This is a genomic window from Nonomuraea cavernae (genome assembly GCF_040655715.1).
GTDB classification, from domain to species: Bacteria; Actinomycetota; Actinomycetes; order Streptosporangiales; family Streptosporangiaceae; genus Nonomuraea; species Nonomuraea cavernae_A.
Genome location: NZ_JBFAKL010000022.1, coordinates 56,358 through 149,257, shown reverse-complemented (window position 1 = coordinate 149,257; position 92,900 = coordinate 56,358). Strand labels below are relative to the sequence as shown.

The following is a 92,900-nucleotide window of genomic DNA, read 5'->3' as shown; positions in this document are numbered from 1 at the left end:
GACGCTAAACGCCTGTGGAGGCGACGTAAGACCTCGAACAATCGAGGCGGATGCCGATGAATCAGGCAAGAGGATCACTGAGATCCTCCGAACGGTCAGGATCGGGACGACCAGGTAGGGGGCGGAAGCTCGGGAGGCGTCGCGGCGGGGTGCTCGTCCAGGGCGGCCAAGGCCAGCTCCACCGCCTTCTCCAGCTGTGGGTCCCGCCCGCCGACCCGGTCCTGCGGCGTCATGACCACCTCGACATCGGGATCCACGCCGTAGTTCTCCACGCCCCACCCCTGGCCTTCGAGCCAGTACGAGTAGCGGGGCTGGGTCACGACGGTCCCGTCGACCAGCGAGTAGCGCGAGTCGATGCCGATCACGCCGCCCCACGTCCGGGTCCCGACGAGCGGGCCGATGCCGCGGTTCTTGATGCCGACGCTCACGATGTCGCCGTCGGATCCCGCGAACTCGTCGGTCACGGCCACGATGGGGCCGCGCGGCGAGTCCTCGGGGTAACGCGTGGGCTCGTAGCCACGGGCGTGCGCCCAGCCGGTGACGCGGCGCGACAGCTTCTCCAGGACGAGCTCCGAGGTGTGCCCGCCGCCGTTCTCACGGACGTCCACGACGAGCCCTTCGCGGGCCATCTCAGTGCGCAGGTCCCGGTGGAACTGCGCCCACCCGGAGGCCACCATGTCGGGCACGTGCAGGTAGCCGAGGCGCCCGCCGGAGGCCCGCCTGACGAAGGCCCGCCGTCCCTCCACCCAGTCGTGGTAGCGCAGCTGGGTCTCGTCGGTGATCGGGGTGACGACCACCCTGCGCAGGTCGCCGCCGGACGCGGGCCGTACGGTGATCTCGATGGGCTGGTCGGCGGTGCCGGACAGGCATTCGAGCGGGCCACGGACGGGGTCGACCGGGCGGCCGCCCACCGCGACGATCTCGTCGCCCTCGCGGACGGCGACGCCGGGCGCGAGCAGCGGCGAGCGGGCGTCGTGGTCGGACGACTCGCCGGGCAGGATCCGCGCGATGCGCCACGCGCCCTCGTCGTCCCTGAGCAGGTCGGCGCCGAGCAGGCCCTGACGGCGGCGCGGGTCGATGGCGGAGCCGCTGGGGCGGGCGTAGGCGTGGGAGGTGCCGAGCTCGCCCTGCACCTCCCAGAGCAGGTCGATGAGCTCCGAGTAGGCGCCGATCCGCTCCACGAGCGGGGCGTAACGGTCGAGCACGGCCTGCCAGTCGACGCCGTTCATGTCCGCGCGCCAGAAGTGGTCGCGCATGAGCCGCCCGGCTTCGAGGTAGCCGTGCCGCCATTCGGCGACCGGGTCGAGCTGGAGCGCGATCCGGTCGAGATCGATGGTGACGACCTCGTCTCCCTCGGTGGCGGCGCGGGTCTGCAGCCCGTTCTTGCCGGTGAGGACGAGGCGGGTGCCGTCGCCGCTCACCTCGAACGCCCGCAGTTCCCTGCCCAGCTCGCACTTGGCCCGCTTCTTGAGGTCGTAGCGTTCGAGGACGACCTCACGGGCCGGCTCGGTGCCGTCGCCGAGCTGGCCGGTGAGCGGGTGACGCAGCCAGATCAGGGCGTCCTTGGCGGTGCGCAGGTTGCCGTACCGTCCGGCGGGCACGGGCACCGGCACCACCCGCGAGGCGAGCCCTTCGGGGTCGACCTCGGTGCGCGGCGGGGTGTCGTCCTTCCTCTTCTCCTCGGACGCGGGCTTGTCGTCCTCGCCGTTGAACCCGCGTCCCTGCAGGCAGGGGTCGAACGGCGAGGGCGTCGTGGCCCGCAACGGCACCATGTACGGCCGGCAGCCCGCGGGGAAGGACAGGTCGAACACGTGCGCGTCGTAGACCGGGTCGAACGTCCGCACCGACAGGAACGCCAGGTGCTTGCCGTCCCGGGTGAACATCGGGTCGAAGTCGGCGAAACGCACCGGGGTCACGTCGATGATGGAGGAGCCGTCGACGCGGCCCATCTTGATCTGCGACAGCGGTTCCTGGTGCGGATGCACCCACGCCAGCCAGGCCGAGTCGGGCGAGAAGGTGAGCCCGGTGATGTCGCCCTGGGTGGTCCGGTCAAGCTCTCTGACCTGGCCGGATTCGAGGTCGACGACCAGCAGCCGCCCGTCGTGGGTGGCCGCCGCGACGTGCTTGCCGTCGGGCGAGGCGTCGAGGTCGAGCACCCGGCCGAGCTGTCCGGCGGCCAGCGTGCGGATCTCGCCGCCGGGGGTGCCGACCTCCAGCCCGTCTTCGCCGGTGATGTCCGAGATCCAGACGGTACGGCCGTCGGCGTCGAGGGCGCGCGGCAGCCGTACCCGGACGCCGGGTTGTGCGCGCAGCACGCCGGTGGGGCCGTCGCGGTGGGTCACCCAGTGGGCGGTGCCGCGGATCTCGACGGCGCTGGCCCGCCCGGCGGGGTCGGGCGAGAAGGAGCCGACGCGGGTCGGCGCCGGGCGCTTGGCGCGCGCCGGTCGTGGCCCGCCGAGCTTGATGTCCAGCTTGTACGGCTCGGCGTCCAGGTCCTCCAGCAGCCACAGGTCACCGGCGTGGCTGTAGACCACCCGGCGCCCGTCGGTGGCGGCGTGGCGGGCGTAGAACTTCTCGTGCGGCGTGTGCCTGCGCAGGTCGGAGCCGTCGGGCAGGCAGGAGTGCAGGTTGCCGTTGTCGTCGACGTCGGACAGGAAGGCCAGCCGGTCGCCGGCCCACATGGCCGACCAGTACTGGGCCGTGCTGTCGGCGAACAACCGGGTGAACTCACCGTCGCCCTCGACGTCGACCCAGATCTTGCCCGCGGTTCCGCCGCGATAGCGCTTCCACTGTGAGGGCTCGCGCCACATCGGCGACACGGTCGCCACTCTCTCTCCGCTGACCGCGACGTCGCTCACCCATCCGTACGGCAGGCGGACCGGCTCTCCGCCGTCGAGCGGGACCGCGTGCGCCCAGGTCCTGACGCGACTTCCCTCTCCGGCGGCGGTGACGGCGAGCACGTCCCCGCCGGGGGTCCAGCCGCGCGATCCGGTCGTCGCGTTGCCCCAGTGGGTGAGGCGGTCTCCCTCGGACCCGTCGAGCTCGGCGGCGAACACTTCGGGCGTTCCTTCGCGGTTGCTGGTCCACGCGATGCGGGTGCCGTCAGGCGAGAATCTGGGGTGGGAGACGGGGGTGCGGTCGGCGGTGAACCGCCAGGCCCTGCCGCCCGTCACGGGGGCCAGCCAAACGTCGTCATCGGCGACGAAGGTGACCAGGTCACCGTGCAGATGCGGATATCTCAGGTATGCGCCAGTTGTCACACGTGCACACTAGTGCCGTCCACCGAGAGCCTGAGCTGACTTGGTGCTCCGGCAGGAGGCGGAGCCGCTCTCGGAGCTGTGAAATTCCTGGTCAATTCCGGCTTGGCCAGGGATGCGCCAGGATGCCGAGGGCAGGAGTGCGAGACCACTTCGCACCCTGCGAGGAATCATGATGTTCTTCACTCGCGCGTACCATCTTCCGCCCCGGATCGCGGCCGGCGCGTTCATCCTGAACTCAGGTCTCTCCATGGCCAAGGCCGATCGGGAGACCGCGGTCAGGATGCACGGCATGGCCGCCGGCACCTATCCGTTCCTTCGCGGGAAGGATCCGGAGGAGTTCATCAAGACGCTGTCGAAGGCGCAGATGGCCCTCGGCGCGGCGCTGCTGGTTCCGCTGGTGCCCTCGCTACTGGCCGGGGCCGCGCTCACCGCGTTCGCCGGCGGGCTGCTCGGGATGTATCTCAAGACGCCGGGCATGCGCCGGGAGGGCAGCCTGCGCCCCTCTCCGGACGGCCTCTCGCTGGCCAAGGACGTATGGCTGCTGGGCATGGGGCTCGGCCTGGTCATCGACGAGCTCAGCGAGCCACGCACCATCATTGATCTCCGGTGCTCTTGACCTAAAATCCATCAATTCCGGGCATACAGCACTGCATGGTGCAAATCGGATACACCCTGATGTGCGAGCAGACGCCCGCACGGCAGCTCGTGGACGACGCCGTCACGGCTGAGCGGATCGGCTTCGACTACGCGGTGATCTCCGACCATTACTTTCCCTGGGTGGAAGAACAGGGGCACTCCCCCTACGCCTGGTCCGTACTGGGGGCGACCGCTCAGGCGACCCAGAATCTGCCCCTCATGACGTACGTGACCTGCCCCACGATGCGTTATCACCCGGCCGTGGTCGCACAGAAGGCCGCCACCATGGGCGTGCTCACCCGTGGCCGCTTCACCCTCGGCCTGGGCTCCGGCGAGAACCTCAACGAACACGTCATCGGCGAGGGCTGGCCACCGGCCGACACCCGGCACCGGATGTTCCGTGAGGCCATCGAGATCATCCGGGAGCTGTTCGGCGGCGACTACGTCACCTACCAGGGGGAGTTCTACGACATCGACTCGGCCAAGCTCTACGACCTGCCGGACGCCCCGGTGCCGATCGGCGTCGCCGCCTCCGGCCGGACGTCCGCCTCGATCGCGGCTGACTACGCCGACGCGCTCATCATCAACGAGGCCCTGCCGGACGTGGTCGGCCAGTTCGCCGCCGAGGGAGGCGCGGGCAAGCCGGTGTACGGGCAGCTGGCCGTGTCGTACGACACCGACGCGCAGGCCGCCAAGGAACGCGCCCACCGGCTGTGGCGCTGGTCGGCGGCCGGCTGGAAGGTCATGGCCGAGCTGCCGGCGCCGGTGAACTTCGCCGCCTACGCCGAGTATGTACGGCCCGACGACATCGCCGCGAGCGTGCCGTGCGGCGCCGACGTCGACGCCGTGGTAGCGGCCGTCAGGAAGTATGTCGAGGCCGGCTACTCGCACGTCGCCCTGGTGCAGATCGGGCACGACCAGCAGCAGCCCTTCTTCGGCTGGGCCGAGAGCGAGCTGCTGCCGGCGCTGCGCGCCCTGTGACGCGTCAGGGGACGATGTTGACCAGCTTGGGCGCCCGCACGATCACCTTGCGCGGCTCGCCCGACAGGTAGCTCCGCACCTTCTCCGACCCCAGGGCGAGGGCCCGCAGGTCGTCCTCGGAGATGGCGGGCGAGACCTCCAGGCGCTCGCGGACCTTGCCGGCCACCTGGACGACGCAGGTCACGGAGTCCTGGACGAGCAGCTCGGGCTCGGCGACCGGCCAGCCCGCCAGCGCGACCGAGCTCTGGTGGCCCAGCCGCTCCCAGCCCTCCTCGGAGGTGTAGGGCGCCACCAGCGACAGCATGACGGCCAGCGACTCCGCGGCCTCGCGGACCGCCGGGTCGGCGGCGCCCGGCCCCGAGTCGATGGCCTTGCGGGCCGCCGAGGTCAGCTCCATCAGCCGGGCCACCGCCACGTTGAAGCGGTGTGACTCGACCAGCTTGGTGACCTCGTCGATGGTGCGGTGGGTGAACTTGCGCAGTTCCAGGTCGCCACCCTCGAAGGCGACGCCCGGCTCGCCGGCCGTCTCGTCCATCACCCGCAGGGCGCGGGCCAGGAACTTCTGCGACGCGGCCGGCGACAGGTCGGCCCAGTCGATGTCGTCCTCGGGCGGCCCGGCGAACACCATGGTCAGGCGGACCGCGTCGACCCCGTAGGCGTCGATCTGCTGGCCCAGGTCGACGCCGTTGCCCAGGGACTTGGACATCGCCTTGCCACCGTTGATCACCTGGCCCTGGTTGAGCAGCCGCAGGAACGGCTCGGTGAAGTCGACCATGCCCATGTCGTGCAGGACCTTGGTGAAGAACCGCGAATAGAGCAGGTGCAGCACCGCATGCTCGACGCCGCCGACGTACTGGTCGATCGGGCCCCACTTGCGGACCTGCTCGACGTCGAACGGGCCGTCGGTGTAGCCGGGCGAGCAGTAACGCAGGTAGTACCACGACGAGTCGACGAAGGTGTCCATCGTGTCGGTGTCGCGCCTGGCGGGACCGCCGCACTTGGGGCACTCGACGTTGACCCACTCGGTGGCACTGGCCAGCGGGGCGACGCCCTTGGGGGCCAGCGCCTCGCCGCGCAGGTCGGGCAGCGTGACGGGCAGCTGCTCGTCGGGGACGGGCACCTCGCCGCAGTCGACGCAGTGGATGATCGGGATCGGCGTGCCCCAGAAGCGCTGGCGGGACAGCAGCCAGTCGCGCAGCCGGAAGTTGACCGCGCCCGTGCCCCGGCCCTCGACCTCCAGCACATCGATGATCTTGGCGATGGCCTCGGTCTTGGTCAGGCCGTCGAGCGGGCCGGAGTTGACCAGCTTGCCCTCGCCGGGGGTGGCCTCGCCGGTCTCGCCCGGGTCGGCCAGGCCGGTGTGCACGACGACCTTCACCGGCAGCCCGAACTTCATCGCGAAGTCGAGGTCGCGCTGGTCGTGGGCGGGCACGGCCATGATCGCGCCGTGGCCGTAGTCGGACAGCACGTAGTCGGCCGCCCAGACCGGGATGCGCTCGCCGTTGACCGGGTTGATCGCGTAGCGGCCCAGGAAGACGCCGCTCTTGTCCTTGTCGGTGGACAGCCGCTCGATGTCGCTCAGCTTGGCGACCTCGGCGCGGTAGGCCTCGAACGCCTCGCGGTGCTCGTCGGTGACGATCTCGTCGGCCAGCGGCGCGTCCACGGCGACCACGAAGAACGTCGCGCCGAACAGGGTGTCGGGCCGCGTGGTGTAGACGTGGACCGGCTCCTCGCGGCCCTCGATCTCGAACAGCACGTCGGCGCCCTCGGAGCGGCCGATCCAGTTGCGCTGCATGGTCAGCACGCGCTCGGGCCAGCCGCCCTCCAGCTGGGCCATGTCGTCCAGCAGCCGCTCGGCGTAGTCAGTGATCTTGAAGTACCACTGCGTCAGCTCGCGGCGGATGACGTCGGCGCCGCAGCGCTCGCACCTGCCGGCCACCACCTGCTCGTTGGCCAGCACGGTCTGGTCGTTGGGGCACCAGTTGACCAGGCCGCCCTTGCGGTAGGCCAGGCCGCGCTCGAAGAAACGCAGGAACAGCCACTGGTTCCAGCGGTAGTAGTCGGGATCGCTGGTGTGCAGGCGGCGCGACCAGTCGAAGGAGATCGCGTAGCGCCTGAAGGAGTTGGCCTGCGTCTCGATGTTGGCGTAGGTCCACTCGGCCGGGTGCACGTTGCGCTTGATCGCGGCGTTCTCGGCGGGCAGGCCGAAGGAGTCCCAGCCGATCGGGTGCAGGACGTTGTAACCCTTCTGGAACCAGTAACGCGCGACGACGTCACCGATCGCGAACACCTCGCCGTGGCCCATGTGAAGGTCACCGGAGGGGTAGGGGAACATGTCGAGCATGTAGCGCCGCTCCCGGGGGTCGGCGGCGTCCTCGCTCGCCCGGAACGGGTCCAGCTCCTCCCACCGCTGCTGCCACTTGGCCTGCAGCGCCTGCGGATCGTACTCACTCACGGCGTTTGTCCTTCTTGGCTTGACTCGGACCCATAAGAAAACCCCTCGCGCGCGTGACGAGGGGCAGCCGCGACGGCGAGAGCTCTCAGAGCCGTCGCGGCCCGCTAAGAAGCAGGGTCGCGGAACGCATAGGTCAAGCCTAGCGCACCTCTTCGATGGAATGCCGATACTCGGCCGTGGTAGCGGGGCACAATGGGCACTTCAGGTCTGGTGAGACCTGATGGTGATGTATCCGTTGTGACCTCATATGTCCCTTTAGAATACTCTCGTCGCCGTGGTGTACCCAGCTGAGCCAGAACGATCGATGGACGGCCTGCCGATGCAGGACCCGCCCACCGATCCGCACGGCTTCGCCCGTTTCCCTGCGGAACCCGCTGGGTCTCCTGGAAAATCCCATGAGATCACGCCCGATGCGTCATATGCGGACATAACACCACCAGGAGGTATGGCAGCAATGGCAACGGAGAATTCCGGAGCACCACACCTGCCACAGTCCTGGCCCGAAGTGCCGCCGCAGGAGGCTCCTCAGCGCGACGTGCCCGCCTCTTGGCCGTCCGGCGGCCACACGGACGTCCCCATGTCCTGGCCCGACGCCACCTCCCCGGCGCAGCGAGCCGACGCCTCCCGGCAGTCGTCCTGGCCCGAGGCCGCGCCGCCGCCGTCGCCGCCGTCCTGGCCCGAGGCCACGCAGCCCCCGCAGCAACCGTCGTGGCCCGACGCCACCCGGCCCGGACAGCCGTCCCAGCGACCTGGCGCCGCGCAAGCGCAGCAGCCGTCCTGGCCCGACGCCACCTCCCCCGCGCAACCCTCGTGGCCTGAGGCCACGCAGTCCCCGCAGCAACCGTCGTGGCCTGACGCCACCCGGCCCGGACAACCGTCCCAGCGACCTGGCGCCGCGCAAGCGCAGCAGCCGTCCTGGCCCGACGCCACCTCCCCCGCGCAGCAGCCATGGCCCGACAATCCGCGCTACGAGCAGCCGTCCTGGCCGGATGCGACGGCACCGTCGCAGCAGCAGCAGTCGCGGCCGGAGCCGGTCCGGCAGGATCCGATCCCCGCCTGGCAGGAGGCGCCGCCCGCCGCGACCGGCTGGGCCAACCTCAACTCCCCCGCTCCCTGGCCGCAGGCCGACCAGCCGCGCCAGGCCGCGCCCGCCGGACCGGATACCCGGGCGCCGCAGGGCGCGCAGGCCGGGGCGCCGCCGTTCGACGAGCGCACCATGCAACAGCCCGCCTTCGACGAGCGCACCATGCAGCAACCCGCGTTGGACGGACGCGGCGCGCAGCAGGCCCCGTACGGCGGGGGGACGCCGCTGGACGACCGGGCGATGCCACAGGGACGGCAGCAGCCCTTCGACGAGCAGCCGGGCGGTGGGCAGCCGGGCGGCGAGCAGCAGTCGCGGCATGGCAGGCCGGGCGCCAACCTGAGCCGCGACCCCTCCGACCCCGACCGGCCGTTCGTGACGGCCGGCCAGATCAGCGGCTCGCGCACCCCTCCGCCGGAGCGCCAGCAGCAGCTCTGGGACACCGTCTTCGGCGACGACTACCAGTCCATGGGCGAGCCGGATTCGCTGGACGACACGGGCAAGCCCATCTGGATCTACGCCCTGGCCGGATCGGTGGGTGTGGCCCTCGTCGGCGCGCTGCTCTGGGCGTTCCTGGCGGGGCCCCTGGCGGGCGACGACGCGGCCCCGGCGGCGGCCGACCCGAGCGCGTCGAACAGTGCCGCGCCTCCCAAGAAGACCTCCACGTCGATCGGCCGCCTGCGCACCTACGCCGGCAACCCCGCCCCGGTCAACGGTGTGGTGCAGAGCGCTACGGCGGGCATCTCGGTGCCGCGGCTCGGCGGCGCCTGGCAGCTGGACCAGCGCACCACGGTCCAGGCCACGTACGGCTTCGAGACCCGCCAGTTCTCCCAGGTCGGCGAGACCCAGGCCCAGCTGCTCACGGGCCCGCTGCCTGCCAGGATGGCGTCGGCCTACACCAGCGGGGACGATCTCGAACCGGTGATCAAGGCGGTCGTGGTGAACGCCCGCAAGCGGTTCTTCCCGTCCGGCAACCAGGTCCGCAAGATCGCCCAGCAGCCGATCAAGGTGGGCGACGCCACCGGCCGCCTGATCGCCTACTCGCTGACGTCGGACACGCAGAGGGCGACGATCGTCACCATCGCCGTCAACAGCGGCAACGACCTCCCGGCGATCGTGTACATGTCGGTGCCGACCACCGGCAAGCAGTTGCTGCCCGACATCAACACCGTGGTCAAGCAGCTGAAGGTCACCGCGCGGTAGCCCCGCCGCGCGGTGGCCGTCGCGCTAGAAGGTGCACTCCATGTGCTTGATGCCGTTGATGAAGCTGCTGTACAGCCGGTCGGGCTTGCCGCCCTCGATCTGGGGAACGCGGCGCAGCAGCTCGCGGAACATGAGCGTGATCTCGCGCCGGGCCAGGTGCGCCCCGAGGCAGAAGTGCGGGCCGGGCCCGCCGAAGCCCACGTGCGGGTTGGGGCTGCGGGTGATGTCGAAGGTGTAGGGCGAGTCGAACACCTCGGGGTCGCGGTTGGCGGCCCAGTAGAAGAGGACGACCTTCTCGCCCTTGCGGTAGAGGTGACCGTTCATCTCGTGGTCCCTGGTCACCTTGCGGCGCATGAAGTTGACCGGCGAGGCCAGCCGGACGATCTCCTCGACCGCGCCGGGCGCGCGGCCGTCGATGTCCTCCAGCCACAGCGCCCGCTGGTCGGGGTTCTTGGTGAGCAGCCGGAGCCCGTACGAGATCGCGTTGCGGGTGGTCTCGTTGCCCGCCACCACCAGCAGGATGAAGAACGACCCCAGCTCCTGCATCGTCAGCCGCTCGCCGTCGATATTGGCGTTGACCAGGGACGACGTCAGGTCGTTCGTGGGCTTTTCGGCGCGGTGGGCGGCCAGGTCCTGCACCAGCTGCTGGAGTTCCATGCCCGCGGTGAGCAGTCGCTCGGCGATCTTGCTGACGTCGTCGCCGGCGTATTCGGGGTCGAATCCGCCGAGGATGATGTTGGAGCGGTCGAAGACGAACCGGTAGTCCCGCTCGGTGATGCCCATCATGTCGCAGATGATCTTCAGCGGGAGTCGCGCGGCCACGTCGGTGACGAAGTCGCCGCCCGGACCCTTGTCCAGCAGGTCGTCGACGATGCCCACCGCCGCGGTCTCCACGTCGGCCTCGAACTGCTTGATCATCTTGGGCGTGAAGGCCCGGGAGACGATCCGGCGGAGGCGGGCGTGCCGGGGGTCGTCCATGTTGATCATGGAGCCGAAGTATTCGGCGAACTCGGCGGGCATGTCGGGGATGTTCGTCGCGCCCCCGTCGCCCGAACAGAAGACCTCGGCGTTACGGCTGGCTTCGACGACGTCGGCGTGCTTGGCCAACGCGTAGTAGCCGGGACCCTTCGGGGCGATGCTGATCTCCATCTCCTCGAAGAAGGCCGGCGTCTCAAGCGCGCGTAGCCGGTCGAACGCCTCCTCCCTCTCGGGCATGGGCCGAGCCCAGAAATGTTGGTCGGACAGGTCGAAGTCCACGCTCATGAGGCAATCATTCAAATCAGCGACACTTACGTCAATGCTTTCGACGTACACCGTACGTCCACCTGTCGAAAAATCTGTCGCGCCCAAGATTGCGGCGGTCCAAGGTGCCGGCGAAGCGTCGTCGCGGGGCTCAGACGACAGGGCCGAGCCAGTCGAGGATGAGGCGGTTGACCTCGTCGGGGCGTTCGAGGTGGAGGAAGTGGCCGGCCCCGGCGACCAGCTCGGCCCTCGACCCCTCGGGCAGGTGGTCGAAGGCGCCCTTGGCCACCTCCGGCCCGAGGCAGCCGTCCTGGGCGCCGTGCAGGTAGAGGACCGGCCCGGTGGGGGTCGGAGAGGGCTCCGGGTAGCGGCCGGACGGCGGCGTCGTGCCCAGCTCGGCACGGTAGTAGCCGATGGCCGCCGCCAGGTTGGCGGGCTCGCCGATGCTGCGCCGGACGAACTCCACGTCCCGGCCGGCGTCGTAGCCGGGTGACCAGTCGGCCCAGAGCTTCTCCAGGAAGCCCGGCATCGCGACGGCCGTCTCGGCCAGGACGGTCTGGAAGAGGAAGACGTAGAACGACCGCTTGAGCTGGTCGTACTCCAGGAACGCGGGGAACAGCGCGCCCGAGGGAGGCACCGCCATGGCGACGGCCCGGCGAAAGCGGCCGGCCGTGGCGTAGACGGGGAAGGCGCCCCAGTCGTGGCCGATGACGACGGCCCGCTCGTCCCCGCCCAACTCCTCGTGCAGGGCGGCGACGTCGGCGGCGAGCGCCGCTCCCTCGTAGGCGCCGTCGGCGGGCACCTCGGTGGGCGCGTAGCCGCGCATGAACGGCGCCACCGCCCGGTAGCCGCGCCCGGCCAGGGCCGGCATCAGGTGCCGCCAGGTGTGCGCGGTGTCGGGGAAACCGTGCAGGCACAACGCCAGCGGCCCTTCCCCAACGGCCAGATACGCGAACTCCACCCCATTGGCGTGGATAGTTCTGATCTCCATGACTGCGAAACCTAGCATTCGGTCAGTAGGTGTAGCGCAGGTGTTTGATGCCGTTGATGAAGTTGGACAGCAGGAAGTCGGGCTCTTCGGTGGCTCTGATGTCCGGCAGCCGGGTGAACAGCTCCCGGAACATCACGGTCATCTCCCTGCGCGCGAGGTGGGCGCCCAGGCAGTAGTGCGGGCCGGGGCCGCCGAAGCCGACGTGGGGGTTGGGGTCGCGGGTGATGTCGAACGCGTCAGGGTCGGCGAAGACCGACTCGTCGCGGTTGGCGGAGTTGTAGAAGAGCAGCACCTTGTCGCCCTTCTGGTAGCTCATGCCGTTCATCTCGTGGTCGCGGGTGAGGGTGCGCCGGAACTGGATCACCGGGGTCGCGTAGCGGACGATCTCGTCGCAGGCCTTGCCGATGCGGCCGTCGAAGTCCGCCAGCAGCAGCTCGCGCTGGTCCGGGTGGTCGGTGAAGAGCTTGAGCCCGTACGCGATCGCGTTGCGGGTCGTCTCGCTGCCGGCCACCACGAGCAGGATGAAGAACGAGCCCAGCTCCTGTGAGGTGAGCCGTTCCTCGCCGTTGACCAGCAGGCTCACCAGGTCACCCGTGGGACGTTTGCGCCGTTCGTCACCCAGGCGGGCGGCCAGGCGGTTCAGCGAGAAGCCGGCGTGCAGCAGCTTGACCAGGCCGCGGGCCACGTTGACCCGGCTGAAGTCGGGAGACAGGCCGGTGTACTCGGGGTCGGCGTTGCCGAGGATCACGTTGGTCCGACGTAACACCATGTCATGAAATTTCGCCGGAATCCCCATCATGTCGCAGATGACACGTACGGGAAGCTTCGCGGCGATCTGGGGGACGAAGTCCCCCGGCCCTTCCTCGATCGCCTGGTCCACGATCTCGGAGGCGGCCCGGGCCAGGTCCTCCTCCATCTTGGACAGGATGCGCGGGGTGAACGCCCGCGAGACGATCCGGCGCAGCCGCGCGTGCCTCGGGTCATCCATGTTGATCATCGAGCCGAAGTACACGGCCAGCCAGCGGGGCATGTCGGGGATGCTGTTGGAGCACGGCTCACTGCTGAAGACGGCGGCGTTGCGACTGGCCTCGGTCACGTCCGCGTGACGCACCAGCGCGTAGTAGCCGGGGCCGCCCCCGATGAACGGCATCTGCTGCTCGGGCACGAACACGGGCCTGTCGAGCGCGCGCAGCCGCTGGAAGGCGGCCATCCGCTCGGACTGGGGCAACGCCCAGAACGGGATCTGCGACAGGTCCGTGTCCATGGAGAGCGTCATACTCAACGACCTTCACGCAAGTGAACACTTACGTCAAGGCCTGCTCCGACCGGATCAGGTCCGCGGCCTTCTCACCGATCATGACGGCCGGGGCGTGGGTGTGGCCGCGGTTGACCGTCGGCATGATCGACACGTCCACGACCCGGAGCCCCTCGACGCCGCGCACCTTCAGCGAGGGGTCGACGACCGACTCGGCGTCGGCGCCCATGCGGCAGGTGCCGGCCGGGTGGTAGAGCGTCTCCCCCCTGTCGCGGATCCACTGCACGAGCTCCTCGTCGGTCTCCGGGGTTGTGAAAGGCGGCAGGGGACCGTCGGCGAAGGGCTTCATCGCGTTCGTGGCGAAGACCTGCTTGGCCGTCTTCAGCCCGGCGACCAGCCGCCTGACGTCGGCCTCCTCGGTCAGGTAGCCGGGGTCGATCAGCACGTCGCGCCCGCTCAGGCCGACCCGGCCGCGGCTCTCGGGCTGCAGCAGCACGACGCCCACGGTCATCCCGTGGTCGGTGGGCGGCGTAAGCCCGTGGTCGATGAACGGTCCCGGCGCGAAGACCAGCTCGATGTCCGGCGCCGGCTCCTCCGGGGAGGTCCTGATGAACGCGACCGCCTCGCCGACGTTCGTGGTGAGCATGCCGGAGCGCATCACGACGTAGCGCAGCAGGTTGCCGAGCGACTCGGCCTTGGTCAGCGTCACCGGCTCCTTGCACCGCACGAGCACCCCGCTGGTGAGATGGTCCTGCAGATTGCGGCCGACCGCCGGCAACTCGTGCACGACCGGGACGCTCGCCTCGCGCAGTTCCTCGGCCTCGCCCACGCCCGAGCGCAGCAGCAGGTACGGCGAGCCGATCGCGCCCGCCGACAGGATGACCTCGCGCCTGGCCCTGACCTGGGCGCCGCCGTCGTGCTCGACGCCCGTGGCGCGCCGGCCGTCGAACAGCACCCGGTCGACGGTCGCGCCGGTGATCACCGTCAGGTTGGGCCGCTTCAGCGCGGGCCGCAGGTAGGCGTCGGCGGCGCTCCACCGGCGGCCGCGCCGCTGGGTGACGGGCGTGGGGCTGAAGCCCTCGTTGGAACGGCCGTTGAGCTCGGCCAGCCGTTCCATGCCCATCTCCTCGCAGGCCTTCAGGAAGGCGGCGGTGGTGACGTTGGGGCTGCGCAGTTCGGAGATGTACAGCGGCCCGGTGGAGCCGTACACGTCGCCGCGGTTGCTGCCGACCCGGCGCTCGGCCTTGTTGAAGTAGGGAAGGACCTCGTCGTACGACCAGCCGGGCACGCCCCACTGGTCGTAGTCGCGCTGGCAGCCGCGCACCCACATCTGGGCGTTGAGCGAGGACGAACCGCCGATCACCTTGCCGCGCGGCCAGTAGAGCTCCCGCTCGCCCATCTCGGCCTGTTTGGCGGTCGTGTAGTCCCAGTCGGCGTCGGTCTTGAACAGCTTGGCGAACCCGGCGGGCATCCGGATCTCCAGCTTGTCGTCCTGGCCCCCCGCTTCCAGCAGCGCCACGGACACCCCCGGATCGGCCGACAGCCTGTTGGCCAGCACGCATCCGGCCGACCCCGCCCCGACGATCACGTAGTCGTACTCCATGGCCCCTCCCAGGGGTAAGTAACTTGGTACTTGCTTACTCCACGTGGCGGGCCGCGTCCATATCCGGTTGTGGATGGCGTCACCTACCGGCCGGTATGTTCATACTGCGAGGATTGCCACGGATAAGGGAGAACGCACCATGCTCAACCTGTCGATCGTCCTGGAGGACAGCGCCCGCAAGACCCCCGACAGGACCGCCGTCGTCTTCGGCGACCTGCGCCTGCCGTACTCCATGATCGACACTGTGGCACGGCAGGTCGCCGCCCTGCTGGTCTCGCGCGGCATCGGCAAGGGCGACAAGGTGGCGCTGGCCTGTCCCAACCTGCCCTATTTCCCGTTCGTCTACTTCGGCATCCTGAAGGCCGGCGCGACCGTGGTGCCGCTGAACGTGCTGTTGCAGAGCCGTGAGATCGCCTACCACCTGGACGACAGCGACGCCAAGGCGCTCTTCTGCTTCGAGGGCACGCCCGAGCTGCCGCTCGGCGAGCGAGGCAGGGCCGGCTTCGAGGCCGCCGAGGGCTGCGAGCATTTCTTCGTGCTGCCGGCCACCCCGCTGGCCACCGAGTCCGAGTACGGCGAGTCGTTCTGGGCGGCGATCGACGGGATGCCGGCGGAGTTCGAGACCGTGCAGACCGCTCCCGACGACACCGCGGTGATCCTCTACACCTCCGGCACCACCGGCCAGCCCAAGGGCGCCGAGCTGAGCCACCAGAACATGCTGATGAACGCCGTGGTCTCGGACGAGATGTTCCCCAGGTCCGAGGGCGGCGACGTGTCGCTGGCGGTGCTGCCGCTGTTCCACTCCTTCGGGCAGACCACCGTCATGAACAGCGGCTTCCGCCGGTGCGCCACCCTCGTGCTGATGCCGCGCTTCGAGCCGGGCGAGGCGCTCGCGCTGATGCGCAAGGAAGGCGTCACCCTGTTCGCCGGGGTCCCGACGATGTACTGGGCCATGCTGACGAAGATCCACGCGGAGGGCGCGGAGGTGCCGCGCTCCTTGGAGGTCGCGGTCGCGGGCGGCGCGTCGTCGCCGGTCGAGGTGCTGCGGGACTTCGAGGAGACGTTCGGCATCGGCATCCTGGAGGGCTACGGCCTGTCGGAGACCTCCCCCGTGGCCAGCTTCAACCAGCTCGGCCGGCCCACCAAGCCCGGCACCATCGGCACCCCCATCTGGGGCGTGGAGATGAAGCTGGTCGACAGCGACTGGAAGACGATCGACGGCGAGGGGCCCGGCGAGATCGCGGTCCGCGGCCACAACGTCATGAAGGGCTACTACGGGCGGCCGGAGGCCACGGCCGAGGTCATGCGCGACGGCTGGTTCCGCACCGGCGACATCGCCACCCGCGACGAGGACGGCTACTACGCGATCGTCGACCGGGCCAAGGACATGATCATCCGTGGCGGGTTCAACGTGTATCCGCGGGAGATCGAGGAGGTGCTGATGACGCACGAGGCGGTCTCGCTCGCCGCCGTCGTGGGCGTGTCGCACGACTCCCACGGTGAGGAGATCAAGGCGTACGTCATCCGCACGCCGGGCGCGACGGTCACCGAGCAGGAGCTGATCGGCTGGGCCCGGGAGAACATGGCGGCCTACAAGTATCCGCGGGTCGTGGAGTTTCGCGACGCCCTGCCCATGACCGCCACGGGCAAGATCCTCAAGCGCGAGCTCCGCTAGACGCGGCGCTCTACCGGCCGGGTGAGGGGCGCGAGACCCCTCACCCGTGACCGTCAGGGCCAGTCGCGCGACGGGCGTAGCGGGACACCCGAGCGGCCCGCTTGGTCCAGCTTGACGCCGAGGACCTGGTGCAGCTGCACCTTGTCGCGCTCGAAGCCGACGATGCAGCCCGCCATGTACAGCGCCCACACCCGGGCGATGCCCATGCCGACCTCCTGCACCGCGTCCTCCCAGTTGGCGTCGAGGTTGGCGCACCAGTGGCGGAGCGTCTCGGCGTAGTGCTCGCGGAGGTTCTCCTCGTGGCGGACCTCGAAGCCGCGGTCCTCCATGTGCCTGATCAGGTAGCCGACCGACTCCAGCTCGCCGTCGGGGAAGACGTAGCGGTTGATGAAGCCGCCCTTGTTGAACGTCTTCTCCGTGCCGGTCGGCCGGGTGATGCAGTGGTTGAGCAGCCGGCCGCCCGGCTTGAGCTTGCCGTACAGGAACGCGAAGTAGGACGACAGGTTGGCCGCGCCGATGTGCTCGGTCAGGCCGATGGAGCTCACCGCGTCGAAGCCGGTCTCGGTGACGTCGCGGTAGTCCATGAAACGGACCTCGGCGAGGTCCTGCAGCCCCGCCTCGGCGATGGCCTTCTGCGCCCACTCGGCCTGCTGTTTGCTGAGCGTCACCCCGAGGACCTGGACGCCGTAGTGCTCGGCCGCGTGCAGCGCCATGCCGCCCCAGCCGCAGCCCACGTCGAGCAGCCGCATCCCCGGCTTCAGGCCCAGCTTGCGGGCCACCAGGTCGAACTTGGCGAACTGGGCCTCCTCCAGGGAGGCGTCTTCGGACGGGAAGACCGCGCAGGTGTAGGCCATGGACGGGCCGAGCACCCACTCGTAGAAGCGGTTGGACACGTCGTAGTGGTGGTGGATGACCTCGGCGTCACGCTGCTTGGCGTGCCGCGACCCCATCCTGGCCAGCATGCTCTGCCGCATCTCCTGCGGAGGCGGCGGCACCCTCATGAGCAGTGGCTTCACCCCGAGCGAGCGGACCGCGGCCAGTTTCTCGGCCGTGGTGAGGTCGTGGGTGGTGATGTTCCACATGCGGTCGAGCAGGGTGTACATGTCGCCGTGGATGTCGATGTGACCCGAGACGTAGGCCCTGGCGAGACCGAGCTCACCGGGCGCCTGCGCGAGATAGGCCACCGCGATCGGAGACTTCACTTCCAGGCAGACGTCCGCCCCGTCGGGACCTGCCTTGCTGCCGTCGTAGGCCATGAACGCGATATTCGCCTCAGGGCCGACGATCTTTTCAAAGATGGATGCCAGTGCCATCTGTCACCTTCCCCGCACACACTTGTCGTACAGGTCCAGCAGGCGACCACTTGGGTCGTATTCCCGCTTGACCGGCCAGTAGGCATCGCCGTTGTAGAGCCGCCAGAACCGCTCACGGGCGTAGAAGGAGGTCGAGTAGAGGGACTTGTGCCCGTCGAGCGCGTGCACAGAGTTCTCGATGAGCCGGTTGTAGTAGCCGTCGAACTGTCCCCGTGGCAACGGGACCATGCCCCAGAAGCCGAAATTCACGTACAGCTTGCCCGGCTCCAGCGGATAGAGCGGCCAGCGCGAGGAGGACCGCAGCGGGCACATCCACACCGGCGTCATGCCGACCTTGTCATGGAAGAATTCGAGGAACTCCGCCCCCCTTTCGACCGGCGTCTCGACGTCCTGGATGACCGACTCCTGCACGGGCTGGCCGCGCCACCGGTCGATCCTGGCGGTCAGGCCGTACTTGCGGTCGAACGAGACGAGCTTGCGGTAGACGTCGGACCGCATCCAGCGGCGCGGCATCAGCGAACGCACCACCGGCTGCTGCACACCGAAGGCGCGCGAGCACCAGAACCAGTCGGTGTCCCAGCGCCACAGGTAGTCGCGGACCGTCAGCCAGTCGCGGTTGCGCTGGGTGATCGACTGGTAGTAGATCCGCATGCCGGTGTAGTCGGAGACGTAGGGAGCGCGCTCGGCGAAGCGGCCGACCGTGATGTACATCTCCTGCGGGCCGAAGTAGACGCCGTCGATGAAGTCGACCGGCTCGCCGTCGTGCTCCATGCCGTCGCAGATCTCCTGCATGGCCAGCATGCACTTGTCGGCGTCGGTGAACTTCACGTGGGTGAGCCGGACGTACGGCTGGACCTGTCTGAGCTTGATCCTGATGCGCAGGGCGTAGCCGAGCGTGCCGTAGGAGTTGGGGAACGCCCGGAACAGGTCGCGGTGCTCGTTGTCGTCGCGGGCCACGATGACGCGGCCGTCGCCGGTGAGGATCTCGAGCTCCTCGACCGACTCGTGCGGCAGGCCGTCGCGGAAGCTGGTCGACTCGATGCCGAGCCCGGTCACGGCCCCGCCCAGCGTGATGGTCTTGAGCTGCGGGACGACGTACGGCATGAGCCCGTGCGGGAGTGTGGCGTCCACCAGGTGCTCGTAGGTGGTCATTCCCTGGACCTCGGCGGTCATCGTGACGGGGTCGACGCTGATCACCTCGGCGAGGTCGCGTGCCGACAGCTTGGCCGTCTTCCCCTGGTCACGGAACCTGAAGAGGTTGGACGTGGCCTTGGCCAGCCGAGGCGCGGCGTCTCCGGGGATCTCCGCGTAGGACCGCCGGATCTCCTCTACTGCCCGTCGGTGTGTCGACATCGTCGTCGTCACCTGCGGCACCCCCTTTGAGCTGGTAGAGATCGTCCGTAGAAACGTATCTCCCGTCGACGACATCGAACAGAGCGGGGTCGTTAAAGACACGAAAACTGTTCGCCGCCCAGATGACCATCTACGAGGTAGGCGAATCAACCGGTTTACGGCGCACGACCGGTGGGACGGCGTTGATCACGTTGGCCACCGCACGACCGTCCAGCGCCGCGGTGAGGTTGTCCAGCGTGGCCGCCAGCAGGCGGCCGGTCGACTCCGGCGTCACCCCGGCGGCGTGCGGCGACAGCAGCACCCCGGCGGCCTCGCGCAGCGGGTCGCCGGCCGGCAGCGGCTCGGTCTCGAACACGTCGAGCGCCGCGCCGCCGAGCCGCCCGTCGCGCAGCGCGGCGACCAGCGCGGCCTGGTCCACGACGCCACCCCGCGCGGCGTTGACCAGCAGCGCGCCCGGCTTCATGCGGGCCGGGTCGATCAGGCCGCGCGTCTCGTCGCTCAGCGCGATCACCACGACCAGCACGTCGGAGGTCGCCACGAGCGACTCCAGGTCGTTGTGGCCGGGCTCGTCGCGGGGTGTGCGCGTCCAGTAGGACACCTGGCAGCCGAACGCGCGGAACAGCCGGGCGCAGGAGACCCCGATCGGCCCGAACCCGACGATGCCGACCCGCTGCCCGTGCAGCTCGCGCGGCTGGAGCCCCTGTTGCGGCCACTCCCCCGCGCGGACGGCGGCGTCGGCGGCGGCGAGCCGTCGGGTCAGCGACAGCGCGGCGGCCACGCACCACTCCGACACCGCGACGGCGCTGACGCCTGCCGTATTGGCCAGCGGGACCCCGGCGGCGGTCAGCGCGGCCAGGTCGTGGCCGTCGACGCCGACCGACGGCTGCTGGACGAAGGCCAGCCGGGGCGCGGCCGCGACCGCCTCGGCATCGAGCGCGAGCCGGCCCGTCCAGTCGCCCAGCACGATCTCCGCGCCGGGCAGCGCGTCGAGCAGCGCGGCACGCTCACGGGCGGCGGGCACCCGCACGTCCACCCGCTCGCCCAGCGGGGCGAGCAGGTGGCGCAGCACCTCCTCGGGAAGGGGCGGGAGGGCGAGGACGTTCCAGGGTGTCATCCGCCCACCGTAAAGCTGCCGATCACCTGCCGCATCAGCCGGGTGTTGCGGTTCCACTGGGCCTCGGCGACCGTCCACGTCAGCATGTACGCGGTGTCGCCGGCCACGAGGGCGCGCCGTACCTCGCGGTAGCGCGCGCCCGGGGTGGCCCACGGCGCGCTCCCCTCCGCGCCGGCCGTGTAGGCGAACTCCCATTCCACCGCCCGCGTGCCGCGGTGGCCGACCACCCTGCGGCCCAGGATCTCCAGGTCGGTGGTGTTCTCCCGGAGCACCTCCTCGGCGTCCCTGATGATCTGGTAGGCGTCGATGTTGGCGTAGATGGCCTCGACGCCCAGGTGCGCGCTCCCGTTGCGGCGCGTCCACTCGGTGTAGGCCTCCGCGCGAGCCCCGCGCCAGCCGGTGGGGCGCACGATCGACCAGCCGTCGGGCGAGTTCCAGGCGCGCACGGCCGGCACGAACCTGGACGGCGTCGGTGTCGGCGTCGCGGTGGGGGTGGGCGTCGCGGTGGGAGTGGCCGTGGGGGTCCGGGCGGTGGCGGGCAGCGGGCTGGTCGCGGCGCGCCCGGCGAGGCGCGGGGTGCCCTCAGCGGGCGTGGCGGTCTGGAGGTAGACGACGGTGCCGCCGGCGACCAGCAGCACGGCCGCCAGCGCGACCGCGAGCAGGGCACGGCCGGCCCGCCGCGGGCCGGGGTCCTCCACGTGCCGGTCGTCGCCGGCGGGCCTGCTGGCGGCGATCTCGGCGAGCAGGCGGTCGGCCTCCTCGGCGCTCACCCGGTCCTCCGGCTCCTTGCGCAGCAGGCCCTTGAGGATCGGGTGCATGATCGGGGGGATTCTGCGGTAGTCGGGCTCGTCGTTGAGCAGCGCGTTGAGGGTGGCCATGGGCTCGCCGCGTTCGAACGGCGAGCGGCCCACGAGGGTGGCGTAGAGCGTGGCGCCGAGCGACCACAGGTCGGAGGCCGGGCCCGCCTCGGCGGCGCGGACCCGTTCGGGGGCCAGGAAGCTCGGCGACCCGGTGACCATGCCGGTCTGGGTGAGCGAGGCGTCGCCCTCGGCCGTGGCGATGCCGAAGTCGGTGAGCACGGCCCTTCCGTCGTCGGCGAGCAGGATGTTGCTCGGCTTGACGTCGCGGTGCAGGATCCCGGCCTCGTGGGCGGCGCACAGCGCGGACAGCACCTGCCTGCCCACGTCGGCCGCCTGCCGCACCGGCAGGGCTCCGGTCGCGGCGACGACCTCCTCGACGGAGGGGTGGCGGACCAGCTCCATGATGATCCAGGGACGGCCGTCCTCCTCCACGACGTCGTAGATCGCGACGACCGACGGGTGGTTCAGCCGGGCCGCCGTCCGGGCCTCCCGGGCCGTGCGGAGCAGTTGGCGCTCCTGGTCGGCGCGCGGCAGCCCCTCCGGCAGGAGCACCTCCTTGACCGCGATCTGCCGGTTGAGCAGTGTGTCGCGGCCTTCCCAGACCACCCCCATGCCGCCGCGGCCCAGTTCGCGCAGCAACTGGTAGCGCCTGGCGATCAGCGGCGTACTATCCGAAACCATGTCCTACCCCTGTAGACCACCCGATCAGTGGGCAAGTTTCCCATACCTCTCCTCGCTTCGCGGGAAGGTCGGAGACCCTGCTTGCCATAGCTCACCGAATGTTGTTCTACTGAGGCTGGGTTGAACGTTCGAGTCGAGGAGTCACAGATGTCGGAAGCCCGCCAGGGGCCGTTGGCCGGAGTGCGCGTTCTGGAGCTCGCCGGGCTGGCGCCCGGTCCGTTCGCCGGGATGATGCTGGCCGACCACGGCGCCGAGGTGCTGCGGGTCGATCGCGTGTCCGCCGTCACCGACCGGCCGCGTACGGACGTCATGGACCGGGGCAAGCGCACGATCGGACTGGACCTGAAGTCGCCCGAGGGCGTGGCCGCTTTCAAGGACCTGGTGGCCAACTCCGACGTGGTGATCGAGGTCTTCCGGCCGGGCGTCGCCGAACGGCTCGGCATCGGGCCGGACGACCTGCACGCGGTGAACGAGCGGCTCGTCTACGGCCGGATGACGGGGTGGGGGCAGGACGGCCCGCTGGCTCCGACCGCCGGGCACGACATCGACTACATCGCCATCTCGGGTGTGCTGTCGATGCTCGGCCGCGAGGGCGAGAAGCCCACCCCGCCGATCAACATCATCGGCGACTTCGCCGGCGGCGGCCTCATGCTCGCCTACGGCGTGCTGCTCGCCTTGCTGGAGCGGGAGCGCACCGGCAAGGGCCGGGTCATCGACGCGGCCATGGTCGACGGGGCCGCGCTGCTGTTCTCGATGTTCTACCACGGGGTGCAGGCCGGCCACTGGGGCCCGCGCGGCACCAACCTGCTCGACACCGGCGCCCCGATGTACGACACGTACGAGACCGCCGACGGGCAGTTCCTGGCCGTCGGCTCGCTGGAGCCGCAGTTCTGGAACACGATGGTGACGCTGATGGGCCTGACGGACCTGCCGGACCGTGACGACCGGAGCCAGTGGCCCGCCCTGAAGGCCCGCCTGGCCGAGGAGTTCAGGTCCAGGACACGGGCCGAGTGGGAGGCCGTGTTCGACGGCTCCGACGCGTGCGTCTCGCCCGTGCTGTCGATGCCGGAGGCGACGGCCCACCCGCACAACGTGGCCCGCGGCGCCTTCACCGAGGTCGGCGGCCTCACCCAGCCGATGCCCGCGCCGCGCCTGCTCGGCACGCCCGGCCCCGACCTGTCCCCCGCGACCCGGCTCGACGACCTGTCGGCCTGGGGCCTGCCGGCCGACGTGGCCGCGAAACTCCGATCCCAAGGGGTGCTCGCCTGACATGGACCTCGACTTACTCGACCTGCTCGACGGCGACCTCTACGCCGGTGACCCGGACCCCGTCTACGCCCGGCTCCGGGAGCACTCACCCGTCCACTTCGACGCGGCCAACGGGCTGTGGGGCATCTCCCGCCACGCCGACATCACGGCCATCGAGCGGGACGCGAAGCTGTGGACCAGCACCGGCGGCTACCGCCCCCAGCTGCCCTCCGACCCGTCGATGATCGGCGTGGACGACCCCGAGCACGCCGAGCGCCGGCGGCTGGTCTACCGCCGGTTCACGCCGCGCCACGTGCACGAGCGCTACGCCGGCCGGATCCGGGAGGTGGTGGTCGAGCTGATCGACCGGGCCCTGGCGGCGGGCACCGTGGACGTGGTGCCCGCGCTGGCCGCGCCGCTGCCCGCGCGCATGATCGGGTGGCTGCTCGGCTTCGCCGACGAGGACTGGCCGCGACTCGTGCACTGGTCGGAGACGACGATCCCGGCGGGCGGCGGCCTGCGCTACGTCACCCACGACGCCGCCGTGGCCGCCGGCGAGTACGGCGAGGCCGTGCTGGCCCTGGCCGCCGAGCGCCGCTCCTGCCCGCGCGACGACCTGGTGTCGCTCTGGTCGGCCGACCCCGGCTACGACGACGAACGCCTGGCCGGCGACGCGCTGCTGCTGCTCGACGGCGGCGCCGAGACCACCCGCACGGTCATCGCCACCACGATCGCCGCGCTGATCCGCCACCCCGGCCAGTGGGAGCTGCTGCGCCGCGACCCGTCGCTGATCGAGAACGCCGTGGAGGAGTTCATCCGCTGGACCACGCCGGTCCTGAACATGTGCCGGGCCGCCACCCGCGACACCGAGCTGCACGGGCGGCACATCCGCCAGGGGCAGCAGGTCCTGCTCATGTACGGCTCCGCGAACCGGGACCCGGAGGTGTTCGACGACCCCGGCCGCTTCGACGTGACGCGAAGGCCCGGCGGTCACATCGCCTTCGGCTTCGGCACCCACTTCTGCCTGGGCGCCGCGCTGGCCCGGCTGGAGCTGCGCGTCTTCTTCGAGGAGTGGGTGGCCCGCGTGGGCTCCGCCGCCTGGGCCGACCCGGTCGGCCCGCGCCTGCTGCCCAACGCGTTCGTCCGGGGGATCACGTCGTTCCCGATCGAGCTGCGCGCCGTTGCTTAGACCGCTCCTGGAGCGCGACGTCGCGTAGACCACTCCTAGACCGCGACGTTGCTTAGACCGCTCCTGGACCGCGACGTTGCCTAGACCGCTCCTGGACCACGACGTTGCCTAGACCACTCCTAGACCGCGACGTAGAGGTCGGCGCCGCCCGAGTGGTGAACCTCCAGGTCGGTGGTGAACACCCGCGACGGCGTGCCTCCGGACTCGGTGTGCTTCCACACCTGCTGCCACGCCTCCATGATCGCCTGCGGCATCGGCCCGCGCGCCTCGACCCGCAGCGTCCTCGCCGCCGGCACCCGCACCGCGACCATGCCCTCGGGCAGCCGCGGCACCGTGCGCACGCCGATGCCCACGATCTGCGTGTAGGCGCCGTGGTGGTCGCTCTCGTAGTCGGTGAGCACGGCGTACAGCCGCTCGTCGACCCGGCCGGGCACGTGCGCGAAGGCCCCCGGCGCCCCCGCCCGCTGCCAGAGCACGGGCAGCCTCGCCCGCGTGGGATCCATCTCCTCGGCGTTGGTGGTGCGCACGGCGAAGCCCACCACCGTCAGCTCCTCGCGGTCTGTGACGTCCACAGCCCCTCCATCCCCCATGAGTATCCCGGCCGATCATAAGCCCCCGGGAATCAGGGCAAACCATTGTTGACGCAGTCACTTAGGATGGACGAACGTGAAGTTTCTCAACGGCCTCGAGCCGCGCCACGACCTGACCTACAGCGACGTCTTCATGGTGCCGTCGCGTTCCTCGGTCGGTTCCCGGCTGGCGGTCGACCTTTCGACGCACGACGGCACCGGCACCACCATCCCGATCGTCGTGGCCAACATGACGGCCGTCGCGGGCCGCCGGATGGCGGAGACCATCGCCCGGCGAGGCGGCATCGCCGTGATCCCGCAGGACATCCCCATCGACGTCGTGACCGATGTCATCGACTGGGTGAAGAAACGTGACCTCGTCCACGACACGCCGCTCACGCTGACCCCGCACGACACCGTCGGCGAGGCGCTGCAACTGCTGCCCAAGCGCGCCCACGGCGCGATCATCGTGGTCGACTGGGACAACCGGCCGGTCGGCGTGGTGACCGAGGCCGACTGCCAGGGCATCGACATGTACACCCAGCTCTCGCAGGTGATGTCCAGCGAGCTGCTGACGCTGCCGGCGGGGCTGGAGCCGCGCGCCGCGTTCGACCGGCTGCACGACGGCCGCCATCGCCTGGCGCCGATCGTCGACGCCGACGGCCGGCTGGTGGGCATTCTGACCCGTACGGGCGCGCTGCGCGCCACGCTCTACCAGCCCGCCCTCGACGACGCGGGCCGGCTGCGGGTCGCCGCCGCCGTGGGCGTCAACGGAGACGTCGCGGCCAGGGCCAAGGAGCTGCTCGACGCCGGCATCGACTGCCTGGTCGTGGACACCGCGCACGGACATCAGGAGAAGATGCTCTCCGCGCTGAAGGCCGTACGCGCGCTCGGCCCGAGCGTGCCTGTCGCCGCCGGCAACGTGGTGACGGCCTCGGGCGTGCGCGACCTGGTCGAGGCCGGGGCCGACATCCTCAAGGTGGGCGTCGGGCCGGGCGCCATGTGCACCACGCGGATGATGACCGGGGTCGGGCGACCGCAGTTCTCGGCGGTGCTCGAATGCGCGGCCGAGGCCCGGCGGCTCGGCCGGCACGTGTGGGCCGACGGCGGCGTGCGCCACCCGCGTGACGTGGCCCTCGCCCTGGCGGCCGGCGCGGCCAACGTGATGATCGGCTCCTGGTTCGCGGGCACGTACGAATCGCCCGGCGACACGCGCACCGACGCCAACGGGCGTAAATACAAGGAGAACTTCGGCATGGCGTCGGCGCGGGCCGTCCGGCTGCGCACGGCCGACGACAGTGCCTTCGACCGGGCCAGGAAGGCGCTGTTCGAGGAGGGCATCTCGACCTCGCGCATGTACCTCGACCCGCTGCGGCCCAGCGTCGAGGACCAGATCGACGCGATCGTGGCCGGGCTCCGCTCCTCGTGCACCTACGCGGGGGCCACCACGCTGGAGGAGTTCCACGAGCGGGCCGTGGTGGGCGTCCAGAGCGCGTCGGGCTACACCGAGGGCATGCCCCTGCACCAGAGCTGGTGACCCGCCCGGCCGATCCGGTCAGGGGCGCCTGGCCGGACTGGTGCCGCCTCGACGAGCGGATCGATCCCATCAGGGAAACAGCCATGCCTTGAACGCCGACGATATCCAGACGGCATAGAGTCGTCGGGTCCATTCACTCGTCATCAGGAGCACTTCGTGGCACTGGAGAAGCCGGAAATCGACTTCCCGGAGGGCAACCCGCCCGCCGACCTGGAGATCGTCGACGTCGTCGAGGGTGACGGCCCGGAGGCCAAGCCCGGCCAGAGCGTCAAGGTCCACTACGTGGGCGTCGCGTTCTCGACCGGAGAGGAGTTCGACGCGTCGTGGAACCGCGGCGAGGCGTTCGAGTTCCCGCTGGGCGGCGGTCGCGTCATCGCAGGCTGGGACCAGGGGGTCGCGGGCATGAAGGTGGGCGGCCGGCGCAAGCTCGTCATCCCGCCGCATCTCGGCTACGGCAGCCGCGGCGCCGGCGCCAGCATCAAGCCCAACGAGACCCTGATCTTCATGGTCGACCTGCTGGGGGTTCGCTGACCTTCGGGTGGGCCCACGGGCCCGCCCGTTCAGCACGCTGACCGCGCGCGGTGGGAAGTGTCGGCGCGGTGCGGCACGATAGGGCTTGTGCTACTGATCGACGTGGTCCGGGTCTCCGAGGCGGTGACGCGGACATCCGCGCGCCTGGGCAAGATCGGTCATCTGGCGGAGCTGCTCGGCCGGGTCGGGGCCGGCGAGGCGGAGATCGCCATCGCCTACCTGTCCGGCGAGCTGCCGCAGCGCCAGATCGGTGTCGGCTGGCGCACCCTTCAGGACCTCCCCCAGCCCAAGCTGGCCGCGACCGCCACGCTGACCGAGGTCGACGAGCTGCTGGGCACGATCAAAGCGGTTGCCGGGCAGGGCTCCCAGGCGGCTCGCAAGGCGCTGGTGAGCCGGTTGTTCACCGGGCTGACCAGCCAGGAGCAGGCGTTCATGCTGCGGCTGCTCAGCGGCGAGCTGCGGCAGGGCGCGCTCGACGGAGTGATGATCGAGGCGGTCGCCAAGGCGTCGGGAGCGCCGTCCGCCGCCGTGCGGCGGGCGCTGACGCTGCGCGGCTGGCTGCCCGCCGTCGGCGCGGCGGCGCTGACGGGCGGGGTGTCGGCGTTGCGGGAGTTCCGCCTGGAGGTCGGGCGGGCGGTGTCGCCGATGCTGGCGGGCAGCGCGCCCAATGTCGCGGCCGCCCTGGCGAAGGCGGGCGCGCCGGCCTCGCTGGAGTGGAAGCTCGACGGCATCCGCGTCCAGGTCCATCGCAGCGGCGGCGAGGTCAAGGTGTTCACGCGCACCCTCGACGACGTCACGGCCCGGCTGCCCGAGCTGGTCGAGGCCGTCCTCGGCTTGCCGTCCGACGATCTCGTGCTCGACGGCGAGGTGATCGCACTGCGTCCCGACGGGCGGCCGCACCCGTTCCAGGTGACGGCGAGCCGCGCCTCCAGCAAAGTCGACGTGTCACGGCTGCGGGAGCGGACACCGCTGAGCGTGTTCTTCTTCGACCTGCTGCGACTCGACGGCGCCGACCTGCTCGACCTGCCCTACTCCGAGCGCCAGGAGGCGCTCGGCCGCGCGGTCCCGCCGGGCCTGCTCACGCCGCGCCTGGTCACGGACGACGTGGCGCAGGCGGAGAAGTTCTTCACCGACGTGGTCAGGGCCGGGCACGAGGGCCTGGTGGTCAAGTCGCTCTCCTCCCCCTACGCGGCCGGGCGCAGGGGTGCCGGCTGGGTGAAGGTGAAGCCCCGGCACACGCTCGATCTCGTCGTGCTGGCCGCCGAGTGGGGCCATGGGCGTCGCGAGGGCAAGCTGTCCAACCTGCATCTCGGCGCCCGCGACCCGGAGGGTGGCGGGTTCGTGATGCTCGGCAAGACGTTCAAGGGCCTGACCGACGAGCTGCTGGCCTGGCAGACCGAGCGTTTCCTGGAGCTGGCCGAGGGGCCGGCCGACGAGTGGACGGTGAAGGTGCGGCCGGAGCTGGTGGTCGAGATCGCCTTCGACGGGGTGCAGCGCTCGCCGCGCTATCCGGGTGGCATGGCCCTGCGGTTCGCCCGCGTCCTGCGCTATCGGCCTGACAAGCGGGCCGAGGATGCCGACACGGTGGAGACCGTACGCTCTCTGATGCTCTGATTTGTGGATATTGATCCACTATCTACATGACCTTGTGACCAAAGTGAGATAAGTCACTGGTGGGGGCATTAGCTTGCCTTTACCCACTCTTTGTCGCATATGTTCGTCCAGGTCTGCGGGAACCCCACCCCGCACACGGGATCGGCCGGCGTGCGCCCCCCTCACCTTCCCGGCCCGGCCTTTCCCCGTCCTTTCCCCTAGCTAGGACTGTGGTTTACCTTGGGCCAGCATTCGCACAAGCCGTCCCTCCCCAACCCTCCGAGGCGCACGCCCTCTCCGGCCAAGCGCCGCTGGGTCACCATCGCGGCCGGAGCGGCAGTCGTCGCCGCCGCCTCCACCACCGCGTGGGCCGCCGTCGTCAACGACGACCCGAAGACCGCGGCCCTGTCCCCCGAGACGAGCCCGTCCCCTTCGACGTCGTCCCCCGGGTCAACCGGCGCGTCACCGACGCTTTCGCCCACCGTTTCGCCCACCGGGCCGGTCGCAGGGCCGGTCACCGGCGAGACCTCCGCCCCGGCCGGCGCCAAGGCCACGCCGAACACGCCCGCGCCGTCCACGTCCTCCTCCAAGGCGTCCTCCAAGGAGGTCGCCACCACGCCGCCTTCCGCAAAGCCGGTCGCCACCTCCCAGGCGAAGGCTGACAAGAAGCCGGTGGCCAAGACGAAGACGAAGCCCTCCCGCGTGCTCTCCAGCGGTAGGTGTGGCGCGTCCTTCTACGCCGAGGGCCAGATGACGGCCAACGGCGAACGCTTCAACCCGTCGGCGATGACCGCGGCGCACAAGACCCTCCCGTTCGGCAGCAGGGTCCGCGTCACCAACCCGGCCAACGGCAAGTCGGTGACGGTCCGCATCAACGATCGCGGCCCGTTCATCGGCGGTCGCTGCCTCGACCTGTCCCGGGCCGCCTTCGCCGCCATCGGCAACACCGGCGCGGGCGTGATGAGCGTCAAGTACGCGGTCCTCTCCCGCTGACCGCCCCCGCCGCCGAACAGGGTGGCAACACGGGACCAGGCCGCCAGCCGAACATGGTCACAGCACGCGACCAGGCCGCGAGCCGAACATGATCGTGGCGCGCGACCAGGCCGCGAGCCGAACATGGTCGTGGCGCGCGACCTGGCCGGCTGCGTCAACGATGCGCGAGGACGCCGAGACAACCTGCGGCAAGACGTCGGCGTCCTTGCGCATCGACCGGCGAAACGTCGGCGCCCCATCGCCCCCCCGGCCGCGCCGCCCAAGCCTCCGGCATCGTTCCCGATGAGCTCTCGCGTCGGCCCCGATGAGCTCCCGGAAGCGTGGGGCCCGCCGCTGCCGCCCAGTCCGCCGACGCTCCCTGGGCGGCGGCCCCGGCTACTGCGGCATATCTTCGCGGTCGCTATGAGCAGTCTGAGCAGATCCGACATGGTCCGGACCCGGAGCTCGTCCGAGGTGGATCGGATCCGGAGATCCGACGTCGATCGGACCCAGAGCAGATCCGAGGTGGATCGGATCCGGAGCAGGTCCGACATGGATCGGACCCGGAGCAGATCCGAGGTGGATCGGACCCGGAGCAGATCCGAGGTGGATCGGACCCGGAGCAGATCCGAGGTGGATCGGACCCGGAGCAGATCCGAGGTGGATCGGATCCGGAGCAGATCCGAGGTGGATCGGATCCGGAGCACGTCCGAGGTGGATCGGATCTCAGCGAGGTGGGCGTGGTCTGCTCCCGGCAGGGCTTACTTGACCAGGCGAATCGTCAGCGGATAGTCGAACCACCGCTTCTCCGAGAGTGCCGAGACGCCTCCGATCACGGACAGGACGAAGCCTCCCATCCAGATCACCGGGACGACCACGAGGCCGATGATCGTCAGCGACAACAGGATCGTCGCGCCGAGGAGGGTGAGCTGGAAGTTGAGCGCCTCGACCGCATGCCGCCGGATGAAGGGCGAGGTCTTGCCGCCCGTGAGCATGAGAATCAGCGGGCCGGCGATCGGGAACCCGACGAGCATCAGCAGATGGGCCGCGGAGGCGGCGAGGAGCTCATTGCCGTTCGGAACCGTCTGGGGGCGGATCGGCGCGGGCATCGGACGGCGCAGGGGCACCGGATGTGTGCCGTAGAGCTCGGTCATGATGGGCATCAGGTCACCGTGGGTGCGGGCCGTCATCGCGCGGTCGAGCCTGTCGTCGAACTCGAGCTTGTCGAAGCGCCCCTCGGCGTAGGCGGCTTTGACGTGCTCCACCACGTGCTCGCGGTCCTGGTCGGTGACGCGCAGGTGGGCCGGCGGCACCTGTCCCGGGCCCGGGGATGTTGGTACCCCAGCCATCACAGTCATGCCTCTCCTCAGGTCGAAAACAGTCATTTCCATACTGCATCCTGGCGAGGTGGCGTGGCCATCGGGAAGATCCCGGATGTGTCCCCTAGATCTCCCCCGACGCGCGCGGCCTTTTGACGGTATAAAAAGGATTCATGAGATGGCGAGATCGCTACGGTATCCGGCGTCTGCGCGGCCCCAAGATCGCGAAGTTCGACCGGGAGGCGACGGACGCCGACATTGAAGCGCTCATCGCCTTCGCCCGGTCCCGGCGTGGCGTGGAGTTCTACGTCGAGCCCGAGACGTTCGCCACCGACACCACTGCCGTCGCCGTGGCTGACGACGGCGAATGGACCCGGCGAAGGGTCGGGTCTCCCGCGGTGATCCACAAGGTGGCCCGTGACCTGGCATTACCGGTGTACGACGTCCAGCTCACCGGCTATCCGCAGCGGATGCGCGCCTACAACGAGCGCCGCCGCCGCGAGGAAGGCGGGCTCTGACCCGCCTCGGCCGATAGCTCGGATGCCGGCTGCTCCTCCCCGTCGAGCAGGTCAAGGAGAGGGAAGAGCCAGCTCGCACGGGCCGCGCCCATGGCGGTGTCGAGGTCGGCGGGAGTGGGCATCCGGCCGCGGAGCATGCCCGGCGACAGCAGGTTGCGCAGGGCGTGCATGAGCAAGTTGGCCATGGAGTAGCCCGGATGGGTGGCCAGCACGCGTTCGAGGGCGATGGTGGCGAGGACGCAGTCACCCGACCGCCAGGACCCCATGGCGAACAGTGAAGCGGCGGGGGGCACGAAACCGGGCTCCAGCCTGCGCATGACGTCTTTCCACAGGCCGATGTGGCCGTCTTCCATGAGGGTCCAGGCTTCGTCGCGCACCCTGACCACGGCCAGGTCGAGCCCCAGCCGGGCCGCCTCGGCATCGTCGACGCGGCCACCGGCGGCGTGGGTCGCCAGCGCCGCGCGTACGCGTACGAGCCCGTGGGCGACGAACTCCCGGGCGAACGCGTCGGGGTCGGCGGCGGCGGCGAACCCGGCGCGAAATCCGGCGACCGCCTCGGCCGTCGCCCTGCGCATCGCCATCCGCACCGGGCCGCTGAGGGGGGCGATCGTGTCTTCGAGAGTCTGGCGGTCGGGCAGGGCGACCATGCCGTGCACCGTCGCCTCGGCCGCGATCGGGCTGGCGACGGGATCGAACGGAGTGCCGCCGGGCGGGCAGCAGTGGGCGACGTCGCAGACGTAGGACCAGTAGCGACCGTCGTGGGCCCGGAGAGCCTCGTCGACCTTCACCCCGGCCTTGACGGCGAACGCCCTGGCCTCGTCGACGGCCGGGGTCACCCGCTCGCCCGGGCCGTAGCCGACCACGATGATCCGCGTGATGCCTTCGCGCTCGCACAGCTGGGGCAGCGGCGCCAGCGTGCCCGGCGGGAACGGAAGGCCCCACCTGGCGGCCACCTTGACCTGGCCGCGGGCGAGCCCGATCACGATGAGGCTGTCGGCGGGGTGGAAGCCCACCAGGTAGGGGACGGCGGCGAGGATGTCGGCCGGACCGGCCAGGGTGAGGCTGGGCGCGGAGGTGTTGGTCGTCATGAGGCACGAGGGTGCCGGACCCGCCACCTTCGCCGAGCCGCCGAAACTCGTTCTGTGGATGACCGGCGAGGCCCGCCCGCGACCTGTGGACGACCACCCGCAGGCGTCGGACTTTCGAACGCGAGCAGGCCGCGAACGGGGATCGCCCCGCAGAACGTCAGCCCGACGGGCAACGTCGCACCGAGCGTGAATGCGCAACGGGCAGATTCTTACGGAGCGTCAGGCCAAGGGCGGCGTCTCGTGGAATGTGCGGATCCCAACGGGCAGGGCCTCGCGGAGTGTCAGGCGTGGACCCGGGGAGCCTCGGCGCCCGGGGCCAGACGGGTGCGGACGAGCAGGGCGGCGCCCGCCACCGCGGCGGGCATCGCGAGGACCGCCACGAAGGGCACCAGGAAGAGCACGAACACCGCGACGCCGAACCCCAGCGCGGCCGGCTTGCTGCCTCTCAGCAGGGCGAGCCGCTGCTTGCGGGCCATCCCGCGCCGCTCCAGCGCCAGCGTGGTCAGCTCCACCGTGAGGAAGAACCCAGAGATGGCCGCGCCCACCACCGGCACCACCGTCTGCCCCACGACCGGGATGAACCCGAGGAAGAACAGCGGAATGGTGAACATCAGCACGAAGCCCAGCGTCACCAGGCTGTCCTTGATCGACCGCGGCAGGGTGCGCCACCAGGGCTGCTCCTCCACCCCGTCCACCGGGTCGACGGCGCCTGACAGCTTCTCGTAGAACGGCTCACCGATGACCAGGGTCAGCGCCGTGAAGGTCAGCACCGCCAGCGCCAGGCCACCCAGGAACAGCGCGACGCCCACCATCGCCCGGAAGGCGTCGCGCCATCCCCACGAGTCGGCGAACGGGGTCAGGAACTCGGCCAGATCAGTGGCGTTGGTGCCGAGGAAGACGAGCGCCACCACGTAGACGGCGAACGCGATCAGCGCGGGGATCAGCCCGAACAGCCACCATCGCCCGTTGCGGGCGACCCAGCCGACACCTTGGAAGAAGAACCCCACGCCGGCCATGAAGTCACGCACAGATCGCATGCCCGGCAGGCTAACGCCAGAACGACGTGACCGTGTAGCCCAGCTCCTCGAACAGCCGCCGCGTGAGGGGCAGTGAGATGCCGAGCACGTTGCCGTGGTCGCCCTCGATGCCGTCGACGAACCATCCGCCGCGCCCCTCGATGCTGAACGCGCCGGCCAGGCCGAGCGGCTCGCCGGTGGCGGCGTAGGCGGCGATCTCGTCATCGGACGGCTGGCCGAAGTGGATCACGGTGGTGGCCACCTCGGCCACCTGCCGGCCCGCGGCCACGTCGATGACGCAGTGACCGGTGACCAGGCGGCCCGTCCGGCCGCGCAGGACGCGCCAGCGCTCCGCGGCCTCCTCGGCGGTGGCCGGCTTGCCGTAGGGGCGGCCGTCGAGCTCCAGGATGGAGTCGCAGCCGATGACCAGACCTTCGTCCAGCCCGCCCGCCACCGCCGACGCCTTGGCCTTGGCGAGGTCGAGGCTGAGCGCCGCGGGTGAGTAGGCGGAGAAGGACTCCTCGTCGACGCCGCTCACGATCACCTTGGGGTCGAGACCCGCACCGCGCAGCAGGGCGAGACGGGCGGGAGAGGCTGAGGCCAGAACGATCACCGCTCCAGCTTACCGGTCACCAATCGCCCTGCGTGCGGGCCTGCTGAGGCACCGTCTCGCCGAAGATCCCGGCCAGCATCCCGGCGAGCACCCCGCCGAGCTCGCTGGGCAGGGTGGACTGCTCGTGGACGAGTTCCGCGGCGACGGCGGCGGCGTCCAGGTCTCGCTCGCTCGCGCGGTCGGCCAGCAGCGACATGATCATGGGGGCGATCAGGGGCAGCAGCTTCATGAGGATGCCGACATCGGCGCCGGCGAGGCGGGCGAGCCCCACCGCGGCCTGCTCGGTGCCCTGGCCGCCGAGCACGTGGCCGAGGATGCTCTGCCCGTCGCGTGTCAGGGAGGCGATGTCGCCGTTGAACGGGTCGGCGTCGATGTGCTCGTCCAGCGCGCCACGCAGGGCCTCGGCGCCGTCGGGGTCCTCGGCGTTGCGGGCCAGGCCGCCGACGATGGTGCCCGACACCGCCTGGAGAACGGTCCGCGCGGTCGCCACGTCGGTGCCCAGCATCCCGGCGATCTGCTCCAGGCCGGGGTCCCCCAGCCCGGCGAGAAGCTCGTCGTTCAGAGTCATGGCAGTCCCCCGTCCATCCTTCCGGGAGACTTTCCCCACGCTAAACCCAGCTATATCCCGACTTGCCCTAAGTCTCGGGAAAGCTAGGCCTGCACGGCCCTGAGCTCGCTGAGGCCCGCCGCCGTGTACGCGCCGATCTCGTCGAGCGTCTCGTGCTCCAGCAGAGCCTCCACGATCGCGTCGAGCTTGACACGGTTGCGGGTCAGCACGTCGATGGCGCGTTCGTAGCATTCGTCCACGATCCGCCGGGCCTCCTCGTCGACCATCGCCAGGGTCGCGGGCGAGGCCTGCGGCTGCTGGCCGTCGGAGGGCAGGATCGTCAGCGGGCCGATCTTCTGTGACATCCCCCAGCGCCCCACCATGCCGCGGGCGATCATCGAGACCTGCTCCAGGTCGCTCTCGGATCCGGTGGTGACCACGCCGAACACGACCTGCTCGGCGGCCATCCCGCCGAGCGCGCCGGCGATGCGCCCGCGCAGGTACTCCTCGTCGTAGGCGTAGCGGTCGGTGTCGGGGGTGGAGAGCGTGACGCCGAGCGCGCGCCCGCGCGGGATGATCGAGATCTTCCGCACCGGGTCGGCGCCGGGCTGCAGCATGCCGAGCAGCGCGTGGCCCGCCTCGTGGTAGGCGGTCCTGTTGCGATCCTCCTCCGGCATCACGATGCTCCGCGCCGCGCCGAGCTGCAACTTCTCCAGCGCGTCGGCGAGGTCGAGGGCGGTGACCTTCTCCTTGTCCCGCTTGGCGGCCAGCAGCGCCGCCTCGTTGACCAGGTTGGCCAGGTCGGCGCCGGTCATGCCGGGCGTTATCTTGGCGAGCTGGTCGAGGCTGACGCTCCCGTCGAGCGGGACGCCCCTGGTGTGCACCGCGAGGATCGCGGCACGGCCCGCGGCGTCGGGCAGCCCCACCTGGACCGTACGGTCGAAGCGGCCGGGCCGGAGCAGCGCGGGGTCGAGGATCTCGGGGCGGTTGGTGGCGCCGATGACGATGACGCCCTCGGCACCGGAGAAGCCGTCCATCTCGGTGAGGATCTGGTTCAGGGTCTGCTCGCGCTCGTCGTGGCCGCCGATGCCGCCGGCGCCGCCACGGGCCCGGCCGATGGCGTCGATCTCGTCGATGAACACGATCGAGGGCGCCACCTTGCGCGCCTCCTCGAACAGGTCGCGCACCCGGGACGCGCCGACTCCGACGATCATCTCGATGAACTCGGACGCGCTCGCGGAGAAGTAGGGCACACCGGCCTCGCCGGCCACGGCCCGGGCCAGCAGCGTCTTGCCGGTGCCGGGAGGCCCGGCGAGCAGCACGCCCTTGGGCAGCTTGGCGCCGAGCTTGCGATACTTGCCGGGGTCCTTGAGATAGTCGACGATCTCGACGAGTTCGTTCTCCACCTCGTCGATGCCGGCCACGTCGTCGAAGGTGACGCGTACCCGGTCGGCCTCCACCGGCTTGGCCGCCTTGGACTTGCCGAGGCCGCCCATGCCGCCGCCCATCATGCCGGCGCCACGGCGCATGATCCAGATCCAGAGCCCGGCCAGCAGAGCCACGGGCAGCAGCGAGAGCAGCAGGTTGACGACGAAGCCACGGCCGCCGATCGGCTCGGCCTTGATCTCCACGCCGGCCGTGTCGAGCCGCTGCGAGAGCTGCTCGGTGTTGGCGAAGGCGGGGATCTCGGTGCGGAACTGCGTGTAGTCCTTGTTGCCGCTGTCAGGGTCCTTGGCCGCGTTGCGCAGGTCGCCCTCGACCGACAGGCCGGTGGCGTAGATCTCCTTGACGTTCTTCGCGTTGACCTGCGAGGTGAACTCGGTGTAGGAGATCGTCTCGACCTGGCGGCTGTCGAAGAACGAAGACACCAGGAAGAACGCCGCGTAGACGACGAGCAGGGTGGCTGCGAACCGCCACCAGTTCATCTTGCGTCGGCCACCGGGCGTGCCCGGCAGTCCTTCGGAGCGCCAGGGCGGCTTGGACCGATCCTGGTCCGGGGCCTTCGGCGATCCAGAGCGTTCCACGGCGTTCTTCCCCCACATCACCGCATATGTAAGCCTCTATTTGAGGACACGCACTCCCGAGGCCGCGCGGGTGACGTCGGCCCATCGACTGCGTTGCGTATCCGGCACTGAAGCAAACGCCAAACCAGGTTTCGCCATTCCCCCGTCAACCACGGCCACCGCCGCGCGCGAACTCCGCTTGCCGTACTTGACCTGGTAAACCAGCAGCCAACCGCCCTTTACCGGCTGCGAGGCGATCCAGCTGATCGTGGCGTCCTTGGGGTGGTGGTTGAGCGTCCAGCGGGCGGCGAGCAGCGCGGTGTCGCGCGGCTCGGCCTGCTCCTCGATGGGCAGCGGGCTGGTGACGAAGACGCCGCGCCGGGCCGAGCCGCGCTTGATCGGCAGCACCTGCTTGGTCGTGAACGGCGCCGCGCCGTGCCTCTTCCACTTCCCGCCGAGTCTGGGGACGGCGAGCCCCGACCGGGTGTCCTCGATCACCCGCTTGCCGGGCGCCCGGAGCGCGAGGCGCTTGGGCTTGGCCGGCAGCCTGGGCACGCGGATGTCGGCGTACAGGGCCTCCAAGGCCGTGTAGCCCGGAGCCAGCGACGTGCCCGGCGTCGGCGTCGGCCGGGGAGTCGCCGCGGCGAGCGACTGGGTCGGCGAGGGAGACGGCGAGGGCGAGGGCGGCAGGCTGGGCGAGGGCGCGGGCTCGGACGAGGCCGGCATGGCAGATGGCGCGGCGATCTGCCCGGTGACGACCTCGTCCGACCGCGACGGGAGCACGAAGACGAGCCCCACGGCGGCGACCGCCACCGCGGCGGCCAGGGCGCACCCGCGGTAAATCACCCGCATCGGCAGATCGCCGATGCGGGAGCGCCTTGGCGAAGAGGCGGGGAGTCCCGATCTGTCTGCCGTCTTCACATCGGAACCCACGGTCCCATCATCCCCATCGAGCACGACGGGAGCGTACGACAAATCCCGCCATTCCGCTCATGAAGCAGCCGAAGTGTCATCATGCCTGCGCCGAACAGGTGGAGCTCCGGCTCCGCGGCCATCGGCGGGCGCGCCCGGTGATCCCGGATCGCGACTTACCGGCGGACGCGCCCGTACAGCCAGGGAGCCTCCGCGACGAACGTGCACGAGCCCGGCTCGATCTCGGTGAACCCGGCGTCGCGCACCACGGGCAGGCCCGCCGCGACCTTCGCCTCGAAGTCGGCCGGCGCGGCGGTGCGCACCGAGACCGGCAGGCCGGCCGCTCGCCAGGCGTCGCGTTCGGAGCGGTCGCTGGCCCACCACGCGAGCTGCGCGGCGTGCCCGGCCTGGGCCATCGCCTTGCCGGCCGACATGGCGAGGCCCGGATTGGCCCACAGGATCGGCTCCTCCGCCGGCGGCAGGTCGCGCGTGTCGGTCAGCTCGGTGCCGGACACCTGCAGCCGCGCGAGGTCGCGCGGCCAGTCGTCGAGCGGCACGGGCGGGTGCACGCGTACCTCGGCGGTGCGGTGCTCGATCGTACGGCCGGGCAGCGCCACCGCACGGCGCCACTCGGCGCCCCGGGCCCTGCGCACGACCTTGCGGATCTTGCCGGTGGACTGCCAGGCGGCCAGCTCGGCGGCCCACTCGCCCGGGTCGTCGAGGAGGCTCAGCACGGCCATGGCCGCCGCTTCGAGCGCGTCGGCGCGTTCGGGGGGCGTGGCCCGCTCGATCCTGACGACCAGGGGCAGGACCATCAGCTCGCCGCCGTCCACCTGGGAGTCGTTCACCTGGGAGTCGTTCTGGGAGTCGTGCATCGCCTTCTAGCATGCCCGATCGCCAGGGACATGCCGGTGGCCAGGAGGCAGAGCAGACCGGAGACGTACCACGCGAGGTCGTAGGCGCCGAGGTGGTCGCGGGTGAGCCCGGCGCCGACGGCCGCGATCGCGGCGCCCACCTGATGCGCGCCGAACACCCAGCCGAACACCACGGCCCCATCGGCGCCGTAGATCCGCCGGCACAGCGCCACCGTCGGGGGCACGGTCGCCACCCAGTCGAGCCCGTAGAACACGATGAAGATCAGCATGCTCGGCTCGGCGGTGGCCGCGAACAGGCTCGGCAGGATCATCAGCGACGCCCCGCGCAGCCCGTAGTAGACGGCGAGCAGCACCCTGGGGTCGATCCGGTCGCTGAGCCACCCGGAGGCGATCGTGCCGGCGATGTCGAAGATCCCGATGATCGCGAGCAGTCCGGCCGCCATCGGCTCGGCCATGCCGTGGTCGTGCGCGGCGGGGATGAAGTGGGTGCCGACCAGGCCGTTGGTGCTGGCGCCGCAGATGGCGAAGCCGCCCGCGAGATACCAGAACGGGCGGGTTCGCGCCGCCGACCTGAGCACCGTGACCGCCCTGACGGCGGCGTTGGCGGTGCTGGGCTGGGGACGGCTCGCGCCGGGCTCGGCTCCGAGCGCCGTGGTGCCCACGTCCTCGGGACGGTCGCGCAGCAGCCACCACACGAACGGCGCCACGGCCAGCGCGGCCGCCGCCACGGTCAGCGAGGCGACCCGCCAGCCGGGGCCCTCGGCCAGCCAGGCCAGCACGGGCAGGAAGATGAGCTGGCCGGTCGCGCCGGCCGCGGTCAGCACGCCGGTGACGAGCCCGCGGTGCCGTACGAACCAGCGGTCGGTCACCGTGGCCACGAACACCAGCGCCATCGAGCCGGTGCCGAGCCCGACCAGCACGCCCCAGAGCAGCAGCAGGTGCCAGCTCGCGGTCATGAGCACGGTCAGCCCGCTGCCCGCGGCCACCAGCAGCAGCGCCAGCGTGACGACGCGGCGCATGCCGAAGCGGTCCATCAGGGCGGCGGCGAACGGGGCGGTCAGCCCGTAGAGCACCAGATTGATCGACACGGCCAGCGAGATCGTGCCCGTGCTCCAGCCGAACTCCGCGTGGAGGGGGTTGATCAGCACGCCCGGGGTGGCGCGGAAGCCGGCCGCGCCCAGGATGGCCACGAAGGCGACGGCCGCGACGAACCAGGCTCGGTGCGGGCGCACGCGGCGGCGGGTGGCGCTCAGGGTCATGTGGACCATCGTGAGGCTCCCCCGTGTGCGCCAGCGAGTGACCGGATAGCCAACATCTGAAAGGATCCGGCCATGACACATCGGATCGCGGTCGTCGTCCTCGACCACTTCTCCCCGCTCGACCTGGGCGTGCCGGGGCAGGTGTTCTGGTCGGCGGAGTCGGCCGAGGGCGAGAAGCTCTACGAGGTGGTGACCTGCTCACCCGGCCGCGCGCCCGTACGCTGCTCGGCGGGCTACACCGTGCTGCCCGACCACGACCTCGACGTGCTCGACACCGCCGACACCGTGCTGGTGCCCGGCATCCACGCGGGCCGCGCGCTGCTGAACGGCACGATCAGCGACACTCTGGCCGCCGCGCTCCAGGGCCGCCCGCGGGTGATGTCGATCTGCACCGGCGCGTACGTGCTGGCCGCCGCCGGTCTGCTCGACGGCCGCGCGGCCACCACCCACTGGCGCGACGCCGACCACTTCAGGACGTTGTTCCCCAAGGTCAGGCTCGATCCCGACGTCCTGTTCGTCGACGACGGCGACGTTCTCACCTCGGCGGGCGTGGCGGCCGGCCTCGACCTGTGCTTCCACGTGATCAGGCGCGACCACGGCAGCGAGGTGGCCAACCGGGCGGCGCGGCGCTGCGTCATGCCCCCGTGGCGGGAGGGGGGCCAGGCCCAGTACATCGAGCGCCCGCTCCCTCCGTCCGCCGACACCGGCACGTCCGCCACCCGCGGCTGGATGCTGGCCAACCTCGACACCCCGCTGGACCTGGCGGCCCTGGCCGAGCACGCCAACATGAGCGTGCGCACCTTCACCAGGCGATTCCGTGAGGAGACCGGCCTGAGCCCGGCCCGCTGGCTCACCTGGCAGCGGGTCGAGCGCGCCCGCCACCTGCTGGAGACGACCGACCTGCCGGTGGACCAGGTGGCCCGCCGCGCGGGCTTCGGCACCGCGGTGTCCCTGCGCCAGCACCTGCACTCGGCCGTGGGCGTGGCCCCGCTCGCCTACCGCCACACCTTCCGCCGGCCCGTGAAGTGACCGTTCACTCGAAGAGGTCGGGTTGTTCGCGGGTGATCTGGTCGTGGAGGGGCTGGTAGTTGATCCAGCCGACCAGGTCGTTGCCGATCTGCTGGTGGGTGAGGGCGGCGTTGGCCGGTTCGATGGGGATGACCTGGCCCGCCGCCTTGGCCACGAGCTGCACCTGGGCCGAGCGCTCCATGGTGATGAACCACCAGGCCGCCGCGTCCACCGAGTCGCCGACCGTCAGGAGACCGTGGTTGCGCAGCACGACGGCCTTGTTGCCGCCGAGCGCGGCCGCGATGCGCTTGCCCTCGTCCAGGTCGGTCACCACGCCCGTGTAGTCGTCGAACAGCGCGTTGTCCTGGTAGAAGGCGCAGGCGTCCTGGGTGATCGGCTCGATGGTCTGGCCGAGGGCCGACAGGGCGCGGCCGTAGACGGAGTGGCTGTGCGCGGCGGCCACCACGCCGGGCCTGGCCTGGTGCACCTGCGAGTGGATGGCGAAGGCGGCCTCGTTGACGGGGTAGCGGCCCTCGACGACCTTGCCGTCGTGGTTGACGAGAATGAGGTCGGAGACCCGGATGTGCTTGAACGACATGCCGAACGGGTTGACCCAGAAGTGGTCGGTCAGCTCAGGGTCGCGGGCCGTGATGTGGCCGGCCACGCCCTCCTCGAAGCCGAACTTGCCGAAGATCCGCAGCGCCGCTGCCAGCCGTTCCTTGCGGTGCCGGCGCTCCTCCTCGACCGTCTCGAACGAGGGTGGCAGGCGGAAGATGAGGTCGTCCGGCATGGCTCTCCCTAGCGATCTAGAACGAGGTTCTAACCACACTAACGCCGTACGGGTCGCTCGAACCACCTCGCGCTCCCGCGTGAGCATGTCCTCGGCCGGTGGTCGTAGGGTGAACCACATGAAGGGACAGGAGGCGATCAGCGCGTTCGAAAGCGAGCTGGAAGCCGCGTTCGCGGCCGGTGAGTTGGCCCGCTGTCTGTCCCTGTTACGTGAGGCCGACTTCGCGCTGCCGATCAGCGCGGAGGCGGCGGCCGGGCAGGAACGGCCCGCGTGGGCGACCGTGACCGACGACCGGCGCACCTGGCTCGCGGCCTTCACCTCGGCCGAGGCGATGCGGACGGTCACCGGCGTCTCGACGTACCGGGTCACCTCGCTCCCGGAGCTCGCCGCCGGCTGGCCGGATCCGCGCTGGGGGCTGCTGGTCAACCCGGGGCTCCCGGTCGCCTTCCCGCTCGAATCGGGGACGGTCGCCAGGCTCGCGGTCCCGTCCATGGCGCAGGATCTCGTCCTCGACCCCGAGGCTGGGCTGCCGGTCGTCCAGAAGCTGCTGCGACCGTCCGGCATCCACGCACTCCTGGTCGACGGCGAGGCGCGGGTGTCCGGCTACTGCCACCACGCGCTGGACGTCGCGCACATCGCCACCCCCTCCGTGCTCGCCCACGCCTTGGGTGAGCCCGACGCGGTGACCGGGGACGGGTCGGTCAACATTCTGCGCTGGTACGCGGCCGGGCCCGCGCTCTACCGCACGCCGTACGGCGGGGTGGACGAGAACGCCATGACAGCGGTGGCCGGCTGGGTGGTCGAGGAGCCGCCCTTCATCGGCCTGGGGCTCGTGCCGAACGTCAACCAGGTGATCCGCGAGTACAAGATCGACGCAGTGGGGCTGACGCACGGCGCCGTGATCGTCGAGCTCACGGCGGAGGGGACCGAGCGGCGGCGCGCCGTCTACGACGGCGATACCGGACGGTGGCTGCTGGTGTACGTCAAGCCACGCGAGGAGGCGACGTGACCTGGTACGGCTACCGGGCACGATGGCAGGGCGTGGAGTACGCGGCCGTCCCCGAAGCGCGTCCCGACGGCCTGTGGATGCGGCTGCGCAGCCCGGTGCCCGCCGAGGGGTTCGAAGAGGTGGAACCAGGGGGGTTCGTGCTGCCCGTTCCGGCCACCGCCTGCGAGGAGGCGGCTTTCGTCACGACCGTCTGCGAATGGCGCGGCGCGCCGTTCGTCGTGCTGGACGAGAGCGACGGCGAGGTGTGGCTCGAATACACCGGCGGGCGGGTCACGGTCGCCCGGCAGCTGGGCCTGGAGCGGGTCGAGCGCGGTGTCCACCGTTGCCGGGTCCCACGCGGCGAGGTCGGCGCGCTACGTGAGCAGGTAGTGTCCCTCGTGGGCTAGAAGTTCTTTCTGTTCACCTCTTGTGCACTTTGTGAAATTTAAGGAAAATCTTGCGCAAAGTTGGTGATGTGACTTGTGCGCTTCGGGGTGAGAGTGGAGTTCGGGTCAGCGGAGGCCGCAGGCATGCAGGTCTACGCGGAGGAGTTGCGCGCGACATTCTCGCGCATGCAGGAAGAGGCACTCGAGCTGCACAAGCAGGCTCGGGGCATCCGCGTGACGGAGACGTCGGCCGACGCACTGGTCTCGGCCACCGTGGGCGCGCGCGGTGATCTGATCCGGCTGGACCTCGACCCCCGCATCTACCGCCGGCCCGACTCCAGGCAGCTGGCTGACTCGATCACCGAGACCATCGGCCGCGCCGCTGCCAAGGCACGTGAGCGCGTCGTGGAGATCTTCGCGCCGCTGATCCCGCCCGAGCAGATGGAGGCCCATCTAGAAGGTGACGTCGAGACCGCGATGCAGCAGCTGGCAGATCGGATGACCGGAAAGGGATGAGGGGATCTCCATGATCGACGGGGTGCTTTTCAGCGAACGGGTCGTGGCCACCGGCATCAGCGTCTGGGCCGACATGGCCACCGACCTCAAGAAGGAATGGGACGCGGCCAGCTCGGAGATCAAGGGCCACGTGGCCGCAGCTCCGTGGGGGCGCGGAGCCGAGGGGCAGGCGTTTCTGAGGGCACTCATGCGGACCGGTGGACCCCTGCAGATGGTCGAGTCCGGGAAGCGGACCATCGACGAGATCGTCAACGCCGGCCCGACCCTGCGCGAGACCATCGGCAACTCGGTCGCGACGGACCTGGCCGAGGCCGCCCGCATCAAGAGGATGCTCATCGAGATCTGAGCCGCCTCCGAGGTCGCCGCAGGGGTGACCTCCGAGAGTGACGACACCACGGGCAAGGCAGGGGGAGCATGGCCGGCGGGAACACGGGCGTCAACACCACCACGTCCGGTGGCCTGCCGTCCACCGGAGAAGGTGGGACCTCGTCCACCGACATCCGGCCCGCCTGGGAGACCGAGTCCCTCCCCGACTGGGTCAACTACATCCTGATCCCCCTGCTGGCCTCCGGTCAGGCCTGGCCGCAGGCCAGCGAGAGCGGCCTGTGGGCGATGGCCAAGCCGCACGAGCGGACGACGAACGCCCTGGTCACCGCCTTCGATCCGACGGCGCGCTCCGTCAAGCTGGTCCTGGCCGGCTGGAACTCGCCGGCGACACCCGCCTACCTCAAGCGGGTCAGCCATCTGTTCGGCGAGAAGTCGGGCGCCGGCGCGCTGGCGAAGGAGTCCGACGGCTACCACCAGCAGCTCAACGCCTTCGCCCGGGAGACGCAGTACTCGAAGATCTCGATCAACGTGGCGTTCTACATCGCCGTCATCGCCGCGTTCATCGCGCTGGTCAGCGCGTTCTTCTCCGCGGGCGCCTCCGCCTGGCTGGTCGGTCCGTACGCCGCCGCCGCGCGCAGGGCCGTCGCCCGGATCCTGGAAGTGCTCGCCATCAACGCGGGACGCGGGTTCGTCGCGACCACGGCGGGCCGGATGACCGCCCTGGCCGGCCTCTCCCGGCTGATGGCCTCGCCGCTGGGCCACGAACTGATCGAGGAGATCGGCGAAGAGGTCTTCATCGACGCCTACTCCCAGTACAAGCAGCTCCAGATGGGCACCCGTACCGAATGGGACTGGAGGAAGACCGCGGCGGCGGCCCTCGGTGCCGGCGCGGGCGCGGCCGTCGGCCTGAAGTTCGCCAACCGGATCTCCAGGCTGGCCAATGCGATCCCCGGCATCGGACGCCTGAACCGGCTGGCCGGTGACTCGCCCGGCTTCCGCAACGCCTTTCTCCGCTTCCCCGGCCGGGCGATGAACACCGGCCTGAACAACACGATCGCCTCCCCTGTCGGCAGCGTCGTGGCCAACGGCCTGGTGTACGGGCAGGTGGCGATGCCCGGCGCGGACGCGTTCATCGGCGGGTTCATGGGCGGTGTCGGCCGCACGGGGACGATCAGCCCGTTCAACCCCGACGTGGCCCTCGCCCTGGCCAACCCGAGCGCGGCGCTCGCCCAGGCCACCGACACCGCGAACCGCAGCGACGTGTCCAGGGCGGTCGACGAGGCCATGGCCAACCGGCCCGCCCCGGCGGCCAGTAGCCCCACGTCCTCTCCGTCCTCCTCGTCCTCGCCGGCGGGTGTGACGCCGGTGGCGGTGACCCCGGCCGGCTCCCCCACCTCGTCCAATCCCGCCCCAACCAGCCCCACCACCCCGAACGCGCCCGCCGCCGGGACCCGCCAGGGCGGCCCGCAGGCGACGCCGACCGGCCCGCAGGCGACGCCGTCCGGCCAGCCGGACCCGGCGTCCACGCAGCAGACCCCCCCGAACGCCCAGCGCCCCCCGGCTGCCTCGCACACCCAGCCGACGCAGAACACCCAACCGGCACCGGCCGCACAACCAGACCCGACCGCCCAACCGGCACAGAACACCCAAGCCAACCCGACCACCCAACCGACGCCGGCCGCGCAGCCGGACCCGACCGCCCAGCCCGCGCAAACCACCCAACCGGCACCAGCCGCACAACCAGACCCGACCGCACAGCCCGCGCAAACGGCACCAGCCGCGCAGCCAGACCCGACCGCACAGCCGGACCCCGCCGCGCAGGCCGCGCAGGGACAGTCGGCCACCGGGGTGGCGCCCGATCCGGCCGCGCAGCCGCAGAGCGCGGCCGGCACCACCGCGCCGGCCCCCGACCCCACGGCCCAGCCCACGGCCGGCAACACGACCACGAGCGGGAACACGACCACCGCCGCCAGCCCCGCGACGGCTACCAACACGGGTGCGGCGACGGCGGCCAACACGCTGTCCGGCCTGATGGCCCAGGCGGCCGTCTCGGAGGCGCAGCGCCTGGCGTTCCCCCACGGGGTCCCGCTGCAGGACGGCGGCATCGTCGTCACCGGCGCCAACGGACGGGCGGTCAGTCTCTCCCCGGAGGCGCTGCGGCGTACCGAGGAGCGGCTGATGACGCGGGCGGCGAACGGCGCGACCGCGGAACGGCTGCTGGCGGAGGCGGCGGCCACCCTGGGCGCCGAGATCGCGATCGCGGGCGGCCGACCGGCGTCCGAGGGCGCGCTGGACGGCCTGAACCGGCTCGCCGACGCCGCTCCGGACACCGCGCCGGAGGCGGCCGACCACAGCCGCGCCTGGAACAACGGCGACTCCGAGCAGGCGAACCGGGTGGCCAGCAGGCTGTCCGCCAGGGCTCCCGGGGCCGACGCCGCCCTGCGCGCGGGCTTCTACGACGTCGCGGCCGCGGAGATCGCGGACCGGCTGGCGGCTCTCAGCGACCCCCAGCCGGCGGCCCCCTCGCCCCAGACCGGCCCAGGCACCGGCAATCCGAGAACGGTCGCGGCGCAGCAGATCAAAAACTCGTTGTTCCAGCCCCGGCGCAGGCGCCCCGCGCACCACGGCCCGGTGACGGTGGCCGAGATCCGGGCCGCGATCACGTCGGATCTCGACCTGTCGGACTTCGGCGGCGAGGTGCTGAGCCTGACCTGGGACACCTCGTCCTCCGCCTCCACGATGCTGGTCAGGACCCGCACGCACGGGACCCTGCACTACCGAATCAGGGTCGGCGACGTCAGCGGCGGCAACGTGGCCGAGTCGGACATCCGCACAGGCTCCGCCACCGACCCCATCGTCATGAAAATCGCGCCGCGCACGCCGAACGAGTCGCTGTATCGGGCGGTGGTGCACGAGATCTCACACGGCGGGCAGACGCACTCGGCCGCCGTGACGCGCTCGGAGCAGGGCATGGTGCGGCGCTGGGTGTCGCGGACGCGTCCCGTCGAGGGCCGCGACGAGTGCGTCCCGTCGCGGCTCAACGAGTTCCGCTTCCTGTCGAGGAAGTGGCGCGGGGCCTCGTCGATGGACGAGAAGCAGCGCTGGGCGCACGAGATCGACCAGCTCCTCGCCGACCTGCGGAGCCGGGGCCAGTCGCCGCCCGTGCCGCCGTGGTTGAACGGGAGCGCCGTCGCGCCGCCACCGGGGAACACGCCGCTCGCCGACCTGACCGCGTACGTCCGCCGTACCATCGACTCGCTGACCAGCACCGAGACCGGCATGAACGTGCGGGTGGGCGCCAAGATCGCGACCGCGGCCGCCGCCGAGCAGGAGGCCGAGGCAGCGTTGGAGAACGCCGCCAAGGCCGAGGCCCAGAGGGACCGCGGCGCGTCCGAGCGGGCCCGTAAGGAGATGGCCAACGCCGAGAAGGCGCTCGCCAAGCAGGAGCGCCACCTGCGCATCGCGGAGGCGTACCAGCAGGCGCTGGAGTACGCACAGCAGGCGCGGGAGGCGTACGAGCGACTGGCGACCGAACTCGAACAGGGCGCCCGGCCCGACACGGTCACCACCTTGGCGGAGCAGGCCAAGACCTGGCTGAACGACTTCCAGGACGCGCTGGCGGCGGCACTGCCCCCGCTCGCGGCCCATCCCAGCTTCGTCCCGGCCGAGCGGCTACCACATCTCAACCGGCTCACCCAGACCCTCAACGACCTGATGGAAGAGCGCGGCATCGACCACGTCTTCACCGCGGACACGCTGGACCGCAGGCTGCGCTCCGAGTTCAGCCGGGTCATCTCCGGCGACGGCGCGCTGATCAGCGTGGGCCGCCGCAACCCGGGCGAGGTGCTGATCCAGCTCTCGGTCACGGACCTCGTCGAGGTGCTCGACTCGACCAAGGTCGCCTCCGAAATCATGAACGGCGTCCTCCCGCAGGGCGGGCAGACCATCGGCGCCACGGCCAACCGCAGCCGCGGCGTCAACGTGGGCGACAAGCTGAGCACGTGGTTCGCGGCCTTGCCCGAGAGCTCGGTCAAGGAGGTGCTCAAGCACGTCGAGCTGAGCGCGTCCCTGAACTCCGGCTTCTCCAGCTCGGTGACCGGCAACGCCAGTGACTTCGCGCTGGACGGCGGCGTCGAGGACAACCGCGGCGAGTCGGTGCAGTTCGACGCCAGGGCCAAGTGGAGCGTCAAGGTCCGTACGTCGCCCGAGAAGGGCTGGTCGCCCACGGTGACGGTGGACCACGGCACCCGCGACGACGCCGACAGCCTGCGGGTCTACGTGTCGCACGCGTACATGGAGAACGCGCCGTCCAACCCTTTGCGGCTGCCCGAGGACCAGCGCGCGAAGCTGTTCCCCGAGCATGTCGTCCTCGGCCTGACCGGGGTGCTCAAGCTGGCCGACGACACGGTGCGGGCACTGGGCGAGCAGCATTTCCCGCCGGGCAGTGTGGCCCGCCGGCAGCTCTACACCGCCTTCACCGACGACTTCTACAGCCGCATGAGCCAAGCGGTGAACGACCCACGAGGGGTCCAGCGGATCATCCACGTCGACGGCCGCCCGTTCGTCCAGCTGCAGATCCGGGCCATACCCAGGCTGGCGACCGCGAAGCCCGTCGGCGCGGCCAGCCGCTCCCACTGGCAGGAGCGACTGCGCGTCGGCGTCACCAGCGCCACCGGCAACCAGTCGTCCGGCCGATCCGTCGGCGGCTCGCTGTCCGTCGGTGTCGGCGACGTGGTGCCGGAGCTCGACGCCGTCCGCGGAGACGGTGAGTACGTCGTGGCGTCCGGGCCGAACGGCCAGGTCTCCTCCGGCGTCTCCGCCTCCACCGGGCTGAGCGTCAACGGCGTCACCTACCACCCGAGCGTGCAGCGCTACACCGGCCACACCCAGGGCGTGGAGCTGGAGTTCGACTACGAGGTCACGGCGCGGCTGATCGGCGACAACACCCTGCTCCCCCCGATCAAGGGAGAGGGCAAGGGCCTGTTCAGGTTCCCCGAGCCGGACGCCTACCGTTACGGCCTGCCCGTCGACCCGAAGGCCGTCAGCTCCGTCGCCCCTGACGGCACGCCCGTGCTCCGCGACGACCCCGACCCCAACCCCCCGCCGGGCCGCAAGGGCGAGCTGCCGTACTTCTACGGCAACGAACCCGGCAAGCTGCGCGGCGCCGGCCCCGCCCTCGTGCAGGGCATCCACGAGGCCGACCAGCTCAGGAAGGACACCGAGAAGGCACTGCGCACCATGGGTGTGCTGGCCCCGCTCGACGCCGACGGGAATCCGGTCTACTCCTCGGACCCGCTGGAGCGGCTGAGCCAGATGGTCAACGAGCGGGAGGTCGCCGAGCAACTGGTCAAGCACCGCCTGCAGACCGGCTACGACCAGGCGACGCAGGACGGCATCATGATCGACCTGGTGATCCGGCACTCGGGCCGCGCGCCGCATCACGCCACGCTCCGCGTCACGCTCGAACAACACTTCACCGACGAGCACGGCAAGCCGGTGACCACGTTCGTGGGCACCACCGACGCGCAGGCCGTGGTCAACCTGGACATCGGCTCCGACACCAACGTGTGGTCGCACAGCCGCGGGGAGAACGTGGCGGGCGGCGTCGGGTACGGCGGCAGCCACACGATTCCCAAGGGAGACGGCGGAGTCAGTCCGAACGCCGGCGTGGGTGGCGGCCGGGACGGCTCACGCAGCCTCTCCTACACGACCGGACTCACCATCAACGGGGTGACGCTCACCGAGAGCACCGCTCCCGCGGCGATCTTCGACATCCCGCACACCGCCAAGGTCGAGCTGCTCCACGGCAACGGTGACCGAGAGGTGCTGGCGGCGATCGACGGAAGCGCCCGGATACTGATCTCCAGCGACCTGCTGCCCGAGGACGACACCACCGCGCTGCCCGCTCCTCCGCCTTCCGCGCCGGGGCCGACCGCGGACGAGGTGATGCGCTACGCGACGGTCCAGCACATGGACACCGGAAACCTGCAGGACGTGGCCCAGGCCCTGATCCCCCGGGCGACGCGTCCCGACTCGCCGGGATTCCACCATGTCGCCGAGTTCCTCAACGTCCGCAGCCTCCTCGGCCACCCTGAGGTGTTCCGCACCTTCTACGGGACGGACCTGGTGGTCAGGCCACAGGGTGCCCAGCCCGTCACGGCGTCGATCGGCGTGCAGGCCAGGCAGGGGCAGTCGACGTTCGTCGGCAGCACCCACGACGTGGGCGGCGACATCAACCTCACGCTGTCCAGCATGGGCGTCACGGCCGGCCGGTCCTCCGGAGGGAAGGTGGACGGATCGCTCGGCCTGGGCGGGCAGCACGTCGACGGGCACTCCGGAGGCGGCAAGGTCGGCGGCGCCCACTACGGCGGGCAGTCGCGCTCGCAGTACGACCTGTCGATCTGGGGCAGGGAACGGCTGGCCATCGAGGTGGGCAAGAAGTACGTCTTCCTGGCGCCGGTCGAGTTCGACGTCACCGGCAGCGAGGGCGATGCCACGCAGGTGACCAGGACCGCGGACGGCACCATGCTCTACACGGTGCCGGAGCGCCACGCCCTGCGCCTGTACGCCGAGGGGAAGCTCGACCTGCCGGTGCACCAGGTGGCGGACGCGGTCGAGCGGTTCCTCCACGGCACCATGAAGCTCGACCGCAACGACGCGGTGCCGCTCGTCAAGCGCTACCTGTCCGACCTGGAGCAGGCCACGGCTCCCGTCCCGCTGGCGGACGAGCACACCCCGGCGGCCCTGATCAACGCGCTGAGGCCGCTCGTGGACGGCGGCTCCACCCTGACCAAGGTGGACGACTTCCTGGCCCGGGCGGCCGAGCTGATCAAGATCCCGCGAGAGGTGGAGCTGCCCTCGTTCTTCATGCGGTCGATGGGACACACCCTCATCGAGGACACCCGGCTGAACCAGGGCGGCACCGACGTCGAGCTGCTCGACGCCGTCCTCGACGCCGTCGGGCAGGCCGCCCCGGAGGTCCTCAACGACCGGGTGGTGCCGGACAGCCTGCGCAAGATCTTCGCGGGCAAGCGCTGGTGGGGACCGATCGACAACATCTTCAGCGAGGACGGGCTGCGGCTGCGCTACCTCACCCCCTTCGACCAGTCCGGCCAGCGGGACGAGGTCGTGGTGAAGGTACGGGCCGAGTTCACCGACGAGCCGGCGGTTCTGCTCGGGACCACGAACGAAGTCGGCATGATCATCCAGGACTACACCTACGAGGAGCACGGCAGATCGGAGACCCGTTCGGCGTCCAACTCCGTGAACGCCGGCGGCAACTTCTCCGACGACGGCCATGGCAACAACGCCGGCGGCAACACCGACCGCAGCCGCTCCAGCACCGGCTCGGTCGCCGAGCAGGAGACCCGCCTCCAGCGCGTGGCCATGTTCAACGGCATGGACAGGGTCCGGCAGCAGGTGAAGTTCGTCATCGAGGTGGAGCGGACTCCTCAGCGCGCGCGCACGGCCGGCCCGGGCACTCGGTCACTGCCCTCGGTCACTCTCCCGCCGGTGGAGCTCACCGGCCACATGGACCGGCTGATCCCGGTCGGGCTGACCAGGCCGGCCGGGTCGCAGAGCGCGGAGCCCGCCAGGACCTTCGACCCCCGCCAGGTGCCGCCGGTGCACAGCTTCGTGGCCAACTCGGTCAAGGCGAACCTGTACCAGTCGATCCTCGGCGCGCTCAAGAACCGGAAGCTGTTCGGCGACGCGGTCCAGGTACTCGAGACGGAGCTGCGCCACCAGCTGTCGGAGATGGCGGCCACCGCCCTGTTCGAGCGGATGACCGGCGAGCGGGGACACCCGCTCCGGCTGCCGATCACCGGGCTGCGCGACCGCGTGGTCGACGTGTGGATCAAGGCGGCGCAGTCCAACCTGCAGGTCCTGGCCCGCGGGCTGAACGACGTGGAGATCGGGCAGGTCTGGCGTTTCCAGCGGGTCACCGGGTCGTCGGCCGCCGGCGGGATGGCGTTCCCGATCGCGGGCAGCACCGGCATCGACGACGGCTCCACCGGCCTCAGCCTCGGCGTCTCCGCCGGCGAGCAGTCCTCGGCCAGCGCCACGAGCGCGGGCGGCAACCGTAGGGAGATGAGCCGCTTCGAAAAGGACAGCGCGGTCATCGTCCAGCTCACCACCGACTTCGACCTGACCTTCACCAGGCAGACGCTCACCCCCGAAGGGCCGAAGCGGGAGGGCAAGCCGATCCACCTGCCGCGCGGCGCCACGGGCGAGGTGGTCGCCATCATGTCCGAGAGCGACTACGAGGCGCTGGTGACCGCCCTCGAGTCCGGAGCGCCGCTCGGGCCCGAATGGCAGCTGGTGCCGGAGTCCGCGCCGAAGGGGAAGCGCGCTCAGCGCTCTCCGGCGAACCCGCCGAGCACGGTACAGGCGGACCCGGCCAGGCCGTGGGGCTCGCTGATGGACGCCCGAGTCCAGGCCGCCCGGACGGGCACGGACGTCAGCATCGACGTCACCGGGCCGGATGGCGGCACGCACACCTACCACGCCTCACCCGAAGGGTCGCTGCGCGGTGAGGGCGCCAACCACGCCTTCGCGGCGGCGTTCGCCACCCTGTCGCCCCCGCTCGTCGAACTCGCCGACCGGGGAGGACTCGACCTGCGCGACTTGTTCGACAACCCGCGGACGCAGGCGACGTTCGCCGAGCGGGTCCGCACGGAGCTGACCGCTCGGGGCGTGGACGTGACCGGCGTGCCGCCCACCGTCTGGCCGTCGCGGCAGGCCGAGGGCGGCGGCGCCGCGAGTGGTGGCCGCTCCGTGGGCTCGACGGGCGCGGGCGTGAGCGCGCCGGAGGTCGCGGACTCTGCGTTCATCGCCGACGGCAGGGCGCCGCACCTGCCGGACGCCACACTCGACGAGCTCAAGGAGGCGATGGCACGCGACCTGCGGATCTCCGACTTCGGCGGCAAGGTGCTCGGCTACTCCTGGTCCGGCTCGACGCTGACGGTGCAGACCCAAGCATCCGGGACGCTGCGCTTCGACGTCGGGTTCGGCGAGGTGCCGGCCGGCCGGGTGGCCATGACGAACCCGGAGACGGGCCACGTGGTGGTGTCCGCACGGGTGGCGAACGACCAGCTCGCCCGCGCGATCCTGCACGAGATCTCGCACGGCGGGCAGGCCATGGCCGCCGTCGCGGCCCGGTCGGGGCAGGGCGTGATACGCCGCCTGATCTCGTGGGCGGGTTCGCGCTCGGGCCGCGACGAGTGCGTCTCGGCCCACTTCGACGAGTTCCGCCACCTGTCGCGCCGGTGGGTGAGCGCCCGGGACGCCTCCGCCTCGGATCCCACCCCCGAGCGGATCGACGAGACGCGCAAGTGGCGGCACGAGTTGCAGGCCCTGGACGCCCGGCTGCGCGACCTGGGTCACACGCCGCCGGCGTTCCCGTGGACGAGGCGCGGGCCCGTGACGCCGGACTTCCACAACGGCGCCATCGGCGCGCTGCCGACGACCTCTGCCGGCCTCGGTACGCTCGCGGACCTGTCCGGAGTGGCGGCGATCACACCCACCGGCCCGCCAAGGACCGCCACCACCCCGGCCGGGCAGCCGAGTCATTTCGTCGTGACCTCGCCCACCGGGCCGCCGCTCACACTCCTGGTGACCGAGGAGGCTCTGCCCGCCGGAACCGCCGAGGTGCGGGCGTCGAGCCCGGGCGCGCTCTCCGTCGCGGTCTCCCCCTCCGACGGGGGCGCCGTCCGGCTCCGGCTCGCCGAGCTGATCGCGGAGGCCGTCGCCGCGCAGTCGGGCATGACGGCCGGGCGGGCCCTGGTGCCGGGCCCGCTCGGCGCCGTCCCCACCCTCGGTCTCGACGACGCCTCGGTGCTCGTCCGCGTCAGAGCGCTCATCGAGGCCCACGCCGCCGCCTCGCCCCTCGAACGCGCCGTCGTCGAGGACGCGCTCCGCGCCGAACTGAGGGACGCGGGGCTGACGCCGGGCACCGAGGGCGCCGCGGCCAGGCAGGTGGCCGCCGGCCGCGCGGGCCTGCTGCTGGCGGCGCACCTGGTCGCCGTCAACGAGTTCTCCGGCCGGCCCGCCGATCCCGCCGTCACGGCCGCCATCGCCGCCGTGTCCCGCGCCGCCGCCCTCCTCGGCGCCACCACCAGCACGTACGGCTCCGCGCTCGTCGACATCACCCTGCCCGGCGGCACGCCGATGCCGGTGGAGGTGGTGATCGGCCGGACCTCGACCGGCAACCCGATCGAGCTCACCACCGACCAGGGGACGCACGTGCTGACCGTGGACCGCGCCTGGGGGGTGCCGGTGATCGAACGCGCCACCGCCGTGACCTTCGCGATCACGGTCGCCACCGCGTCGGGGGTGCCGCAGGGCGGTGCGGTGCCGGTGCCGAGCGCTCCGGGCGGCACGCTCACCATGGACAAGGTCCATCTGGCCGCCGAGTTCCAGGAGCTCGTCCACCAGGTGCGGACCGCGAGGGCCCAGCAACGGCCGGGCCGCTTCGCCACGCTGGTCGAGATGGCCGACGCCCTGGGCTTCGGCAGACGCTCTCCTGATCGCGACGCCAACCGGGCCGCCCTGCCGGCCGAGCTCGCCGCCGAGCTCACCGAACTGCTGGACCACAGCATCGAGGGCGAGTCCCGGCACGCGTTCTGGCGGCGCATGCGCGAGATCACCAACAGCACCGGCTGGTGGCCTCCGGAAGAGTTCCGTACCGGCCCTCGCAAACCGCTCGTCATCCCCACGGGCCCGCTGGTGCCCACCGCGCCCCGTGAGCCCGTCCAGGCATGATGGTCGGCGGAACCCACGACCGGGACCCGCGACCCGCGGCCGCGGCCGCGGCCGCGACCGGGACCGGGACCGGGACCTGCGACAGGAAAGGAACAAGCGATGCCATTCGCCGTTGCGCGAACGAGGGACGAGGCGCACCTCTACCTCGACCTCCACCCGTGCGCCTGCGGTTCGGTCGAGACGACCTGGGACACCGCGCTGGTGACCGCCGGCGGCGAGCTGACCTCGCGCTACTCGGGCGTCTGCGACGACTGCGGCAGCGAGCGGGAGTTCCTCTTCGGCCTGCCCGAGCGCGAGACGATGACCGGCGAGTTCCCCTCCTTCGGCGGCGCCGAGCCGTCCCAGCTGCTCGACGCCGGCGAATGGCTCTGGGTGGCCGACCTGACGGCGGGCAACGTCCCCACCGACGACGAGCCCGCCGCGCGTCAGGCGCTGACGATCGCCACGGCGGCGGTCGAGGAGGTGGTCAAGTTCATCCCGGCGGGCCAGGACAGGGTGCCCGACCACGCCTTCTGGTCGGCCCAGGGCCGCAACGTGCGCGACGCCGAGCCGGGCAGGTTCTCCCTCGACCGCCTCCTCATCGTCCGCGACACCTACCGCGAGCTGGCGGCCGCCCATGCCTGAGGCCAGGACGATCGCCGAGGCGTACGTGCACATCGGGCTCACGGTCGCAGACGGAGCGCCGGGCCGCGACCCCGACTACAGCCGCTGGACCACCCTCACGGAGGGCGACGACGCCTGGACGCTGGTCTTCGACCACGCCGGCCACCACATCGAGCTCCGCGTCCCCTACCAGACGGAGTACGAGGCCAGGCGCGACGGCCTCCACTTCGGCCCCGGCACCTCGACCCTGGTCGACGCGGGCCAGTGGGTCCTGGTCTCCGCCGCCTACGCCCGGATGGCCGTGGAGGACGACATCCTGTCCTCTCCCGACGCCGCCGACGGCTGGGAGCTGGCCAGGGACGCCGCGTTGGAGGCGGCCAAGTTCATCCCCGAGGGTGAGGAGGAGCCGGCGCCGAGCGCGTTCTGGACCCCCCTCGGCACGCAGGCCCGCGCGCAGGAGCCCGAACGCTTCACCCGGCGGCGGCTGCGTGACGACATCGACTTCTACCAGGAGAGCCTCGACCGTCTGCGGCCCGGATAACCGGTTGCCCGGCCGGACGGCCACCTGCTGCACTACGAGGTGACAGCCGCCGACCAAGGAGCGAAACATGCGAGGAACGTTCATGTCCACCCAGGAAAGGATCATCAGCCTCACAAAGGACATGACGCTTCGTGCGAACGCTCAACTTGGGAATTCTGGCGCATGTAGACGCCGGTAAGACGAGCCTGACCGAGCGGCTGCTGCACGCCGCCGGTGTCATCGACGAGATCGGCAGCGTCGACGACGGCAGCACCCAGACCGACTCCCTGGCGCTGGAACGACGGCGGGGCATCACGATCAAGTCCGCCGTGGTGTCGTTCGTCGTCGGCGACGTCGCGGTCAACCTGATCGACACCCCTGGTCATCCTGACTTCATCGCCGAGGTCGAACGCGTGCTCAACGTGCTCGACGGCGCGGTGCTGGTCGTGTCGGCGGTGGAAGGGGTGCAGCCGCAGACCCGCGTGCTGATGCGCACGCTGCGACGGCTGCGCATCCCGACGCTCGTCTTCGTGAACAAGATCGACCGTCGCGGCGCGCGTGACGCCGACCTGCTGCGAAGCATGTCCGAGAAGCTGTCCCCGTCGATCGTCGCGATGGGTTCGGCCCTCGCCCTGGGCACCGCTCGCGCCGCCTTCACGCCGCATGCTCCGGACGACCCCGGCCTCGTCACCGCGCTGGCCGAGCTGCTCACCGGCCACGACGACACGCTGCTGGCCGCCTACCTCGACGACGAGAAGGCACTCACCCATGAGCGGCTGCGCCGCGAGCTCGCGGCGCAGACCGGGCGGGCGCTGGTGCACCCGGTGTTCTTCGGCTCGGCGATCACGGGCGCGGGCGTGCACGCGCTGATCGCCGGCGTCCGCGAGCTGCTGCCCGCCGGCGGGGGCGACGCCGCCGGACCGGTCTCGGGCACCGTCTTCAAGGTCGAACGCGGCCCGTCCGGCGAGAAGATCGCCTACGTCCGGCTCTTCTCGGGCACGGTACGCCTGCGGGACCGGCTGCCGTTCGGTCACCACGGCGCGGGGAAGGTCACCGCGATCAGCGTCTTCGACCACGACTCGGACGTCCGGAGCGCGTCGGTGTCGGCGGGACGGATCGGCAGGATCTGGGGGCTCGACGACATCCGCATCGGTGACCGGATCGGCGAGCCCCGCGCCACGTCCGATGACCACCACTTCGCCCCGCCGACGCTGGAGACCGTCGTCGTGCCCCTCGACCCGGCCGCCAGGGGCGCGCTGCACGCCGCGCTCGCCCGGCTCGCCGAGCAGGACCCGCTGATCGACCTACGGCAGGACGACGTCCGGCAGGAGCTCTCCGTCTCCCTGTACGGCGAGGTGCAGAAGGAGGTCATCCAGGCGACGCTGGCGGAGGAGTTCGGCGTCGACGTCACCTTCCGCGAGACGACGACCATCTGCGTCGAACGCCCGGCCGGCACCGGCGAGGCCGTCGAGGTGATCGCCAAGGAGCCCAACCCGTTCCTGGCGACCGTCGGGCTCCGCGTCGACCCGGCCCCCGTCGGGTCGGGCGTGCGCTTCGTGCTGGAGGTCGAGCTCGGCTCGCTGCCGTCGGCGTTCCTCAGGGCGATCGAGGAGACCGTGCGCGAGACGCTGCGCCAGGGCCTGCGCGGCTGGCAGGTCACCGACTGCGTGGTCACGCTGACCCGGTCGGGCTACTGGGCGCGGCAGAGCCACTCGGGCGGGGTGTTCGACGCCGGCATGTCGAGCACCGCCGGAGACTTCCGCCACCTGACGCCGCTGATCCTGATGAGCGCGCTCAGGCGGGCGGGCACCCGGGTGTACGAGCCCATGCACCGCTTCCACCTCGATGTCCCGGCCGAGGCGGTAGGGGTGGTCATGCCCGTCCTGGCGGGCCTGCGCGCCGTGCCCCGCGACTCGGTGGCGAGCGACTCCTCGTACGTGCTGGAGGGCGACCTCCCGGCGGCCCACGTGCACGCGCTGCAGCGGCGGCTGCCGTCGCTGACCGGCGGCGAAGGCGTCCTGGACTGCGCCTTCGACCACTACCAGGAGGTGACCGGCACTCCCCCGTCCCGGCCGCGCACCGACCACAACCCGCTCGACCGCAAGGAGTATCTGCTGCACGTCATGCGCTCCGTCTAGCCTGCCGGGCAGGCCCCGAGGCCCGGCGAAGGGCGGACTCGTCCACCGCTCGGGCAGGTAGCGCAAGAACGGGATGGCGGCGCCATCGTCGCCCAGCGGGAGTCTTCACACCGGCAGCGCGGTCGAGGCCATCAGCAGGAGCGCGACTCCCAAGCCGACGTCGAGTACGAAGCACGCTTCAGTGAGCGAGCGGCTGACGACCTTATCGCGGACGAAGTGGATCACGTCCCAGATCGCGTGTCCGATTGCGGCAGCGGCCGCCAGGTATACGGCCAACGCCGGACTGGACATCATGGCCGTCAGGGCGATGGCGCTGAAGCCTACGAATCCCAGCACTTGCACTCCGACTTCCCGGCGATCGACCCCGGTGCCGCGAAGGAACCCGAAGACCGCGAAGCCTGCGCCCATGACGAGCAGCGTCACGGTCGGATCGAGTCCCGTGAGGCGGGCAAGGACGACCGCGACGCTCGCGACGACCACCATCACCCAGACGCTTCGACGCGATCCGACAGCAGCGGCGGCGAGGTAGCACATCGCCGCCAGCATGATGATCATTGCGGTCACATGGGAATCCGCTCCGTTTGAGATATTGGCGATCAGCGCCAGCAGACCGAGGACGGACGGCCAGCGTGCGAGGAGGTGATGTCCGACAGCCGCGGCGCGGCCAGACGGATGATGGTGTGCGTGGGTGTCGAGATTCGTGGTGTTGTTCATACTCGGCAGTCTCTGCTCGGTCCCCGCTGGGTGGACCCGTGCATCTGTCACGAAAAGTTCGTGCACCCTGAAGAGCTTGACGTCAGACCCACCCGTTCTCGTGTGCGATCCGGTAGGCCTCTGAGCGGGTGTCCGCTCCGAGTTTGTGGGTGACGATGGCGAGGTAGTTGCGTACGGTTCCTGGCGAGAGGAAGAGTTCCCGTGCGACCTCCCGGACTGGCCGGTCTGCTTTCGCGGTCAGAAGCACTTCGGTCTCGCGTGGCGTCAGCGGTGTCGGCGGCATGGTGAGCGCATCTGCGGCGAGTACGGGATCGACGTAGCGCTGTCCTTCGTGTACACGACGCACGACGTCGGCCAGCGCGGTGCCGGGGGCGCCCTTGGCGAGGAATCCCCGCGCTCCGGACGACAGTGCCTGGCGCAGCACGTAGGGATGACCGTGGCCGGTGAGTATCACCCCGGCGCACTCGGGTAGCACGCGGCCGAGTTCCACGATGACGCCTAAACCGTCGAGTTTCGGCATCTGTAGGTCGACGACTGCGACATCTGGTCGGTGCGTCACCGCCTGTTCGACCGCCTGCCGGCCGTCACTGACGACGCTCACGACCTTGATGTCCGGCTCGCGCTCCAAGAGCCCGGCGAGCGCCTCTCGAATCAACTCGTCGTCCTCGGCCAGGAGGACCCGGATCGGCGAGCTCATCGGGACCACCCCGAATCGTGTCGGCATTCCACTTTCACCTCAAAACGGTTCTTATCGGCCTGGCGATCGACGATCAGATGGGCGCCCATGGCGGTGCAGCGGGCCGAAAGCGTCGCCAGACCGGTGCCGCCGGACACCTCACTCCGCGCGGCCTCGCGGACTCCGTCATTCACCACGATCAGGCTGATGAACGGTTCGGTGTCCGCAATGGTGATCGACACATGCCGTGCGTCACTGTGTCGCAGCACATTCGTGACCGCCTCTCGGACCACCGCCGCCAGGAGACGTGACAGCGCCTGGGGTATCCGTGGAAGAACTTCCCGGTCGGCATCGATGCTCGCCTCGATTCCGGCCGAACGGAGCACGAGGTCGGCGGCCTGGAGCTGGGTTGCGAGGTCAGCGGTCGTCTCGCCGTGGATCGCCCGCCGGACTTCGACGAGCGTATCGTTCGCGAGCTTGCGGATCCCCTCGCTTTCCTTGGCTGCCTGGGCGGGGTCACGGCGGGTGAGGTCCGCGGCCAGTTCTGCTTTGAGGGCGATGATGCCGAGGCGATGCCCGAGCACGTCGTGGAGGTCGCGGCTGACGCGCAGGCGCTCCTCGGCGACCGCGAGTTCCGCCTGCGCCGCCCGCCCGGCCTGCGCCGCCCACAGCAGCCGCAGCAGCCACACGAATGCTTGGCACATCGCCATTACCACCAGGGCGCAGCCGAGCGCTGTCAGGACACTTGCGGCGATTGCGGTATCGAACACGATGCCACCGATCGAAGCCGCAGTTCCCAAGACCACCGCCGCCACGATTCCCGTCTGCCACGTGATCAGCGCACAGGCGGCGATCGCGAAGCCCGCTAACCATGCCCAGGGTTGCTCTCCACGCTCCGCCCACCCGTACGTTGGTGCCCACAGCGCCAATGAGACGGTCAAGAGGAGTGCGGTCCTCCACCATGCGGCTCCGAGGGCAAGACTCGGGCTTACCGCGACCCACAACACCAGCATCATGGCGGCACCGAATATGGCCAGCCCGGTCACGAATACCGCAGCGAGCAACATGCTCGGAGGCGTCGTCAAGGACATCGGGATGATCAGCGCCCACGCAAAGCAGGCCATCAAGACGCCAAGCACGATCAAGCGAGGACCTGGTCGATTCACCGATCTTGGATTATCCACTTATTGCGTCTTTCGTTGACCCGACCGACATCCTGTCGAATAGAGAGGGGCGTCGGGGCTTTCCCGCCAGGCGGACGGTCTGGGGGTCGGGCCAGCGGTGCGCGCCCTGAAGCGTTTCGCGTTTGAGGGTGGCGTTGAACGCGATCGCCACGATCCTCAGCGTCACGAACAGCCAGCACAACGAAAGAACCTTGCCCCGCGATCACGCGGGGCAAGGTTCGAACGTTGATCATTGGGTGGAGCTATGGGGATTCGAACCCCAGACCTCCTCCATGCCATGGAGGCGCGCTACCAACTGCGCCATAGCCCCTTGCTGCGTGCACCAGTGTATCGGACTCCGCAGACGGTCAAGCACCCCCAAACCGCGCACGGCAAAGGGGAGCCGACGTCATGGGCAAGGGTCAACCGGCGTCGCCGGCCCGGTCGATGAGGCCGGCGAGCTCGGTCACCATCGGGTCCTCGGCGGTGCCGGCGAGACGGCGGGCGTGCTCGCCGAGCGTGGGGAGGTCGAGGCCGAAGGCCTCGCGGTCGCGCAGGTAGACGGCGAAGGCGGCGGCGACCACGTTCACCTGGAGCCGGAGGGGGGCATCCGACCAGACAGACTCAGCGAGAGCGCCCGCGTCGAGCGACTTGCTCGCCTCGGCGGGCCTCCTGGTGTCGGGATCCTGCCAGCGCACGGTGGTCTGGGCGAGCTGGCCCGTCGCGCCCGGCTTGAGGCGCACGGAGTAGAGGGCGGTGACCGAGTGGCCGGGGCCGATCTCGCCGCCGTCGCGGCTGTCGTCTCTGAACTCCTCGGCCTTCAGCGCGCGGTTCTCGTAGCCGATGAGCTGGAAACTCTCGACCACCGACGGGTTGAACACCACCTGCGCCTTGGCGTCGCGGGCCCGCAGCTCGATGGTGGCGGGAAGTTGCTTGACGAAGACCTTGTCGGCCTCCTCCTGGCTGCTGACGTAGACGGCGGCGCCGTCGCCGTTGTCGGCCAGTTGCTCCATCAGCTCGTCGCCGTACTCACGGCCGACGCCGACGGTGAGGAGGGCGATCTGCCGGCCGGCGTGTTCCTTGACCCGGTCGAGGATGGTCTGCCATGCGGTGCTGCCCTGGTTGGCCAGACCGTCGGAGAGCAGGATGACCCGGTTCGTGGCTGCGGGGCGGAAGGCCTTGGCCGCCTCCTGGTAGCCGGCGACCAGGCCGGACTCGAGGTCCGTGCCGCCCTGGACGGTGAGTTCGTCCACCGCGCGGTGCAGGTCGGCGCGGGCGGCGAGCGGAGTCATGGAGGCGAGCAGCCGGGCCTCGTCGCTGAAGGACACGATCGATACCTGGTCACCGGGGGCGAGCTGGTCGAGCAGCGTGTGCAGGGCCTGCTTGACCAGGTCGAGCCGGCCGGTCTCGGCCATCGAGCCCGACACGTCGACCACGAACGTGAGGTTGGCGGGGCGCCGGGAGGCCGCGGCGGAGCCGCGGGTCTGCAGCCCCACGCGCAGGACCGCCTCGTCGCGGGTCATCCGCGCGCCGTCGAGGTGGACGGTGAAGCCGTCGTCGGGGGGCTCCACGTAGTCCTGCCTGAAGGAGTTGACGAACTCCTCCGGCCGGATCTGCCCGGGTTCGGGCCAGCGCCCTTCCTGGAGCGTGCGGCGCGTGTAGGCGTACGAGGCGGTGTCCACATCGAGGGCGAAGGTGGAGATCTGGGTCTCGGCCGGGGCCTTCTCGCTCTTGCGGGGCGAGGGCTTGGCGGTCGGGACCGGTTGCCGGTGCTCGCTGCTGGGGGCGCGCTCCCCGGAGTCGCCGGAGCCTCCGGGGCCACCACCGCACGCGGCGAGCAGGAGCACGCCAACAAGTCCGACGCCTATCGCTAAAGGACGAAATTTCACTGCAAACACCTCCATGCCGTATGACGGCCCTGGTGAACGGGTGGCCGGGCCGGTGACGTAAGCGAGCGCAAACCGCGACCGCCGCGTGATCGGTTGTGGCAAAGCGGGCATATCCGGTAGGCATGGGTGCCGTGCGCGTCTATTTGGGCTTGGCCGCAAGGCGGCAGGACATCCCGGCCCGTGTCCTCGACCGGGTTCGAGCCTCCGTCGAAACCGCTTTCCCCGTGCCCGCCGAGGTGATCCGCGGCCGGGAGTGGCACGGCAGGGGCGTGTCCCTGTTCGGGTGGTCCAACGAGCCCGACGACTCGCGGCGGCCTCCGCTGATCTCCGAGGAGGCCGGCCGGGTCCTCGGGCTGAACGGTCACCTGGCCGATCCGGCCGACGCCGCGAAGCTGCCCGGCGACACGGTGGGCGGCTGCTTCTCCGCCTGGATCGCGCGTGACGGCGAGCTGACCGCGAGCACCGCGATCAACCGGGTCTGCCCGGTCTTCTACGCCGAGACGCCCGAGTTGCACGTCGTGGGCAGTCGCGCCCTGCTCGTGCACCTGGCCGCCCAGCAGGTGGACCGGATCGACCACGACGTACGAGCCCTGCAGACGATGATCAGGCAGGGCTTCTTCCTGTCGGACGAGACCCCGTACCAGGGGGTGTCGGCCCTGCGCCCCAGCTCGCGGATCGACATCCGGGGCGGGAGCCGTACGATCACCGAGACTCCGCTGCCGGAGGCGGCGCCCGCGCCCACGTCGGCGCGGCGCAAGCGGGCGGCCGTCGACGAGCTGGCCGACGCGTTGCTGGCGACGGTCGCGCCGCTGCGCGAGGCCGGCGAGCCGGTGAACCTGGCGCTGACCGGCGGGCGCGACACCCGCATCCTGGCGGCGTTGCTGCACGCGGCGCGGGTGCCGTTCCGGGTGACGACGAACGGGCTCGACACGCATCCCGACGTGATCCTCGCCCGGCAGATCGCGGCCAGGCTCAAGGTGGAGCACACGGTCATCGCGCCGCCGCAGACCGCGGCGAAGGACGCGGTGATCGTGGAGCACCCGCTGAGCCGGGCCTGGGAGACGCTGCGCACGTGTGAGGGGATGACCTCGGCGTACGAGTCGATCGTGAGCTACCTCCCCTACTCCGGCAAGCCGACCATGTCCGGGCAGAGCGGTGAGACCCTCCGGGCGGGCAGCCTTAATCTGCTCCAGACGGACCTTGGCGACAAGGCACTGCTCCGGCGGATCAATAACACGTTCTACAAGGACGAGAAGCTGTTCACCGCCGAGGCGAACGAGCACGCGCGGGAGCTGGCCAAGCCGTGGCAGGCCCGGCCGAACCGGCTGGAAGCGCTGGACCACATCTACATCTGGTACAAGGTGGGCCGCTGGCAGGCCAGCGCCAGGGCGGGCTCGCTGCGCCGGGGCGACCCGGTCCGGCCGTTCCTGGACAACCGGGTGGTGCGGGCGGCGTTGAGCCTGGATCAGGGCTGGCGACTCTCCGAAGAGGTGATTTATTCGCTTATTTTGCGCTTTGCCCCCGAGCTGCGGGACGTCCCGATCGAGGGCAAGCCGTGGCGGTTCGCGGAGGGAATGGAGGCACGCCGGTCGCGGTGGTTCGAGCGGACGCACGTGCCGCCCGCGCATATGCCGACGCCCAGGACCGGCGGCGGGTGGAGCTGGCGCACCAGCCCGGGCCCGGCACTGACGGACGTGCTGCGCGAGCAGGTGCTCGGCGGCCTCGACGCGCTGACCCCGATCGTCAACCCGGACGAGGTGCGCGCCCTGTTCGCCGATCCCGTGGTCAAGAAGCCCGCCCTGGCCTGGCACCTCTACACGGTCAGCGCGCTGCTCACCGGCCTCTACCCCGGCAAGCAGCCCGAAGGCCTGGAGGCGATCAGCGTCTCCCGGCCAGGAGCCTGACCCGCGCCCGCCGCGCTCATCCCACGCCGGCGCGGCCGTCCGGGGCGACCTCCTCGGCTCCTCATCCACCCCTCGGCGCGGCCGTCGCGGAGGGGACCTCCTCGGCGCGGGCGCGGGCCCGGCGCCAAGCGAGCGCGGCCGGCACGCCGGCGGCCAGTCCCGCCGCCCCCGCGACGCCCAGCGCGCCCGCCACACCCACCTTCGTGGCCAGCAGCCCGCCCACGATCATGCCCACCCCTTGGGCGGCGACCAGGGCGGAGGAGGCGATCCCCAGCACCTGGCCGCGCTGCTCAGTGGGGACGATCCGGACGAACTCCGCGTTCGCCGTCACCTGGTAGGCGCCGAGCGCCCCCACGAGCGCCCACAGGAGCAGCGCCGCGACCGGACCCGGGACCAGCGCCGAGACCAGCAGCGGCACGCTCGCGGCGCACGCCAGCGGTCCGAGCAGCCGCAGCCGCGTCTCGGTGGGGCAGAACCGGGTGAAGAGGAACACGCCCAGCACGTTGCCCACCGGCATCGCGGCCATGAGCAGGCCCACCATCACGGTGCCCTGGCCGACCCCGGCGGCGTAGGGGGCGGCCAGCGCCTCCGGCACCACCTGGAACCCGGCGAGCATGGCGAGCGCCAGCAGGCCGCGCAGCCGGTGGTCGGAGACGAGCAGGCGCAGCCCCGCCAGCGGCCCGCCGAGCCGCCCCGGGCCGTCCCCCGCGGCCCGTGCGGCGGGACGCGGCCGGACGCCGCGCAGCACGATCAGCGCGGCCAGCATGAAGGCCGCCGCGTTGAGCGTCAGCGACCCGGTCGTGCCCACCGCCGCCACCAGCACGCCCCCCGCCGCGAAACCGGCCAGGCTGACGATCTGTGAGGTGAGGTGCTGGACCGCGATGCCCGACTGGTAGACGTCCTTGGGCAGGATGTCGGGCGTCAGCGCCATCTGGGCGGCCACGGCCGGCGATTCGAGCAGCTGCGAGGCGAAGACCAGGACGCACAGCACCGGCAGCGGGATTCCCGGCACGGCCACCAGCGCGATCAGCGCGGCTCGGGCCAGCCCGCAGACGACGATCAGCCGCCGGCGGGGGTATCGGTCCGCCAGCCCGCCCAGCAGCGGCCCGCCGATCAGCGCCGGCACCAGGGTGAGGGCGTACACGAGCGCGGTCACCGCGGCGGACCCGGTGCGCTCGTAGGCGAGCACCGCCAGCGCCACCCGGCCCAGCTGGGTCCCCGCGCGCACGGCGGCCATCGCGCCCCAGAGCGCCCGGAACTCAGGGACGGCGAACGCCCGCCGGAAGGCCCCCGTTCCACCGCTCTTCATCGCCGCCTCCTCTCAGCCGTTCGTCTCAGCCGTTCGCCTCAGCCGTTCGCCTCAGCCGCTTGTCGTCGCACAGGGCGGCCGGCGGCGTACTGAAAGCGCCGCCGGCCGCAGGGTGAGTCAAGGCCGTCCGGAGACCGGGAACCGGCGCACGGTCCCCGTCCAACCGGCCCGGCCTGGTCCACTCAGTTCCAGATGATGTCGCGCATCTCGGAACCCACCTCCCCTTCAGTGCCCGTCGTTGTCCTTCGGCCGCTCAGGTCCAGATGAGGTCGCGCATCTCAGAACCTCCCTCTCCTTGAGTCCCCGTCGTTGTCGTACGGCCGATCAGTGCCATTCGAATTCGCGCATCTCAGAACCCCCTTCTTCTTGAGTCCCCGTCGTTGTCGTCCGGCCGATCACTGCCAGTCGAAGCCGCGCAGAGCTCTGCCCCACTTCCCCGTTGGACCGCCCGCCGGACGGAGAGACGCGGGCCGTCACCTCCCTTTCTGCCAGGCCGGGTTGATGCGCGAGCTATACGCCGGCTACACGCCTTCCGTCACTCCGCGCCGGGGGTCGGGCCGGCCGCGTCTCCCCGGCCTTCGCGGACCCGCGCGAGCAGGTCCATGGCCTCGGCCCGCATCAGTGGGGAGGCGAGGCTGTCGAGCCGCGGCAGCAGGCGCTCGATCGTCTCCCCGGCCTGCGCGAGATCCCCCAGGCGCAGCAGGGCGCCGCCGACCGCCAGGCCGATCTTGCAGAGCACCAGGGCCAGTTCGGAGCGTTCGGCGTGGTCGAGCGCCAGCGCGAGCTGGGTCCGGGCCTGCCGATGGTCGTCCGCCTCGATGGCCACCTGGGCCAGGCCGAGCCGGGCGAACGCGCCTCCCGTGAAGTCGCCCACCCGGTTGGCCGCCTCCGCAACCGTGAGGAACGCGTCCCGGGCCTCCCCCGCGCGTCCCACCCTCAGGTAGACCTCGCCCAGCCAGAACAGGGTGTTGAGCCGCTTCCAGTCGCCGCGGCTCTTCTCCGCGACGCGAACGGCCTCCTCCAGGTACCGCAGCGCCTCGGCCACGCGGCCCTCGACGAGGTGGATCTGCCCGATGCAGCGCAGTGTGTGGGCCTCTCCCGAGTGGTCGTCCAGGAGTCTGAAGGTCTCGCGTATCCGCTCGTAGCGGCGCAGGGCGACGGCATGCTCGCCGCGCGTGCGCTCCAGGTGGGCGAGCATCCGCCAGACCTCCGCCAGCCCGTGCTCGTCCCCGATCTCGACGAAGATCTGCTCGGACAGCTTCAGCGTCAGCGCGGCCTCCTCCAGGGCTCCGGTGAGCACGTCCAGTTCCGCGGAGAGCGCCGGCACGATGGCCTGGGCCCGGCGGTCTCCGGACTCCTCCGCCGCCCGGCCCGCGATCGACAGCATCTCCCGGTACTCACCCGCGCAGCACCGGATGTCGTACAGCCAGCCGCCCATCAGGGCGATCCGCCAGCACTCGTCGAAGAGCCCGTGGGCCGACGTCTGCCGCAGGACACCGAAGACGGTGGCGGCCTCGGCCTCCAGCCAGTCCACGGCGTGCTCCGCCGCGTGCCGTACGACCTCCTCCTCCATGGGGACGGCCAGCTCCTCGGCGAGCCGGGCGTAGTAGTCGTGGCCCCGGTTGGCGCCCCGGGCCTCGGCGGCGAGCCGGAGCAGGTGCCGGGCGGCCGACGAGATCACGGACACCGCCATGTCCGCGGTCTCCTCCTCCGCCATCCGTTCCCGGCAGTAGGTGCGGACCAGGTCGTGCATCCCGTACCTGATCTGCCCCGTGCCGTCGACGCCGGTCACCCGCAGCAGGTGGATGTCCGTCAGGCGCTCCAGCATCTCCTCCGTGTCGGCCGGGCGCTCGCCGCTGACCGCGATGGCCAGCCACGACCCCGCCTCGGGGACGTCGAGGAAGGCCAGCCGCCGCAGCAGGCGGCGCTCCGCCTCGCCGAGCGCCTGGTAGCTCAGATCGAGACCGGCCCGCACGGCGAGCCCCGAGTAGGACAGCTCGTCCAGGCGGCGCTGCTCGTCGGCGAGCCGCCTGGCCAGCTCCCCGATGCGGCGGTGGGGCCGCGCGGCGAGCCGCGACCCGGCGATGCGCAGCGCGAGCGGCAGCCCGCCGCAGAGCCGCGCCACCTCGCGGGCCTCCCGGTCCTCGGCCGCGACGCGCTCGCTCCCGGCGATCCGGCCCAGCAGCTCGACCGACTCCTCCCCGTCGAAGGGGAGCAGTTCGACGGTGGTCTGCGCGCCGAGACCGGCCAGCCGTCTGCGGCTGGTCACGAGGACGGCGCAGGCGCCCGCGCCGGGCAGCAGCGGCCGTACCTGACTCTCGTCGGTCGCGTTGTCGAGCACCACGAGCACCCGCCGGTCCGCGAGCATCGTCCGGTAGAGCGCGGACCGCTCGTCGCGGCCCTCCGGGATCTCCCTCCCGTCGACGCCCAGCGCGCGCAGGAAGCCGGCCAGCGCCTCGGCCGGGTCGGCCGGCCTGCTGTCGGCCCCCCGGAGATCCACGAAGAGCTGGCCATCGGGGTAGCTCTCGCGGATCCGGTGCGCGGCGTGCACGGCGAACACGGTCTTGCCGACCCCTGGCGGGCCGGTGACCGCGCGGATCTGCGGCGCGTTCCCCTGCTCGCCGGCCAGGGCGGGCAGGACCTGAGCCAGTTCCCGATCCCGCCCGGTGAAGTCGGAGGTGTCCGCCGGGAGCTGGGCGGGCGCGCCACCGCACGCCCGCGCGGGCCCGTCGGTCTCGGCCCCGGACAGGAACCCGATCGGCGGCGGGGCGAGGGCCGGATCGGCGCGCAGGATGGACTGCTCCAGTTCGAGCACCGCCTGGCCCGGGTCCAGCCCGTGTTCCTCGACCAGCCTGTGGCGCAGGTCGCGGGAGAGGTCGAGGGCCTCGGTCCGGCGGCCACCTCGGTAGAGCGCGAGCATGAGCTGCGCGTGCAGCCGCTCCCGCAGCGGGTGCTCCGCCACCAGCCGCCGCAGCTCGCCGATCGCGTGGTCGTGCCGTCCGAGCGCGAGCTCGGCCTCGATCAGCCTCTCCACGCAGCCGAGCCGGGTCTCCTCCAGATGGGCCCGGACCGCCTCGACGTAGGCTCCGGACGCGTCGCTCAGCGCGGGGCCGCTCCAGAGCGCGAGACCCCGGCGCAGCGACCGGACCACCTGCTCGGGCCGCTGCCCGGCCCCGGCCTGCCGGGCGCACTCTTCGAACAGGGCGAGATCCAGGTTCGCGGCGTCGGCCTGTAACGTGTAGCCGCCACGGGACGAGACCACCTCGTCGATGCCGAGGGCGCGCAGCTCGCGGCGGATGACGTGGATCCCCGAGTAGATCTGGGCACGGGCCGAGGGCGGGGGCGCGCCACCCCATAGCGCGTCGATCACTGCGTCCATGGTGACGACCCGGCCCGCGTTGAGCAGCAGGAAACCGAGCAGACCGCGCCGTTGGGACCGGCCGAGGGCGCTCACCGCGCCACCGCCGCATACGCGGACAGGCCCTAGAACGGTGAAGGTCAGGCCGCCCCCGTGCGGCGCCTCAAGCGTCATTTGACGATCTTTACTGATTTAGCCAGTTTTCAGCAATTTGGCAGCAAACTGGTCGATTTGAGCTTTTTGCCGGGCCTCTCGGCCGACCCGATATCAGCACCAGGTCAGGCGTTCACCAGTGCAGCAGGAGCATCTCGGCGGAGAATCCGGGGCCGAGCGCGAGGAGCGCGGCGGGCTGGCCTGGGCGGGGAGGCGTCTGCTGGAGAACGTGCAGCACCGACACCGACGACAGGTTGCCGTGCTCGCGCAGTGACCGCCGGGTCAGCCGCATGGCCTCGTCAGGCAGGCCGAGCGCCGCGGCGAGCGTGTCGATCACCTTGGGGCCGCCGGGATGGAAGATCCAGGACGCGACCTGGTCCGGGGTCAGGCCGTAGTCGGCGAGGAAGTCCTTGACGTCACCGCCGACCTTCCGCTCGACGAAGTCGGTGAGCCCGGCGTCGAGCACGACGCGGAAGCCGTGCTCGCCGATCTCCCAGCCCATGAGGTGCTCGGTGCCGGGATAGAGCCTGCCGCGCGTGGCGAAGACCTCCGGCCCCGGCCCGTGCCCGGTGGCCACGACCGCCGCCGCGCCATCCCCGAACAGGGCCCCGGCGATGAGGTTCGCGACCGAGGTGTCGTCGCGTTGCACGGTCAGCGAGCAGAGCTCCACGCAGACCAGCATCGCCACGTGATCCGGCCAGCCGCGCAGGTAGTCGTTGAGCCGGGACAGGCCCGCCGCCCCCGCCGCGCAGCCCAGCCCGAACACCGGCACCCGCTTGACGTCGTCACGCAGCCCGGCGCGCTGGGCCAGCCGGGCGTCGAGCGAGGGGGTGGCGAGCCCGGTGGTGGAGCAGAGCATCAGGTGGTCCACCTTCTCCGGCGGCAGACCCGCTTTCTCCAGCGCCCCGCTGATCGCCCGTTCGCCCAGGTCCAGCGCCGCCTCGACGTACGCCTCGTTCGCGCGGGTGAACGAATCGAGCTTGGCGTAGTCCTCCAACGGGAGCGCCAGGTTGCGGCCTTCGACGCCGACGGCGGCGTGGAAGCGTTCAAGGAGGTCCCGGTCGGCCGCGGTCAACTGGGAGAACGCCTCGGTGATCTCCGCCTGCGCGTAGCGGTGACCGGGCAAAACGGTCTGTACCCCCGAAATGTGCATGCCTTCTCTCTGCCGCAGGGAACCGAGGGCTAACATGCGGCCATGCTCATGCCCGAACGCGTGCCGACGATCGCCGTGCTGGCCTTCGACGGGATGGCGCCGTTCGAGTTCGGCTGCGTCGTGGAAATCTTCGGACTGCCCCGGCCGGAGGCGCACGGACGCGGCGCCCGGATGGTGTCGAAGACGTAGGGGGCTCAGGGACGGGTGGCGGCTCTCGGGCCCGGTTCGAGGACGGCGTAGGCGTCGCGGACCCATTCGGTCAGGACCGGCCGGGTGCCGGCCGGGTCGATGATGTCCTCCACCAGGAAGGCCTCCGCCGTGCGGAACGGCGACCGGACCGCTTCCAGGCGGGCCGCGATCTCGGCCTTGAGGGTCGCGGCCTCCGGACCCGCCTCGGCCAGCATCCGTTTGAAGGCCACCTCCAGCCCGCCCTCGATCGGCAGCGAGCCCCAGTCGCCCGACGGCCAGGCGACGCGCAGGCCGTACCTGTGGTGGGGCCGGTGGGCGGCGCCCGCGACCCCGAAGACACGGCGGACCAGCACCGACGCCCACGGCACCGTCGACTGGTAGACGGCGGCCAGCGCACGGGCGCCGTGACGGATCGTGCCGGCCCGCTCGGCGGTGGTGCCGATCACGAAACCGGGCTGGTCCACGAGGTGCACGACGGGCAGGTGGAAGGTCTCCGCCAGATCGACGAACCGGGCGGTCTTGTCCGCGCCCTGCGCCGTCATGCCGCCGCCGTACACGCGCGGGTCGCTCGCCAGCACCGCCACCGGATGCCCGTCGAGCCGGGCGAGCGCGGTGATCGTGGACGGAGCGAACCGCCGGCCGAGCTCCAGCACGCTGCCGGTGTCGAAGACCAGGTCAAGGACCCTGCGCATGTCGTACGGCCGGCGGCGGTCGCGGGGCACGATTCCGGCCAGCTCCGGCTCGGCGCGGCCGGGGTCGTCGCCGGACGGTGTGACGGGCGGGAGCCGCCAGGCGCTCTGCGGCAGGTAGGACAGCACCCGCCGGGTCAGCGCGAACGCCTCCTCCTCCGAGGCCGCGACCAGGTCCACGGTGCCCGCCGCCGAGGTCGCCCGCCAGCCACCGAGTTCCTCCTTGCCCACGCTCTCCCCCATCCCGGCCTCGACCACGGCCGGACCGGCCACGAACACCTGGGAGAGCTCCTTCACCATGATCGACACGTGCGAGGTGACCAGGCGGGCGGCGCCGAGCCCGGCGACCGGTCCGAGCCCGAGCGCGATCACCGGGACCCTCCCGAGGTTGGCCACGACCTGGTCCCAGCCGGGGTTGAACGGCACGTACGTGCGGCCGAAGTCCTCCAGTTGCTTGACGCTGCCCCCGCCGCCGGTGCCGTCGATCAGCCGGACCAGCGGGACCCGCATCTCCCCCGCCATCCGCTCGGCCAGGATCTGCTTGTCGTGGATGGCCGCGTCGGCCGCCCCGCCGCGCACGGTGAAGTCGTCGCCCGCCACGACGATCCGCCGCCCGCCGAGCGTCGCCCGGCCGATGATGACGTTCGACGGCGTGAAGCCGTCAGGCCCGGTGGCGTGGCCGGTCAGGGCGCCGATCTCGGTCCAGGAGTCGGTGAGCGCCGCGAGGCGTTCGCGGATGGTGAGCCGCCCGGTGGCGTGCTGGCGGGCGACCCGTTCCTCGCCTCCCATCCGCTCGGCCAGCTTCCTTCGGCGCTCCAGTTCCGCGAGTTCGGGCTCCCACACGGCGTCTCCCATCCGTACCGGCTGGTCGGTAGGTTAGTCGAGACCGGGATGAATGAGAACGACCCGGACAGGGTCAGACCAGCACTCCCGGATTGAGCACCCCGGCGGGGTCCAGGGCCTGTTTGGCCGCCCGGAGCGCGAGCGCGAACGGCTCGGGCCGCTGGCGGTCGTAGAAGGGCCGGTGGTCGCGGCCGACCGCGTGGTGATGGGTGATCGTGGCGCCGTGGCGCAGCAGCACCTCCGACACCCGCCCCTTGAGGTCGTCCCACTGTGCGACCTCCTCGCCCCGGATCGCGGGCGCCAGCACCGTGTAGTAGGGCGCCGGACCGTCGGGGTAGGCGAAGGCCAGCCGGCAGCTCACCGCGATCCCTTCGCCGAACGTCCCCATCACGGCCTCGTGCAGCGCCGGGAACCGGTCCCAGGTGACGGCGGTCTCGAACGTCTCCGCGATCAGGCCGAGCCCCGGGTAGGCGTTGCGCAGATAGGGCATCCGGGTGAACGTGCCCTTCCACTCCTGGTCGGCGCGCGCCCCACCCGGCGAGCCACCGGCCTCGCCCGCCTCGCCGCCGTGCCCGCCGGTGATCTCCAGAGCCCGCGTCAACCAGGCGTCGACCGGGTGGTCGGCCGACTCGAACCCCACGATGAGCACCGCGTGCCGCCCGTCCCCTCCGGAGGCCAGCGCCGCCTCGCGGGCGTCGAGCAGCCGGCAGTTCGACGGATGCAACCCCGACTGGGCGAGATCGTGCACGGCCGCCACCGCCGCCTCCCAGGAAAGGAAGCGCACCGGCACGGACACCTTGAAGGCGGGCCGCTCCTGCACCCGCACCCAGGCCCGGGTGATCACCCCGAGCGCGCCCTCGGACCCGAGCAGCCACCGGTCCGGCGAGGGCCCGGCCCCGGAGCCGGGCAGCCGCCTCGACTCCCACACCCCGGCCGGAGTGATCGCCCGCACCGCCTCGACCAGATCGTCGATGTGCGTGTGCAGGGTCGCGTAGTGCCCGCCCGCCCGGGTCGCGATCCACCCGCCCAGCGTGGAGAACTCATAGGACTGCGGGAAGAACCGCAGTCGCAGCTCCCCGGGCAGTTGCCCGTTGATCGCCGGCCCCGGCGCCCCGGCCTCTACCAGCGCCGCCCGCGACACCTCGTCCACCTCCAGCACCCGGCGCATCCGGCCGAGGTCGAGGCAGACGGCCGGCCCGTCGAAGCGCGCCTCCACCCCGCCCACGACGCTGGTGCCGCCGCCCCTCGGCACGACGGCCACCCCTTCGGCCGAGGCCCACCCGAGAACCCGCTCGACCTCGCTCTCGTCCCTCGGCCTGGCCACCAGGTCGGGCGCGGTGCCGAAGTCGCCCCGGTAGGCCCTGATCAGGTCGCGGTAGGCCTGCCCGTAGGTGCGCGTCACGCGCTCGTACGGCTCGGCCGAGCAGAACTCCCGCAGCTCACCGGGAACGGGCACGCCCGAGGGCGCGAGGCGTACCCGCTCGAAGGGCACCGGCTCCTCCCACGCGGCCGGATCCCCGATCCCCGTGTACGCGGCCGTCAGCCGCGCCATCTCCCGTAACTCATCCGGATCCGGCTCGGGACCCCACGCCCAATGACTCGTCGACATGGAGTCGATTGTCAGGGTGCGAGCAGGTCGTAGTCCAAGGTGTAGGAGTGGGAGCCGTCGGGGGCGATGAGAATGTCCATCTGGCCGCGAAGTCCGCGCAGCTCGCCGGTGCCGGAGTCGGGGACGACGGTGACGCGCAGCGACTGTTCGCCGAGGTCGCTGACGGCGCTGTGCTGGACGACGAAGGAGCCGGAACGGCCGTCGAGGGCGCCCTCGACGCGTTCCAGGGCGACGTATGACCGCGAGTCGGCCACCTCGGTCGTGGCCATGAGCATGGTGACGACCGAGGTGGCGGTCAGGTCGCCATGGAAGGTCTTGCGGAGGGTGACCTGACCGAGCGAGATGCCGTCGCGGTCGTCGAAGGGCGGCTGGGCGTTCCAGTCGGCGATGTCGAAGGTGCCTTTGGCTGTCATGGGTCCAGACTGCCGGTCATACCTGTCAGCTCGTGTCAGGTACGGCGTGCCGCAGGAAGTCGTTGCCGAACGTGCCCGCCGGGTCGTAACGGCTGACCAGCTCACGGAAGCGTTCCGGGCACGACGGCCACCTGGTGAAGAGCTTGCCCCAGTGCGGTCGCGGATCGAAGGGCGCCAGGACGTCCTCGACCAGGGTGAGCACCGGCAGCACCGCCGCCCAGTCCTTGACCCAGGTGAAGTGCACGGCCACGCTGTCACGGTCGCGGCTCGGGCTCATCCACAGGTCGTCGGCCGCGACCGTGCGCACCTCGGAGATCTGCAGGACGGGCCGGATCCGGTCGCCGACGGCCGTCAGCGCGGCCAGTGCCTCGGTGGCGTGCTCCCTGGGCAGCAGGAACTCCGACTGCAGCTCGTCGCCCGCGCTGCTCGGCGGCGAGTCGGACCGGAAGTGCGGCAGTCGTTCGTGCCAGGGCCCGGGCACGCCGAGCTGCTCGGTGCAGCTGCCGGCCGGCATGCCGGGCACCGGATGACGCGGGCCGCCGGCCGGGCGGGTGCCGTACCAGTCGCCGGGAGGCAGCTCCGTGCGGCGCTTCAGCCAGACGCGGGTGGAGCGCCAGTCGGTGAAGAGGCTGACGCTGTGGCCGTCCGCCATGACCTCCTCGAAGGGGTAGCCGGGCGGCAGGTCCTCGCGGACGTACTGGCGCAGCTCGAAGGCGGGCACGAGGTCGAGCGTGAGCGTCGTGACGACGCCGAGCGCACCGAGCGCGACCACCGCGCCGGGGAAGTCGGCGTCACCGCGCTCCAGGGTCGCCATCGAGCCGTCGGCGGTGACGAGCTCCAGCCCGGAGACCGCCGCCGACAGGCTCCGGTTGGTGACGCCGGAACCGTGGGTGCCCGTGGCGACCGAGCCCGCGACCGAGATGTGCGGCAGCGACGCCAGGTTGGCCAGCGCGAACCCGTTCGCGTGCAGGACGGACGCGAGCCGCGCGTACGTCGTGCTCGCGCCGACCCGCACCCGCGCGGCCGCGCTGTCGATCTCCACGGCCTGCGGCATGCGGTCCAGGGCCACCAGCTCGCCCGGTGAGTCGGCGATCTCGTTGAAGGAGTGGCCGCTGCCCAGCGCGCGGACGGCGGGACTGCCCGCCACCAGCCGCTGGAGCTCGCCGAGCGTGGTGGGCCGGTGCACGTCGCGCGCGCGGAAGGCGATGTTGCCCGCCCAGTTGGTCAGCACGCCCGGCGATCTTACGCCTCAACCGCACACGGGAACAGCCGCCCATTCGGGAGAACCGTTCTGGACGAGGTCGCGAGCACGGTGCCAGGCCGTGGGAGATCGCCGAGTGTCATCCGGCTCCGGCCAACTCCCAGCCAACTCCCAACATCTCCCAGCACTGGGAGTTGGCGCCCTGCGCGCGTATTCGCCGCCGCACCTGGGAGGTCAGGTCACGTTCTCAGCTGAGAGACCGCTAGAAGCCCTGGGCGAGGCGATAGTAGGCCTGGTTCCAGCGCAGCTCCTTGGTGAACTGCCGGACGGTGGTGCCGGCGTCGATGACCAGCAGTTCGACGCCGAGCATGTCGGCCAGATCGGTGAGCTCCTCGGTGCCGACGGCGGTGGACAGCACGGTGTGGTGCGGGGCGCCGGCGGTCAGCCACGCCTCGGTGCTGGTACGCAGGCCGGGACGGGGCCGCCAGACCGCGCGGGCCACGGGCAGCGCGGGCAGCGGCTTGGGCGGCTTGACGATGTCGATCTCGTTGGCCACCAGCCGGAACCGATCGCCGAGGTCGGCCAGCCCCACCACGATCCCCGGGCCGGGCGCCGCGTCGAACACCAGCCGCACCGGATCCTCCCGGCCGCCGATGCTGAGCGGGTGGATCTCGCAGGTCGGCACGGCGCCGGCGATCGAGGGGCAGACCTCCAGCATGTGCGCGCCGAGGATGAGCTCCTCGCCCGGCGTCAGGTGGTAGGTGTAGTCCTCCATGAACGAGGTGCCACCGGGTGCCATCGACTTGAGCGTGCGCAGCAGCACCGCCGTCTTCCAGTCGCCCTCGCCGCCGAAGCCGTAACCGTCGGCCATCAGCCGCTGTACGGCCAGGCCGGGCAGCTGCCGCAGGCCGCCGAGGTCCTCGAAGTTCGTGGTGAACGCCCCGAACCCGCCGCGCTCCAGGAAGTGGCGCAGGCCCAGCTCGATCCGGGCCGCGTAACGCAGTGACTCGCGCCGCTCGCCGAGCAGCTCGGGGGCCACCCGGTAGCGCTCGTCGTACTCCTTGACCAGCGCGTTCACGTCCGCGTCGGAGGCGGCATCGACGACCTCGACCAGCTCGTTGACGCCGTAGGTGTTGACCGAGACGCCGAACCGCAGCTGGGCCTCCACCTTGTCGCCCTCGGTGACGGCCACGTCGCGCATGTTGTCGCCGAACCGCGCCAGTTTCAGGGTGCGCACCTCGGCCAGGCCGGAGGCCGCCCGCGCCCAGGCCAGGATGCGCTCGGCCACGTACGGGTCGCTGACGTGGCCGGCGACGGTCTTGCGGGCGACGCCGAGCCGGGTCTGGATGTGGCCGAACTCGCGGTCGCCGTGGGCGGCCTGGTTGAGGTTCATGAAGTCCATGTCGATGGTGCTCCACGGCAGCTCCACGTTGGCCTGCGTGTGCAGGTGCAGCAGCGGCTTGCGCAGCGCGTCGAGCCCGGCGATCCACATCTTGGCCGGTGAGAACGTGTGCATCCAGGCGATCACCCCGGCGCACGAGTCGTCGGCGCTCGCCTCCAGCATGATCCGCCTGATCGAGGCCGCGTCGGTGAGCACGGGCCGCCACACCACGGGCACCGGCAGCGCCTCGGCGATCCGCCGCGACTGCTCGGCGACCTGGCGCAGCGTGTCCTCGCCGTACAGCCCCTGGCTGCCGGTCAGAAACCAGATGTTCAACGCGGGCTCCTCTGTCCGTAGACGTTCTGGTAGCGGTCGTACAGGCGGTCGACGTCGTCCCGCGCGATGGGCAGCGGCTCACCGAGCTGCCTGGCGACGTGCACGGTGCGGGCGACGTCCTCGCACATCACGGCGGCCTTCACGGCGGCGCGCGGGTCCTTGCCGATCGTGAACACGCCGTGGTTGCGCATCAGTACGGCCGGCGAGCGGTGGCCCTTGAGCGTCGCCACGATGCCCTGGCCGATGGAGTCGTCGCCGATCAGCGCGAACGGCCCGACCGGGATCTCACCGCCGAACTCGTCGGCCATCGCGGTCAGCACGCACGGGACCGCCTCGCCGCGCGCGGCCCACGCGGAGGCGTAGGTCGAGTGGGTGTGCACGACGCCGCCCACCTCGGGCATGGCGCGGTAGACGTACGCGTGCGCGGCGGTGTCGCTGGACGGGCGGTGCTCGCCCTCGACCAGGTTGCCGTCGAGGTCGCAGACGACCATGGTCTCCGGGGTCAGCTCGTCGTAGGAGACGCCGGAGGGCTTGATCACGAACAGGTCCGCGCCGGGGATCCGGCCGGAGACGTTCCCGGCGGTCCAGGCGACGAGCCGGTTGCGTACCAGCTCGGCGTGCAGATCACTGACGATCCTCCGCATCTCGTACGGGCTCATGAGCGGGCTCCGTCCAGTGCCTGGGCCGCCGTGGCGCCGCGGGCCTCGTTCCTGATGGCGCGCAGCGCGTGCAGCACGCGCCCGTCGCCGAAGTGGTCGTGCAGGGCGCGGTACGCGGCGTAGAGCAGGTCGTAGACGCCGGCCCGGCGTTCGTCGGGCAGGTAGACGTCCTCGCTCCGCCGGCCCATGGCGGCGGCGGCCCGCTGGATGTCGGCGTAGGCCCCGGCGGCGACCGCCGCGTGGACGGCCGAGCCGAGCGCAGGGCCCTGCTCGGAGCCGATCACCGACAGGGGGCGGCGCAGCACGTCGGCGTACACCTGCATGAGGAACGGGTTCTTCAGCAGCCCGCCGGCCACGACGAACTCCGCCACGGGCACCCCCGCCGCCTCGAACGTCTCGACGATCATCCGCGCGCCGAAGGCGGTGGCCTCGACGAGTGCCCGGTAGACGTCCTCGGGCCGGGTGGCCAGCGTCTGACCGACGACCACGCCGGACAGGTCGTGGTCGACCAGCACCGAGCGGTTGCCGTTGTGCCAGTCGAGCGCGACCAGCCCGTGCGCGCCGACCGGCTGCGCGGCGGCCAGCTCGGCGAGCAGGTCGTGCACGGACAGGCCGCGTTCCTCGGCGCGGCGGGTGTAGGTGGCGGGCACGCAGGTGTCGACGAACCAGGCGAAGATGTCGCCCACCCCCGACTGGCCGGCCTCGTAGCCCCACAGGCCGGGCACGATCCCGTCGCGGACGACGCCGCACATGCCGGGCACCTCGGCCAGCCGGTCGGAGGACATCACGTGACAGGTGGAGGTGCCCATGATGGCGACCATCTGGCCGGGCCGGACCGCGTCGGCGGCGGCCGAGGTGACGTGCGCGTCGACGTTGCCGACGGCGACCGCGATGCCCTCGGGCAGCTTGGTCCATCCGGCGGCTTCGGCGGTCAGCCGCCCGGCCAGACCGCCCAGCGGAGACAGCTCATGCCCCAATTTGTCGATGAATCCCGAAAAATCGGGATTCAGTCCGGCGAGGAAGTCGGCCGACGGATAGGCCCCATCCTGAAAAATCCCTTTGTATCCCGCGGTGCAGACGTTGCGGCTCTCCACCCCGGTGAGCTGCCAGATGATCCAGTCGGCGGCCTCGATCCACCGCTCCGCCCTGGCGTAGACCTCGGGGTCCTCCTCCAGCACCTGCAGCCCCTTGGCGAACTCCCACTCCGCGGAGATCTTCCCGCCGTACCTGGCCAGCCAGGGCTCACGCCGCTCGGCCGCCAGCGCGTTGATCCGGTCGGCGTGCGCCTGCGCCGCGTGGTGCTTCCACAGCTTCGGCCAGGCGTGCGGCCGCTCGGGCGTCTCGTAGCAGAGCGGCGTGCCGTCGGCCCTGGCCGGCAGCACGGTGCACGCGGTGAAGTCGGTGCCGATCCCGATCACGCGGGCCGGATCGATCCCGGCCGCCGCCACCGCCTCCGGCACGGCGGTGCGCAGCACGTCGAGCCAGTCGTGCGGCGACTGCAGCGCCCAGTCGGGGCCGAGCCGCGCCCCGCCGCCGGGCAGCCGGTCCTCGATCACGCGATGGGCGAACTCGTGCACCGCCGTGCCGGCCTCGGCGCCGTCGGAGACGCGGATCACGACGGCCCGCCCCGACAGCGTCCCGAAGTCGACGCCGATCACATAACTGTCCGTGTTAGCGTTCACACACTCTCCCAGACTTGGTACGGCTCCGCCGTACGGAAGATCAGGTACGGCGCCGCGCCGAGAACAGGCGCTGCAACAGGATGAAGACGAACAACAGCAGGCCGATGAAGATCTTGGTCCACCAGGAGCTGAGCGTGCCCTCGAAACTGATGATCGTCTGGATCAGCCCCAGCACGAGCACCCCGAGCACGGTGCCGAACAGGAAGCCGGAGCCACCGGTCAGCAGCGTGCCGCCGATGACGACCGCCGCGATCGCGTCGAGCTCCATGCCCACGGCGTGCAACCCGTAGCCCGAGAGCATGTAGAACGACAGCAGCACCCCGCCGAGCGCCGAGCAGAACCCGCTGATCGCGTACACCGTGATCTTCGTCCGGCCCACCGGCAGGCCCATCAGCAGCGCCGACTGCTCGCTGCCGCCCGTCGCGTAGACACCGCGGCCCAGCCGCGTGTAGTGCAGCACGTACGCCGCCCCCAGCACGACGACCGCCGCGATCAGCACGCTCGGCGAGATCCACAGGTCGGCGAACAGGTCGATCCTGGTCTGCGCGAACGCGGTGAAGGTCGGGTCCTCGATCGGGATCGAATCGGTGCCGATCGTGTAGCAGAGCCCCCGCGCCAGGAACATCCCGGCCAGGGTCACGATGAACGGCTGGATGTCGAAGGCGTGCACGATGTAGCCCATCACCAGCCCCAGGGCCGACCCGATGAGCAGCACCAGCGGGATCACCAGGTACGGCGGCCAGCCCGGCCCGGCCATCAGGCTGGCCGAGATCATCGTGGACAGCGCGACCACCGAGCCCACCGACAGGTCGATGCCGCCGGTGAGGATCACGAACGTCATGCCGACCGCGACGACCAGCAGGAAGGCGTTGTCGATGAAGACGTTGAGGATCACCTGCCCGCTGGCGAACCCCTCGTAGCGGACACCGCCCGCCACGAACATCGCCGCGAACAGGCAGGCCGTCACCAGGATGGGCACGTACTTGGCCGGGACGGCGAGCCGCGGGCCGTGAGTGAGGGTCCGTGTGGTCATGCCGTCACCCGCATCTTCTCCTCGGCCGCCGGTCGCGGCGTGGGCGGCCGGCCGCGGCGGCGGAACACCTTGTCGCGGAAGGCCGGGGACTGAATGAGGCAGACCGCGGTCACCACGAGCGCCTTGAACAGCAGCGTCGTCTCCGGTGGCACGCCCACCGAGTAGATCGTCGTGGTCAGCGTCTGGATGATCAGCGCGCCGAGCACGGTGCCGCCGAGTGAGAACCGCCCGCCGGCCAGCGAGGTGCCGCCGATCACCACTGCCAGGATCGCGTCCAGCTCGATCCAGAGCCCGGCGTTGTTGCCGTCGGCGCTGGAGACGTTCGAGCTGAACATGAGCCCGGCGATGCCCGCGCAGAGGGCGGCGAAGGCGTAGACCATGATGACGATCCCGCGCGAGCGAATGCCCGCCAGCCTGCTCGCCTCGGCGTTGCCGCCGACCGACTCGATCAGCATGCCGAGGGCCAGCCTGCGGGTGAGGAACGCGGTGACCGCCAGCACGGCGAGCACCAGCAGGATGCCGAACGGCACGGTCAGCCAGTAGCCGCCGCCGATGAGCTTGTAGGCCGGGTCGTTGACGGTGATGATCTGGCCGTCGGTGATCAGCTGCGCCAGGCCCCGTCCGGCGACCATCAGGATCAGCGTGGCGATGATCGGCTGGATGCCGACCGCCGCGACGAGGAACCCGTTCCACGCCCCGAGCAGCACCGACAGGCCGAGCGCCAGCACGACGGCGGTGAGGATGCCCGCGTCCTGGCTGATCTGCAGGCAGGCCAGCGCGCCGGAGATCGCCACCACGGAGCCCACCGACAGGTCGATGCCGCCGGTCGCGATGACCAGCGTCATCCCGAGCGACACCAGGATCAGCGGGGCACCGAACCGCAGGATGTCGATCAGGCTGCCGTACAGATGGCCCTCGCGCATCTGGATGGAGAAGAAGGTGGGGGTGAAGATCACGTTCACGACCAGGAGCAGGGCCAGGACGACCAGCGGCCACAGCAGCCTTCTCATGCCGGTCCTCCGCTCGCGATGGTCTCCAGCAGTACGTCGTTGGTCAGGGCCTCGTCGTTGGGTAACTGGGCCACCAGCCTGCGGTCGCGCAGCACGCCGACGCGGTGGCTGAGCCGCAGCACCTCCTCCAGCTCGGCGGAGATGAACAGCACCGCCATCCCGCCGTCGGACAGCCGCGCGACCAGGCGCTGGATCTCGGCCTTGGCGCCGACGTCGATGCCCCGGGTCGGCTCGTCGAGGATGAGCAGCCGGGGCTCCAGGATGAGCCACCTGGCCAGCACGACCTTCTGCTGGTTGCCGCCGCTGAGGTCGCGTACCAGGTGCTCGGGGTTGGCCGGGTTGATCTTCAGCGCCTTGATGTAGCGGCCGACCAGCTCGTCCTGCTGCTCGCGCGGGACCGGCCTGGTCCAGCCTCGAGTGGCCTGCAGGGCCAGGATGATGTTCTCCCGGACCGTGAGGTCGGGGATCAGTCCGTCGGACTTGCGGTTCTCGGAGCAGAACGCGATCCGGTGGGTCATCGCGGCGCGCGGCGTGCGCAGCGACACGGGCGCGCCGCCGACCGCGATCTCCCCGGAGCTCGCGTGGTCGGCCCCGAACAGCAACCGCGCGATCTCCGTACGGCCGGAGCCGAGCAGCCCGGCCAGGCCCACGACCTCGCCCTCGTGGACGGTGAGCGTGAACGGCTCGACGGCTCCGGTGCGGCCCAGCCCGCGCGCCTCGACCAGCGGCCGGTCGAACACCTTGGCCTCGCCGTGCAGCTTCTCCAGGTCGGCCAGCTCCTGGCCGATCATCTTGGCGACCAGTTCGACCTGGCTGAGCTCGCGGGTGAGGTATTCGCCGACGAGTCGCCCGTTACGAAGGATCGTCATACGGTCCGAAATTTCGTAGATCTGGTCGAGAAAGTGGGAGACGAAGAGGATCGCGATGCCCTGCTCCTTGAGGTTCCGCATCACCCGGAACAACTGCTCGACCTCGCCCGCGTCGAGGCTCGACGTCGGCTCGTCGAGGATCAGCACCCGGGCCTCGATGTCGATCGCGCGGGCGATGGCGACCATCTGCTGGATGGCCAGGGAGTAGGTGGAGAGCGGCGCCGAGACGTCGAGATCGAGCTCCAGCCGGTCGAGCAGGTCGACGGCCCGGACCCGCATCCGGCGCCAGTCGATGCGGCCCCACCGGCGAGGCTCGCGGCCGATGAAGATGTTCTCGGCCACCGACAGGTTGGCGCAGAGGTTGACCTCCTGGTAGACCGTGCTGACCCCGGCCGCCTGGGCCTCCAGTGGGCTGCCGAAGGCCACGGCCCGGCCGGCCAGCTCGATCTCGCCCTCATCGATGGGATGGACGCCGGTCAGCACCTTGATCAGGGTGGACTTGCCGGCGCCGTTCTCACCCATCAGCGCGTGCACCTCGCCCGGCAGCAGCCGCAGGTCCACGCCGTCGAGCGCCTTGACTCCGGGGAACTGCTTGCCGATCCCGGTCATCCGCAGGATCGGCGCGAGTGCGGCCATCTCGACGGCCCCTCTCTGTCGACGGCCCGCCCCGTCCGGGCAGGGCCGCTCGCGCGGGACCGGGCCGGCCCCTGAGGACCGGCCCGGTCAACGGTCAGTACTTGCGGTCGGGCAGCGCGGTCTTGGCCTGCTCCTGCGTGAACGTCGTCTCCTCCGTCACCACGCGGGCGGGGATGGCCTCATTCTTGACGACCTTCTTGGCCAGGTCCATGAGCTGCGGGCCGAGCAGCGGGGAGCACTCGACGATGTAGTTGATCTTCCCGTCGGCGAGCGCCTGCATCCCGTCCTTGACGGCGTCGACCGTGATGATCTTGATGTCCTTGCCGGGCACCTTGCCCGCGCCCTCGATGGCCTCGATCGCGCCCAGGCCCATGTCGTCGTTGTGCGCGTAGAGGACGTCGATGTCGGGGTTGGACTTCAGGAAGGCCTCCATGACCTCCTTGCCCTTGGCCCTGGTGAAGTCGCCGGTCTGCGAGGCGATGATCTTGAACTTGGTCTCGCCGCCGATGACCTCCTGGAAGCCGGCCTTGCGGTCGTTGGCCGGCGCCGAGCCGGTGGTGCCCTGCAGCTCGACGATGTTCACCGGGTCGGTGCCCGACTTGTACTCCTCCACCAGCCACTGCCCCGCCTTGCGGCCCTCCTCGACGAAGTCGGAGCCGAGGAAGGTCTTGTAGAGGGTGGTGTCCTTGGAGTCCACGGCCCGGTCGGTGAGGATGACCGGGATCTTCGCGTTCTGGGCCTCCTTGAGCACGGGTTCCCAGCCCGACTCCACGACCGGCGAGAAGGCGATGACGTCCACCTTCTGCTGGATGTACGAGCGGATCGCCTTGATCTGGTTCTCCTGCTTCTGCTGGGCGTCGGAGAACTTCAGCGTGATCCCGGCCTCCTTGGCCGCCTCCTGCACGGACTTGGTGTTGGCGGTCCGCCAGCCGCTCTCCGCACCGACCTGCGAGAAGCCCATGGTGATCGAGTCGTCGCCGCCGCTCGTACCGGCGCTGTCGGTGCCGCTGCCACTACCGCAACCGGCCATCGCCAGAGCGGTGAGCCCGGCGAGCACCAGCGTCGAGATCCTGTTCAACACGTGGGGGGTTCCTTCCTCATGTGAGCGCTAACACAAGCGCCGTGCCGGCATCCCCGCTGCCGTGCCCGGCTAGGGCCGGGCCGTACTGGCCCGGAAGACGAACGAGGGCGGGACCACCAGACGCTCGTGCGCCGGCGGGCTTCGCCCCTCGATCTGCCGGAGCAGGACCTCGATGCTGTGCCTGCCCACGGCGCCGAAGTCCTGCCTGATGGTCGTGAGCGGCGGCGAGAAGAACTCCGACTCCGGAATGTCGTCGAAACCGACGACGCTCACCTGGCCGGGCACCCTCACCTCCCGCTCGGTGAACGCCCGCAGCACTCCGAGCGCCATCTGGTCGTTGGCGACGAAGACCGCGGTGACGTCCCTCATGCTCGCCAGGCTGCGCCCCGCCTCGTAACCCGAGCGGGGACTCCAGTCTCCGGCGAGCGGTTCCGGGGCCTCGCGGCCCGCCAGCGCCAGCGCGGCCCGCCAGCCGGCCACGCGTCCCTCCGCCTCCAGCCAGTCGGACGGCCCGCGGACGTGCCACACCGTCTCGTGTCCCAGGGACAGCAGGTGCTGGGTGGCGATCCGGCCACCCTCCACCTGGTCCACGCAGACCACGGACACGTCGCCCGCCTCACCGCCCTCGACCGCGACCGTGGGCACGCCGACCGGCAGGTCGGCCAGCGCCTCGGCGGCCGAGCGCTGCGGCGCGACCACCACGATGCCGTCGACGCCCTGGTCGGCCAGGTAGTCGAGGGCGTCGCGGACGCCGGAGCGGTCGATGGACTTCAGGCTGACGATGCTGACGAAGTAGCCCGCCGCCCTGGCCGCCCGCTCGATGCCGTAGACCGTGCTGGCCGGGCCGTACAGGGTGGTGTCGAAGCTGACGACGCCGAGGGTCCTGGAGTGCTTGGTGACGAGCGCGCGGGCGACCAGGTTGCGGCGGTAGCCGAGCTTGTCGATCGCCTTCAGCACCCTGGCGCGGGTCTCGCCGCGTACGTTGGGATGCTCGTTGAGCACCCGGGAGACCGTCTGGTGGGACACGCCGGCCTCTTTGGCCACGTCGGCCATCACGGGCGGGCGATGGTCCCGGCTCGATCCCACAGGCGCTCCTTTCTTGGCTCTGGCAAGACTGTGAACGTTAACAACGGGTCTCGTCAAGGGGCGGCCCGATTACGGTCCAGTCACGCGCGCGGCCGGCTGTCGCGATGGGACCGGCCTCACCGGCCCAGCAGGGCGTTGATCATCTCCTGGATCAGGACCCGCCGGAAGCCGCGCCTAGGCGCCGGCGGTCCGCGGAACGGCGCAGGTCACGCCGGGGCGGTGGAGTCGCGGATGACCAGCCGGCAGGGCATCCGGTGGACGCCGGGCGTCGCCCTGCCGTCGATGGCGGCGAACAGGTGCTGGGCGGCGGTCCGGCCGAGCCGTTCGAGGTTCATGTCCACGGTCGTCAGCGCGGGGCGCGTCTCGGTGGACAGCACCTCCCAGTTGTCGTAGCCGACCACCGCGAGGTCGTCGGGCACCCGCCGCCCCCGCTCGCGCGCGGCCTCGACGAACCCGGCCGCGATCTGGTCGCTGCCGCAGAACACCGCGTCCACGTCGGGCTGCGCCATCAGCAGCATCTCGGCGGCGTGCCGCCCCCACCGCTGCGACCACCCGCCCCACAGCGTCTCACCGGCCTGCGGCAAATCCGCCGCCGCCAGCGCCTCCCGCAGCCCCTCGGCCCGGTCGCGGGACGCCTTGTAGTCCTCGGGCCCGGTGACGTGAGCGATCCGGCGCCGCCCGAGGGCCAGCAGATGGTGTACGGCCGTCGCCGCCCCGCCCACGTCGTCGGGCACGAACGAGACGTCGCCGGGATCGTCGGACGGCCCGTAGGCGTAGACCACGGGCACCGGCAGGTCCCTGCTCACCGAGGGGCGCGGGTCGGTGCTCTCGCCCACCACGATCAGCCCGTCCACCCGGCGCGACAGCAGCGCCCGCAGGTGGTGCTGCTCCCTGATGGCGTCGCCGCGCGCGTCGCACAGCAGCACCGCCATCTCCCCCGCGCCGAACGCGTCCTCGGCCCCCAGCAGCACCGGGATGCCGAACCTGCCCACGCTGTCGGAGGTGAGCAACCCGACCGTGCGCGTCTGCCCGGACAACAGCCCCCTGGCCAGCGCGTTGGGCTGGAAGGCGAGCTGCTCGGCGGCGGCGAGCACCCGCTGCCGGGTCGAGTCGCGTACGTCCTGCCGCCCGTTGAGCGCCTTGGACGCCGTGGCGATCGACACCCCGGCCAGGGAGGCCACGTCGTTGATGGTCGCGCGCCTACCCGCCATGTTTCGAAACCCTTTTCCATCACCCGTTATCCAAGGCGAAACCATAACACCCATTGACAGGCCCAAGTGTTTCTCTTACGTTTCCGAAAACCTTTTAGTTTCCGGGGGTCCCCCGAAGGAGACACCATGAGACGACGGCTGGCCGGGATCGCCATCCTCGGAGTGTTAACGTTCACAACGGCCTGCGGCAACGGTGGCGGCGCCCAGCAGCCCGCCGACGGCCCGGTCACCATCACCATGTGGACCCGCGCGGCGACACAGGCCCAGAGCGAACGGCTGGTGAAGGCCTACAACAGCAGCCACAAGAACCAGGTGAAGCTCACCGTCATCCCGACGGACAACTACCAGCCCCGCATCGCCTCGGCGGCCGGCGCCAAGCAACTGCCGGACGTGTTCGCCGCCGACGTGATCTTCGTCCCCAACTACACCTCCCAGGGACTGTTCCTGGACGTCACCGACCGCATCGCCGCCCTGCCGTACAAGCAGGGGCTGGCGCCCTCGCACATGAAGCTGGGCACGCTGGACGGCAGGCAGTACACCCTGCCCCACACGCTCGACCTGTCGGTCTGGTTCTGGAACAAGGACCTCTACGCCAAGGCCGGGCTGGACCCCGAGAAGGGCCCCACGACACTGAAGGAGTTCGCCGAGCAGGCCACCACCGTCCAGGAGAAGCTCGGCAAGGACGGCAAGGTGCACGGCACGTTCTTCGGCGGCAACTGCGGCGGCTGCTACGTCTTCACCTTCTGGCCCTCCGTATGGGCCGCCGGCGGCCAGGTCATGAACACCGAGGGCACGACCTCGCTGGGCGACCAGGCCGCGATGACCGACGTGTTCGCGATCTGGCGCGACCTGTACGAGAAGAAGGCCACCGGGCCGACGGCCAAGGAGGAGCAGGGCCCGACCTGGACCGGGTTCTTCCCCAAGGGCGAGATCGGCGTCATGCCGATGCCGTCGACCACGCTCGGCCAGATGCCGCCGGACATGAAGATCGGGGTCGCGCCGATCGCCGGGCCGGGCGGCGGCGAGTCGACGTTCGTGGGCGGCGACTCGATCGGCATCGCCTCCACCACCGGGAACGCCGACGCGGCCTGGGAGTTCCTGTCCTGGACCGTGTCCGACGACGCGCAGGTCGAGGTCATGGCCAAGAACAAGGACGTGCTGGCCCGTACCGACCTGGCGAGCAACAAGTACTCCGCCGAGGACCCGCGTGTGGTGCTGATCAACTCACTGGTCGCCAAGGGCGAGACCCCGTACGCGCTGCGCTTCGGCCAGACCTTCAACGACCCGCAGGGCCCGTGGCTGCGGCTGGCCCGTGAGGCGGTGTTCGGCGACGCCTCGAAGGTGCCCGCTCTGAACGCCGAGGTCACGAAGTCCCTGCGGCAATGACGCTGACGGTCACCCGGTCCGGGCGGCGGACGGCGCACCAGGCGTCGCCCGCCGGCTGGCGGAGCCGGAGGATCCAGGGCTGGCTGTACGCCGCGCCGACCGCCGTCATCGTGGCCGTGCTCTTCCTGACACCGCTGGTGCTGGTCGTCTGGATGTCGCTGAACCGCTGGCCGCTGCTCGGCCCGGCCGCCTTCAACGCCCCCGGCAACTACCTGAAGATCGGCGACAACCCGCTCTTCATGGACGCGGTGCTGTTCACGCTGAAGTACACCGCCATCACCACCGTCCTGCTGTCGGCGGTGGCGCTCGGCCTGGCGCTGCTCGTCCAGGAGCGCAGGCCGGGCGTCGGCTTCTTCCGCACCGCGTTCTTCCTGCCGGGCGCGGTCGGCTTCGCCGCGGCGGCGCTGCTCTTCTACGGCATGCTCAACAACGACTTCGGCCCCGTCGACCCGATGCTGCGGGCCCTCGGGATCATCGACGAGCCGGTCAAGTGGATCGGCACGCCCACCATGGCGCTGTTCTCCACGATCGGGCTGGTGCTGTGGCGCTTCGCCGGGTTCAACATGCTGATCCTGCTGACGGGGCTGCAGTCGATCCCGGTCGAGGTGTACGAGGCCGCCAGGAGCGACGGGGCGAACCGGTGGCAGATCTTCACCAAGATCACCCTGCCGCTGCTGCGCCCGACGATCGCGCTGATGCTGGTCCTCAGCGTCACCGGCTCGCTGCTGGCCTTCGACCAGTTCTTCATCTTCACCAACGGCGGCCCGGACAACAGCACCGTCTCCATGGTCATGGTCGTCTACCGCGACGCGTTCTTCCGCTTCGACCTCGGCGGCGCCGCCGCGCTGTCGGTCGTGCTGCTGGCCGGGCTGGTCGGACTGAACGCCCTGATGATGCGGAGGCTTCGGTGAGGTACTACACCACGATCTCGGCGCTCGCCGTGCTCTTCCTGTTCCCGCTGCTGTGGAGCGGGTGGGCATCGCTGGAGGAGCCCGCCGACTACCTGCGGATGGCGAGCTTCGGCGAGGGCGTCGGCACCTACGCCACCAACAGCGTGCTGGTGTCGGGCATGACGGTGGGCGGCACGCTCGTCGTGTCGGCGCTCGGCGGCTACGCCTTCGCCAGGTTCGACTTCCCCGGCAAGAACCTGCTGTTCCTGGCCACGCTGGCGATCCTGATGGTGCCGTACGCGACCATCCTGATCCCGCTGTACGTGCTCCTCGGCTATATCGGACTGCAGAACTCCCTGGTCGGGCTGTCGCTGGTGTTCGTGATGTTCCAGCTGCCGTTCGCGCTGTTCATGATGCGCAACGCGTTCGAGGCGATCCCGCGCGAACTGGAGGAGGCGGCGCTGGTCGACGGCTGCGGCACGTTCCGCGCGTTCTCCCGGATCCTGCTGCACGCCGTGCGGCCGGCGCTGGTGACGGTCGGCCTGTTCGCCTTCCTCGCCTCCTGGAACGACTTCTTCGCGCCGCTCATCCTGCTCAACGACGGCTCCTCGTTCACGCTGCCGGTGGCCGTGGTCAGCATGACCCAGCACACCTTCGGCGCGATCGACTACGGCATGCTCCAGGCCGGCGTCATGGTCATGGCCGTGCCCTGTCTCATCCTGTTCGTCATCTTGCAGCGCCACTACGTGCGCGGATTCATGTCGGGAGCTCTGCGTGGCTAACCCTGTCCTGCCCTCATCGGGCGTGCTGTCCCCTCTCGGTCTCGACGACGTACGGCTGGCCCCGGGCTTCTGGGGCGGCCGCGTGACGCTCAACCGGGACGTCACCATCGCCCACTGCCAGGAGTGGATGGAACGCGAGGGCTGGATCGGCAACTTCCGCGGCCGGCGACCGCGCCGGGGCCGCGAGTTCAGCGACTCCGAGATCTACAAGCTGCTGGAGGCGATGGCCTGGGCCGGCCATCCCGATCTGACGCCGCTGGCCGAGACCGTGGCGCGGGCCCAGGAGGGCGACGGCTACCTCAACACCCGCTGGACCGGCAACCGCTACTCCGACCTGGAGTGGGGTCACGAGCTCTACTGCTACGGCCACCTCATCCAGGCCGGCGTCGCCCGGCTGCGCAACCACGGCGAGGACCGGCTGACCGAGGTGGCCAGGCGCGCCGCCGACCACGTCTGCCGCCGTTTCATGGACACGAACGAGACCTGCGGCCATCCCGAGATCGAGATGGCCCTGGTCGAGCTCTACCGGGCGACCGGCGCCGAACGCTACCTGGAGATGGCCCGCCGCCTCGTCGAACGCCGCGGCCTGCCCGCGCTGGGCGAGATCCACCTCGGCCGCGCCTACTTCCAGGACGACCTGCCCGTACGGCAGGCGCAGGTGTTCCGCGGGCACGCCGTACGCGCGCTCTACCTGGCGAGCGGCGCGGTGGACGTGGCCGTGGAGACCGGCGACGAGGCGCTGCTGAAGGCGATCGAGGCGCAGTGGGAGCGGACCGTCGCCCGGCGCACCCACCTGACCGGCGGGATGGGCTCGCGGCACGCCGACGAGTCGTTCGGCGAGGACTACGAGCTGCCGCCGGACCGCGCCTACTCCGAGACCTGCGCGGGCATCGCGTCGATCATGCTGGCGCACCGGTTGCTGCTCGCGACCGGCGACGCGCGCTACGCCGACGTGGCCGAGCGGACCCTGTACAACGTGCTGGCCACAGCCGTGGCACTGGACGGCAGGTCGTTCTTCTACGCCAACCCGCTGCGCGTCCGGGTGCCCGCCGAGCCGCTCGACGGGGTGAACCACGCGGCGGAGGGCGGGCTGCGCTCTCCCTGGTTCGACGTGTCCTGCTGCCCGAACAACATCGCCCGCACCCTGGCCTCGTTCGCCGCCTACGTGGCGACGGCCGATCCGGGCGGGATCCAGATCCACCACTACACGCCCGGCGAGATCCGGCACGGGTCGCTGGCACTGCGGGTCGAGACCGGCTACCCGTGGTCGGGCGAGGTGACCGTACGGGTGCTGTCGGACGCGAGCGGGCGCGTCTCGCTCCGCGTCCCGCCCTGGGCGACCGGCGCCACCCTGTCACGCACGTCTTCGGCCGGTTCGCCGGAGGGCTCGCCAGACAGTGCTTCGGGCGGTTCGGCGGTGCGGACGGTGGCGCCCGGGTACGCGACGGTGGAAGGTGAGTGGCGGGCCGGGGACGTGATCCGGCTGGAGCTGCCGATGAAGGCCCGCTGGACGTTCCCCGACCGGCGCGTCGACGCGTTGCGCGGGAGCGTCGCCGTGGAGCGGGGACCGCTCGTCTACTGCGCGGAGTCGGTGGACGACGAGCCACCGCTCGCCGACGTGGCCGCCCGCGTCACCGTCCCCCCAGCCGTCGCAGCCGCCGCAGCCGTCGTCCCGGACGGCGAGGGTCCGATCGAGGTGGAGATGCGGGTGGAGATGGGAGTGGAGATCGCCGCCGTGCTGGGCGCGCCGGACGCGGACGAGTGGCCGTACCGGGCGGAGCCGGATCCCGTGGGCGGCGCGGACACCACCCTGCGGCTCGTGCCGTACCACCGGTGGGGCAACCGCGGCCCCGCCACCATGCGCGTCTGGCTACCGGTCGCGGAGTGACAGCGGCGGCCAGGCCGGAAAGCCTGGCCGCCGTCGCGAACCGATGTGTCGACCCCCCGTGTCGTACGGGTCATTCGCAGTTGGCCACGGTGTCGGTGCCGGGGCCGCCGCTGCAGTCGTCGGTGTTGGCGCCGCCGTTCAGGTCGTCGTTACCACCGTTGCCGTTCAGCTCGTCATTGCCCGCCTTGCCGGCCAGTTCGTCGACGCCCGCGCCGCCGTTGAGCTCGTCGTTGCCGGCGCCGCCGTTCAGTTCGTCGTCACCGGCGCCGCCGCTGAGCTCGTCGTCGCCGTTGCCGCCGCGCAGGTCGTCGTTGCCGCCGTTGCCGTTCGCCGTGTCGTTGCCGTCGCCGCCCCGGATGACGTCGTCGGCCGCCCCGCCGGACAGGACGTCGTCGCCGCCTAGGCCGCGCAGGTCGTCCTCGCCGTTGCCGCCCCCGATGTTGTCGGCCTGGGTGCCGCCGAACAGCGCGTCCTCACCGTCGCCGCCACGCAGCGTCGACGGCCGGGGGACGTTCACGTGCACGGTGTCGTCACCGTTCAGGGTGGTCACGCGGACCCGCGCGACGGCCCCGGCGGGGGCGATCGCGTTGTCGCCGGCGGCCGTGCATCCGGTGCCCGCGACGACGTTGCCGCCCTGGTCCTCGACGACGATGCTGGCGTTGCCGGGACCGAATCTGATGATGACGTCGTTGTCGATGCCGGGCTCGGCGGTGTACCTGAGCTCGGCGCCGACGCGGGTGCAGGTGCCGGCGTCGGCGAACGCGGTGGTGGCCGTCGCGGGCAGAGCCTGCGCTCCGGCCAGGGTGACGACCGCCACCGCGACCAGCGCGCGGGCCAGAAGCCTTCCCTTCATGGTTGTCCTCCTGTGAACGCTCGCTCGCTCCGGAGAAGCGCTCCTCGGGATGTGCTCCAACCATTCGGACGGTAGGCGCGCGCTCGGCGCGGCAACACGGGTGCCGGGCAGGGGTTATCCCTAGCGCCCCGGCCCGCGCCCGTCGTCCGCACCACGTGTTACCCCTTGCGGCGCCGGAATGAGCGACACCACGGGCGCCGACGGCTGCGACGGGCAGGCGCCCCTACATGCGAAAACCGCCCCCTGCCTGTGAATCCACAGGCAGGGGGCGGTTCGATCGGGTGGAGCTATGGGGATTCGAACCCCAGACCTCCTCCATGCCATGGAGGCGCGCTACCAACTGCGCCATAGCCCCTTGATCCGCCGCCAAGTGTATCGGAATCCCGCCGCGCCCGTGCCACACCAGGCCGCCCTGAACGCCCGCCTCAGGCCGCTCCGCGCACCGGCATGCCCGTCTCACGGATCAGCGCGGGCAGGTCGACGCCCGTGGCGCGCAGGATGCGGGCGGCGCCGTTCGCGTGGTCGGCGAGCAGACCGTGCAACAGGCGCTCACCCGTCACCGGGCCGGGCCGCCAGCAGGCCACCTCGACGACCTTCCTGACGTGTGCGGCGAGCGGGATCGTGCCGAGCGGGCCGTGCAGGACGACTCGCAGCGGGTTGAGCCGCGTGCGCGTCAGACGCCACCGGGCGGGGTCGTCGGTGCCGAGCCGCGTACGGCGGCGCACCTCGTCGAGATCGATGCCGAGCGTGGCGAGCAGGGCGTGGGCGTCGTCACCGAGGTCGGCGTGGGCGCGTACGGCGTCGGGAGTCGAGGTGAAGGCGGTGAGCTCGAACGGGCGGATCTCAGCCAGGGCGAGCAGCAACAGGTCGGTGGACAGCGTGGGGTGGCCGGCGTCGAGCGCGAGGGTGCCCGCCTTGATCATGACCCGGCGGGCGGGCCCGGTGAACCTGGTGAACACGTGTCATCTCCCGGTGCGGCGGGCGTGCTTGCGGTGGGCGGACTGGCGCTTGACCCCGAGCGCCTCGGCGACCTGCTCCCAGGACCAGCCCTGAGCGCGGGCGTTGGACACGTGGGTGGCCTCGAGTTGCTCCAGCAGGGTTCGCAGCGCGGCGACCGCCGCCAAGCCCACGGCCGGGTCGTGGTCGGTGGCCGCCTGAGCGAGGTCCGTGGCGTTCATGGTGTCAGCATGCGCTGACAAGCGCCCGCTTGTCAACAGGTGCTGACAGCCTCGGAGCCGTCAGGCGGCGGGCGTGGCGGTGGTGCGCATGGTCAGCGCCGCGTCGTCGAGCGAGAGGGAGATCGTGACGGCACCCAGCTCGGAGGT

Annotated in this window: 72 protein-coding genes and 2 tRNA genes (1 of these 74 only partly in view); 26 read left to right on the top strand and 48 right to left on the bottom strand. The window is 71.0% G+C overall.

Annotated features, from left to right (window positions below; translation table 11 throughout):
- Positions 1–95 precede the first annotated feature (95 nt).
- Positions 96–3,260 carry a S41 family peptidase gene (locus AB0I38_RS28685; RefSeq protein ID WP_358481654.1) on the bottom strand — a complete coding sequence of 1,055 codons (3,165 nt, stop codon included), beginning with the start codon at positions 3,258–3,260 and terminating at the stop codon, positions 96–98.
- Positions 3,261–3,429: 169 nt separating this feature from the next.
- Here AB0I38_RS28685 and AB0I38_RS28680 point away from each other — a divergent pair, with 169 nt between their 5' ends.
- Both AB0I38_RS28680 and AB0I38_RS28675 read left to right on the top strand, forming a co-directional pair.
- On the top strand, positions 3,430–3,876 hold the full coding sequence (locus tag AB0I38_RS28680; RefSeq protein WP_358481643.1) for a hypothetical protein: 447 nt from the start codon (positions 3,430–3,432) through the stop codon (positions 3,874–3,876).
- A gap of 35 nt (positions 3,877–3,911) precedes the next feature.
- On the top strand, positions 3,912–4,877 hold the full coding sequence (locus AB0I38_RS28675) for a TIGR03557 family F420-dependent LLM class oxidoreductase (protein ID WP_358481625.1): 966 nt from the start codon (positions 3,912–3,914) through the stop codon (positions 4,875–4,877).
- Positions 4,878–4,881: 4 nt separating this feature from the next.
- Here the strand turns inward: AB0I38_RS28675 and leuS are convergent, their stop codons facing one another.
- Positions 4,882–7,332, bottom strand: coding sequence for a leucine--tRNA ligase (leuS, locus tag AB0I38_RS28670; protein WP_358481594.1), 2,451 nt, complete (start codon positions 7,330–7,332; stop codon positions 4,882–4,884).
- A 577-nt stretch (positions 7,333–7,909) separates the two neighbouring features.
- Here leuS and AB0I38_RS28665 point away from each other — a divergent pair.
- Positions 7,910–9,616, top strand: coding sequence for a hypothetical protein (locus AB0I38_RS28665; protein WP_358481574.1), 1,707 nt, complete (start codon positions 7,910–7,912; stop codon positions 9,614–9,616).
- A 24-nt stretch (positions 9,617–9,640) separates the two neighbouring features.
- Here AB0I38_RS28665 and AB0I38_RS28660 read toward each other — a convergent pair whose 3' ends face one another.
- The 4 genes from AB0I38_RS28660 to AB0I38_RS28645 all read right to left on the bottom strand — a co-directional run bounded on the left by AB0I38_RS28660 (position 9,641) and on the right by AB0I38_RS28645 (position 14,707).
- Positions 9,641–10,879, bottom strand: a complete 1,239-nt coding sequence (locus tag AB0I38_RS28660) for a cytochrome P450 (RefSeq protein WP_358481545.1) — start codon at positions 10,877–10,879, stop codon at positions 9,641–9,643.
- Positions 10,880–11,009: 130 nt separating this feature from the next.
- Positions 11,010–11,849: an alpha/beta fold hydrolase gene (locus AB0I38_RS28655; protein ID WP_358481514.1), complete on the bottom strand. Its 840-nt coding sequence runs from the start codon at positions 11,847–11,849 to the stop codon at positions 11,010–11,012.
- A 22-nt stretch (positions 11,850–11,871) separates the two neighbouring features.
- The gene (locus tag AB0I38_RS28650) at positions 11,872–13,125 is read right to left on the bottom strand and encodes a cytochrome P450 (protein ID WP_358481463.1); all 1,254 of its coding nucleotides are present in this window, start codon (positions 13,123–13,125) and stop codon (positions 11,872–11,874) included.
- 28 nt (positions 13,126–13,153) lie between these two features.
- Positions 13,154–14,707: a GMC family oxidoreductase gene (locus tag AB0I38_RS28645; RefSeq protein WP_358481429.1), complete on the bottom strand. Its 1,554-nt coding sequence runs from the start codon at positions 14,705–14,707 to the stop codon at positions 13,154–13,156.
- Between the two features lie 139 nt (positions 14,708–14,846).
- Between AB0I38_RS28645 and AB0I38_RS28640 the strand changes: the two genes are divergently transcribed.
- Entirely contained in the window at positions 14,847–16,382 is a 1,536-nt protein-coding gene (locus AB0I38_RS28640) for a long-chain-fatty-acid--CoA ligase (protein WP_358481413.1), read from the top strand.
- 53 nt (positions 16,383–16,435) lie between these two features.
- Here the strand turns inward: AB0I38_RS28640 and AB0I38_RS28635 are convergent, their stop codons facing one another.
- The 4 genes from AB0I38_RS28635 to AB0I38_RS28620 form a co-directional block, all read right to left on the bottom strand.
- Positions 16,436–17,695 carry a cyclopropane-fatty-acyl-phospholipid synthase family protein gene (locus AB0I38_RS28635; RefSeq protein WP_358481395.1) on the bottom strand — a complete coding sequence of 420 codons (1,260 nt, stop codon included), beginning with the start codon at positions 17,693–17,695 and terminating at the stop codon, positions 16,436–16,438.
- Between the two features lie 3 nt (positions 17,696–17,698).
- Positions 17,699–19,048, bottom strand: coding sequence for an FAD-binding oxidoreductase (locus tag AB0I38_RS28630; protein WP_358481378.1), 1,350 nt, complete (start codon positions 19,046–19,048; stop codon positions 17,699–17,701).
- A 130-nt stretch (positions 19,049–19,178) separates the two neighbouring features.
- Entirely contained in the window at positions 19,179–20,162 is a 984-nt protein-coding gene (locus tag AB0I38_RS28625) for an NAD(P)-dependent oxidoreductase (protein ID WP_358481362.1), read from the bottom strand.
- The gene (locus tag AB0I38_RS28620; RefSeq protein ID WP_358481344.1) at positions 20,159–21,703 is read right to left on the bottom strand and encodes a serine/threonine-protein kinase; all 1,545 of its coding nucleotides are present in this window, start codon (positions 21,701–21,703) and stop codon (positions 20,159–20,161) included. Before AB0I38_RS28620 ends, AB0I38_RS28625 begins: the two co-directional genes overlap by 4 nt.
- Before the next feature lie 147 nt (positions 21,704–21,850).
- On the opposite strand from AB0I38_RS28620, the gene AB0I38_RS28615 reads away from it, so the two are divergent.
- Complete coding sequence (locus AB0I38_RS28615) at positions 21,851–22,972, top strand: CaiB/BaiF CoA transferase family protein (RefSeq protein WP_358481327.1); 1,122 nt, start codon at positions 21,851–21,853, stop codon at positions 22,970–22,972.
- A 1-nt stretch (position 22,973) separates the two neighbouring features.
- A complete protein-coding gene (locus AB0I38_RS28610) occupies positions 22,974–24,140 on the top strand; it encodes a cytochrome P450 (RefSeq protein ID WP_358481284.1) in 1,167 nt (388 codons plus the stop codon).
- A gap of 119 nt (positions 24,141–24,259) precedes the next feature.
- Here the strand turns inward: AB0I38_RS28610 and AB0I38_RS28605 are convergent, their stop codons facing one another.
- A complete protein-coding gene (locus tag AB0I38_RS28605) occupies positions 24,260–24,712 on the bottom strand; it encodes a GyrI-like domain-containing protein (RefSeq protein WP_358481223.1) in 453 nt (150 codons plus the stop codon).
- 94 nt (positions 24,713–24,806) lie between these two features.
- Here AB0I38_RS28605 and AB0I38_RS28600 point away from each other — a divergent pair, with 94 nt between their 5' ends.
- From AB0I38_RS28600 to AB0I38_RS28585, 4 genes are all read left to right on the top strand, one after another.
- The gene (locus AB0I38_RS28600; protein WP_358481195.1) at positions 24,807–26,246 is read left to right on the top strand and encodes a GuaB1 family IMP dehydrogenase-related protein; all 1,440 of its coding nucleotides are present in this window, start codon (positions 24,807–24,809) and stop codon (positions 26,244–26,246) included.
- Positions 26,247–26,402: 156 nt separating this feature from the next.
- Positions 26,403–26,777, top strand: coding sequence for an FKBP-type peptidyl-prolyl cis-trans isomerase (locus AB0I38_RS28595; protein ID WP_358481183.1), 375 nt, complete (start codon positions 26,403–26,405; stop codon positions 26,775–26,777).
- A gap of 87 nt (positions 26,778–26,864) precedes the next feature.
- Entirely contained in the window at positions 26,865–28,391 is a 1,527-nt protein-coding gene (locus tag AB0I38_RS28590) for an ATP-dependent DNA ligase (protein ID WP_358481173.1), read from the top strand.
- 219 nt (positions 28,392–28,610) lie between these two features.
- Positions 28,611–29,363, top strand: coding sequence for a septal ring lytic transglycosylase RlpA family protein (locus AB0I38_RS28585; RefSeq protein ID WP_358481160.1), 753 nt, complete (start codon positions 28,611–28,613; stop codon positions 29,361–29,363).
- A 57-nt stretch (positions 29,364–29,420) separates the two neighbouring features.
- On the opposite strand, the gene AB0I38_RS28580 is transcribed toward AB0I38_RS28585, so the two are convergent.
- Complete coding sequence (locus AB0I38_RS28580) at positions 29,421–29,576, bottom strand: hypothetical protein (protein WP_358481155.1); 156 nt, start codon at positions 29,574–29,576, stop codon at positions 29,421–29,423.
- A 527-nt stretch (positions 29,577–30,103) separates the two neighbouring features.
- Positions 30,104–30,700: a DUF1707 and DUF4870 domain-containing protein gene (locus AB0I38_RS28575; protein WP_358481146.1), complete on the bottom strand. Its 597-nt coding sequence runs from the start codon at positions 30,698–30,700 to the stop codon at positions 30,104–30,106.
- Between the two features lie 134 nt (positions 30,701–30,834).
- On the opposite strand from AB0I38_RS28575, the gene AB0I38_RS28570 reads away from it, so the two are divergent.
- Positions 30,835–31,179 (top strand): hypothetical protein, encoded by a 345-nt coding sequence (locus AB0I38_RS28570; protein ID WP_358481136.1) that lies wholly within the window; start codon positions 30,835–30,837, stop codon positions 31,177–31,179.
- Here the strand turns inward: AB0I38_RS28570 and AB0I38_RS28565 are convergent.
- From AB0I38_RS28565 to AB0I38_RS28530, 8 genes are all read right to left on the bottom strand, one after another.
- Entirely contained in the window at positions 31,140–32,267 is a 1,128-nt protein-coding gene (locus AB0I38_RS28565; protein ID WP_358481129.1) for a DUF4192 domain-containing protein, read from the bottom strand. The genes AB0I38_RS28570 and AB0I38_RS28565 overlap by 40 nt on opposite strands.
- Positions 32,268–32,548: 281 nt before the next feature.
- A complete protein-coding gene (locus tag AB0I38_RS28560; RefSeq protein ID WP_358481116.1) occupies positions 32,549–33,304 on the bottom strand; it encodes an EI24 domain-containing protein in 756 nt (251 codons plus the stop codon).
- Positions 33,305–33,314: 10 nt separating this feature from the next.
- Positions 33,315–33,896, bottom strand: a complete 582-nt coding sequence (locus tag AB0I38_RS28555) for a Maf family protein (RefSeq protein ID WP_358481108.1) — start codon at positions 33,894–33,896, stop codon at positions 33,315–33,317.
- Positions 33,897–33,912: 16 nt separating this feature from the next.
- Complete coding sequence (locus AB0I38_RS28550) at positions 33,913–34,464, bottom strand: DUF937 domain-containing protein (protein ID WP_358481100.1); 552 nt, start codon at positions 34,462–34,464, stop codon at positions 33,913–33,915.
- An 83-nt stretch (positions 34,465–34,547) separates the two neighbouring features.
- On the bottom strand, positions 34,548–36,467 hold the full coding sequence (gene ftsH, locus AB0I38_RS28545) for an ATP-dependent zinc metalloprotease FtsH (protein WP_358481068.1): 1,920 nt from the start codon (positions 36,465–36,467) through the stop codon (positions 34,548–34,550).
- A gap of 36 nt (positions 36,468–36,503) precedes the next feature.
- Complete coding sequence (locus AB0I38_RS28540) at positions 36,504–37,298, bottom strand: hypothetical protein (RefSeq protein ID WP_358481038.1); 795 nt, start codon at positions 37,296–37,298, stop codon at positions 36,504–36,506.
- A 236-nt stretch (positions 37,299–37,534) separates the two neighbouring features.
- Positions 37,535–38,233, bottom strand: a complete 699-nt coding sequence (locus tag AB0I38_RS28535; protein ID WP_358481019.1) for a peptidyl-tRNA hydrolase — start codon at positions 38,231–38,233, stop codon at positions 37,535–37,537.
- Complete coding sequence (locus AB0I38_RS28530; RefSeq protein WP_358480991.1) at positions 38,203–39,492, bottom strand: MFS transporter; 1,290 nt, start codon at positions 39,490–39,492, stop codon at positions 38,203–38,205. The genes AB0I38_RS28535 and AB0I38_RS28530 overlap by 31 nt, the downstream gene beginning before the upstream one ends.
- Positions 39,493–39,564: 72 nt before the next feature.
- Here AB0I38_RS28530 and AB0I38_RS28525 point away from each other — a divergent pair, with 72 nt between their 5' ends.
- On the top strand, positions 39,565–40,521 hold the full coding sequence (locus AB0I38_RS28525) for a GlxA family transcriptional regulator (RefSeq protein WP_358480968.1): 957 nt from the start codon (positions 39,565–39,567) through the stop codon (positions 40,519–40,521).
- Positions 40,522–40,525: 4 nt separating this feature from the next.
- Here AB0I38_RS28525 and AB0I38_RS28520 read toward each other — a convergent pair whose 3' ends face one another.
- The gene (locus tag AB0I38_RS28520; protein WP_358480954.1) at positions 40,526–41,290 is read right to left on the bottom strand and encodes a class II aldolase/adducin family protein; all 765 of its coding nucleotides are present in this window, start codon (positions 41,288–41,290) and stop codon (positions 40,526–40,528) included.
- Positions 41,291–41,408: 118 nt separating this feature from the next.
- On the opposite strand from AB0I38_RS28520, the gene AB0I38_RS28515 reads away from it, so the two are divergent.
- From AB0I38_RS28515 to AB0I38_RS28480, 8 genes are all read left to right on the top strand, one after another.
- Complete coding sequence (locus AB0I38_RS28515; RefSeq protein WP_358480936.1) at positions 41,409–42,299, top strand: SseB family protein; 891 nt, start codon at positions 41,409–41,411, stop codon at positions 42,297–42,299.
- The gene (locus tag AB0I38_RS28510; RefSeq protein WP_358480919.1) at positions 42,296–42,685 is read left to right on the top strand and encodes a hypothetical protein; all 390 of its coding nucleotides are present in this window, start codon (positions 42,296–42,298) and stop codon (positions 42,683–42,685) included. The genes AB0I38_RS28515 and AB0I38_RS28510 overlap by 4 nt, the downstream gene beginning before the upstream one ends.
- 123 nt (positions 42,686–42,808) lie before the next feature.
- Complete coding sequence (locus AB0I38_RS28505) at positions 42,809–43,180, top strand: YbaB/EbfC family nucleoid-associated protein (protein ID WP_358480895.1); 372 nt, start codon at positions 42,809–42,811, stop codon at positions 43,178–43,180.
- 10 nt (positions 43,181–43,190) lie between these two features.
- The gene (locus AB0I38_RS28500; protein ID WP_358480863.1) at positions 43,191–43,526 is read left to right on the top strand and encodes a hypothetical protein; all 336 of its coding nucleotides are present in this window, start codon (positions 43,191–43,193) and stop codon (positions 43,524–43,526) included.
- 68 nt (positions 43,527–43,594) lie between these two features.
- Positions 43,595–54,268, top strand: a complete 10,674-nt coding sequence (locus AB0I38_RS28495) for a hypothetical protein (RefSeq protein ID WP_358480854.1) — start codon at positions 43,595–43,597, stop codon at positions 54,266–54,268.
- A 99-nt stretch (positions 54,269–54,367) separates the two neighbouring features.
- Positions 54,368–54,892 (top strand): hypothetical protein, encoded by a 525-nt coding sequence (locus AB0I38_RS28490; RefSeq protein ID WP_358480844.1) that lies wholly within the window; start codon positions 54,368–54,370, stop codon positions 54,890–54,892.
- Entirely contained in the window at positions 54,885–55,412 is a 528-nt protein-coding gene (locus AB0I38_RS28485; RefSeq protein ID WP_358480830.1) for a hypothetical protein, read from the top strand. Before AB0I38_RS28490 ends, AB0I38_RS28485 begins: the two co-directional genes overlap by 8 nt.
- 131 nt (positions 55,413–55,543) lie before the next feature.
- Entirely contained in the window at positions 55,544–57,529 is a 1,986-nt protein-coding gene (locus AB0I38_RS28480; protein WP_358480821.1) for a translation factor GTPase family protein, read from the top strand.
- Between the two features lie 105 nt (positions 57,530–57,634).
- On the opposite strand, the gene AB0I38_RS28475 is transcribed toward AB0I38_RS28480, so the two are convergent.
- From AB0I38_RS28475 to AB0I38_RS28455, 5 genes are all read right to left on the bottom strand, one after another.
- Entirely contained in the window at positions 57,635–58,243 is a 609-nt protein-coding gene (locus AB0I38_RS28475; RefSeq protein WP_358480808.1) for a hypothetical protein, read from the bottom strand.
- A gap of 82 nt (positions 58,244–58,325) precedes the next feature.
- A complete protein-coding gene (locus AB0I38_RS28470; RefSeq protein WP_358480797.1) occupies positions 58,326–58,940 on the bottom strand; it encodes a response regulator transcription factor in 615 nt (204 codons plus the stop codon).
- Positions 58,937–60,058 carry an ATP-binding protein gene (locus tag AB0I38_RS28465; protein WP_358481721.1) on the bottom strand — a complete coding sequence of 374 codons (1,122 nt, stop codon included), beginning with the start codon at positions 60,056–60,058 and terminating at the stop codon, positions 58,937–58,939. Before AB0I38_RS28465 ends, AB0I38_RS28470 begins: the two co-directional genes overlap by 4 nt.
- A 282-nt stretch (positions 60,059–60,340) precedes the next feature.
- Positions 60,341–60,413, bottom strand: a tRNA-Ala gene (locus AB0I38_RS28460).
- A gap of 91 nt (positions 60,414–60,504) precedes the next feature.
- A complete protein-coding gene (locus AB0I38_RS28455) occupies positions 60,505–61,929 on the bottom strand; it encodes a vWA domain-containing protein (RefSeq protein WP_358480781.1) in 1,425 nt (474 codons plus the stop codon).
- Between the two features lie 164 nt (positions 61,930–62,093).
- Here AB0I38_RS28455 and AB0I38_RS28450 point away from each other — a divergent pair, with 164 nt between their 5' ends.
- Positions 62,094–63,875, top strand: coding sequence for an asparagine synthase-related protein (locus AB0I38_RS28450; protein WP_358480768.1), 1,782 nt, complete (start codon positions 62,094–62,096; stop codon positions 63,873–63,875).
- Between the two features lie 61 nt (positions 63,876–63,936).
- Here AB0I38_RS28450 and AB0I38_RS28445 read toward each other — a convergent pair whose 3' ends face one another.
- The 3 genes from AB0I38_RS28445 to AB0I38_RS28435 form a co-directional block, all read right to left on the bottom strand.
- Positions 63,937–65,184, bottom strand: a complete 1,248-nt coding sequence (locus AB0I38_RS28445; protein ID WP_358480746.1) for an MFS transporter — start codon at positions 65,182–65,184, stop codon at positions 63,937–63,939.
- A gap of 535 nt (positions 65,185–65,719) precedes the next feature.
- The gene (locus AB0I38_RS28440; protein WP_358480718.1) at positions 65,720–68,716 is read right to left on the bottom strand and encodes an AfsR/SARP family transcriptional regulator; all 2,997 of its coding nucleotides are present in this window, start codon (positions 68,714–68,716) and stop codon (positions 65,720–65,722) included.
- A gap of 112 nt (positions 68,717–68,828) precedes the next feature.
- Positions 68,829–69,848, bottom strand: a complete 1,020-nt coding sequence (locus tag AB0I38_RS28435) for a type III polyketide synthase (protein WP_358480700.1) — start codon at positions 69,846–69,848, stop codon at positions 68,829–68,831.
- Positions 69,849–69,890: 42 nt separating this feature from the next.
- Here AB0I38_RS28435 and AB0I38_RS28430 point away from each other — a divergent pair, with 42 nt between their 5' ends.
- On the top strand, positions 69,891–70,037 hold the full coding sequence (locus AB0I38_RS28430; protein WP_358480684.1) for a hypothetical protein: 147 nt from the start codon (positions 69,891–69,893) through the stop codon (positions 70,035–70,037).
- A gap of 5 nt (positions 70,038–70,042) precedes the next feature.
- Here the strand turns inward: AB0I38_RS28430 and AB0I38_RS28425 are convergent, their stop codons facing one another.
- The 13 genes from AB0I38_RS28425 to AB0I38_RS28365 all read right to left on the bottom strand — a co-directional run bounded on the left by AB0I38_RS28425 (position 70,043) and on the right by AB0I38_RS28365 (position 85,776).
- Positions 70,043–71,569, bottom strand: coding sequence for an acyl-CoA carboxylase subunit beta (locus AB0I38_RS28425; protein WP_358480667.1), 1,527 nt, complete (start codon positions 71,567–71,569; stop codon positions 70,043–70,045).
- Between the two features lie 73 nt (positions 71,570–71,642).
- Positions 71,643–73,178, bottom strand: a complete 1,536-nt coding sequence (locus AB0I38_RS28420) for an FAD-binding oxidoreductase (RefSeq protein ID WP_358480642.1) — start codon at positions 73,176–73,178, stop codon at positions 71,643–71,645.
- A gap of 11 nt (positions 73,179–73,189) precedes the next feature.
- Positions 73,190–73,591, bottom strand: coding sequence for a DUF3224 domain-containing protein (locus AB0I38_RS28415; RefSeq protein WP_358480633.1), 402 nt, complete (start codon positions 73,589–73,591; stop codon positions 73,190–73,192).
- A 25-nt stretch (positions 73,592–73,616) separates the two neighbouring features.
- On the bottom strand, positions 73,617–74,819 hold the full coding sequence (locus AB0I38_RS28410; RefSeq protein ID WP_436838790.1) for an FAD-binding protein: 1,203 nt from the start codon (positions 74,817–74,819) through the stop codon (positions 73,617–73,619).
- Between the two features lie 235 nt (positions 74,820–75,054).
- Complete coding sequence (gene araA / locus AB0I38_RS28405) at positions 75,055–76,509, bottom strand: L-arabinose isomerase (protein WP_358480596.1); 1,455 nt, start codon at positions 76,507–76,509, stop codon at positions 75,055–75,057.
- Positions 76,506–77,168: an L-ribulose-5-phosphate 4-epimerase gene (locus AB0I38_RS28400; protein ID WP_358480589.1), complete on the bottom strand. Its 663-nt coding sequence runs from the start codon at positions 77,166–77,168 to the stop codon at positions 76,506–76,508. Before AB0I38_RS28400 ends, araA begins: the two co-directional genes overlap by 4 nt.
- The gene (gene araB, locus AB0I38_RS28395) at positions 77,165–78,826 is read right to left on the bottom strand and encodes a ribulokinase (protein WP_436838789.1); all 1,662 of its coding nucleotides are present in this window, start codon (positions 78,824–78,826) and stop codon (positions 77,165–77,167) included. Before araB ends, AB0I38_RS28400 begins: the two co-directional genes overlap by 4 nt.
- Before the next feature lie 64 nt (positions 78,827–78,890).
- Positions 78,891–79,883, bottom strand: coding sequence for a galactofuranose ABC transporter, permease protein YjfF (gene yjfF, locus AB0I38_RS28390; protein ID WP_358480567.1), 993 nt, complete (start codon positions 79,881–79,883; stop codon positions 78,891–78,893).
- The gene (locus AB0I38_RS28385) at positions 79,880–80,893 is read right to left on the bottom strand and encodes an ABC transporter permease (RefSeq protein WP_358480543.1); all 1,014 of its coding nucleotides are present in this window, start codon (positions 80,891–80,893) and stop codon (positions 79,880–79,882) included. The genes yjfF and AB0I38_RS28385 overlap by 4 nt, the downstream gene beginning before the upstream one ends.
- Complete coding sequence (locus AB0I38_RS28380) at positions 80,890–82,398, bottom strand: sugar ABC transporter ATP-binding protein (RefSeq protein WP_358480524.1); 1,509 nt, start codon at positions 82,396–82,398, stop codon at positions 80,890–80,892. The genes AB0I38_RS28385 and AB0I38_RS28380 overlap by 4 nt, the downstream gene beginning before the upstream one ends.
- 94 nt (positions 82,399–82,492) lie before the next feature.
- On the bottom strand, positions 82,493–83,479 hold the full coding sequence (locus tag AB0I38_RS28375) for an ABC transporter substrate-binding protein (protein ID WP_358480504.1): 987 nt from the start codon (positions 83,477–83,479) through the stop codon (positions 82,493–82,495).
- 69 nt (positions 83,480–83,548) lie between these two features.
- Positions 83,549–84,532, bottom strand: coding sequence for a LacI family DNA-binding transcriptional regulator (locus AB0I38_RS28370; protein ID WP_358481697.1), 984 nt, complete (start codon positions 84,530–84,532; stop codon positions 83,549–83,551).
- A 239-nt stretch (positions 84,533–84,771) separates the two neighbouring features.
- Positions 84,772–85,776, bottom strand: a complete 1,005-nt coding sequence (locus tag AB0I38_RS28365) for a LacI family DNA-binding transcriptional regulator (protein WP_358480490.1) — start codon at positions 85,774–85,776, stop codon at positions 84,772–84,774.
- Positions 85,777–85,902: 126 nt separating this feature from the next.
- Here AB0I38_RS28365 and AB0I38_RS28360 point away from each other — a divergent pair, with 126 nt between their 5' ends.
- The 4 genes from AB0I38_RS28360 to AB0I38_RS28345 are packed head-to-tail and all read left to right on the top strand — an operon-like array spanning position 85,903 to position 90,722.
- Positions 85,903–87,162: an ABC transporter substrate-binding protein gene (locus AB0I38_RS28360; protein WP_358480454.1), complete on the top strand. Its 1,260-nt coding sequence runs from the start codon at positions 85,903–85,905 to the stop codon at positions 87,160–87,162.
- Complete coding sequence (locus AB0I38_RS28355) at positions 87,159–88,073, top strand: carbohydrate ABC transporter permease (protein ID WP_358480435.1); 915 nt, start codon at positions 87,159–87,161, stop codon at positions 88,071–88,073. The genes AB0I38_RS28360 and AB0I38_RS28355 overlap by 4 nt, the downstream gene beginning before the upstream one ends.
- The gene (locus AB0I38_RS28350) at positions 88,070–88,834 is read left to right on the top strand and encodes a carbohydrate ABC transporter permease (RefSeq protein WP_358480424.1); all 765 of its coding nucleotides are present in this window, start codon (positions 88,070–88,072) and stop codon (positions 88,832–88,834) included. Before AB0I38_RS28355 ends, AB0I38_RS28350 begins: the two co-directional genes overlap by 4 nt.
- A complete protein-coding gene (locus AB0I38_RS28345) occupies positions 88,827–90,722 on the top strand; it encodes a glycoside hydrolase family 127 protein (protein ID WP_358480418.1) in 1,896 nt (631 codons plus the stop codon). The genes AB0I38_RS28350 and AB0I38_RS28345 overlap by 8 nt, the downstream gene beginning before the upstream one ends.
- A 70-nt stretch (positions 90,723–90,792) precedes the next feature.
- Here AB0I38_RS28345 and AB0I38_RS28340 read toward each other — a convergent pair whose 3' ends face one another.
- The 5 genes from AB0I38_RS28340 to AB0I38_RS28320 form a co-directional block, all read right to left on the bottom strand.
- On the bottom strand, positions 90,793–91,575 hold the full coding sequence (locus AB0I38_RS28340) for a calcium-binding protein (RefSeq protein WP_358480410.1): 783 nt from the start codon (positions 91,573–91,575) through the stop codon (positions 90,793–90,795).
- A gap of 282 nt (positions 91,576–91,857) precedes the next feature.
- Positions 91,858–91,930: transfer RNA gene (locus tag AB0I38_RS28335), tRNA-Ala, on the bottom strand.
- Between the two features lie 70 nt (positions 91,931–92,000).
- On the bottom strand, positions 92,001–92,534 hold the full coding sequence (locus AB0I38_RS28330; protein ID WP_358480398.1) for a Clp protease N-terminal domain-containing protein: 534 nt from the start codon (positions 92,532–92,534) through the stop codon (positions 92,001–92,003).
- 3 nt (positions 92,535–92,537) lie between these two features.
- Entirely contained in the window at positions 92,538–92,753 is a 216-nt protein-coding gene (locus AB0I38_RS28325) for a helix-turn-helix domain-containing protein (protein WP_358480386.1), read from the bottom strand.
- Positions 92,754–92,813: 60 nt separating this feature from the next.
- Positions 92,814–92,900: the end of a metal-dependent hydrolase gene (locus AB0I38_RS28320; RefSeq protein WP_358480384.1), read on the bottom strand. 747 nt of this gene lie beyond the right edge of the window; only the last 87 of its 834 coding nucleotides appear in the window; the start codon falls outside the window, past its right edge; it ends in the stop codon at positions 92,814–92,816.

Excerpts from the sequence above, each read along its gene's own strand:
- AB0I38_RS28640 (WP_358481413.1), top strand. The coding sequence starts at position 14,847 with ATGCTCAACCTGTCGATCGTCCTGGAGGACAGCGCCCGCAAGACCCCC.
- AB0I38_RS28550 (WP_358481100.1), bottom strand. The coding sequence starts at position 34,464 with ATGACTCTGAACGACGAGCTTCTCGCCGGGCTGGGGGACCCCGGCCTG.
- AB0I38_RS28365 (WP_358480490.1), bottom strand. The coding sequence starts at position 85,776 with ATGGCGGGTAGGCGCGCGACCATCAACGACGTGGCCTCCCTGGCCGGG.
- AB0I38_RS28355 (WP_358480435.1), top strand. The coding sequence starts at position 87,159 with ATGACGCTGACGGTCACCCGGTCCGGGCGGCGGACGGCGCACCAGGCG.
- AB0I38_RS28570 (WP_358481136.1), top strand. The coding sequence starts at position 30,835 with ATGAGATGGCGAGATCGCTACGGTATCCGGCGTCTGCGCGGCCCCAAG.
- AB0I38_RS28420 (WP_358480642.1), bottom strand. The coding sequence starts at position 73,178 with ATGTCGACGAGTCATTGGGCGTGGGGTCCCGAGCCGGATCCGGATGAG.
- AB0I38_RS28505 (WP_358480895.1), top strand. The coding sequence starts at position 42,809 with ATGCAGGTCTACGCGGAGGAGTTGCGCGCGACATTCTCGCGCATGCAG.
- AB0I38_RS28360 (WP_358480454.1), top strand. The coding sequence starts at position 85,903 with ATGAGACGACGGCTGGCCGGGATCGCCATCCTCGGAGTGTTAACGTTC.
- AB0I38_RS28660 (WP_358481545.1), bottom strand. The coding sequence starts at position 10,879 with ATGAGCGTGGACTTCGACCTGTCCGACCAACATTTCTGGGCTCGGCCC.
- AB0I38_RS28490 (WP_358480844.1), top strand. The coding sequence starts at position 54,368 with ATGCCATTCGCCGTTGCGCGAACGAGGGACGAGGCGCACCTCTACCTC.
- AB0I38_RS28340 (WP_358480410.1), bottom strand. The coding sequence starts at position 91,575 with ATGAAGGGAAGGCTTCTGGCCCGCGCGCTGGTCGCGGTGGCGGTCGTC.
- AB0I38_RS28470 (WP_358480797.1), bottom strand. The coding sequence starts at position 58,940 with ATGAGCTCGCCGATCCGGGTCCTCCTGGCCGAGGACGACGAGTTGATT.
- AB0I38_RS28380 (WP_358480524.1), bottom strand. The coding sequence starts at position 82,398 with ATGGCCGCACTCGCGCCGATCCTGCGGATGACCGGGATCGGCAAGCAG.
- AB0I38_RS28580 (WP_358481155.1), bottom strand. The coding sequence starts at position 29,576 with ATGCGCAAGGACGCCGACGTCTTGCCGCAGGTTGTCTCGGCGTCCTCG.
- AB0I38_RS28485 (WP_358480830.1), top strand. The coding sequence starts at position 54,885 with ATGCCTGAGGCCAGGACGATCGCCGAGGCGTACGTGCACATCGGGCTC.
- AB0I38_RS28540 (WP_358481038.1), bottom strand. The coding sequence starts at position 37,298 with ATGCGGGTGATTTACCGCGGGTGCGCCCTGGCCGCCGCGGTGGCGGTC.
- AB0I38_RS28500 (WP_358480863.1), top strand. The coding sequence starts at position 43,191 with ATGATCGACGGGGTGCTTTTCAGCGAACGGGTCGTGGCCACCGGCATC.
- AB0I38_RS28525 (WP_358480968.1), top strand. The coding sequence starts at position 39,565 with ATGACACATCGGATCGCGGTCGTCGTCCTCGACCACTTCTCCCCGCTC.
- AB0I38_RS28630 (WP_358481378.1), bottom strand. The coding sequence starts at position 19,048 with ATGTCGACACACCGACGGGCAGTAGAGGAGATCCGGCGGTCCTACGCG.
- AB0I38_RS28385 (WP_358480543.1), bottom strand. The coding sequence starts at position 80,893 with ATGAGAAGGCTGCTGTGGCCGCTGGTCGTCCTGGCCCTGCTCCTGGTC.
- AB0I38_RS28430 (WP_358480684.1), top strand. The coding sequence starts at position 69,891 with ATGCTCATGCCCGAACGCGTGCCGACGATCGCCGTGCTGGCCTTCGAC.
- AB0I38_RS28635 (WP_358481395.1), bottom strand. The coding sequence starts at position 17,695 with ATGGCACTGGCATCCATCTTTGAAAAGATCGTCGGCCCTGAGGCGAAT.
- AB0I38_RS28495 (WP_358480854.1), top strand. The coding sequence starts at position 43,595 with ATGGCCGGCGGGAACACGGGCGTCAACACCACCACGTCCGGTGGCCTG.
- AB0I38_RS28325 (WP_358480386.1), bottom strand. The coding sequence starts at position 92,753 with ATGAACGCCACGGACCTCGCTCAGGCGGCCACCGACCACGACCCGGCC.
- AB0I38_RS28610 (WP_358481284.1), top strand. The coding sequence starts at position 22,974 with ATGGACCTCGACTTACTCGACCTGCTCGACGGCGACCTCTACGCCGGT.
- AB0I38_RS28655 (WP_358481514.1), bottom strand. The coding sequence starts at position 11,849 with ATGGAGATCAGAACTATCCACGCCAATGGGGTGGAGTTCGCGTATCTG.
- AB0I38_RS28435 (WP_358480700.1), bottom strand. The coding sequence starts at position 69,848 with ATGCACATTTCGGGGGTACAGACCGTTTTGCCCGGTCACCGCTACGCG.
- AB0I38_RS28445 (WP_358480746.1), bottom strand. The coding sequence starts at position 65,184 with ATGAAGAGCGGTGGAACGGGGGCCTTCCGGCGGGCGTTCGCCGTCCCT.
- AB0I38_RS28565 (WP_358481129.1), bottom strand. The coding sequence starts at position 32,267 with ATGACGACCAACACCTCCGCGCCCAGCCTCACCCTGGCCGGTCCGGCC.
- AB0I38_RS28560 (WP_358481116.1), bottom strand. The coding sequence starts at position 33,304 with ATGCGATCTGTGCGTGACTTCATGGCCGGCGTGGGGTTCTTCTTCCAA.
- AB0I38_RS28515 (WP_358480936.1), top strand. The coding sequence starts at position 41,409 with ATGAAGGGACAGGAGGCGATCAGCGCGTTCGAAAGCGAGCTGGAAGCC.
- AB0I38_RS28400 (WP_358480589.1), bottom strand. The coding sequence starts at position 77,168 with ATGAGCCCGTACGAGATGCGGAGGATCGTCAGTGATCTGCACGCCGAG.
- AB0I38_RS28450 (WP_358480768.1), top strand. The coding sequence starts at position 62,094 with ATGGGTGCCGTGCGCGTCTATTTGGGCTTGGCCGCAAGGCGGCAGGAC.
- AB0I38_RS28650 (WP_358481463.1), bottom strand. The coding sequence starts at position 13,125 with ATGACGCTCTCCATGGACACGGACCTGTCGCAGATCCCGTTCTGGGCG.
- AB0I38_RS28530 (WP_358480991.1), bottom strand. The coding sequence starts at position 39,492 with ATGACCCTGAGCGCCACCCGCCGCCGCGTGCGCCCGCACCGAGCCTGG.
- AB0I38_RS28520 (WP_358480954.1), bottom strand. The coding sequence starts at position 41,290 with ATGCCGGACGACCTCATCTTCCGCCTGCCACCCTCGTTCGAGACGGTC.
- yjfF (WP_358480567.1), bottom strand. The coding sequence starts at position 79,883 with ATGACCACACGGACCCTCACTCACGGCCCGCGGCTCGCCGTCCCGGCC.
- AB0I38_RS28665 (WP_358481574.1), top strand. The coding sequence starts at position 7,910 with ATGTCCTGGCCCGACGCCACCTCCCCGGCGCAGCGAGCCGACGCCTCC.
- AB0I38_RS28620 (WP_358481344.1), bottom strand. The coding sequence starts at position 21,703 with ATGGTTTCGGATAGTACGCCGCTGATCGCCAGGCGCTACCAGTTGCTG.
- AB0I38_RS28645 (WP_358481429.1), bottom strand. The coding sequence starts at position 14,707 with ATGGAGTACGACTACGTGATCGTCGGGGCGGGGTCGGCCGGATGCGTG.
- AB0I38_RS28575 (WP_358481146.1), bottom strand. The coding sequence starts at position 30,700 with ATGACTGTGATGGCTGGGGTACCAACATCCCCGGGCCCGGGACAGGTG.
- AB0I38_RS28680 (WP_358481643.1), top strand. The coding sequence starts at position 3,430 with ATGATGTTCTTCACTCGCGCGTACCATCTTCCGCCCCGGATCGCGGCC.
- AB0I38_RS28615 (WP_358481327.1), top strand. The coding sequence starts at position 21,851 with ATGTCGGAAGCCCGCCAGGGGCCGTTGGCCGGAGTGCGCGTTCTGGAG.
- AB0I38_RS28535 (WP_358481019.1), bottom strand. The coding sequence starts at position 38,233 with ATGCACGACTCCCAGAACGACTCCCAGGTGAACGACTCCCAGGTGGAC.
- AB0I38_RS28475 (WP_358480808.1), bottom strand. The coding sequence starts at position 58,243 with ATGAACAACACCACGAATCTCGACACCCACGCACACCATCATCCGTCT.
- AB0I38_RS28675 (WP_358481625.1), top strand. The coding sequence starts at position 3,912 with ATGGTGCAAATCGGATACACCCTGATGTGCGAGCAGACGCCCGCACGG.
- AB0I38_RS28415 (WP_358480633.1), bottom strand. The coding sequence starts at position 73,591 with ATGACAGCCAAAGGCACCTTCGACATCGCCGACTGGAACGCCCAGCCG.
- AB0I38_RS28370 (WP_358481697.1), bottom strand. The coding sequence starts at position 84,532 with ATGGCCGACGTGGCCAAAGAGGCCGGCGTGTCCCACCAGACGGTCTCC.
- AB0I38_RS28625 (WP_358481362.1), bottom strand. The coding sequence starts at position 20,162 with ATGACACCCTGGAACGTCCTCGCCCTCCCGCCCCTTCCCGAGGAGGTG.
- AB0I38_RS28440 (WP_358480718.1), bottom strand. The coding sequence starts at position 68,716 with ATGACGCTTGAGGCGCCGCACGGGGGCGGCCTGACCTTCACCGTTCTA.